This is a genomic window from Paenibacillus radicis (ex Xue et al. 2023) (assembly GCF_024722015.1).
In the GTDB taxonomy this organism is placed as follows: domain Bacteria; phylum Bacillota; class Bacilli; order Paenibacillales; family NBRC-103111; genus Paenibacillus_S.
The window spans coordinates 1-90,800 of record NZ_JANQBD010000034.1; the positions used below are offsets into that span (position 1 = coordinate 1).

The window sequence follows — 90,800 nt, forward strand, 5'->3', positions numbered from 1 at the left end:
CATGACCTTTGATGAAGCTTATGAAGCAGTAGACCGTTACATGGATTTCTACAACAATCGTAGAATGCACGGCAGCTTAAAACGAATGCCCCCCAATCCATTTTCGGAGTGGGTCATGCAGCTCGAAGATCGGACGATCTTTCATAAAGCATTATAATTTTTCATTGAAAGTGAGAGGAGAAATTCACATAAAGGAGCAAGCCCAACTGCGAGAAGAAATCCAACAACTTATAGAGCAACGTAATGCCTCAAGGAAGACAACTTGGAGCTGTATCGGAAGCTCACCGATCCCGATTTTTGATGCACTTCCTCAAGCACCCAGGGGTGATATTTGTAAAAAATCTCGAAATAAAGAGTTATGCTAAGGAAACCACTAATTTAAGGGTGAAGACTCCGGATTTAGGGGGCCTAGCCGAAATTCCAGTTATAGGGCTTGAAACGCTATTTTCGGGAGAAAATAACGTGACATTTTCCTGATAATTGCGTGGGATTCGCTAGGCTGCCATGCAGTGCTTGTTACGAACCCCGAACCCCGCGATGAGCACGCGTTGGAAAGCGACCTCATCTCTACTATTCGCTGAGAATACCCAAGAAGGGCTATCTCAAAAGGGTAAACCCTGGTTAGTGAGCGAATGAATCCGATAGAATGTGCAAAAGAACCTTTTATATGGAGGGTTCTTTTGCAACCCTATTTTCACGATAATGGTGGATGGGCTGTTCCAAAATGAATTTTGGGACAGTACTTTCCAAGGACACCGCAAGGCGTTTTTTTATTATCAATAACCTCACATATTTTTACGATAAACGTTCGGAGCCAGCCCAACATACTTCTTAAATAGCCGTGAGAAGTAGAAAACATCCTTATATCCCAATGTGTCGGAAACTTCTTTAAGGGTCAGGTCTGTATTTAATAAAATATTTTTAGCTTCAGCAGCCTTCAACCGATGGATATATTCATTGAGAGGGTACCCGGTATATTCGCTGATGCTGCGGCGCAGTGTCGAAACCGAAATGTGATGGCGTTTGGCTAATTTGGCGGCATCAATTGGTTGGAGCAAGGAGTTGGATATATCCTCCAAAATTTGATTCATTTGCTGGGATTTTCCGTGCTCTGGAATTTGATTTGCACTCCAAATAAACTCATACAATAATGATTCAAGCAGCAGCGAAGCACGATCAACATTCGCGGGGGTCCCACTCTCCATGAGCATAAAAATACGATCAATTCGATTTTGCAAGGAATCGTCCGTACCGACTTGACTGACCCTTCCAGGATGAATGGGCCAGTACTCCAACCACTCCTTTAACCGTGCACCCTCTATATTGAAATAATATTCATCCCAATAACCGTTCATTTCCGGACCATACTCGAACACAGCATCCGGATAAAACCAGAATATACTCCCTGATTCCACGGTTTGTCGTACTCCGTTATTAACCTTGTAGTAGCCTCTCCCGCCTGTGATATAAACAAGTGCCCAAGTTTGAAAAGTCGCTTCGTTCCTTTGCAGTGTTCTGCCTGGCAAATGCCCGACGTTGGTGACGGTTAAAGTCTTCAGGTTGAGCTTGCTTTTATCCACCTTACGGTCAATGATGCGGATCGGAACAGGACTGATCATATAGTCCATGAAACTTGTTACTTTGTACATTCACGTCTGCCTCCGATGCATGGTATGTTTGGTTTAATGTGTTCCTTATGTGCAATATAGCGGTAATGTGATATGAACATATGCAACATGCTTGTAAAAGTAATTGTATCGTGAAAGCGCTGTTTGGAAAAGAGCTTTCCAAGCTGTTATCCCCAAGGAGAGGAACGATAAACATGTCTAAAGTAAGAGTCGCCGTGATTGGCGCAGGATCCATTTCGAATGTGCATTTAACGGCCTATGCGGCCAATCCGAACGTTGAGCTGGTTGCCATTTGTGACCTCAATGGAGAGAGAGCGAAGGGAAAAGCTGAACAATACAAAGCCTCGAGAACCTTCACTGACTACAAAGAACTGTTAGCCGACCCGAATATCGATGCGGTAAGTATCTGCACCTGGAACAAAACTCATGCCGAGATCAGTATCGCTGCATTGGAAGCGGGCAAGCATGTGCTATGCGAAAAGCCTCTTTGCAAGACAGTGGAGGAAGCGCTGAAGGTGCAGGATGCGGTACGGCGTACAGGGAAGCTGCTGCAGGTTGGCTATGTGAGGCGGTTCGGACAAAATGTACAAACGCTGCGCAAGTTTATCGATGCGGGTGAGCTTGGGGACATTTATTATGCCAAGGCCTCCTGCTTGCGCCGATTAGGCAATCCTGGTGGATGGTTCGCGGATGGCGAGCGTTCCGGCGGCGGGCCCTTGATCGATCTTGGAGTTCATATCATTGATTTGTGCTGGTATTTGATGGGAAAGCCCAAGGTTAAATCCGTAAGCGGGAATTCATATCGGAAGCTAGGTAATCGTAAACACATTGACAACTTAGCATTTTATAAAGCGGCGGATTACGATGCAGACAAAAATGACGTGGAGGATTTGGCGAACGCGTTAATTCGTTTTGAAAATGGTGCTTCTCTATTCGTAGATGTCAGCTTTACGCTGCATGCCAAAAAAGATGAGCTGACCGTCAAGATTTACGGTGAAAACGGTGGGGCTGAGATTGAGCCTGAGCTGCAAATTATTACCGAGAAGCATCAGACTATTTTGAATGTAACACCGCAGATTGATCAGCCAAGCTTCGAGTTTCAGCAAGCCTTTCAAGCTGAAATTAACCATTTCATCGACTGCTGCCAAGGTAATGCGGAATTGCTAAGCCCTGTAGAGGATGGGGTGGAGATGCTGAAAATTTTGAGCGGTATTTATCAGTCGGCAGCCGAAGGCAAAGAAGTTGAATGGTAAGCAAGAGGATAATAGCTGGTGTAAGGAGCTTCCTCTGAAAGACACAGCTATAGGAATTATTCCTTTTAATAAATTCGAGAAAAGAAAGGATGAGATCTACTGTGAAGCTAACTAATAAAATCGGAGTTATCGTGGATAGCTTTGGAATTGGAGTACGTTCAGGTCTCTTAAAAGCCAAAGATGTAGGTGCACAAGGCGTCCAAATTTATGCGGTGAGTGGAGAAATGGACCCTGCCAATTTGCCGTCGCATGCACGCAAAGAGCTCAAAAGCTACATCGATTCGCTAGGCCTTGAGATATCGGCGCTATGTGGTGATTTGGGCGGACATGGCTTCCAGGACCGCAAAGCCAATTATGAGAAAGTCGAGAAATCGAAACGGATTCTTGATCTAGCCATGGAGCTTGGAACGAATATCGTCACGACCCATATCGGGATTGTGCCTGACGATGTGCAGAGTGAGATTTACGATTCCATGCAAGTCGCATGTGAGGAACTGAGCAATTATGCGAGGAGCATGGATGCTTATTTCGCGATTGAAACCGGTCCGGAGAAAGCGGCGCATTTGAAGTCTTTTCTGGACTCGCTTACGGTCAATGGAGTATCCGTCAATTTTGACCCTGCGAACATGGTAATGGTTACTGGAGATGATCCGGTGCAGGGGGTTCATATTCTAAAAGATTATATCGTCCACACGCATGTTAAAGATGGAGTGCGCTTCCGTGAAATCGATCCCAGGGAAGTATACGGCTTTCTTGGCTTTGAAAAGATGGATCATCAAAAAATCGCTGAGATGGGATCCGCTGGTCAAGCCTTCAGAGAAGTGCCTCTCGGTGAGGGCAAAGTTCCGTTTACTGAATATTTTGCTGCGCTTCAGGAGATTGGATATACGGGCTATTTGACTATTGAGCGCGAAGTTGGCGATCAGCCGGAAACGGATATACGCAAAGCGGTTTCTTTTATTAATGCTTTTAAATAACCTGCTGTGGGAGAGGGAGTGTTTTGGGATGAAAATAGCATTAAGCGTGTGGAGCTGCCATCAAAACTTTTATAATAAAACGTGGTCAAATGCGGATTTTATCGATTTCGTTGGAACTACACAGGCTGCTGGTGTCGAGCTGTTGAGTATGTTTTGGAATGCCGATACGGATATCCCTCAGGTGCAGGAGGCTCTGCTGCGCAATAACCTGAAGCTGGCCTGCTTTGGTGCTTGCAACAATCTGGCCCAACGGGATGAGGCAAAGCGCAGATCACAGGTCCAGGACATTTTAACAAGTGTTGATATGGCAAGGCTGCTGGGTGCGAAGGTAGTCCGGATTTTTTCCGGTGACCGCGCTGAGGGGCTGACCTTTGAGGAAGCCAAAGTGTGGATTATCGAAGGACTGAAAGAAGCAGCGGCCTATGCTGAAGAGAAAGGCATAACCTTATGCTTGGAAAATCACGGACATTTCGCTGGAAAGGCCAGCCAGGTGAGCGACATTATCCGAGAGGTCGGCTCTGATTCATTGCGAAGTACATTTGATACCGGGAACTTTCTGCTGGTGGATGAAAATCCTAGTGATGCGATTAGACAGCTGCTACCCTTAGTATCCCACGTTCACTTGAAAGATTTCAGAAAGATGGCTCAAAACGATCCGCAGGGAAGAAGCTATACCTCGCTAAGCGGAGACATTTATGCTGGCCAAGCACCAGGGGAAGGGGATGTAGATCTTCCATTTATTTTGTCCCAGCTTAAGGCTGCTGATTATGACGGTTGGCTGGCTGTGGAGTACGAAGGAAATGAAGATCAACAAGAAGCATCAACCCGCTCTATCCAAAATTTGAATAAATTGATGCAATAGGTAAATTTCTAATATTTACGTAGGAACAAATGTTTGCTAAAATGATAAAAAGTCATTAAATTGCCCAGTGTTCACAGGGGGAAGGATTAATAATATGAGCGAGGATAACGAAGCGCAGCCTCAGTTTATTTTGAATTCAAGCAAGAATCATGATGAAGCGTTTAAGAAGCTGCTGCAGACGTTTTTCGCAGAATTTATTGAATTGTTTTTTCCTGAAGTGAGTGAGCTGCTGGACCATAGCAAAACAAGATTTCTCATGCAGGAGCTGCTTGTGGATGTTGTTGGGGAGGAAGCACGTCAGCTTGATTTGCTGCTGGAGACCCGCTACAAAGAGTTTGATGCCTATATCTTGGTTCATTTAGAGCCGCAGTCATACAAACAGGCTAAGTTCAATGAACGGATGTTTATTTATTATAGTCGGTTGTTTGAACGGCATCGTGAAGAATATAAGCTGGTTATCCCTATTGCCATTTTTACAGCGGATGAAATTAGGGATGAACCGAATACACTTCTCATGACAATTCCTGGGCATGACATTCTTCGTTTTGAATTTCTCAAGGTAGAATTGAAGCGGCAGGAGTGGAGACGCTTTATTGATTCAGAAAATCCGGTAGCTGCAGCGTTATTAGCCAAAATGGGTTATAATAATAAAGAGAAGCGCGAGATGCGACTTGCCTACTTGCGTATGATATTGAGATTGCAAAAGAAGCTGGATGGAGCACGTCTGGCACTCATCATGTCTGTGGCTGATATGTATTTTGAACCCAATGAAGAGCAGGAAGAATCGATACTTCGCGAATTTAGGGAACAATATCCGGAAGAAGGTGAAGCGATTATGGAGCTAATGCCGGCTTGGAAGAAATGGGGCTATGAGGAAGGAATCGAAAAAGGTATAGAAAAAGGAATCGAAAAAGCGGTTCTTAAAATGCTCAGCAAAGGTTTCACACCTGAAGAAGTAGCCGAAACGCTTGAATTGCCAATGGACGATATTCGGAAGTTGGCCGCTAAGGAATAGTCATCTGTGAAAAGTAATGCCGAAGTAGAAGCTGCATCAGCAGCCCTCTGCTTCGGCTTTTTGCATTAAGGTTTTAGTTCTGCATTACAGGGATTCTAGACCCTGAATTGTAAAAAATAATTCATGCATACGATCGCTAAATCTCCCATATAGTCTGATAGTTGAAATTAATAGATTATGCGGAGGGATTCACCATGCCTAACTTGCCTCATGTTCATCTATTCCGGCGTATCAGCCTGTTTCTCAGCTTGATGCTAGTCTTGCTCTATTTTGTGGAACCGGTTTCTAGGGCGTATGCGGCAGCCAATGATGAGGAGAGACAGGAGGCTTATGAGCAATTAAAATCCGGAAAGCGGATATGGACGGATAAAGCCTATGTGCAGCCGGATCAACCAACGGTCTATTTAACTTTTGATGACGGGCCAAGTAAGCTGACAGGCAAGGTGCTGGATATTTTACGGGAAGAGGGTGTGCTTGCGACCTTCTTTATGCTGGGTGAACAGGTCAAGACCTATCCTGAGCAGGTTAGGCAGGCTGTGAAGGATGGGCATGCGATAGGCAATCACACGTACAATCATAAATATAACGAGCTATATACCAGCGTTGCGTCGTTCTGGAAGCAGATTGAACAAACCGAACAGGCATTGGATGAGACAGCGGGGGTAAAAACGAGGTTGATACGAGCCCCTGGAGGGACGTTCGGTAATTTTGATGCTTTTTACTTTTATTATTTAGATCAAGCTGGCTTCGAGGTGCATGATTGGAATATCGACAGCGGGGATTCCAAAAGAGTAGGGGTTCCGGCAAATGAAATAATCCAGACTGTAAAAAACGGTCCATTTGGCGACCAAGTCATTTTGCTAATGCACGATGGGACTGGACATGAGCAAACCGTTAAGGCGCTGCCTGATATTATCCGGTTGTTTAAGGCCAAGGGCTACGCATTTGCTCCCCTCAGTCCGCAGGTGAAGCCTGTGCATTTCTCAGCAGGAAAAATCAAATGGAACCGGTCAGTTGGATCGGACTTGCATAATAGACTTTTAGCTGAAGCGGGAGAGCAACGGCATGCATTCGAAGAATCAGGTACTGAAGAGGATCAGGAGTTGACACAAAAAGAAATAGAGAGCCCACAGGGGCAGCAGTTAGCTGGGGAGACCCGGAATTTACAGGAGCATCGGCTTGAGGGAACGGCATTCGAAGGGAATGGGAATGTGAGGGAGCAATCGCTGCCGTCCGAGCTGTTGGAGGTTATTCTGGGCAGTGACAGGCTGCTCTTTGAACCAGGCCAATATCGCTTGACTGGTGGAAATTATCAGGTACCGGTACGTAACCTTATAGAAGCCATGGGAGGTCACGCGGATTGGCGTGAAGGCCAGCGTACGGCAGTTGTTCATTATGGATCTCACGTGATCGAATATGATTTTTCTCATCATGAAATGCGCGTGAATCAGGGAGAGAAGCAAACGGTCTATCATTTACCGCAGATGGAATTAAGAAATGGAACGGTGTATGTACCGCTTCGCAAGACAGTAGAGCTGTTGGGCAGTCACATAATCAATGATGGGGTGAACAATGGCAACGGGCGGATGCAAATCCAGGTTGCACTTACCGGGGGGTATGCGGTCACCTTTGGATTCTAGCCTATCGATACTCACACAGGGAATTAGAGGGTTGAAATGGATGTGAACCAAGGTAAATGGTATTACTGTCTAAAGGAACTGAAGACTGGAAATACTAGAATCATAGAATGGGATCTATGAGGAGGTATTTCGGTTATGCAGGTGCATTCATCTTATTTTGACAAGCCGCAAGAAGTATTAGAACGAATAATCTATCAAATGGAAAAAGTGATTATAGGCAAACGAGATGTCATAGAGAAGCTGTTGATTGCTCTTTTATGCGGGGGGCATGTGCTGCTGGAGGATGTGCCGGGAGTTGGTAAAACGATGCTTGTCCGGGCCCTTGCCAGAACAATCGATTGCAGCTTTAAGAGGATTCAATGTACGCCGGATTTGCTGCCGTCGGATTTGACTGGGAGCAGTATGTATAATCAGCAGACAGCCCGGTTTGAATTCAGGCCCGGCCCCTTAATGGCTAATTTAATATTGGCGGATGAGCTCAATAGGACCACCCCTCGGACTCAGGCTGCCCTGCTGGAGGCGATGGAGGAGAAATGCGTAACGGTGGACGGAGAGGCGTATGCGCTGCCGGAGCCATTTTTCATTCTCGCTACGCAAAATCCTTTTGAGTTTGAAGGAACCTTTCTGCTGCCGGAAGCTCAGCTGGACAGGTTTTTCATGAAGCTTCGACTAGGGTATCCTGAGCCAAGTGAGGAGGTTGAGCTGCTAAACCGTGTTGCCGAGCGGCACCCGCTTACACAGCTTCGTCCGCTGCTGCTGCCTGAAGAGTTCATGGCTCTACAGAAGGAGGCGCTGCGGATACATGTGGATGATGCGGTTAAAAGCTATATTGTAAATATAACGGCCGCTTCTCGGAACCATCCTCATTTGGCACTTGGGGCGAGCCCTCGTGCTTCGATTGCTTTAATGCGTGCGGCACAGGCTCGTGCGTTCATGTCCGGCCGCAGCTACGTCATACCCGATGATGCCAAGCAGCTCGCGGTGTCAGTTCTGGCGCACCGGCTGCTGCTCTCTGCGGATGCCGCACTGTCGTATACGAGCTGTGAAGCTGTATTGAATGGAATTCTTACGGGTGCTCCGATACCTTCACGGCGTTATGCGCCGGCACAGTAGGAGATAACGTTATGTTTAATAACGTATTGAATCTGTTGATCCTTATTCTTTGCGGCCTGCTCGCAGCCTATTGGGGAATTCATGAGGGTGGGCGGTCGGCATGGCTTTGTACGTATGGGATAGGGACGCTGCTGGTTTATCTTGGTATGGTGTATATAAGTTTTCCATCGAGGATCCGAGTACATCGGTCTATTGAACATTCCCGCTGCTGGAGCGGAGAAGCGATAATGATGGAACTGCGAATGTATTTTCGTGGATTTTCGATACCGTCGGTTTGGCTGTCTATTGAGGAAATCTGGAGCCATATAGGAACTGAGGAGAAGGTCGTCTTTAAGGATACCTATCGGCCCTCCTTGTCGAGAGCTGCTAAGCTAAATGCGGTAATACCGGGTCTACCGCGAGGCTTGTACCGATTGGAAGCGATGACGATAAGCATAAGCGATGCATTCGGGCTGCTGCATATCAGCCGGAAAGTACCGGTTGGGGAGCACGAGCTGCAGGTACTGCCCAGACCAAGGCCCCAGCAGCCGAATCTGGACGGCGCTGGAGGGGAACTCCAGCGCCGCAGTCGGCAGCAGCAGCTGCAGCGGCTGGCCGCGTCCCCGTTGATCTACGGGACGCGGCCCTACGCGCCGGGGGATCCGCTAAGCCGGATCCACTGGCGCGCGACCGCGCGCGCAGGCGCTCTGCGCGCCAAAGAGTCGGAGCAGCCCGGCATGGACCGGCTGCTCATCTGTATCGACGCGGCCGCAGGCCCCTCGAACGCAGCCGCGTTCGAATCGGCCATCGAGGCCGCGGCAGGGCTGGCCAAGCGCGCGCTGGAGCTTGGCTTGACCGTACGCCTTGCCGCGTCTGATCGGCAAGGCCGTGCCCTGGAGGCGCAGGGGCGCGAGCGCCTCTCTGAGCTGCTCCGGCTGCTCGCACTGCTGCCGTGCAATGGCGACCGCCCCTTGGCGGCGTTGGTGCAGCGGGAGACGCTGCACCTCGGCCCGGGGGCCGGGGTCGCCATCATCACGGCACAGCCGGATGAGCAGCTGCTGCACTTGCTGTGCCGGCTGCGTTCACGCGCCGTGCAGTTGGTGTACATCCACAGCGAGGCCAATGGGCCGGACGCTGTGGAGCAGTGGCGGCGGCAGGCTCAGGCCGCGCGCTGGCGGTTTACGGCGGTTGGCGCGCTAAGCCGCCGCACCGCCGAAGGAGGTGCTGGCGATGTCGCAGATGCCAATCGATCCGCCGCCGTTATTTAAAGCGGCGCCTCCGCTGCCTCAGGCAGCTTCCAGAATTCCAGCCGCCTCAGCGCGGCTTGTATCCGCCCTGCTGCTGTTCTGGCTTCTGCGAGAATGGATTATTCCCTTGGAGCGATTATCTGACATCACGGAAGTGTACAGCACTACGCCCTTTTTGATCGCCTTTGGCCTGTTTTTGGTCCTCGATATGCTTCGCGTGCCGGGGGGAGCCGCATGGCCATTAAAGGCTATAGTAATCATTGGAGCTGCAGCAGTGCTGCATAGCGGTAGCTGGCTGCCTGGTGGAAGCTGGTGGGCTGGGTGGCTGAGCGATCTCACAGGAGATGCGCTCAACATCGCGCAAGGGAGATTCTCGGAGCTTGAGCCTGTAACCCGGACCATGCTGTTCCTGGGAGGCTGGTCGTTCTTCATATGGGTTGTACATTCTTTTGCTGCTGAGCGTCAACAGATCGGTTGGTTTGTGCTGATGACTTTATTTTATTTGGTGCTGCTTCAGCTCATATTTGATATTGATATGTCACTTTCCCTGCTGAGTGCTTCGGGAGCCGGGCTGTTGCTGCAGGGCTCGCTTCAAGCCGATCGTTGGCTGCGTTGGTATCAAGAATCACCCCGAGTCCAACCGCTTGCCAAACCTCGCATAGCAGGAGGCGCTGTGGCTTCTTTGATTGCCAGCTTCACTGTTGCAGGCTTATGCTTGCTCGGGGCATGGATTGGAGCCGGGCAGCATCCTCGGGAAGGCAAGGCAGTTGATTGGTCCGAATACGTATATAAATGGCGGCAGGCGCTTCCCATATCAGCATGGAATGGATCAAGTAATTCGGCTGATGGACGTAAAACAGGCTATGGTGCAGACGATTCCAAGCTTGGCTTTCCTTTGAAGCCTGATGACCATTTTGCTTTTACAGCACGTACAACACAGCTTACCTACTGGCGAGGTGAGGCTAAAAATATATATACAGGACAAGGCTGGGGACAGACGTATTCCCAACCTGTTCAGAACCTGATGGATTCCGCACTCACAGCTGCTGCTTCTTACAGTCAGGCGTCGAACAGCTCAACCGGCACAGCTAAAACGCTCGTGCATCAAGAGGTGACCCTTTGGCAAAAAGGACTCGACAACCAATTGTTTCTTGGCGGTGAATTGTTTAAAATTGATGAGCTTATCTCCAAAGAGGGAGAGCCCATTTCACCTGAATGGATATGGAAAAACAAGCTGACAGACCGCGTTCTTCTCCCAGCTATGGCGGATCCTCTTGCTTCTTATAAGGTTCAGGTGCTAGCCTGGAATCCTTTACCGCCATTGGCGGACAGCTCTGCTGATTATGTGTTGACGGATGCCTTTAAAAACACATATTTACAGCTTCCAGATAAACTTCCGTCACGAGTTGCGGAGTTGGCTATGAAAATTACAAAAAGTAAGGATTCCTCTTATGAAAAGGTAAAAGCTATCGAACAATTTTTGCAGGAGAATTACTCCTACAGCATGGAGCGGGGCAGACCGCCTTCGGCTGGGCAAGATTTGGTTGATCAGTTTTTGTTCGAGCAGGGAGTAGGCTATTGCGATCATTTTTCTTCTGCTATGGTCGTCATGCTTCGGACAATTGGAATTCCTGCACGCTGGGTAAAAGGCTTTGCACCCGGTGAAGTCATTGCAGTGGAAAAGCTTAATTCGAGTACGAGGTCCGCTTCGTCGTTGATAGCTGAACAGCCAGCATCTTTTGATGCCGCTGCTGAAGCAGAGGAAGTGAGAGGCTTATCAACACCACTTAATGATTCTATTTACACCGTGGAAGTGCGTAATAAAGATGCTCATTCGTGGGTGGAGGTTTATTTCCCGACAGCAGGGTGGATACCATTCGATCCAACACCCGGCTTTAATGAGAGTAGGGTACTCCAAATTAAGACGGCTGCAGACTCTGCTTCTGCTAGTGACAATGGAATTGGACACAAAGAAGATAGCGAGCTGCCTTTATCAGGAGGTTATGCCCTCCTTCAATTTGTACCGTCGCTGGGGCAAATTATCCCCATGCTTCGCAGATTGACTGCTGTATTACCCACATATGCCAAGGAGATTGTCCCGCTTCTCCACAGCATAGTCTTGTGGACGAAGCCTTGGTTACCTTTATTCCTGTGCATAGTAATTGGAGTTTTCTTGACATTTCTTATCCACATGTGGATAAGAAAATATCGTAGCAGGTCTATTTTTTACTCGCGGCTCGGAGCTGGAGAACGAGAATCATCGGGCCTCTCAGGGACTATGAGGAATTGGACGGCCATGCGCTTATCAGAGCGTTTATGGAAAAAGCTGCAGCGGCGGTGGGGAGCTGCGGGTGCATCTCAGACGATGCGGGAGTATCTGCTTACAAGGCCGTTCACTACAGATGCCCAGCGCAGTGCACTGCTTCGGCTGGTACGGCTGTTGGAAGCTATCCGGTACCACAACGGACCCGGACGGATGACATACAGCCAGCTGCAAATAGCTTGGCGCGAGTTTAAAAAGGCATCAAACGGTACGCAATGAGTTTATGTAAGCGGATAAGATATTTATGTGTACTGAAAAACAGCCTGTGGATCAGCTCCATAGGCTGTTTTCATTGTTGCATAGCTGTTGATATCCATGTTAATTATGTGCATAACTATGGGCAAATTGTTTATAACTATGTGGATAAGTGTGAATTATCTGAAAAATGCAGGTTAGTATGTGTATATGTTGTTAACCTTTATTATTAATAGTAGGACCTATCTATGTGGTAAATGATAAATGGAATAATAATAAATGATTATGACCCCTTTAAATGGAGTGGAGATAAATGAATTGCAATAAAGCTTTTCTCATACAGGCATTGCCCTTTCTAATTAGGAAGCTTATAATATTACCTATTGATTTAGCAGAGCGTTGAGCCGAGTGAAGCAGGGATTTGCTTAATAAATAAGCAAGTGACCTATTGAAAACTCAGCTGATGCGTACGAAGTCAGTTTTCTAACGAAAACTCAGTCAATGCTTACGAAAGAAAGTTTTCTAAAGAAAACTCATAGGAGGAAATTATGGATAAACCGAATGAACTTATTGTCGTATTAGATTTCGGAGGGCAGTACAATCAACTGATAGCCCGTCGGATTCGTGATTTGGGAGTGTATAGTGAGCTGCTGCCTTACAATACAACCGCGGACAAATTAAAGCAGCTTTCACCTAAAGGAATTGTTTTCTCTGGCGGACCATCAAGCGTGTATGGAGAAAACTCCCCGATTGTTGATCCAGCCATCTATGACCTGGGTATCCCTATTTTCGGTATTTGTTACGGTATGCAGCTAATAGCCCATCAGCTTCAAGGCAAGGTGGAAAGAGCATCCAAACGGGAATATGGCAAAGCAGAAGTGGATTTTGCGGATCATTGTCAGTTAGTCCATGGCTTGGACAAGCAGCAAACCGTATGGATGAGCCATGGCGACCATGTAGTTGAACTTCCTACAGGTTTTGTTGTTGATGCCAGCACGGATCATGCTCCAGTTGCAGCAATGAGTCACCCGGATAAAAATATATTTGGCGTCCAATTTCATCCAGAGGTTCGCCATTCCGTTTTTGGTAATGACATGATTCATAACTTCCTGTACCGAGTATGCGGTTGTGTGGGGCAGTGGAGTATGGAAAGCTTCATCGAGGACACAATTCGTGATATCCGTACACAAGTCGGCGACAAAAAGGTGCTATGTGCACTTAGCGGCGGCGTGGATTCTTCCGTTGTTGCAATATTGCTTCACAAAGCAATTGGCGATCAACTGACATGTATGTTTATTGATCATGGTTTGCTGCGCAAAGGGGAAGCGGAAGGTGTTATGGAAACCTTTGTTGGCAAATTCGATATGAAGGTTGTTAAAATCGATGCCCGTGATCGTTTTATGGGTAAGCTTGCCGGAGTAGATGATCCTGAGCAAAAGCGGAAGCTGATCGGAACGGAATTCATTCGCGTGTTTGAGGAAGAATCGGAGCAGTTTGATGATTTCGCCTTTTTGGCGCAAGGAACGCTGTATACCGATATCGTAGAGAGCGGAACAGCTACTGCACATACTATCAAGTCGCATCATAATGTAGGCGGTCTTCCAGAGGATATGAAATTCGAGCTGGTCGAACCGTTGAAGGCTTTGTTTAAAGATGAAGTGCGTAAAGTAGGCGAAGAATGCGGCCTGCCAGCAGAAATCGTATGGCGTCAGCCATTCCCGGGTCCGGGTCTTGCAATCCGCGTGCTGGGTGAAGTAACTGAGGAGAAGCTGACTATTGTTCGTGAATCCGATGCTATCCTGCGTGATGAAATTGCCAAAGCGGGTCTGGATCGCGAGATATGGCAGTATTTCACTGCGCTTCCAAACATGAAAAGTGTTGGCGTAATGGGAGATGCTCGCACGTATTCCTACACGGTAGGTATTCGCGCAGTAACCTCCATCGATGGTATGACTGCCGATTGGGCACGTATTCCATGGGATGTTCTTGAAAAAATATCGGTGCGTATTGTTAACGAAGTGGATAATGTAAACCGTATTGTCTATGACATTACTTCCAAGCCGCCAGCTACTATTGAGTGGGAATAATAGGTAAGTAGTGATGGGAAAAGTCGTTTCTTTCCTCTTTTGGAAGAAGCGGCTTTTTCTTATGCCCTATTTCTAGTGATTTTAATAAATAAACCGAACATGAAGAAAAAAAAACTCCTGAATGTTCGGAAAAGCAATTGACAAGTGAAGGTATCACTCTTAGAATAAGTGATGAATATTAAGGGAATAACAGTTTCGTATAATCTCGGGAATCGGCCTGGGAGTCTCTACGAGATCACCGTAAATGATCTGGCTACGAACAAACAAAGCGGAAGACGTTTAACGTACACTGTGTAACAGAGCTCACGGCACATCCTGCTGTGCATCTGTATGCGCAATTGCTTACCGTCCCGACTTTGCTTGCGGGCTCAGCAGAGAGATCATGCTGAGTTTATTTCGTTGTTCCAAAAACCATTTGGAGGGATTTGGGGATGGATCGATTTTTTAAGCTAAAAGAAAACGGTACTACCGTACGTACGGAGATCATGGCAGGCTTAACGACGTTCATGACAATGGCGTATATTCTCGCGGTAAATCCGAACATTCTAAGTAATTTCGGATCTGGTGCGACGGGCATGGATTGGACTGCGGTGTTTTTGGCAACAGCTATTGCTGCAGGCGTTATGACCATTGCGATGGGCCTGTTTGTTAATTTTCCTGTTGCTTTAGCTCCGGGGATGGGCTTAAATGCATATTTTGCTACAGTGATTCTATCTTCACAAGGTCAGTTTACGTTTCAAATGGGACTAGCTGCTGTATTCATTTCCGGATTGATTTTTATTGTACTAACGGTTACGAAGGTACGCCAATTGCTTTTAGTTGCAGTGCCGGATAGCTTGAAGCATGCCATCACGGTAGGGATTGGGTTGTTTATTACAATTATTGGTTTGAAGAATAGCGGTTTGCTTACGGTAGCTGTGGAATCAACTAAAGATATTCCTGCTCATAAGTTTGTGGATGTGCTTTCTTTTGAAACCGTCTTCCATATGGGGAGTCTTAAAGATCCTGGAGTATTGCTTTGCATTATTGGTTTGTTTTTAATCTCGATTTTGATGGTGCTGCGGGTTCGCGGTGCAATATTATTAGGTATTTTGCTGACAACCGTTGTTGGCTACTTTATGGGTCAAGTAAACCTGGGTATGTTGACTGATGCTAAAACGAATTGGGTTCCTGACATGGGTAAATTAGCCTTTGGTCAATTTGATTTCAAAGGTTTGATGAATGTGGGAATTATTTCAGTAATTGCAACCTTTACTTTTGTGGAGCTGTTCGATACATTTGGTACTCTAGTGGGTACCGCAAACCGTGCTGGCTTTATGAAAAATAAAGAGGAAGGCAACAAAAAAGTCGGCAAAGCTATGATGGTTGATGCTATTGCGGTCAGTGGCGGCGCTCTGGTGGGTACAAGTACTGTAACTGCGTATGTAGAGAGCGCTGCGGGCGTTGCTCAAGGCGGGCGTACTGGCTTGACTGCTGTAACTACTGGCGTGTGCTTTTTGCTGGCGTTGTTCCTTGCTCCAATTGCGGCTCTAATTCCAGGGTCGGCTACTGCAGCGGCGCTAATCATAGTAGGCGTTCTGATGATGCAATCTATCAAGGAAGTTGATTTCCAAGATTATGTTGTTGCGATCCCATCCTTCTTTACCATCGTATTCATGCCTTTTACATATAACATCGCAAATGGTATCTCGTTCGGTATTGTGTCCTATGTGGTTTTGGCCTCCATTGCTAGTGCTAGTGGTCGTGGGCAATATAAAGTGCATTGGTTGATGTGGGTGTTGGCTGTGCTTATCGTGCTTCGGTATGTGTTTATCGGTAGTGAAGGATAGTTGACCCAATGTTTGGAATTTGCTCCAGTGTTCATTAAATTCATGAGCGCTGGGGCTTTTTTAATTGGGGTACATATTTAGCGGCAGGAATAATTGTGTTTATCCGAACAAGCATTTGATGTTAGATTATCTCGTTCAAAAATTTTTTTGTAACGTATGCATTGACATTGGATGAGAGGCATACTATACTAACAAACAATATCATAAACGCGAAGAACGGGAACAGTAGTCGGTCCAATCTGTACAGAGAGCTGCGGGTGGTGCAACGCAGTCAGAGAAGCCTATGAAGCTCGCCCGGGAGCGGTGGAACTGAAACGGTGTAGCGCTGCACCTGCAAATAAGTTCTGACGGTTTGCCTCCGTGAAAGGGTAGTGCTGATGAATACATTCATCCGTACACTAAGCGGATCTCCAGCATAATGCGGAGGTCAACGAGAGTGGTACCGCGATAAGACTACAAGGTCTGTCGTCTCTTATACAGAGATGGCAGGCCTTTTTTGGTTATAGGAATTAGCACTAACATCATAACAACAAACGCGAAGAACGGGAGCTAGTAGAGCATTTCCCTTGTCCAGAGAGCTGCGGGTCGGTGCAACGCAGTCAAGGGAGGCACGAATCTCGCCCGGGAGCGGTAGAGCTAAAACCGGTAGAACCACCGGTGTTAGGCTGTAACGGAGGATCCCCACGTGATCGGGGAGCGAAGTAGAAGTTTCAATGCGGCGACATAAGCGCTGCTTGAGGCCTGTATACTTTGCACAAAGCGGACGCCCTTCGAAGGAAGGGGTCAACAAGAGTGGTACCGCGGCAGCTTAGGCCTGTCGTCTCTTTTCTAGAGACGATGGGCTTTTTTTGTTGAAAAAAAAGCTGCAAATCCGGCAAAGCACCGACTTTAGGAGGACTACACCACCAGTTCTTCTAGGTGAAAACTGTAATCAAATCTTCGGGCTTGTTGCCCATCATAGTAAATAAAAATTGGGAGGAATAACAAATGAAGGACATGAACCAAGTAAACTCAAACCAAGCAAGCGCAGCAAATGGTCAGGGTAAGGAAATAAAGAGAGTCCATATTTTCGATACGACGCTTAGGGACGGTGAACAAGCGCCGGGAGCATCGCTGCATCCCGAACAGAAAATTGTTATCGCTCGCCAACTGGCACAGCTGGGGGTAGATGTTATTGAGCCGGGTTTTCCAATTTCCAGCCCAGGTGATTTTATGGCCGTACAGCGTATTTCTCAAGAGGTTACAGGTGTTGAGATTTGCGGATTTGCTCGAGCGGTTAAGGAGGATATCGATTCAGCCGTCCGGGCAACGGAAGCTGCGGAACGGCGGAGGCTGCATATGTTTTTGTCCTCGTCCAATATTCATCTGGACTTTCAGCTGCGAAAATCGAGAGAACAGGTTATTCAAATTGCCCGATCGATGGTTGCTTATGCTAAGCAGTTTGTAGATCGAATAGAATTTTCACCGATGGATGCAACAAGAACTGGAGATGAATTTTTGTTTGAGATGATTGAAGCTGTGATCCAGGAAGGAGCAACGATCATTAATATCCCGGATACCGTCGGTTATGCTCTGCCTGAAGAATACGGAGCGATGTTTACCCGGGTGATGAACAACGTACGCGGCGGCAAGGGAGTAGAGTACAGCGCTCATTGCCATAATGATCTTGGGCTTGCAGTTGCTAACAGCCTTGCAGCGATTCAAGCTGGAGTTACTCAAGTTGAAGTAACCGTTAACGGTGTAGGCGAACGTGCTGGGAACTGCTCCTTGGAAGAGCTGGTAATGGCGATTGAGACTCGCAAGGATGCAATGGGGGCTGTGACCGGGATTCAGACACCATACATTTACGAGGTTTCACAAAAGGTCAGCCGTGCGATGAGCTTTCCGATTGCTTTTAATAAACCAATTGTGGGACGAAATGCTTTTCAGCACGAAGCTGGCATCCATCAGGATGGGCTTTTGAAAAATCGCAATACTTACGAAATTATGGACCCGGATCGGCTTGGCGTACCTCGCAATATGATTATTCTGGGCAAGCATTCAGGACGTCACGCCATTAAGCATCGTGTAAGCCAATTTGGTGTAAATCCGACAGAGGAGCAAATGGAAGCACTGTATATCAAATTTAAAGAGCTGGCCGATCTGCAAAAGGTAGTTCAAGATCATCAGCTGATGGAGCTGATTGGTCATACCGTTAATACGGTGCTTGAGCCATATACATTAGTGCAGGCACAAGTACTGACGGGAACAACAGGAAACCGGATGGCTTCCTGCACGGTTAAGGACAACGCTGAGGGCAATGAGCTTGTCTTCTCGGGGACCGGAGAAGGTCCGGTAGAGGCACTGGTCGCAGGTATCAGTCAAGCACTTCCTGTTCATGTTGATTTTACGGATCTGGAGCTGTACTCCTTGTCTTCGGGCGAAGAGGCTAACGGAGAGGCGATTGTGACTGTAAGCTGGAAGGGCAATCATTTCAGAGGAGTAGCTGTTCATCGGGATGTGCTGATGGCGGTAGCACAAGCCTATATGGCCGCTTGCAATCAAGCTGTTCGCGAATATCTTTTACAAGAGCAGGCTCAAGGGGAAGCAAGGGATTCAATTGATGTTGGGGAAGTAGAAATTACAATTCCTTAAAAGCTTCTGGTCCAGTTCACTGGGTTGAGTCAGCTAGCTTTGGTGAGGTTAGTGGATGCGGCTGGCTTATACGGACATTACATCATCGTTTCGACAGAACGAATGTTATATTTGTTAATGTGAGAGGGATGAGGGCGGATGTCGGAAAAGGATCGTATCCTTGCATATTATGAGACTTTTGACGAATGGGGAAGGCTTGAACGCGAACCGATTGAGTTTACTGTGAATTGGCATTTTATCCAAGCGCATCTCCCCAAGCAAGGTCATATTCTGGACAGCGGGGCGGGTCCTGGCAAATATGCAATGAGATTGGCTCAATGCGGATATAAGGTTACGTTATCGGATATAACGCCTAAGCTTGTGAAGCAGGCTCAGGGAAAGGCTGAAGAGTGTGGCTTGCTGGAACGGTTCAATGGCTTTCATGTTGCGGATGCAAGGGATTTGAGCTGCTTTGGAGCTGAACAATTTGATGCTTCCTTGATGCTGGGACCTATGTATCACTTGCAAATGGAATCAGAGCGAGCAGCCGCGGTTAAAGAACTGTACCGGGTTACAAAGCAAGCGGGAGTTGTGTTCGTAGCTTTTATGCCAAGAATTAGGCATGTTATAACCTCGCTGCTTGCCCCGCTCCATTGGAAGCCAAACGATAGTGCGGATGGAATAGCTGAATTCATGAATACGGGAGTATTTAACCACAGTGATGAAGGAAGGTTTACGGGGGCTTACTATATTGATATTGAAGACATTCAGCCTTTTATGGAGAATAATGGCTTCCAAACGATTAAACTGATCGGTTCATCGAATATTAGTTCATTGCTCCAGCGGGAACAAAGGGATTATTGGAAGCAACGTGGAGATGAAGAGATGCATAAAATAATACAGATATTAATAAAATCAGCGGAAAATCCATATGTTTTAGGGGTATCCCCCCATGTTGTGTATATTGGAAGAAAAGTCAGTTAATTTTAAATATTTAAATAAAACTCATAAATAAAAACACAAGGGCTGTGGATAAAAGTTATCCACAGCCCTTGTGCGTAATGTGAATAACTACGCAAAAGTGAATAAATTCAACCCGAATGGAGACACCCTATTTTCATGACAAGTGGATAATATTTTCATGAATAACCTGTGGATAATGTGGATAACCCTGTGGATTACAAAGAAATGGGCGTTTTTCCAAGCGGATTTTTGAATGGTCCTTGGGGATAATCTTGTGGATAATAGTAAGAAATTCCTATGATAATCACATGCGGGATAAATGGGTTAAGTTAGGGGGAAAGTAACGTCATATAGGGTAAATAGAACATACTAATTAGTAAAAGATGGCCCGGAAATGAGGAGGTTTGATTGTGGTTAAGAGCCGGAAGGCTGGGTTTATATTCGTTTTGTGGATAAGCAGTATGATGATGCTAAATCAAGCATCTGCTAATCCTCAATCCACATCGGATCCATATTCAAAGCATTCAACGATACATAAAAAAATAACGGTGGTTTCTGTTCCCGGTTTGTCTTTTTTGGAGTTGGACCCGCAAAATGCACAGCAGGACAAGGCTCTGATTACAACCTTGCCTCACATAGAGGAGTTAAAACATCGAGGTGCATGGGGGGCATTAAATATCAGAACTCCAGGCAAAGGCTTGGAGGATGTGTATATATCGATGGGAACGGGACAAATTGCCGATGCGAACTCAGGTATGGCAGGCATTCAAGCCAGGGAACCGCTTGGATCTGAGCAAGCATGGCAGAAGTATCAACGATTGACAGGTGTTTCTGTAGGTGGGGACATAGAGGGGATCGTTGTCCCTCAGATGGAAGTAATCAAACGTTTAAATGCTTCAAATTATTATCATGCTCGGCCTGGTCTGCTGGGAGAAAGCTTGGAGGCTGCAGGAATCCGCGTAAGCGTATGGGGGAACCTTGATCTTGTGAAGGCAGAAGCCGGTATGAAGGAAGCGGATTTAGGTAAAACTTTTCGCAGATATGCCCCGGCTATGGTAATGAACGAGTCAGGCCGTGTACAGCAGGGTGATGTTGGCGGCAACGGATTGCTCGTCGATAGCTCTGGACCCTATGGATTACGAACTAATTATAGTTGGTTAATGGCCCGGTGGAGTGAGCAGATGAACCCATCGTTAGTGCTGCTGGAGCTCGGGGATCTCCAACGTTTATATGATGAGCGAGAGTCTTATTCCAAGGAAGCCTTTGTGAGAAAGAAACAGGAAGTTGTGACCGAGATAGACCGTTTTATAGGAGAATTGACACGTGCTATGGAGAAGGAGTTCGATGGATTGGGGGAGCTCTGGCTGCTGAGTCCGCAAGTGAATGGAGAAGCGGCTAAAGAGAAAGCTTTATTAGCGCCAATCCTTATGTACTCGCCGTCTTCTGATAAGGAGGCGCTGTTGACATCTGCAACAACCCGCCGACAAGGTCTTATTACGATCGTTGATATCGCCCCAACCTTGCTCAGGGCTTACGGCATTCCAATACCTCAGGAGATGATCGGATTACCGGTTATTGCAGAATCAACATTAGATGCGCTTCCAAGGCTGCTGCAGGATTTGCAGCATATGCAAGCTGTGTATACGCAGCGGCCCAAATTACTATATGGGCTTGCCGTGTATGAAATTATAGTGATGCTGGCTGCGCTGGCGGTCGCCTTGTATTTTTCAGGCAGTCGTGTTATAGGAAAAAGAGGGTTAACTCTATGGAGGACTCTGCTGTTCTCGCTTCTAATTGCCCCTCTTGGACTTCTGGCGATGGGATGGCTTGCTTCCCAGTCGGAAGGAGCAACGGCAGCTGTGCTGGCCGGGATATTCGGAGTTAGTATAGTATTCGCATCAGCCGTGGCCCGGATGCGTAAAGGATTTGTATATGGCTTGGCGGCGATAGGGTTATTGGTAACAGGAGTGATCCTGTATGATGGTTTTCACGGCGCAATAGCCATGCAGAGATCGGTGCTCGGCTACGATCCAATGATTGGTGCGCGTTACTATGGCATCGGTAACGAATTTATGGGCGTGCTGCTCGGCGCCGCGCTGCTCGGCCTCACCGCGCTGCAGCAGGCGCTGCGCTTGTCGCGGCGTCCGCGCCGCGCCGTGATTGAGCCCACGGGCTCAATCACGGCTTCCGGCGCGATAGCGCCCGCGGCTGCGCGCGAAGCGGTGCTCGCGGATGCGCTGCTGCCCGCGCCTGCGGGCTTCGCGGCCTGGCGCTTGCCGCCGCTCGGCGCGTTCGCGCTGTGGCCTCGCGCTGGCGCGCCAGCTGCAGCGCTGCGCACCGCGGCAAGCACCGGCGCAGCCGCGCGCGCCTGGGCCGCGCTGCCTGCGGCAGCAGCCGGCGTGCTTGTCGCCGGCTACCTCGCGGCGCCGGCGCTCGGCACTAACGCCGGCGGTGCGCTTGCCGCCGCTGCAGGCTTCGGCGCGCTCACGGCGCGCCTCGCTGGTGGGCGCCGCTGGCTGCGCCTGGCGCCGCTTCTAGCGCTGCTGCTCGCTGCAGCGCTAGCGGGCTTGTGGCTGCTCAACGCAGGTGCAGCCACAGGTCTTCCGGCCGATAAGCAGAGTCATATCGGCCGGGCCTTCGATGCGCTGCTCCAGGGACGGCTAGACGCTATAGGCGCCATGATTGTACGAAAGCTCGAGATGAACTGGCACCTGATCGGCGTCTCGGCCTGGAGCAAGGTGCTGCTCACCAGCCTTGTTGTAATGGCTGCATTGGTGCTGCGGCCCCGGGGGCTGTTTCGCCGCTGGCAGCGCCGCTACCCATACCTCATGTATGGCTGCGCAGCTAACGTAATCGGCACAATCGCGGCGCTTTTGCTTAATGACTCAGGCATCGTTGCCGCGGCAACGATGATTATATACGGCAGCGTACCTCTGCTGCTGCTCAAACTGGAAGAAGCTGTCCCAAAAGGGTATCAGTGAATGAATCAGTCCCAAACTATATACAAAAACGCCTCCAAAACCACCATGTAAGCGGAAATGGAAGCGTCTTTTTTGTAGGGAAATTCCCCTCAGAGTGGGGGATTGAAAATCCAGAAATGAGTTCGGCAGCTTTTTGGATGTTGCTTAAGTGATGGGGCGAGAAGCGATGTTCAAAGGCTGCTTTCAATCTAGAGGAGACCTTGATTTAACGGGGCCTCTGCGGAGGGAAAGAAAATAGATGGAAATTGTAACGCTAATCCAGCGTGGAAATCGCCTGAAATCAATCTAACTGGAAAAACTAACTCTGATATAGGTGAAATGGTCGATATCAGCCAAAATACGTAGAATTAGCATGAGGAATTCCAGCTATAAGGCTTGGAACACTATTTTCGGAGTAACTAACTTGACATTTTCCTGATAATTTTGCACGGAGTGCGCCAGACTGCCATGCAATGCCGTAACCGAACCATGAACCACGAGCTATGAACCCGATACCCGCGATTAGCAAGCGTTGGAAAGCTACCTCATCTTATGCGTCACTGAATACACAAGAATGTGCAAAAGAGCCTTCAATTATTAAAGTGGTATTGAGGGCTCTTTTGCAACCATCTATTCAGGATAAAATGGTGGAGGGGTTGTCTCAAAATGTCTTTTGGGACAGCCCCTTCTGTTTTAACAGGTAGAAGCTATTATTTTATTCCACTAAATAGTTATTGCATTAATAATTAAAAATTTCCCTGATCTATTCAGCCTGATCGAATTCCCTTGCTTACTCCGCCAGCTGCTCCCATTGCTCATAGCAATTGGCCAGCTCTGCTTTTTTCTGTTCAATGAGCTCGTTTTTTTGCTGCACCTGTACGTAGTCGTTATACACTTCAGGTTTTGCGAGATCTGTCTCCAGCTCTGCCATCTCTGTTTCCAAACGGGCGATATCCTGCTCCAGCTGCTCCAGCTTGCGTTGGCGTGCACGCTCATCACGCTTGGCCTGCTTGCCTGCTTCGAAGCTTTTCTCCGTTTGCGATGCTGCTTGAGCTGCCGTATCCATTTTGGCTCCGCCGGCGTTTTTCCCTTTTGCAGCTTCCAGAGCCAGCCGCTGACGTTCTATCTCGGCGAGCTCCTGCTTTTTTTCTACATAGTCATCATAATTTCCGAGATAGGGGGTCAGGGCAGCACGTGTCAGCTCCAGCATGGATTCGGCCATTTTGTTCAAAAAATACCGGTCATGGGATATAAAAAGCAGTGTGCCTTCGTAATCTATGAGAGCTGATTCCAGCACTTCCTTGCTGTACAAGTCCAGATGGTTGGTAGGCTCATCGAGAATGAGCACATTCGCTTTTTCGAGCATTAGCTTGGCTAAGGAGACACGTGCTTTTTCACCGCCGCTGAGCGCCGAAACCTTCTTGAATACATCCTCTCCGCTGAACAGAAAGCTTCCCAGAACCGTTCGAATTCTCGCTTCCTCAATATGAGGGAATGCATTCCATACCTCTTCGATGACTGTGTTTTTTCCATTAAGCCCTGATTGCTCCTGATCATAGTAGCCGATGCGTACATTGCTTCCCCACTGAATGTTGCCCTTATCAGGCTTCTGCTCGCCAATTAAAGCTTTTAGCAAAGTCGATTTTCCAATTCCGTTAGGCCCTATCAAAGCGGCCGTATCTCCGCGGCGCAGCTGGAACGAAATATCTCTAAGCAGCGGATTGCGACCGTCATAGGATATGGAGACATCATTTACATGCAATACCTCTTTACCTGTTGCTTGCTCCACCTCAAAGGCAAAGTGAGCGCGCTTCAAGTCGCCCAGCGGTTTGTCGAGACGGTCCATTTTTTCCAATGCTTTACGGCGGCTTTGTGCCCTCTTGGTCGTGGAAGCCCGCACCAGATTGCGCTGGACAAACTCCTCCATCTTGGCAATTTCACCTTGCTGCTTTTCAAATTGCTTCATTTGGATTTCATATTCGGCCTGCTTGGTATCTACAAATTTGGAGTAATTGCCCGTGTAACGCTTGGATGTATGCCGTTCGATTTCATAAATAGCCCCTACCAATGCATCGAGAAAATAACGGTCATGAGATACAACCAGAATAGAGCCTGAATAAGAGCGGAGATAACCCTCCAGCCATGTTAGCGTAGGAATGTCCAAATGGTTCGTAGGCTCGTCCAGCAGCAGCAGGTCGGGTGCTTGCAGCAGCATTTTGGCCATAGCCAGCCGTGTTTTCTGACCGCCGCTCAATGTGTTCACAAGCGTCTCCGGCGCAAAATCGCCGAAGCCCATCCCATGAAGAATTCCGCGAATGCGAGCCTCAGCTTCATAACCGCCTTGCTCCTTAAACCACTCCGAGCGCCCAGCGTACCGCTTCATCGTATCCTCAGTAAGCTTCTCGTCAGCTAGTACGGCAGGATCGGACATCATGGCTTCCAGCTTGCGAAGCTCCAGCTCCGCTTCCTCCAAATGAGCGAATACGCTTTTCATTTCCTCCCAAATCGATCGGTCAGAGATCAGTCCGCTGTTTTGTTTCAAATAGCCGACTTTGGTTTCCTTTGCTTTGAAAATATCTCCTGAATCGTAAGACATTTCTCCCGCAATAATTTGCAGCAGCGTTGATTTGCCGGCGCCGTTCACTCCAACTAAACCAATACGCTCACGTGGCTCAATCTGTAACGTTATATTAGAAAGCACGGTGTTGATCCCGTAGCTTTTTGTAATTCCTGACACTTGCAGCAGCATGATATGCCTCCCGGAATAGTACTTAGGATTAGTTTGTGAAATGTATGCACATTCGTCCTTGAGGGACGAAGTAGCCGTGTATCTTGGACACGCACTAATTATTAGTGTACCATGTTCCAGTCGAATTTTCAGCCTTACGGCCAGTGCCGCCGAATTTCCATCATTTCTCCCGTATACAAACGTGAAACCGCCATCGTATGCTGAACCTATCAGCTATTAAACGGACGATTTTAAAAGGTAGAAGAGGGTGCTTAGGATGCAGACAGCAGTTCAACGAAATAGAAGTGGATCGTTAATAAAGCGACACACTGTGCTCCTGGCTTTTGTTTTTCTGCTCTGCACCGCCGCAGTCTTTTCCCGCTGGAGCTGGACTGAAGCGGCTCCCCTACAGCGTGCAGCTGGAGAGCAGGGAGCTTTACGTTTGATGACCTATAATATTCGTCATGGTGAAGGTATGGACAATCAGGTCCGTTTGTCAGCTATCCGTGCCCAAATTGAACAGGGAAACGCTGATTTCATCGCTCTTCAGGAGGTAGACCGCTATCAATGGCGGACCGGCTTGCAAGACCAAGCCTCCAATTTGGCGAAAGCGCTGCATATGTACTACAAATTTGCTCCTGCGTTCCGTCACGGATTCTCTGAATACGGCATAGCGTTATTAAGCCGCTTTCCTTTGGAAAATGTGCGTGTTTATCCGCTTCCCGGCGGCAGCAACCAGGAGCCTCGTACAGTGTTGACGGCCCAAATAAAGCTGCATGAACAGGTCGTAACTATTGTTACCACTCATCTTGGAGTTGCTCGCAGTGAGCGTGAGCTGCAAATGCCTGCATTGGTTGATATCCTGAAATCGATGGGCACCCCATTAATTGTGATGGGTGATTTCAATATGCCTGATTCCGATGCTTTGATGAGCGGCTTGCACCAGATGCTTTACAAAATTCCTTTGCAGCCGCCTCAAGCTACAGTTGTTAAAGGCGGAGAGATCGATCATATATTTACAAGCTTTGCTCCTGGGTCTTCAGCATGGACACATTATGACAAGTCATCTGATCATATTCCCGTATTAGGTCAAATTACAGTCATCCAATAGTGATAAAGTATCAATTTTTAATAAAATATTTTATTTTTCGTCATTATGGGGGGTGTTTTTGACGAAAAGGGATTTTTTTACAGATATTATTTTAGGGATATATTGTAAAATTAACTCACTATATGTCAAAGTGAATTCGTATTCCTTATTCACTATCGTTTTATTCACCATGACCTTACCAAATGATGCTAATGTTGCTTCGAGGGGAGACAGGTTGATAAACCATGAATGAAGAGAAGTTAGTACAGAGGTTAGGGTACAGATTTAAAAAGGACCTTATGACCAGCTGGGGATTAATTCTCATTCCAAAGGAAAGCCTCTTAGAAGCTCATCACATAGAATGGATAATGAATCATGGAATTATAATGGAGGAGCATGATTTTGAGAACCCTCACCAAGTTACCAACGAGGAGCTAGTTACCCAGGCTAGTGAAATGGTCAAAGAAATGTTTCATTTAATTAATGAGGAGAAAGAAATTCCTCTGGAAGCTTTGAATCGATCCGTGATTCCTGCGATTTATCAAGCAAGCGAGTTTCCGAGTTTGTTCAGTGTGCTTTCTGGTCTTCAGGCCAAGGATGATTATACATACAGGCACAATATTGGAGTAGGGGTTATTTCTACATTAATTGGGAAATGGCTGCACCTCTCCGAAGAAGAGCTGTCTATGCTGAGTACAGCAGCTACACTTCATGACGTTGGAAAGATACAAATTCGTGATGAGATCCTGAATAAGCCCGGAAAATATTCGAATGAAGAGTATGAAATTATGAAGCAGCACACGAAGTTTGGGTTTGATATTATTAAACGGACTCCCAATTTACCCCCTGAATTAGCATTGGTAGCGCTGCAGCATCACGAGAGGGAGGATGGTCAAGGATACCCGAATGGATTGAAGGGCGATCAAATCGAGTTTTTCAGTAAAATTGTCGCTGTAGCCGATATTTTTCATGCCATGACCTCTAAAAGGGTATATAAGGATGCAACACCTTTTTATTTGGTCATTCGTCAAATGCAGGAGGATCGATTCGGACTGCTGGATCCTTTGATCTGCAGTGTATTTATTCGGCGAATGATGGAGCTGGCTGTTGGAGACGAAGTGATACTTACCGACGGGCGCCGCGGGGAAATTGTGAATAGCAACCCCCTAGATCTTACTAATCCTTTGGTAAAAGTCGGAGACGAATATATCAATTTGAGTGAGCACCCAAATTTGTTCATCCAAACCTTGGTGGGATAAGTGAAAATATGATCATAAGGGTGAAACCGATCATGAGCCAACAGCCAAATGACTTGATTCAAGTCGAGGCGCTAATCAAACGGCCTGAGATGCTTAGTTATATTTTGGGGCAGCTATCCAATCGCATGTATATTCTTGATATGGATGGAACGATTGCTTATACGGTGCTTACTCAACAATCGCTTCTGGAGCTCGTGCTGATTTCAGAGCCTGTAACCCTGTTTACATGTATTCATCCTGATAATCAATTGATTGTGAAGGAAAGTCTGGATGAACTACTAACGAACAATGACAAGGTTTCCTTTGAGTGTCAGTGGGCGGTTAATAATGAAGAATGGTCGTGGATTGAAGCGGTAATTATTCCTGTTAAAGAAGCGGATTCTACTGTACATAAGTATTTGCTTTCTATAAGAAGTATTTCGGAAATGAAGGAAAGAGAAGAACAGCTATCTCGATTGGCTTATCTTGATCCGCTTACAGAGCTGCCTAACCGGAGAGCGTTTGAGCTGCATTTGCAGCAAGCTATCGCGAATGCCAAGCGGTACAATCAGCTGATGGCGCTTTTTTATACGGATATTGATGATTTTAAATGGATTAATGACCGATACGGGCATGAGACTGGAGATTTGCTGCTTAAAGCCTTTGCTTCCAAGGTAAAGCGATGTATACGGGAAATCGATATGCTATCACGCTTGGGTGGCGATGAATTTGTTATTCTTTTGCCCCGAATCGATACGGTTACTAGTGTCCAAAGGGTGGCTGAGCGAGTTGTGTCTTCCGTTAGGGAAGGCTGGAGGATTGGCGAACAGGTTCTGGAGGCTACGATAAGTATGGGAGTTGCTGTTTATCCGAGCGACGGTGACGATGCGGTCAAGCTGCTTCAGAATGTGGACAAAGCCTTATATCAGGTCAAAAATAATGGCCGAAACGGCATATCCTATTATACTCAAAACTAAATTTAGAACTAATTGCATAAGGGAGAGAACAGTGGATGGCAAAAATACTAGTGGTTGATGATGCGGCATTTATGCGAATGATGCTTAAAGATATTTTAACAAAAGGTGGTCACGAAGTAGTAGGGGAAGCCGAGAACGGAATTGTTGCTGTTGAAAAGTTCAATCAGCTGCATCCCGACCTGGTGACGATGGATATTACTATGCCTGAAATGGAGGGGATCGAAGCTCTCAAGCTGATAAAAGGCCAGCATCCTTCAGCCAAAGTTATTATGTGTTCTGCGATGGGGCAGCAGCATATGGTTGTTCAAGCTATTCAAGCTGGAGCGAGAGACTTTATAGTTAAGCCGTTCCAGTCGGAGAGAGTTCTCGAATCCATTAGCAAGGCGATTAATTAATAATTCATCATACGGATCTGATTAGCAAATAGATAGGATGAGGTATGAGAAGGGCTGCCGAGATATTGACGGGGTCCTTTTTCGTATTTGGTGAAATAGGTAAAAAAGAATTCTGGCTGTCAGAGCCTCATGCTTTCAGGTGTTTTTAGACGTATCCTTACTTAAACTCGTTATTTTAGCTGTTTTTATGGTATATTAAAAAATAAAGGTATTTTTAGACTTCATTTCTCACCAAAATTTGCTATTAAGCATAGCTCAGCATTAAAATGTTCTTAATCACGTTACCGACCCCACCAAAGAGAGGCCGTATCATGAATATCAAAGAATGGAAAATCGAGCTACGCCGCAAAGCGGAGGCTGAACGGAATGCTTTGACGCCATCCGAGCGGAGTGTAAAATCCAAGCGGATCAACGAATTATTAATCAAACGAATAAGTGATGTCCTGGATTCCCGGGTTAAGCTGGGACGCAGACCGACTCTTTTTACCTACATGCCGGTGAAATCTGAGGTTGATGTAACTCCGGTGATGGAAGCTTGCTGGTTAAAGCGTTACCGAGTTTTGGTACCTAAGGTACAGCCGGAGCAAAAACTGAAGCTCTTCGAAATTCGCTCCCACTCCGATTTGGAGAAAGGGACTTGGGGAATTTTGGAGCCGGTTCCTGATGCGGAATTTCTGACTGATATTCGCCAGATTGATGCTGCGCTTGTACCTGGGCTGGCTTTTGATCTTGATCTGGGGCGTCTTGGTTACGGGGGCGGTTATTACGACCGGTTTATGCAGCAGTATGTACGTGCTGGATTTATTAGGCCTTATATTATTGCGGGTGCATTCGATTTACAGCTTATTGAGGAAGTCCCGATGGGCTTGTTCGATTTCCGGTTGGATGAACTTATTACAGAGCAAAGAACGGTTCGGGCTGCTAAGACCACGAAGTAAGGCCGATGATATGCTGTGTCTGCACCATGCGTACGAGAGGAGAGCTGCACCGTGTCTGATATTGATGTTAGCCGGCTAACCCATTTTAATGAACAAGGCAGAGCCCGAATGGTTGATATTTCTGACAAGCAGGAGACGAGTCGGAGCGCAACTGCGCGAACTATAGTTACCATGATGCCTTCTACATTGCAGTTGATTAAGCAAGGCAAAATTGGTAAAGGAGATGTTCTTGCGGTTTCTCAGGTGGCTGCGATTATGGCTGCGAAGAAAACTTCCGATTGGATTCCAATGTGTCATCCGCTAATGCTAACTGGGGTAGACGTCCGCTTTTCCGATAATGAACAAGATGAATTATACATAGAAGCTACTGTCAGAACCAAAGGGCAAACCGGTGTCGAAATGGAGGCTCTCACAGCCGTTTCTGCTGCCGCGTTAACCGTTTATGACATGTGCAAGGCGGCGGAGAAGACGATGCAGATCGGTCCAACGCTGCTGCTTAATAAATCAGGAGGAAAAAACGGTGACTTTCACAGAAAAGACACCGATTTGTAATAACTTTACGATACAATGGACCCATGGAGAGGAGTAAGCTTATGCGTTGGAAAGTGGCGATTTTGACGGCAAGCGATCGAGGATCCCTTGGAGAGCGAGAAGATACAAGCGCCCAAGTCATTCGGGAGCTCATTGAAGAGGAAATCAATGGGGAAATTATCGAATATCGGGTCGTGCCGGATGAGAAAGATGAAATTATGGCTGCGCTCATAGAAATGACCGATTATTTCAAGGTCGATTTGATTCTTACTACGGGTGGGACAGGACTTGCACTGCGTGATGTGACTCCGGAGGCAACATTGAGTGTCATAGACCGTCAAGCTCCGGGATTTGCCGAGGCCATGCGGATGATATCGATGAAGAAATCGCCTCGTGCCATGCTCTCACGCGCTGTATCGGGAATTCGCGGCAGAACGTTAATAATAAATCTGCCTGGAAGTCCGAAGGGTGTGTCTGAAAATTTGGCTGCCATTATGGAGCAGCTTCCTCATGCTCTGGGTATACTCACTGGACGCGAAGGGGATCATGGCTATGAAGAAGCTTGATTCCATGCTTCGCGAGGTGAAGGTAGAAGAAGCGATAGGCAAGGTTCTGGCTCATGATTTGACGCAAATTATCCCTGGAGCGTTCAAAGGACGCTTATTTACAAAAGGCCATGTCATTACTGAACAGGATATTCCCGCTCTGCTCAGTATCGGCAAGGAGCACATCTATGTTATTGCGATGGAGGAAGGCTGGCTGCATGAGGATGAAGCCGCAATCCGTTTGGCTCGCGCTGCTGTGGGAGCCAATGTGTCATTGACCGAGCCGCATGAGGGCAAGGTTTCTTTAAAGTCGACTATTCATGGATTGGTCAAAATCAATAAGTCATTGGTTGATGCAGCTAACTCTATAGATCAGGTGGTCATGTCCACGCTGAAATCGAATACAGTTGTCAAGCAGGGTCAAGTTCTAACCGGAACCCGCGTTATTCCGCTTCTTGTTGAGGAGGAAAAGGTGCGGCAGGTGGAGCAACTTGCTGTAACACCATTGGTTGAAGTTAAGCCGTTTCGTCCTCTCCGTGTAGGCTTGATTACTACGGGCAGCGAGGTATATAAGGGCCGAATTCAAGATAAATTCGGGCCTGTTGTTCGTGATAAGGTAGCGGCATTAGGCTCTGAGATTATAGAGCAGCGATTGACCCCGGACGAAAGCGATACAATTGTTAATGAAATTCGCTATTTTTTGGAGGAGCGGAAGGTCGACCTGATCCTGGTAACCGGCGGCATGTCGGTGGATCCGGATGATCGGACACCGGGTGCGATTAAGCAGGCTGGGGCACGTATAGTCAGCTACGGTACTCCGATGCTTCCTGGGTCTATGCTGCTTATGGGCTATCTGGGTGATTCGGAGGTGCCTATCATGGGTCTGCCGGGTTGTGTGATGCACGACCCCTATACTTCGTTCGACGTGCTATTACCACGTATTTGCGCAGGAGAAGTTATTGTGCGTGAAGATATTACGGAGCTGGGGTACGGAGGCTTGTACTACTGTTAGAGCATAGGCTTAGGCAGAAGTACTGTCTGCCAAAAGCCTCATAGAAAGGAGTTGTTACAACAAATGAGCTTAAGTCATATGTTGTTGATTGCCGTTGTTGTGCTGGTCTTATTCGGGCCGAGCAAGCTTCCCGAGCTGGGGAGAGCCATAGGCAAGACGATGCGCGAGTTTAAGAAAGGCGCTCAAGACTTGATGGAGGACGTTCATGCGTCAGCGCCTAAAGAAGAGCGTAAGGATGTGACGCCACGACCGGCTCCAGATCCAGTATCGGGAATGATGCTTCCGCCTGTAGCGGCTGCACCTGAGCGGCCCGTTCAGCAAGCTCAGCAGGCTCAGACGCAGCAGGAGCAGGGGACCAAGCAGGCGGCTCAGCAAATCCCGCAGGAGAAGCCTGCGGATACAAGAAGACTGCCTGAATAAGCTTCACGTTTACCACTTCACAGCTAGGTTGGTGAAACCTTTATGGATATGGATGATGCGATGTCGCTCGTCGAGCATCTGGGTGAGCTTCGCAAACGAATTATTTGGATCATCGTCGTTCTGATTATTGGGATGGTTATCGGGTTGATTTTTGCGCAGCCCCTGATCACTTATCTCAAGCAAGTACCTCCGGCGGACGGAATCAGCTGGAACGTATTTTCCCCTTGGGATGCTATTCGGATGTACATGAATTTTGCACTGGTTACAGGCCTTATTGTTACGCTGCCCTTTGCTTTGTACCAAATCTGGTCCTTTCTGAAGCCGGGGCTGCGTGTAGAAGAGCAGAAAGCGTCTTTGATGTTCGTGCCCTTCGCTTTTATATTATTTCTGATTGGCTTGGCATTTGCGTATTTTGTCGTTTTCAAAATGGCCTTTCTGTTTACATCGAGTATTACGGAGAAGCTGTCGCTTCAAGAGACCTATGGGATCTCGCAATATTTCACGTTCATGTTTAATATTTTGATTCCGATCTCATTGCTGTTTGAGCTTCCTATAGTCATCATGTTTTTAACCAAGCTTCGTATCTTAAATCCTAAACGGCTGCATACTTTGCGTCGTTATGCCTATTTGCTGCTTGTTATTGTAGCGTCCATGATTACCCCTCCTGATGCGGTTTCTGCGATTGTCGTATCCGTGCCTATGATCTTGCTGTATGAGTTCAGTGTGCTGTTATCCGGGGTTGTGTACCGTAAGCAGCTGGCCAAGGATAAAGCTTGGGAGGAAGAATTCGGCGAGAAATAACACCTGGGGTTTACAGTCATTTAAAGATAGTGCTGATGACTGTGAGCCCAAGGTGTTTTTTTTGTTGTAGAGCGAACAATCAACGGATTTCTACAAGCAGGATAGGAGTAAAAAGCGCTGTGAACGAGTGTGTCGGAGGGCCGTATATTTTATTTTTGGATGGATAGAATGATGGGGGTGTGAAAATTCGGTAAAAGCACTTGCAAATTTGCGGCAAACTGAGTATCATAATAAGTGTTGTTAGCACTTGAGGTATTTGAGTGCTAATGTAAGAAATTTAGAACCATATATAAGGAGGCTATTTTCTAATGATCAAACCTTTAGGTGATCGCGTTGTCATTGAAGCCATTGCTAAGGAGGAAACGACCGCAAGCGGTATTTTTCTACCTGAGACTGCCAAGGAAAAACCGCAAGAAGGTAAAGTTGTAGCGGTAGGCAGCGGCGCACTAAAAGACGGAGAGCGTATTCCGCTTGAAGTTAAGGAAGGCGACCGTATCATTTTCTCCAAATACGCTGGTACTGAAGTTAAATTTGAGGGCCGCGAGCTTCTAATTTTGCGCGAAAGCGACATTCTTGCTGTTCTAGCCTAATTAGGGTTCTTATACCTATAGACGCCTCATCAGCTGCTAATGAAATTAGCGAGCTTATACTTAGACAGGCTCGTCCTTGAAGGACGGTAAGCCGATTCCTTAAGAAGCTAAACGGAACGTTTCCAACATACAATTTATTTTCGGGAGGGTATCACTCATGGCTAAAGATATTAGATTCAGTGAAGACGCTCGCCGCGCAATGCTTCGTGGTGTTGACGCGCTTGCAAATGCTGTAAAAATCACTTTGGGTCCTAAAGGCCGTAACGTTGTTCTTGAGAAAAAATTCGGTAGCCCATTGATCACTAACGATGGTGTTACAATTGCAAAAGAAATCGAGCTTGAAGATGCATTCGAAAATATGGGTGCGCAGCTTGTTAAAGAAGTAGCAACTAAAACGAATGATGTAGCCGGTGACGGTACTACAACTGCAACTGTTTTGGCTCAAGCTATGGTTCGCGAAGGCTTGAAAAACGTTACTGCAGGCGCTAACCCAATGGTTATCCGCAAAGGGATCGACAAAGCGGTTAAAGCAGCTGTTGCAGAATTGAAAAGCATTTCCAAAGCTATCGAAGGCAAACAATCCATCGCTCAAGTAGCCGCTATCTCTGCAGCTGACGATGAAGTTGGCCAACTGATTGCTGAAGCTATGGAAAAAGTAGGCAAAGACGGCGTAATTACCGTTGAAGAGTCCAAAGGCTTTGCAACTGAGCTTGAAGTAGTTGAAGGTATGCAGTTTGACCGCGGCTACATCTCTCCATACATGATTACTGATACAGACAAAATGGAAGCTGTATTGGAAAACCCGTACATCTTGATCACAGACAAAAAGATCTCCAACATTCAAGAGATCCTGCCTGTGCTTGAAAAAGTAGTACAACAAGGCAAGCCGCTTGTTATCATCGCTGAAGATGTTGAAGGCGAAGCATTGGCAACTCTTGTTGTGAACAGACTTCGTGGAACGTTTACTTGCGTAGCTGTTAAAGCTCCTGGCTTCGGCGATCGTCGTAAAGCTATGCTTCAAGATATCGCTGCTCTAACTGGTGGCCAAGTGATTACTGAGGAACTAGGTCTTGATCTGAAATCCACTACTCCTGATCAATTGGGTTCCGCTCGTCAAGTTCGTGTAACAAAAGAAAACACAATCGTGGTTGACGGTTCAGGTGACAAAAAAGACATCGGCGCTCGTATCTCGCAAATTCGTTCCCAATTGGAAGAAACAACTTCCGATTTCGACAAAGAGAAGCTGCAAGAGCGTTTGGCTAAATTGTCTGGTGGCGTAGCGGTTATCAAAGTCGGTGCAGCTACTGAAACTGAATTGAAAGAGCGCAAGCTTCGCATTGAAGATGCTTTGAACGCAACTCGCGCTGCTGTTGAAGAAGGTATCGTATCCGGTGGTGGTACAGCCCTTGTTAATGTATATGCTGCTGTAGCTGCTGTAAAAGGCAACGACGCTGATGAGCAAACAGGTGTTAACATCGTTCTGCGCGCTCTTGAAGAGCCTGTACGCACAATCGCAGCTAACGCTGGTCAAGAAGGCTCCGTTATCGTTGAGCGCTTGAAAAAAGAAGCTGTAGGCATCGGCTACAACGCTGCAACTGGCGAGTGGGTTAACATGTTCGACGCTGGTATCGTTGATCCGGCTAAAGTTACTCGCTCCGCATTGCAAAACGCAGCATCCGTTGCTGCAATCTTCTTGACAACTGAAGCGGTTATCGCTGACAAACCGGAAAAAGACAAACCAGGCATGCCTGATATGGGCGGCATGGGTGGTATGGGCGGAATGGGCGGCATGATGTAATCGCCGTTCCAAAAACCTTGATATATCAATGATTAGAGGCCTTTTCATAAGGCCTCTTTTCTATTTAAATCACATAAAAACCACATTTCTTGCAAAAGTTTTGAAATTAAGGATGTGAACCGTTCCTCTCGGATGACCTCATTCAATCTATCTGTGACACCACTGTCAACGCCGTTATGAATGACCTTGATCTCAACGTTGCGGAGATACGGGTTGCGGCTCTTGAAACTCCTCAATCAATTAATCGATCTATCTCAGCACCAACAAAACCGCTCAGTTCTAAATCAGCTCCAGACGCTATAGGCGAGAGAGTGCTTCTTCATCCCATACTCCAGATACCTAGTTATGGAGAGACAACCACCCGATTTAGATGTGGTGCAAATTATCAACTGATACATTCCCAGACCGCCAAGCAGCTTGGCGGTCTTTCTTCAGGCGTGCTTCCTCGCAGAATGATAAACACAGAGACCTCCTTTAGTTCATTGAACATATATGAGTTCCCTTTGCTCTGAAGCTGCAAAATTCGTCAAACTTCATGATATTAATCTAACGTAATAATGGAGCCTATGTTATAATAAATCATGGGAGCATGATGGCATGGAGGAACTGCTGAACCGAATATTAACTGAGCTACAGAATGTCAAATCATCAGTTAATCGTTTGGAAACCAAAGTAGATCAACTCGACGCAAAAGTAAATCAATTGGATTCAAGAGTGATTCAACTAGAAGCAAGATTCGATCATCTTGATTTAAAAGTGGATAGAATGGAATTGAAAGTGGATCGTTTGGAGACCAAGATAGATCGTCTTGAAACCAAAGTAGATCATCTGGAACGCAGCATAAGCGAGCAGCATATCGAGAATATTGAAGCTGATAATCGTCTGCTTGAGACCATTAGGACAACTAATGAAAGGCTGGATTATCAACGCGATAAAATATCTCGTACCGAAGAACAAATATACTTGCTGAAACAAAAGTAATACCTCCTAGAGTTGAACCTCCTGGCAATCCCAACTTACCCAGATATCGTTAATACACTCCATGAAGATGGAGTTATGAAACAGACTTCCCACAATTCACTAGAATTGTACAGAAGTCTATTTTTGTTGAAGTCTGTTGAAATTTACTTATGATATAATTAAATTATTTATTTGTAATCTACGGAGGATTTATTATCATGTTAGAGTTAACCTATAAAACTCTATTTCAAAATATACGCCCCTTCTTTTCCTCAACTATCTTGAGAAGAGGTTGGGAATATTTTCGGGAAGATATGGTGGAACGATTCCATATCGACAGCGACTCAACAGTTCAAGCGATAATCTATGGCTCAAATTTATATAAGGTTAGACTTGATATGAAACGATTTTCTAGCAGCGAATGCAGTTGTCCTTACAATGGTTATTGCAAGCATATGGCTGCAGTTATATATGAGGCGGTTAGACAAGCGGGTTTACAGCCGATTCAATTTTTAACACCTGACCGGAAGCTTATTATAGACTCAAAACCGGCAGCCAATAACAAGTCCGCAGACACCTTGGAACCTGTGCAAGCAGAGATGGATTTAGGCGAGTTTCAGGTAGTAACCTCAACCTCCAATAGAGGTATTTCCAATCCTGGTACACCTGTATATGCAGAAGTAGCACCCAAAGCTGTTAAGCGAGTAACTTTCCCGAAGGAATCAGGTTCTGTAGCGGATTGGCATTTGTACTTTGATAAGAAGTTTGGCAATTATGCCATCTACAGTTCTGGAGCTTTAGATAAGTTTTTTCTTGAGGTTTCGACTAAGCTGTTGGTGTTTGGAGAAGGCTGGAGCCCTCTAACCTTGGTCTTGTATGAGATACATGTTCTACTGTTCACAATGAAACGAGCAGATGAGTTACAACAGCAGATGGAGCGAAACTATTCCTATCATTCTCATACATTCGGACAAGGTTTACGCAATATTTCGAAGCAGTGTTATGAACGTTTTATTGCACTCGATTCACAAAGTATTACTGCGGAAGTATGTAAATTATACCCGAATCATCTGCGAGAGACGGCATCTTTTTTATCCGTATACGGTTCTCCAATCCATAGTTCGATGATGCCCTGGCGAGACACCTATAACTTACTATGGTGGGGGATTTTGAGGGACAAGAACAGGATCCGTGATGAAAAGATTCGACTTGAGTTGGTATTAAATCACCCACAGATAAATCCTAGACAGCAGCAAGACATAAGTATGAAGCTGGCTCTCTTCGACGTGATAGAAGGAAATGATGAGCAGGCCATGCAAAGGACAAAAAAACTGGTGAACAGACAGCCAGGCTGGTATGTCTTTTTTCTGCAAGCTCTTCTGTCCAATCAGGATTGGGACCGATTAATTCACTGGTTGAAATGGCTTCGTCCTTTAGTCCAGTCATCGGGTACTTCCCATATGGAGCTATATTTTCACTATTGGCAGGAAGCGGCTAAGCATCAGGAACTCGAAGAGGAATGGCTCGGTATCGTCTGTTCTATGCTGCCGTCCAGCTTTACGTATTATTCCGGATATTTATTGAAGCACCAGAAGTATCGGCAGTGGATTGATCTTCAGATGATATTTGAACGAACTCCTTTTGAGATAGAAAAAGAGAGCTTGAAGCTGATTGAAGCGCATGATAAGAATCTGCTCTTACCACTTTATCACTTTTCCGTAGAGCGATTTATATTACAGAAAAACCGTGTTGCCTATAAGAGCGCTGCAAGGCTCTTGAAAAAGCTGAACCAATACTACAAGCAGTTGGGGGAACTGGAGTACTGGAATCAATATTTGCTGCATATTAAGAAACAATTTTCCCGGTATCGTGCTTTTCAGGAGGAATTACAGAAAGGAAAGCTTATCCAATGATTAGTCTTGAGATTATGACCCTTAGCGCAGTGCGGCAAACGAATGGAGATTTTCACTTTACAGGAATAGGAAAAGAGAAAACTTTACTATCCACGAATGAGCTTAGAATTCGCTTGTTTGCTTGGCACAGGCATTCTTTTTATGGAGCTACATTAGGAGGTAAAGCTGCATACGAGGACAATCTAGGCCTTTATTTATCGCCCTATACGGCATTACACTATTTGGCTTCCGACTCTGCATCGCTCCATGGAGAAATCAAATGGGAAGCAACACTTTTGGTATTGAAAAAGGCAGCTGTGATTTTCATGGAGGCCTTGTCAGAGGGCTGGTTTATTCCTTCGTTCGACGACTGGAAGCAGGGAAGGACAGGATGGAAGCTGTTGCTTCCCAAGGAGAAAGAGCCTGACTATGAACAGCTCTTGTATGATGCGGAGCAGCTAGACATTACCTACTTGCGAGACTGGTTTCAAAGTGCTGCCAACGAGTTGCTGCAAGGTACAAAGAACACCAAGGAAGCATGGGAAGAACTATGTACGGAGAAGCCTATGCTGGATCACTCTGAACTGGCTGTAAGTGGCGGTCAAGGGGGATACGTAGTATCGAACATAAATCAAGAGGAGAATAAACCCTTTGATTTGTTTGATGAAGAGGAATGGCTTGTTTCAATAGGCTGGAAGCAAGACGATGTCCCATTTAAAGTCTGTATCCAATTGGTAGTGCCGAACGTTGAGCTAGAGTGGAAATCGCCGAAGGCTGATGGGGAATGGCATCTGAATGTGCTTCTTCAGGATAAACATGACTCTAACATGCTATATGAGATTCAAGAGACCTATTTACATAACGGCAGCATTCCAAAAGATTTACCGGAACATTGGCGTAGATTTTACGAAGAAAGGTTAACTAAGGATATAGGTAAGCTGCTTCGAATTGTTCCTATGCTTAACCTCTGCGATAGTCAGTTGGGCTCAATGGCAACAACTTTAACGGATGACTCGGCCTGGATGTTTATGGAAGAAAGCAGCTTGCTTTTATTGAAGGCGGGTTATTCTTTATTACTGCCCTCTTGGTGGGAAGAAGTGAGAATGCTCAGGCCTAAGCTCAAAGCGCAGTTAAAGTCTTCTGTTGGTTCTGGACGCGAATCTTTGGTGGGGCTCGGGCAACTGATGCAATTCGATTGGAAGATAGCCATAGGTGGTATGGAGTTGTCAGAAGATGAGTTCATGAAGCTTGCTTCCGAGAAAAAAAGGATGATGTTCATTCGCGGCAGATGGATTCAATTGGACCCGGCCTTTTTGGAGCAAATCCGCCAAGCGATGAAGAAAGTCGATAAAAAACGCGGGATATCCTTTCGCGATGTACTGCAGCTGCAGCTTCTTGGTGGTAGAGATTCTGAGCCTGGAGGTTCGGGCGAATCATTAGATGCTGACGGAGCATTATACGGACGATTGCAAATACAAATTGAACTAAATAAACATATGCGGAAGCTGATGAATCAACTGCAGCAAACCAAGCAAATCCCACAGGTCCAACCCCCAGCTTCACTTCATGCAGATTTGCGCAGCTATCAACTGGATGGACTTTCCTGGTTATTGTTCCTTCGCAAATGTGGGCTGGGAGCTTGTTTGGCCGATGATATGGGGCTTGGTAAAACCATTCAGTTTATATCGTATTTACTCCAAATCAGAGAAGGTAGCCCAAGTGCATCGAAGAAACAGGGAACTGTTGAATTGGCTCTACCTGCTCTCCTCATCTGTCCGACTTCCGTGTTAGGCAACTGGCAAAAGGAGCTTCAAAGATTCGCTCCAACACTGCAGATTCATCTGCACTATGGTTCTCAGCGGGCCAAAGGTGATGCCTTTATGGAATCTATCCGTGGAGCTGATCTGGTTATGTCCACCTATTCCTTAGCTCAAATGGATGAGGAAGAGTTATCAGGGGTGCAGTGGGATTGCATTTGTTTAGATGAAGCGCAAAATATTAAAAATGCCTATACCAAACAATCCGCTTCAATACGCAGGCTGAAGGCCAATCATCGTATTGCGCTGACCGGTACACCTATTGAGAATAGGTTAACGGAGCTATGGTCGATTTTTGATTTTATCAATCCCGGTTATTTGGGCAGCTTAAAGTCATTTACTCATACGTATGTGAATCCTGTTGAGCGGGACAGCGATGTACAGTTAACGGGGCAGGTTCAAAAACTGATCCGTCCTCTGCTGCTGCGCAGGGTCAAGAAGGATCCTGCCATTCAGTTGGATTTGCCGGATAAGAATGAAATGAAAGCATATGTTTCGTTAACCGTGGAGCAAGGGGCTCTATATGAGAATGTGGTCCAAAGTCTTATGGATAAAATTGATACATTAACCGGTATCGAGAAAAAAGGGCTTATTCTGGCTACCTTGACTAAGCTGAAGCGAGTATGCGACCATCCCGCATTGCTGCTTAAGGAAAACGGGCAGGTCACATGGGAAGACCGTTCTTCCAAAATGATGCGATTGTTTGAAATGATAGATGAGCTAAGAGAAGAGGGGGACAAATGTTTAATCTTCACCCAGTATATTGAAATGGGACATATGCTTCAAGTTGCCTTTGAGCAGGTACGAGGAGAGCCGGTTCAATTTCTGCATGGGGGTGTGCCCAAAGCTAAACGAGATGAAATGATTGAGAGATTTCAGAACTCGACACTTCCGAAGGAGCAGCAGTGCAGTATTTTTATACTATCCTTGAAAGCAGGGGGAACCGGACTTAACCTTACTGCGGCCAACCATGTCTTTCACTTCGATCGCTGGTGGAATCCGGCAGTTGAGAACCAAGCGACTGACAGAGCTTTCCGTATCGGGCAGACCAAAGATGTGCAGGTTCATAAATTCGTGACCTTGGGTACATTGGAGGAGCGAATTGATGAAATGATTGAGCGCAAGCAGGGGCTCAGCCAACAGATTATTGGGACCGGAGAGAACTGGGTTACGGAAATGTCTACGGATGAGCTTAGAGAGCTATTTGTGTTGCGACAAGATACTTTGGGGAAGTGAGGTAGTGGGTGAATGGAGGAAAGTCAGCCTAAAAGAGCTGCTGAAGCCAGTGAACTTATGCAAGAAGATCAAATAGCTGAGATAGACGAGGTAAAGAAAGCGCGCGGCCCCAGAAAAATGAAAACGACCATTGCCGAGGATTATATGCTTCAGGTTAACTTGGACACAAGCCCTCACATCAAGAATATGTCTCAGCAGTGGCAGAAGTTATATGCAGCTATGTCTGCCGCGGCTAAGAAGAAGTAGTTTGTTGCTGTAGATGATGGGTGTGGTGTTATACCTTCAATTGGAATTAAATAAATCCAGAAGTTGCTGATCTCATGATGATTAGCAGTTCCTGGATTTATTTTTTAGTGAAGTCTATGCTACGTTGTAACCTAATGTCCGAAGATTACATTATACATAAAAAAGACCCGATACCAAGTATCAGGCCTACATAATTTAGCTTTTACATTGTTTTATCTAAAAGGCCGCACTGGCCAATTTGCTGATTTCTTCACGCTCTTTAGGGTCTTTGGCAACTAGCTTATCGAATAAGGCTTGGTCATTTTTATTTTGCTTCTGCAGGGCTGTGAGGTACCAACGGGCGATTTCCTTATTTGTAGTGTCGTCGAATTGATCACTGACATACCCCTTCAAATAAGAAATAGCTGCATCGTAATTACCTCGGATGTACTCGATTTGACCCAGTCGAAGGGACATATTTTTCGTTACATTAAACGCACGGCCTTGAACCTGTTCTTTAGGTAGACTTTCGAGTTCTTTCATTTTATTTAAAATTTTATCATGAATAGTGAATGCATGGTTCCAGTATTTGGTCTTAGAAGCATCATCTTTTTGCATACGTGCTTTCTCTGCCAGAGACATATCGAGATCAATACTTCTCTCATACAAGCTGATGTCCCATGGGAAATTGTCTATTTCTGCAGTTGTCAGCTCTTGCGCTTTGGCTAATTGGTCTTTAATTAAATAAGATTGTGTTTCTTGCTCGATGCGGTATCGGTTATGCGGTTCACTTGTTTTCAATCGGTTTAGAAGTCCACTCAACTCTGTGTAATATCTCTCATCTTTTGTCTGTTGGAAAGCTTGAAGTAATATGCTTGTTTTAAAAAGTGTATAATCAGGATGATTATTACGAATACTCAACGCTTTATCTAAAGGGGTGAATATTTCATCCACGGCTTTGTTGCTGTTGGCGGCTGCCGTTGCTGTACGAAATAAACTGTTAGCACTTAAGTTTTGAGCGGATATAAAGAACATAATGACTGATAAAACTAAGAGAACTGATGGATAAATTTTATTAATATAAGACACTTTCTCATCTTTGATGAATCGTAGTTTAGGTATAATAGTAACATGAGAAACCATGGCGCCTAAGCTTAAAAAGACAACAATACCTAAAAATACATAACTTAGATCAAAGTCAATGATGCTATGGACCAGCAAAGATACAGCAAGTATATAAAATACGTGACGATCTGAGCTGCTTTCTTCAGCTTTTAGTTGATGGCGAATATATAAGCTGAACAAATAAATGAGGAAGCCGATAAGTATTACAATACCGACAATGCCTGTTTCTACAAGATACTGTATAAAAAAGTTGTGAGCTTGCCGGCTTACATAGGGATTGTTTTGATATTTTTCATAGAGAGCAGCCCATGCGCCACCACCGGCTCCTACAACAGGATAGTCTGCTATAAGCTTCACCGCATCTTTATAGAAGGTTCCTCTTTCTAGAACGCTGTGCTGATTAAAGTTAATGTTTTCTATACGATTTTTCATGTAATCAGGGAGCAAATTGGTGGCACCTGTGTTTCCAAACAACAAGAACATGCCCAGGCTACCAATAATTAGCGCGGCAGCGGGTAACAAGATATTGGCAAACTTAATTTTGATTTTGGCATCCAGTACTTTTTGAACGGCATGAAATGCATACTTATGTAGTACCCAGATAATAACCGCACAAATAGCTGAAGCACTTATGAACGTCCATAACCCAACTGAAGTGGAGGATAAATCCTGTTTAAAAGCTTGCTCCCCAATGATGGTTATTTTATCAAGAATTAATAGAGAGATTATTAACGCTATGCCTAGATAGATGAAGAAGAAGATCTGTTTAGTCAGTTTCATGAAAGGGAGGACCAAAAGTATTACAATTGGAAGTACAACGATTCCACCCCGTGATATTGTTAGAAAGAATGAAAGAATGATTGGAACAAGCATAAATGCATTAATTAAAATCGCTTGCGGCTTCTTGCTGGATAGTATTAAGTAAACGGCACCAAGGAGCAGAGCAATTAGGAAGGCAGCATATGAATTGGCATACTGGAAGGTAGACGTTAGCCTTAATTGGTTCTCGGCCGACATAACCGCGTCCTGATACTGCAATCCATCACCTGGCAGCTCAACAAACCATTGAATCATTTTAGCTGCAAATTGCTTGTAGCCTACCCAGTTTAAAACTCCAAACCAAACGATCACATACCCCGAACCCATTAAGCTATAGGTTAAGACTTTGTTGCCAATTTGCCCTCTGCATAAATAAATACCTAAAATAAAAAAAATAGCATAGATCATTTGAATATATAACATATTGGTCGCAAAGTAGCTTGAGGCCTCCGAAACTTTAGCTAGCAAATAACTAAGCGGAAGCAGCCAGATCACAATACTAAGAATATCGCGATGATCACGCAGCTTCCAGTTGTAGAACAGATAGATGGATGCCACAATTAGAACGATAAATCCCCACACTATTGAACTGTAAATAGGTCTTTCAAAGTCAGCTGTATTCCCATTAAAAAGAGCTTTTTGAAACGGAGCCCACAACAAAAAAATCGAAGTAAAGCCCATTAACAACCAAAATAATAGCGAGGTCTTTTCTTTATCCGTTTGCTCTTGCTTGACCGTTTTTTTTCCGTAAACATATTTTTCACTCATGGGAAAGCTCCTTTTTATTAATGGCGGCGTTGATAAAGTCTAACATTTCTTGTTTGAAACGAGTTTCATTAAAACGATTGGCGTGTTCTCTAATGATTTGGGAGTCGAAGTTGATGGTATCGAATTTTTTTACGGCTTCTATGATAGCCTCATGAGTAGATTCCCGGAAGAACACCCCTGTTACATTCTCAACTACAGTTTCTAGAGCACCGCCTTTTCCATATGCAATAACAGGTCTGCCGCTAGATTGCGCTTCGAGTGGTGTAATACCAAAGTCTTCTTCCCCAGCGAGTATGAATCCTTTGCACCTGGAGTAGTAATCTACTATTACATCATCGGGTTGTATGCCCATAAATTTAATAGTTGGACCAGCTAGAGACTCCAGTCGTTTGCGGTCGTATCCATCTCCTATGATGACAAGGGGCTTATTTAATTTATTAAAAGCTTCAATTGCAATATCAATTCTTTTGTAAGGAATCATTCTTGAAACAATTAAGAAAAAGTCTTCGATTTTATCCGATGTTTGAAAATTGTCATAGCTTACAGGTGGATAAATGACCTCAGATGTACGTCCATAATATTTAGCTATCCTATTAGAAATACTGATGGAGTCAGCAATGAAATGGTCTACCCGCTGAGCTGTCAGTTGATCCCACATACGAATTTTATGTAGGATGTAAGGAAGAACTTTACGGAAAATGGGATTTTTAACATCTTCTTTGATGTACTGATGATAGAGATCCCATACATATCTCATGGGAGTGTAGCAGTAACAGATGTTGAGTTGATTAGGATTGGTTATAACACCTTTTGCAAATGCACTGGAGCTGGATAGAATGACATCATACTCTCTCAAATCGAATTGCTCAACGGCAATGGGAAAAAGGGAAAGCATCTTTTTGTAATGATTTTTTGAAAAAGGCAGGGATTGAATAAAAGAAGTATGAATATCTGCTTTTCTGAAACGTTCAGGCATCCTGTTGAGATCAGCTACCATTGTATAAATGGGTGCATCCGGGAACATATCCATGAAGCATTCGAGGACTCTTTCTGCACCTCCATATTGATTTAGATAGTCATGAACAATTGCTATTTTCATGGTGTACCTCTTTCTATAAACTACTTATGGCCAAGTGCTTTTTCATAAACTTTTTTGGTTTCCGCTGCTGTCTTGTCCCATGTAAAAAGCTTGGAACGTTCTAATGCCAGTTGAGAATAGCATTCCCTTACCGCGGCGTCAGATACCATTTTGTAGATTCCTTCAGCCCATGCGGTTGAATCCTCTGGCGGCAATAGCATTCCGGCTTCCCCAATTATTTCGGGAATGGAGGAAACGTTGGAGCCAATTACTGGCGTCCGACATTGCATGGCTTCCAGAAGTGGCAGTCCGAAGCCCTCATAGATGGAAGGCATAACAAAAACCGAAGCTGCGCTGTAAAGTCCAGGCAGGTCTTCATCATCTATAAAGCCCGTAAATATTACCTCTTCCTCTAGATGATGTTCCTGCACCCAGTCAAAGATGGGGGTAAACTTCCATCCTTTTGCGCCTACGATAACAAGTTTCTCTGAACAGCCGAAGTTCTTTTTAAGTAAAGAGAACGCTTTGAGAAGCCCTAATAGGTTTTTTCTCGGTTCCAGTGTACCTACAAATAAAATAAATTTTTCAGGTAACTGGTATTTTTCAATGATGGGTGCTGTATGCTGAACATATTGAAAGCTCTCGTCAGCCGCAAGATGAACGACATCAATTTTATCCTGATGAATACTCAGGAGTTCAATAATATCCTGCTTAGTTTGTTGTGAGTCAGCGATTATCCGGTCACATTTCTGAGCACTATAAGGGACCCATTTGCTATGGTGTTTCAAGATCCGATCACTCGTCGCTTCAGGATACCTCATGTAGGCTAAATCGTGAATAGTGATAATATTCTTTGCTTTGAGTGTTGGTGTAAGAGTGAAATTAGTGCCATGGAATATGTCAGCTTTGGATTTAGTTAATATATCATAAGGCAAATTATAGAGAAAATTCGGCTCACACAATCTGCGAATCACTTTATAAGGGTATATGCTATTTATTAAATGAAGATGAAAATCACGTTCTATTTCTAAAACGTGATCTTCACGAATAGATTTTGCTATTCGGTTAAAGGCTAAAAATAAATCTATACTCACATCTTTTGATAGCTCTTTACTTAAACATTCTGTGTATCGAGCTATTCCTGATCGTGCTCCTAATAAAGGTTGGGCATCTAAATAAACATTCAAAATTAATAAGCCCCTTCCCCTTTTAGAACTACGGGTATGGTCTTCAATAAAATCTTAATATCAAAAGCAATGCTCCAATTTTCAATATAATAAATATCTAAACTCATCCATTGTTGAAAGGACAAGTCACTTCTGCCACTTACCTGCCATAATCCGGTTATGCCTGGAAGCACCTCGAGTCTTCTCCATTCCCAATCACTATAACGCTCAACTTCGTAAGGAAGTGGTGGACGAGGGCCAACTAAGCTCATATTACCTAATAAAACATTAAAGAGCTGAGGTAATTCGTCAATAGAGTACTTTCTGATAAACTTTCCTATTTTCGTAATTCTCGGATCGTCTTTCATCTTGAAGGCTATTCCATCCACTTCATTTTTATTTTCTAATTTTTTAAGAAGCAGATCCGCATCCGAAACCATAGACCTGAATTTTAACATTGAGAATGGCTTACCATTTCTTCCAATTCGCTGTTGTTTATATATAATACTTCCTTTGGAGTCAAGCTTTATTGCAATAGCAGTGAGAATATATATAGGAGATATAAATAATATCAGAAGTGATGAGGCTATCATATCCATACATCTTTTGGCAGCCAGTCCTAGTCCCCGCATAGGGGTTTTAACGAGAGTAACCACAGGTAAAGAATTAATATTACCAATTTGAACGGTGCTCATAACCAAATTATATAAGTCCGGAATGATTTTAATATTAATATCCAGCTTTCTTAAGTCAGTGATGAGCTTATTTACTAATTCTCTTTCAGAAGGAATTGTAATAATGATTTCTTCAACAAGGTTATTTTTTAAAATCTCATTTATTTTAGATATAGGACCTAAATATTTATAGTGCTCAAAATCATCCTGCTCATTATCATCTACGAATCCTACAATGTGGTAACCTAGATATTTGTAATGAGTAAGTTCATCCATTAGAGATTTTCCGAATTTCCCTGCTCCTACAATAACTACGTTTTTACTTAGTGTGCCTTCTTTAGCGAGACGAATATAAATTAATCGTTTGATACTTCTAACAATAACTGAGGACACAATAGCAGTGATCCAGTAGCTTGCAATAACAATCCTCGATAAATCTATATACTTGAGCAAAAAGCTGGCGCCTATGGTAATTAGTATGGAGAATGAATAAGCTTTAGCAACTTTAAATAATTCATCAGCTAGACCTGATTGAGACCTGAAGCGAAATATTTTATAACGATATACAAAGAAGATGTAAATGGTTGAAGAAATGACGAAGAAAATTAAATAATTAACAAAACGCGGGGAACCCATGTCCCAAAAAACAATATCTCGATCGAATTCTTGTCCTATGCGATATTCATAGAGATAGAAGAATACAAATGCAATAACTATTGCCTCTAAAGCTATAAATATAGAAGCCAGGGCTGTTGAATATAATTTTTTGGTCCCAAGTTTCTTATTGATTTCCATTGTAGGAATAAAATGTTCTTTTTTGTTTTTTTGTGTAGCATAAGAGTAATTCATCAGTGCAGTACCTCCAAAATTCGACTCCTCATTTGATTTTATTCGTTAACGGTTATAAAAACAACTTTAGATATTACCAGTTAATTAAACTGGTCATTTTTTTTGTTACTTGCTAACATTAATCTTATTAGAAAACTTTCTAAAACCATTATACTATTACAATATGGTGAAAAAAACAATTAATTCCAGAAGAATTGCGTTGTCGTATTTTGTTGCGTTATAATGATATAGTTGTAGAGATTCTGTGATTTATGTCGAGAGGTGGAGGGGAAGATATGACCATTACCGCGGTAATAATGGCAGGTGGTAAGGGCGAACGCTTCTGGCCCAAGAGCCGAACTAATTTGCCTAAGCAATTTTTAAATATTTCAGGTAATAAGTCTATGATTCAACAAACAATAGGAAGACTTGAGAAACTAATAGATATTACTCAAATTTTTATAGTTACAAATGAACTTTATGCGGAATTAATTCATGCGCAGCTTCCTAATTTACCTTTAGAAAACATTATTATCGAACCGGTTGGTAGAAACACAGCTCCCTGTGTAGGGATAGCTTCTATCATAATTGAAGAAAAATTTCCGGACAGTACCATGGTAGTTTTACCATCCGATCACATTATTGAAAATGAAGAAGGTTTTATCAAGATTTTGGAAACGGCTGTTGAAGTGTCCCAGAATAACAGTAATTTGGTTACCTTAGGAATAAAACCTACGTACCCCGAAACTGGTTATGGGTATATCGAAAGTACGAAAGAGATGGAAATTATTAATGAATTGGAAGTACACAAAGTAAGTAATTTTGTGGAAAAACCCAATCTAGAAACAGCCGAGAGTTATCTCTCTTCTGGCAATTTTTTCTGGAACAGTGGGATCTTTATTTGGAAAACAGCCGTTATACGGAAATATATAAAGCAGTTAATGCCAGATATGCATGATATTTTGGAAACTATGAAAACTGCATTTTCTACTTCAACCAATAGGAATGATATTATAAGATCAGAATTTTATAAAATGCCTGATCAATCCATCGATTATGGAATTATGGAAAAAGTTAACAACATCTATGTGATTCCATGTATATTTGGATGGGATGATGTTGGTAGTTGGACTGCTTTAGATCGAATTAACGAACATGACGAAAATGGTAATGTGATAAAAGGTAATATACTTAATCTGGATACTAAAAGATGTATTATTGAAAGTAATGGCAAGTTAATAGCTACATTAGGGGTTGAAGACTTAATTATAGTCGATACTGAAGATGTAACATTAATTTGTTCAAAAGACAAAGCACAAGAAGTAAAAGTGCTTTTAAAAGAACTCAGAATGCAAAAACTCGATAAATACTTATAAAAAATCGCATTTTAATTATACTGTAGGGAGAAAAATAATCATGACTAAATCTGCACTAATTACAGGCATCACAGGGCAAGACGGATCATATCTAGCTGAATTATTGCTATCAAAGGGATACAAAGTTTATGGATTGCGCAGAAGAACCAGTGTACCTATTCTCGAAAACATTGAGCATATCAAAAATGAGATTGAATTTATCGAAGGAGATCTTTTAGATGCAGGGTCTTTAATAAATGCTGTTCGTATCTCAAATCCGGATGAAGTCTATAATCTTGCTGCGCAATCCTTTGTGGGCACCTCTTGGGATCAGCCGGTTACTACAGGAATGGTGACAGGTATTGGTGTAACCAACATGCTAGAAGCAGTTAGATTAATCAAGCCTGACGCTAGATTTTACCAAGCTTCAAGTAGTGAAATGTTTGGAAAAGTCGTAGAAACTCCACAAAAAGAAACTACACCATTCTATCCTAGAAGTCCATATGGAGTAGCAAAAGTATACGGCCACTGGATCACAGTAAACTACCGTGAAAGCTTTGACATGTTTGCTTGCTCCGGTATTTTGTTTAATCATGAATCCCCGCGCCGTGGCGTTGAGTTTGTTACTCGTAAGGTTACTGATGCAGCGGCAAGGATTAAATTGGGACTACAAAAAGAACTTCGAATGGGTAACCTCGATGCCCAGAGAGATTGGGGCTTCGCAGGCGATTATGTAAAGGCCATGTATTTAATGTTGCAGCAAGACAAACCTGATGATTATGTAATTTCTACTGGCGAAATGCATACGGTTGAGGAATTAGTTGATATTGCCTTTGGCCATGTTGGTCTCAATTGGAGAGATTATATTGTAGTGGATCCTAAATTCGTCCGTCCAGCTGAAGTGGATTTATTACTTGGTGATTGCACAAAGGCGAAGAACGGTTTGGGTTGGAAGCTTGAGGTTGGATTTGAGCAGTTAGTGACTATGATGGTTGAGAGTGATTTGAAGAAACTACAAGCAAAACAGGTTGTGGTTTAATGGCTAAAGTCTTAGTGACAGGTTCTTCAGGTTTTGTTGGCAGTTATATGGTGGAGCATTTTAAAAACACTGATGTTGAATTAATTGTAACAAGTCGCACAGTGACTAACCAGAATACCGTGAGGTTAGACTTGAACGACAAAGAAAGTGTTATAGAAGTGTTAAGAGAAAATAAACCTACTCATATTGTTAATTTAGCAGGTCAAAGTTCGGTTGGTTTGTCCTGGAAACATAAACAGACAACCTTTGAGGTTAATATGTTGGGTATTATGAATTTATTAGATGTGGTTTTAGAATATATACCCGATTGTAGAATTCTTTCAGTTGGATCATCAGAAGAATATGGCTTAGTCAACTTAGGGGATTGTCCAATTCCAGAAACAAACGTACTTAATCCACTAAGCCCTTATGGACTAAGTAAACTATCTGCAGGTTATCTTTGCATGCAGTACGCAAGATCATACGGAATTAATGTGTTTCATACACGTACCTTTAACCATATTGGAGTCGGACAAAATCTTGGGTTTGTCACTCAAGATTTCGCGAAGCAAATCGCTGATATTGAAAAGGGCGATCAGGAACCAATTATTAATGTAGGTAACTTAGAAGCAATAAGAGATTTTACCGATGTTCGTGATATAGTAGAAGCGTATGAACTATTGCTTTTCAATGCAGAAGGTGGGGAAATTTATAACGTTTGTTCTGGAAAGGGTTTAAGAATTATTGAAATATTAAATATTTTAATTTCTAAGTCAAAAGCAGATATTAACATAGTACAAAGTACTGATAAAATGAGGCCTGCTGATGTACCGATTCTTATTGGAGATAATTCCAAGTTAATAAGTACCACTAATTGGAATGTGAAACACACCATAGAAAATTCGTTAGAGGAAATACTAAATTATTATCGAGAAAAATAGTTGAAATAACTTGAGGTGGTTATAATATTAAAGGCAGTATGGCATTATAGAGGCTTTATATCAGGCCTAGTGAAAAGAGATTTCCAATCAAAATACTTAAATTCAGTTTTAGGTTCTATATGGGTTGTTCTAAATCCTATTGCTCTTATTATAGTTTATACAGTTATTTTTTCCCAAGTAATGGGTACACGAATGCCTAATTCAAATAGTATGTTATCGTATAGTATTTACTTGTGTGCAGGTTTACTACCATGGCAATTCTTTTCTGAAACTATAACACGTATGCAAAATGTATTTATTGAACAAAGTGGTATTATGAAAAAAGTAAGTTTTCCTAGAACATCACTTCCTTTGTATATTATGATTTCTTCTTTTTTGAATTTTGTTATTATATATAGCTTATTTATACTTTTCTTGATAATTACTGGGAATTTCCCAGGTTTAATAATAGTACAAGTTATTCCATTATTGTGTTTGCAACAATTATTTGCTTTAAGTATTGGTATCTTACTTGCCACTCTCAATGTTTTTTTTAGGGATATTGGTCACACTTTTGCAATAGTTCTTCAATTTTGGAGTTGGCTAACCCCATTGGTATACACGATAGGGATCATACCTAATAATTTGAAATGGATTTTTGACTGGAACATAATGATTCCCATAACTAATGGTTACCACAGTATATTTTTGGATAAAAATTGGGATGGATGGAATACATTATGGCCTATATTTATAGTAAGTATTTTTCTACTATTATTGGGATACTTTTTATTTAAAAAGCTCGATAAAGAAATGGTGGATGAATTATAAATGAATGTATTGGAAGTTCAACACATAGGTAAAAAATACAAAAGATATGCGAAAACTTACAGTAGGCTTTTCGAATGGGTAACTAGTACGACGATGCACAAAGAAAATTGGGTTCTTAGAGGAATCACTTTCCAAGTAAAAAGTGGGGAATCTGTAGGTATCCTTGGTCATAATGGTGCAGGAAAAAGCACATTACTAAAGATTTTGACAGGAACTACTCATCCTTCTGAAGGAAATATGCAAATTAAAGGTAGTATATCTGCACTACTTGAGCTTGGACTAGGGTTCCATCCAGAATTCACTGGATTACAAAATATTTACATGTTAGGACAACTAATGGGGCTCAAGAATAAAGTTATTTCAGAGTTATTACCAGACATCGTTGATTTTGCAGAAATTGGCGATTATTTAAACCAACCTTTGAGAACTTATTCAAGTGGAATGGCGGTAAGATTAGCATTTTCAACTGTTACCTCTGTGAGACCAGACATTTTAATTGTTGATGAGGCTTTGTCAGTAGGTGATGCTTATTTTCAACACAAATGTTTTGCGAGAATTCGAAAATTTAGAGAGCAAGGGACCTCATTATTATTTGTATCCCATGATCCTACAGCAGTTAAGAATCTCTGTGACCGAGCAATATTGTTAGATGGTGGTTTAATGATTAAAGAAGGCCATCCAGATGAAGTTTTGGACTACTATAACGCTGTTATTGCTAAAAGAGAAGCAGATTACGAAATTATACAAAGTGTTGGTTTGAATAATAAGTTAAACACTCGTTCTGGAAACAAAAAAATACAAATAAATGAAGTGAAATTATATTCAAAAGGTGAGAGAATAAATGCAATTCAAGTAGGAGATCAGTTAGAAATTAAGGTCATATTATCATGTAATAAGGATGTTAAAAATCCTACTGTTGGTTTTCTTATAAAAGACAGACTAGGAAATGAAGTTTATGGGACTAATACTTACTATTTAGATATGAACTTGGGTTATTGGGTTTCAAATAATGAATATGTAATAACTTTTTCCCAAAAATTAGTTCTAGGTATTGGAACCTATAGTATTACGGTTGCTGTTCATGATAGTTATCACCACTTGGACCAAAATTATGATTGGATTGAGCAAGCTGCTGTTTTTCAAATTATCCCGGGATTAGAAAAACAGTTTATTGGTATGACTTTTTTAGATTCTACAGCTAATTTTGAAAAGGGAGGACAAAATAGTGTCAAATTTGACAGTGGACAGGATTATGAACAGAATTAAAACTACACTCACAGATGCACAAAAAAAACGAACTTTGCTTCAAGAAAACAAATCAACTAATACAAATGATTTTGACCATCAACTTTCTAAATTGATACTTGAAATAGAACAATGCAACAGAAAATGGAATATTAATTCGGAATATGCTATTACTTCTCATCGTCCTATTTTAGGACGCTTTATTATATTTGGAAAGAAAGTAATCAGAAAGCTACTCAGATGGTATATTAATCCTGTAATTGAACAGCAAAAAGATTTTAATGCTAGTGTTACGAGATCCTTAAATATACTATCTACTTTAAATGCCGGTTATTCTGAAGAAATAAAAAACTTGAATAACGAAAATGAAATGAAAAATAAATTGAAAGAAGAGTTAGATTTTATTGAGAACCGAATAATTGAATTAGAATCTTTAACAAGTGTATTTGAAGAGAAAATAAAGCAATTTGTATCGAATATAAATCACCAAATAATCGAAGGTCGTGAAACATTAGACCAAAGAATTCAAGAAAATTTCCAAAAATTAAGTAATAATAATAATATCGTAACCATTGATTATATCAATAAAGTCTCTCAAGAAAATGTAAGTAAATTACAAGCTTTCCAAAATAAAATTGAACAAGTAGAAGATACAATAATGTTAATACATTCTAGAATTAGAAAGAAAAATAATCATGATATTAAAAGTAATACATTAATAGAAGATAAAAATACGAATAACATGCAAATCAGTGAAAATAAAAATATCAGTATAGATTATTTCTTGTTCGAGCAAAAATTTAGAGGAACAAGATCTGCGATTATAGAAAGGCAAAGATTTTATTTGCCATTTTTTATAGAAAAGAAAAAAATTCTAGATATCGGTTGTGGTCGAGGAGAATTTATTGAGCTACTTGGGGAGAATGGAAAAAAAGTTACAGGTATCGATTTAAATCAAGATATGGTAGATTATTGCAATGAACGTGGATTTGATGTTCATCTTGAAAATGCTTTAGATTATTTGAAAAATATTGAGAAAAACACTCTTGATGCAATTTTCATGGCACAAGTAATTGAACATTTATCTAATCAAGATTCTCTTGAACTTTTGGATAGTATTTACAGGGTTTTAGAACCTGGAGGTTTTGTTGTAATAGAGACAATAAATGTTCAAAGTGTGTTTGCAATGAACAATTGGTTTTATTTAGATCCAACTCATATCAAACCAGTACATCCTATTGCTCTTAAGTTTATTTTACAGGGTATTGGATTTAATAAAGTCGAAATTAAATATCTTAGTCCAGTTGAAAATAAGGGAATACCTCCGCTTATTATTGAAGGACATGATACAAACTCATTCAATAATTCAATGGCAGATTTAAATGGTTTAATTTATGGATTTCAAGATTATGCTATTTTCGCGTATAAGTGATTATGACAGGATGTGTCGCCAAAATATGGAGATAATTATATTACACCAGACCTTTACCGATGGAGACGCTATTGGTCACGATATCCAAGGCATGTATGATGTTTGCAATGAAAATAATATAAATGTATCAATTTTCTGTGAATATAATCAAGCTAATCAGAAATATAAAGTAATAGCTATTAACGAATTAAAAAGGAAGATAAATACTAAAAATAATATTTTAATATATCATCATAGTATATATTGGAAGCTAGGTGAATCTTTTTTAAAAGAAGCAAAATGTAAAGTTATTATTCGATATCACAATATTACACCTTCTAAATTCTTTGAAAATTATAGCGATAAATATTACAAGATCACATCTGTTGGAAGAGAACAAACAAAAAGATTGATAAAAGAACATGATTTTTATTGGCTTTCTGACTCAAATTTTAATAATTTAGAATTACTAGAACTCGGAATAAATCCGGAAAAAACTGAAATTGTTGCTCCTTTTCACAAAGTTGAATATATGGATGATATTGAGGCTGATATCAACTTATTAAATAATTTGAAAAAAAGTTCTAGGGTTCATGTACTTTTTGTAGGAAGAGTCGCAACTAACAAAGGACATTTAAATATTTGTAAAGTAGCAAAATCATACTTAGAACTTTTTGATAATAATATTACATTCTGGATTGTTGGAGGATTTGATCCAGAAATTGAAAGTTATAACAAAGAAATAAATAATTACATTACCCGATGGAATTTGCAAGAATATGTAATATTCACGAACAAAGTTTCAATTAATCAACTTAAAGCCTATTTTTTAGGCAGTAATATATTTTTGTGTTTAAGCGAACATGAGGGTTTTTGTGTTCCACTTATTGAATCTCAATACAACAACTTACCAATAGTTGCTTACAATAGTAGTGCTATTGCTGAAACTATGGGAGATGGACAGATTGTTTTCGAAAAGTTTGATGAAGATCTCATAGCAGCTGCAATTTTTGAGATAGGATCAGACAAGTCAATTGCTTCATACTTAGCTGAAAAAGGGAAATATAACTATTCTACAAGATTTAAAAACGAAATTATAAGTGAACAATTTATTAATTTTATAAAAATGTTTTAAATAGGAGGAAAACACTGTGAGAATTGCTCTGGCAAGTGTACAAGTTCCCTTTATAAAAGGTGGAGCAGAACATCATGCAGAAAACTTGCGAGCTGAATTAATTAAACGTGGTCATGAAGCTGATATTATCACAATGCCGTTTAAGTGGTATCCGGCTTCCTGTATTGTTGATAGTATACTTTTCTCTCGGATGATTGATCTAACAGAAGTGAATGGACAAGCAATCGATCGCGTAATAGGTTTAAAGTTTCCAATGTATTTTGTTAAGCACCCGAATAAAGTTATTTGGGCGTTGCACCAACACAGACAGGCTTATGAATTATGGGGTACAAAATTTGGAGATCTTGAACATATGGAAGATGGAGTTAAAGTTCGAGATATGATTATTAATGCAGATAACAAATATCTTCGTGAGAGTAAGGCAATTTTCACAAATTCTAAAACAGTTTCAGATAGAATGAGTAAATATAATGCTATTAGTTCAGAGCCGTTATACCACCCGCCATCTAATTATGAAAAATTATATTGTGAAGATTTCGGTGATTATATATTTTATCCAAGTAGATTACATGAAATCAAAAGGCAGCATTTATTAATTGAAGCAATGAGCTATACTAAGTCTAACGCTATATTATTATTAGCTGGTACTGGAGAGAAAGAATATACGAATTATCTTAACTCTTTAATTAATAAATTTAATCTTCATTCTAAAGTTAAGCTACTTGGACGTATTACAGAAGAAGAGAAAATTAGTTATTATGCTAAATGCTTGCTAGTATATAATGGGCCATACGAAGAAGACTATGGATATGTGACCTTAGAAGGTTTTTATTCGAGTAAACCATTAATAACCCATACTGATTCAGGCGGGCCACTTGAATTTGTAGAAAATGAAATAACGGGATACGTGGTAGAAGCAAATCCAGAAAGTTTAGCTGAAAAAATTGATTATCTATTTAATAATAAACATATTGCTAAATCGATGGGGATGAAAGGTAATCAACTTATGAAAGATCTTAAAATTACTTGGGATTATGTTATAGAAAGGCTCTTACAATGAAAATAGCTTATTTTAGTCCACTGAACCCCCAAAAAAGTGGAATTTCAGATTATTCTGAATACTTACTTGAAGCACTAATGGATAAAGCAGAAATAGATGTTTGGGTAGAAGGTTTCATTCCTTCTAATGAATTTATTAACACTAATTTTAAAATTTATGATTATGTTAGTAATCCTGAAATATTAGTTCAATTAAAAGAATATGATGAAATTATTTACAACATAGGAAATAACCCATACTATCATACTCATATATATAATGTGTTTCTAAAATATAATGGAATCGTTATTTTACATGAATATGTACTTTATTACTTAGTAACAGGCTATTTACTAGAATATCACAATAATCCAACTATGTATTTAGAAGAATTATTCTATAATGATGATTATAATGGTTATAATGAAGGACTAAAAATTCTTAGTAGTGAGATACCACCACTACAATATAAAAATCCCGAAAATTTACCCTTGAATAAACGACTAATTCATCATGCGAGAGGAATTATTGTACATTCTGAATATGCCAAATTAGAGGTTTTAAGAATAAATCCTTTTGCAAATTGTATTACTATTGGTCAGATAGGTCCTAATACAGAAAAAATAAAACTTTCAAATATGAAAAAAAACATTCTTAAAAAAAAATGGGGAATCAAAAATGAAGAGTTGATAATTGCTTCATTTGGTTATATCTCTCCAACAAAACGTATTCATCATATTATAAAAGCACTTGCTCAAATGGATAGAAAAACTGAATATAAATATCTCATGGTGGGTGAGGGCGATTACGTTAATAAACTAATAAAAAAATATAATCTTGAGGATAAAGTTATTTTAACTGGATTTACTAATAGTGAAGAATTTGATGAATTAATAGATTTATCAGATATTGTTATTAATCTTAGGTATCCTTATATGGGGGAAACATCTGCAGCTTTGATAAGAGCACTACTTCTTGGAAAAGCAACAATTGTATCGGATATTGGATGGTTCGGGGAACTGCCCAATGATATTGTTATTAAAATTCCTATTAATGAGAAAAATGAAGTCACATTGATAAAAGATGCAATTCAATTATTGGCTCGAAATAATGTGGAGAAGAATAAACTTGAAATGAATGCTATAACCTATGCGAATAATTATTTGAACCCTCATGTTATTTCAAATGATATTCTAAAATTTACAATGACAGTAATGAAGAGATATTCAGAAGAAAAAATAATATACTTTGCATGTGATAAAATATGTGAAGTATTAGACGTATTAGATGCTACTTGTTATGATAGCTATATAGACAAAATATCTAAGACTTTATATGATATATTTGTGACTTGGGAGGATAAATAGATTGAACTGGAAGAATAAATGGATATATACTGTAATATTAATTCATATAGTAATTGCATTAACATATTCAGGGACGACTTTTCTTAAAAATATGAATGATTCTATCCCAGCTTCACCAGTTGGAAATAATATATCATATATGACTCCAGGCGATCATTTTGAACAATTTTATAGATACAGTATTGTAAAAAATAATATATTAAGAATGAACTTTCCTTATTTTTCAGGATATCAGTATAATTTTGAAGATATTGGGAACTTTACCGAGGGACTAGTATTTTTTCCTTTCTCATTTATTTCTGGTATGCTTTCATTCGTTACAGGTGATATATTAGCATATAATTTAATGGCCTTATTATCTTATGTATTTGTTGGATTATCTGCTTATTATCTTGTACTCAATATCACAAAAAATAAGGGATCAGCAATTATTTCGTCCGTATTTTATTCAGCTTTACCTTTTAGAACATCTTTTCTATATGGTGAAATGGTATATGGGATAGATTTATGTTTATTACCTCTTCCCATTTTGTTTACAGAAAAAGCAATAGAATCTAATAAAAAGAGGTATTTTTTATTACTTGTAATTTCGTTATTTTTAATATCAACAGCCAATTCTCAAATGTTTTATTATTATTCATTATTAGTCTCTCCATACTTTGTATTTAGGTTTTGGAACTATTTAAACAATAAAAAACTTATAACTAAAGATAAATTAATGAATATAAGTATTATTATATTCGGAATCTGTATGATTAGTAGTTATTTGTTTTATATTTTAAAATTAATGTCTAAATCAGCATTAGAAAAAGGACAAGATTTCTCGGAACTTTTTATTTATTCTCCTGAAATTAAAAATATTTTCATACATTATAGTGGTAATGAGAAAAATTTATATATTGGTTGGACTTTATTAATATTTATAGTGTTTATTATTAGTGGAGTATGGAACAGTAAAAAATATCTAAAAGAACGTGAACTTTTATTTCTATGGTTTTTTATTCCTATTTTTTTGTTGAGTTATATTTTGACTTTTGGACCCAATTTCGACAAATATACTGGGCTTAATATGTATAAATGGTTTTTTGATAATATTCCTGCAGCAAATGGTACAAGAACTACAGGAAGAATCATGGCAATATCTGCATTACTGTTTACAGTAATATTAGGCATAATAATTAACTTCTCATATAATTATCTATCGAGAACAAAGGTAGGTAATAAATTTGTTATAAAGTTATTGGTAATAATAGTGTGCTTTAGTATTATTTTAGATTTCAACTATTTAAATCCTATCATGGTTAAAGTTGAAAAAGAAAATAGTGTTTACAGGACAATCAGTGGAACAAAGAATAGAGTACTAGCTATACCATTTCAGCATGAAGCAGATCATTTCATGAACGCTTCTTATATGTACTATTCATTAATTTACGATTTGAGGATGTTTAATGGTCACAGTTCTTTGTACCCATCAAAATATCGTGAGATTGCACCAATTCTTTATCCTATTAATGAAGGTGAATTTACAAAAGAGATCTGGAGGAACGTTAAGAATCAGGGTTTTAAATACATAATAGTGCATAATACTGAGTTTGAACCACGCGTTTCACGTTTGATAACGGCAAAATTAATTAATAATAAATATCTAAATCTTGTTAAACAAGATAAAGGATATTTTTTGCTGGAAATATTAGACACTCCAAAAGAGGCAGTGGAAACATTTCAAAGTATATTCAATCAATATATAAATATAGGTTCTGAGAGTAGTGATTTTGGTAGTATTCATTACTTCAACAATTGGTATGCAAAAGAGGTTTACGCTGATCAAAGACCATTTAGATGGACTAAAAGCAATAAATCTTCGTTAGTTTATTTAGTTGATAAGAAAAAACCTATAAGTGCTATGGAGTTTGATGTCAAAGCTCCTCTAGCAGGTACAATATTGAAGTTGCGAGTCAATGAAAATCAGTACACAGAACAACCAATTGGAAATGGAGAATGGCATCATATTACAATTAAGCTAGCAGAACAAGATAAACCATATTTTTTTGTTGAATTAGAAATCAATAATACATTTAACCCTGGAAAAACTGATTCACGCGAATTAGGAATAATGGTGTCAGATATTATTGTTAAATGAGCAAAATTATAATAATGATTGTAAAAGCAAAAAACCGGCTCATTTCTCATCAATTCTCACGTTACTGAAGTCAAGAGCTCACTTCATTTTAATTAAATTAATAAACTTTATTTTTATAAGGGAGGAATATATAATGAAAGGCATTATTCTTGCAGGGGGAAGTGGTACAAGGCTCTACCCATTGACTAAAAGTATTTCAAAACAATTGTTACCTGTATACGATAAACCTATGATTTATTATCCTTTATCAGTATTAATGTTATCTGGTATTAAACACATATTAATCATCTCTACACCTGAAGATACACCAAGATTTGAGCAACTACTTGGGGATGGCGCTAATCTAGGAATAAGATTAGAGTATGCTGTACAGCAATCCCCTGATGGTTTAGCGCAGGCTTTTATTATCGCAGAAGATTTCATCGGAAAAGATAATGTAGCGCTTATTTTAGGTGATAACATATTTTATGGGCAAGGATTCACAACTATGTTAAAAAAAGTAGTTAAGAAAAAAATGGGTGCTACTGTATTTGGTTACCCTGTTAAGGATCCTGAGCGTTTTGGTGTAGTCACTTTCGATGAAAAGTTTAAAGTTCTTTCATTGGAAGAAAAGCCTCTAAACCCAAAATCGAACTATGCCGTCACTGGATTGTACTTTTATGATAATAAAGTTGTCGAATATGCAAAATCTATAAAGCCTTCTCCTAGAGGAGAGCTTGAAATAACTGATCTAAATAATATATACCTGGAAAAAGGTAATCTACAAGTGAATTTACTTGGTAGAGGATTTGCTTGGCTAGATACAGGTACCCATAAATCTCTATTAGAAGCTTCGCAATTTATCGAAACCATCGAACAAAGACAAGGGTTAAAGGTAGCATGTTTGGAGGAAATAGCTTATCGCTACGGCTACATCAATAAAGAGCAATTATTAAGCCTTGCTCAATCCTTGAATAAAAGTGATTATGGCCAATACCTCATCCAACTTGCTATGCAAAATCATTTTGAGGAAACACAATACAAATTAGAATTGGTGGCCAATGATTAATTATGACAATATTAGTTACTGGTGGTGCAGGATTTATAGGCTCAAACTTTCTACCTTATTTCATGGAAAAGTATGAGAATTACAAAATCGTTAACATTGATTCCTTAACCTATGCTGGAAATATTAGTAATTTAAAGGAGATCTCAGGAAATAATAGATACACTTTAATAAAAGGCGATATTACAAATCGAGAATTAATAAGTTTCTTATTTAGTGAATACGATATAAGAGGAGTTATTCATTTCGCAGCGGAATCCCATGTTGATAATTCTATTAAAACTCCGGAGATTTTTGTGAAAACTAATGTTTTAGGTTCTTTTACTTTAGTTGATATAGCTAAAAATTATTGGATGGATGCCCCTCATAAATATAAAGTAGGTTATGAAAATTGTAGATTTCATCATATTTCCACTGATGAAGTGTATGGGACTCTTGGAGAAACGGGATTATTTAGTGAAAAAACTCCCTATGCACCTAATAGTCCCTACAGTGCTACTAAAGCAAGTTCAGACATGATCATAAGAAGTTACTATCATACATATGGTTTAAATGTTGTTACAACGAATTGTTCGAATAACTACGGACCTAAGCAGCATGATGAAAAGTTAATTCCAACAATAATCAGAAAAGCTTTAAAATTAGAATCTATTCCTATCTATGGAGCTGGAGATAATGTTAGGGATTGGTTATATGTAATGGATCATTGTAAGGGGATTGATTTAGTTTTCCATAAGGGGACAATAGGGGAGAATTACAATATCGGTGGTAATAACGAAAGAAAAAATATTTACATTGCTTCAAAAATTTGCGAGATTCTCGATGGCGTTGCCCCAGAATATAAAGCAAATAAAATAAATAGCTATAAAGATCTTATTTGTTTCGTACAAGACAGACCTGGTCATGATAAAAGGTATGCTATTGATTCAAATAAAATCAAAGAAGAATTACATTGGGTTCCCGATGAACATTTTGAAAGTGGAATAATGAAAACTGTTCAATGGTATTTAGAGAAAAAAACTGATCAATGGCTTAACAACTAAAACACAACATTTATATAATGCAATTTTTTGAAGCTAAAATATAAGGGGACTTTATGAGTAAGATAATAATTTATGGTTCCAAAGATTTTGCTTACGTTATAAAAAGTTTGGTTGAAGACTGCGGACATGAATTCGTTGGTTTTATTGATGATTATAACGATGGTGAATTTGTTATTGGAACATACTCAGATGTCAAAACAAAATATCCTCCCCATCTTTATGATATAGTAATAGCCATTGGTTACAATAATCTTGATGCTAGATGGAAAGTTTACCAAAAAATTTTAGTTGATGGGTATAATATTGCATCATTAGTACATCCAACTGCACTAATTAGCAAAAGTTGTGAGATAGGAAATGGTGTTATAATAATGGTTGGGGCCATAATTGATACTAATTGTGTGCTAAATGACCTAGTTGTTGTCTGGCCTGGGGTAGTTATAAACCATGATTCAATTATAGGGGAAAATAATTTTCTATCACCAAACTCAACTATTTGTGGTTTCGTCTATACTGAGCAAAGTTGCTTTATTGGTGCAGGAGCTGTAATTGTAAATCATACAGTAGTCCCTCAATCAAGCTTTATTAAGGCGGGACAAGTGTACTATCAAAAGAAGCTCGTAGAATAAGAAGGGAATTAATTCTTTATGAAAAAGATTGCTATAATACAATCAAATTATATTCCCTGGAAGGGATATTTTGATATTATTAACGATTGCGATTTATTTATTTTATATGATGATGTCCAATATACTCATGGTGATTGGAGAAATAGAAACAAAATTAAAACAAACAATGGAACCAGTTGGCTTACAATCCCAGTTGGTGCTCATTTAGATAAATTAACTTGCCAAGTTCAGATTAACGATAACAAATGGCAAATAAAACACTGGAAATCATTACAAGCCAGTTATTCTAGAACTTCATATTTTAAATATTATCGAGATTTCTTAGAATATGTTTATTTAGAAAAGAATTGGTCTTATCTGTCTGAATTAAATCAATACTTAATAAAACATATATCCAAAGAATTCCTTGGTATTAAAACAGAAATACGTGACTCTAGTGAATACAATGTTCAAGGGAAGAAACTAGATAGGGTAATTGATTTGGTGAAAATAGTAGAAGGAGATATTTATATTTCGGGGCCAGCTGCTAAAGATTATATTATTACTGAGAGGTTCGAAAAAGAAGGTATAAGATTAGTCTATAAAGATTATCAGGGCTATCCAGAATATGATCAAGTAAATCCTCCTTTTGAACATTCTGTTTCAATCTTAGATTTGTTGTTTCATGTCGGACCAGATGCACCTTATTATATTTGGGGTTGGAGAGATCGTTAAGATGATTTGAAAAATTTAAGGAAGTGTTATATTTTGGGATATATTTACATATTTGGTACAATTCTTTTCGCGGTGTATGGTCAAATGATTATAAAATGGAAAGTAAATCAGTATGGGAGTCTTCCAGTAGATTTTCTTGAAAAAATTTATTTTTTAATAAAGATTGTATTCGATCCATTTATACTATCTGGTCTCTTTTCAGCTTTTATTTCTTCTTTTTTCTGGATGGCTGCAATGACAAAATTTGATATTAGTTATGCATACCCTTTTATGATTTTATCTTTTGTATTAGTTTTTATATTATCTATTTTTATTTTTAATGAGCCAGTTACAGCTTACAAGATAATTGGATTGCTGCTAATAGTTTTAGGAGTCATTGTAACAAGTAGATCAACTTAAATATAAAAGTATAAAGGAAGAAGCAAATGATACCTTTCAACATTCCGTCTGTAGTTGGAAATGAGTTTACCAATATTAGTAAATTAATAGAGAGTAAAAAGTTTTGTGGTGACGGAGAATTTACTAACAAATGCAACAAATGGATGGAAAAAGAATTTGATACTATGAAGGCATTACTGACTACATCTTGTACTCATGCATTGGAAATGGCAGCGATACTAGCTCAAATTAGTAAAGATGATGAAGTAATTATGCCATCCTATACTTTTGTATCTTCGGCAAATGCTTTCGTCTTAAGAGGCGCTAAAATTAAATTTGTTGATATACGACCGGATACGATGAATATTAACGAACGTCTTATAGAGGAAGCCATAACCCCACGAACAAAGGCTATAGTTCCAGTACATTATGCAGGGGTTTCTTGCGAAATGGATATGATTATGGAAGTAGCAAAAAGAAATAATCTTATTATAATAGAGGATGCTGCTCAGGGAGTCATGAGTACCTATAAAGGGAAAGCTCTTGGTACAATTGGACATTTAGGATGTTATAGTTTTCATGAGACTAAAAATTATCATTGTGGTGAAGGAGGGGCTTTGCTTGTCAATGAGCTTGAGTATATTGAAAGATCGGAAATTATAAGAGAGAAAGGTACAGATAGATCTAAATTTTTAAGAGGTCAAGTGGACAAATATACTTGGGTTGATGTTGGATCTTCCTATTTGCCTAGTGAACTAAATGCGGCTTATTTATATGCTCAATTCGAGAAGGCGAATGAAGTAAATCAAAATAGACTTAAATCTTGGAGACAATATTATGAAATTTTAACTCCCTTAAGTAGAGAGGGATTTATTAATTTGCCGTTTATTCCAGAACACTGTGAACATAATGCTCATATGTTCTATATAAAAACAAAAAATATACATGAAAGAACGAATTTGATAGATTATTTAAGAAAAAACAATGTTATTGCCACCTTCCACTATGTACCATTGCATTCTTCAATAGCTGGAAATGAGTATGGTGTGTTTCAGGGAAATGATGAATTTACAACCAAAGAAAGTGAAAGATTATTAAGATTACCTTTTTTTTATGATTTACATAGCGACCAAATAGAGCTAATTTGCAATCTAATATTTAAATATTATGGTAGGGATAGGTAAGTTCGAATAAAATTCTCTCATAAATTCAATTCAATCTATTGTAATATGATTTCTTGTTTGAAAATATGTATTGTAGTAAAGATAAATAAACACTTGGATAGGGATGTTCAAATGAAACTATCAATAGTTACTACGTTATATCGATCATCTCCTTATATTAACGAATTTTATGAGCGGATATCTGCTGTTGTGAAAAAGCTTACAGAAGAATACGAGATAATATTTGTTAATGATGGTTCACCTGATAATTCATTGGAATTATCTATAGAACTACATAAAAAAGATAATAAAGTTAAAGTGATTAATTTGTCAAAAAACTTTGGACATCATAAGGCCATTATGACAGGATTAAAATATTCCAAAGGTGATTTAGTATTTCTTATAGACAGCGACCTGGAGGAAGACCCAGAACTTTTAGAAAAATTTTGGGTGGAAATGACTAATAATTCCTCTGCTGATGTTATTTATGGTGTTCAAGAGTCACGGAGAGGAGATTTTGTGGAGAAGATTACAGGAAATCTATTCTATAAGATTTATAATTTACTCTCAAGTGAGAAGGTTGTTGAAAATTCAGCAATGTCTAGATTAATGAGGAAGTCATACGTAAAAGCCTTAGTGTCTCATCAAGAAAGAGAAATTTTTTTAATGGGTTTATGGAGCATATCGGGGTTCAATCAGTCACCAATGACTATAAAAAAATACAGTACTAGTCCATCTACTTATACACTAAATAAAAAAATAAATTTAATGGTTAACGCGCTAACTTCCTTCTCGAATAAACCATTAGAATTTATTTTCCACTTTGGAGTAATGATATCAATTGCTTCTTTAATATTTATACTTTATCTTTTAACTAGGCAACTATTTTTTGGGGTTAGTATGCAGGGTTGGACTTCTGTGATAGTCTCAATTTGGTTGGTAGGCGGTATTGTAATTTTCAGTATAGGGCTAGTAGGAATATATATATCTAAAATTTTTACTGAGGTTAAACAACGACCATATACTATAGTTAAAGACTTTTTTGATAAAGAAAATACATTGGAGGGAGAAAGTAATGATTAATTTTGAGAATATGCGCAATATTTCAGAAAATGAAATACTAGAACATAAGTATAATATGCAGATTAGAGGTTATAGCATTTTTCCTAATTTTTTGGATGATGAAACTATTGAAAGATTAAAGAATTTGCTAGTTTATGCTATTGAAAATTACAAACCTGTTGGAGCAAAAAGAAGTATGTTAGACCGGTATTTAATCCATGATCTTTTATGTCAGGATATTTTCTTCAGCAGGTTACTAGAGGACTCACGTCTACAGGATATAGTCGCAGCTATTATTAGTAATTTTTGGATTATGTATGCTTTTACCTCTTCCTCCCTCCCCCCCGAAGGGAATAATTATGGAAGTAGATTGCATGTAGATAGTCCAAGATTTATTCCTAATCATGTTTCAAATATAGGAGTAATATGGGCGCTAGATGAATTCACCATAGAAAATGGCGGAACCAAAGTTTTGCCTGGGTCGCATAATAGTCCTGAAGTACCATCCCAAGAATTTTTTGAAAAACATTGTTCACAGCTTACTTGTGAAAAAGGTGCGCTAATAGTATTTAATGCAAGATTGTGGCATCGTGCTGGTGAGAATACTACAAATAGGTGGAGACATTCACTAACAATGAACATATGTCGCCCTTATATGAAGCAAAGGATGGACTGGGTTCGAATGATTCCCCAAAATATAAGTAATCAGTTAAATGAGCAGGCTAGAAGAATAATAGGTTTTGATACGAGATTACCGACTAGTTTAGATGAATTTTTTGTTGAAGATGATTTGAGATTGTATAAACCAAATCAGGAATGATAAAGTCTATTTGTAACATAAGGCAACATTTTATTTAAATAAACAACAAAATGTAGAGGAGATAATAACATGAGTTCAGAAATAATAAAAGCTAACATCGAGGTTCATACAATCATGGCAGATCAATATAATAGCGAGCCACATTTTCGTCCAGAAAATCAGGCTAAAGTTAAGAATATATTAAAAGAATTGAGAAATAAGGGAGGGAAGAAGCATTTAGATTTAGGTTGTGGAACTGGTTTTATTATAAATCTTGCTAAAGACTTATTTGAGGAAATACATGGTGTTGATGTAACAAAAGCTATGTTGGATAAAGTAGATATCTCGAGTGGAAATATTACTTTGCATAATATCCCAGCAGAAAATTTGCCATTCAATAATGATTATTTTGATATTGTTACTGCATATTCGTTTATCCATCATGTTGAAAATTATGAAGCCATTCTTAAGGAAGCTTTTCGAGTATTAAAACCAGGAGGTATTTTTTATATTGATTTAGAACCTAATAAATTATTCTGGAAAGCAATTTCTGAAATTAATGAAGAGAAAGTAAGCGATTTATCAGATCTAGTAAAAAAGGAAATAAACTCCGTATTACATACAGACGAAATTGTTCAAAAAGAATTTGGAATTGACAAGGAGATATTTAATAAAGCTGAATATATCAAGAATATACTAGGTGGTATTGACCCGCATGAATTTAAGCAGACTAGCTTAGATATTGGCTTTAGTAAGTGTGATGTGAACTATCAATGGTACCTTGGTCAAGGTAGTATTATGCATGGGGTTTCCTTCGAAGCAGCCGAAACGATAGAGGGATATCTACAAAAAATAAATCCTCTTAGTGAGGGTCTATTTAAATATTTAAGGTTTATCTTAATAAAATAAACTTATTTTAAACCTATTATATAGATTGATATCTTATCGAATCAATCTATATAAATTTATTTTTTCATTGTGCCTGCCTCTAGTTCTTGTAAATCAAATTATTCGGTTAATCGTTAATTTAGTAAGGGGACCACCGTCAATGAGTAAACGATTAGATAGTAGTATTTTGATATGTCCAATTTGTAAGTCAAGTAGGTTGGAAATCAACAAAAATATCATTTGTATGGATTGCAACAATAAATATGAACAGCATGAAGGTAAATATTATTTTGTTAAACTAGAAGAGGGCGATATTATAGACCCACTCGACAAGATAAAACATTTTTTAAAAAGTTTTAGCGTCATTTATAACTTTCTTATTTATTTAGTTAGTCCTGTCTATACTGATAGGCATTTAATCAAATTTATTAATAAGCATATTGAAGGAAAAAATATCGTTGCACTAAATTTAGGTTCTGGTAGTTCAAATGTATCAAATAATATTTCTAATGTAGATATATTTAAGTATGAATCAGTTGATTTAACTTGTGATATTTCAATGCTACCTCTACGAGATAATTCTGTAGATATTATTCTTAACGTTGCTGTTTTGGAACATGTTCCAAATCCTGAAGCTGTTGTTAACGAAATTAATAGAGTACTGAAACCCAATGGATTAGTTTATTCTTTTTTTCCTTTTATGCAAGGATTTCATGCATCTCCATATGACTTTTCAAGAAGAACTTTTGAAGGAATGAAAGTGCTCTATAAGGATTTTGAATGTATAGAGTTAAGAAGCAGCGGGGGACCTACATCTGGTTTTTTATGGGCCTTTCAGGAATGGATTGCTATTGTATTGTCTTTTGGAATTAAACCATTGCACTCATTCATTTACATATTAATGATGGTAATAACTTTTCCAATAAAATTTTTAGATATTATATTAATTCATCATCCAATGGCAAAAAATTTATCATCAGGATTTACTTATATTGGTAAGAAGAAATAATAAGGGAGTTTTTATTTATGAGTACAGTTAACAATTCACTAATCCGAGACATCAACCTAGCACCACAAGGCAAGCTAAAACTCGACTGGGTTAAAGCGCACATGCCTCTACTCAACACAATCGAAGAACAGTTTAAGAAAGAACAACCATTCAAAGGACTAAAAGTAACGATCTGCCTTCACTTAGAAGCAAAAACCGGCTATTTGGCTCAAGTTGTACAAGCCGGTGGAGCTGAGGTCGCAGTATGCGGAAGCAATCCGCTATCAACTCAAGATGATGTTGTCGCGGCTCTTGTTGAAAGCGGAATAACAGCCTACGCTTGGTACAATGTAACGGATGAAGAATACCATATGCATATTAATAAAGCTTTGGATTTCAGACCAAATGCTATCATTGATGATGGTGGGGATCTTGTAAGCATTTTGCATAGCCAGCGTTTGGAACAAACAAAAGAGATCATTGGTGGCTGTGAAGAGACAACTACAGGGATTATCCGTCTTAAAGCTCTGGAAAATGAAGGTAAGCTTCAATTTCCAATGATGGCTGTTAATGATGCATATTGCAAATATTTATTTGATAATCGTTATGGTACCGGACAATCCGTTTGGGATGGAATAAATAGAACTACTAATTTAGTTGTCGCTGGAAAGACGGTTGTAGTAGTTGGATATGGCTGGTGCGGTAAGGGCGTGGCTATGCGTGCAAAAGGTCTTGGAGCACAGGTTATAGTCACGGAAATCGACCCTATTAAAGCGATTGAAGCCTACATGGACGGTTTTACTGTAATGCCGATGATCGAGGCGGTTAAGCATGGTGATTTCTATGTTACGGTTACTGGTAACCGTGATGTTATTGCTGACGAGCATTTTGATGTTATGAAAGACGGAGCTATCATGTGTAATGCTGGTCATTTTGATATTGAAGTGAACAAAAACGATCTTGCAGCAAGAGCTGTAAGTGTCCGTGAAGTTCGTAAGAACATAGATGAGTATGAGATGAAGGACGGTCGTAAATTGTATCTTCTGGCTGGCGGTCGTTTAGTGAACTTGGCCGCGGGAGACGGACATCCTGCAGAAGTAATGGATTTGACGTTTGCTTTGCAAGCTCTTTCTTTAAAACATGTAGTCCAAAACAGCAAGTCCATAGGTCCAAAAGTTCAACCAGTTCCAAGTGAATTAGATCGTTATGTTGCTTATCTAAGACTAGAAACACTAGGTTTAAAGATCGATAAGCTGTCTCAAAAACAAGAAGAATATTTGTCCAGCTGGGCTGAATAACTAGTATTGGAGAGATGAACTAGATGAATGAAGATAGACACTTATTTACGTCAGAGTCAGTTACTGAAGGGCATCCAGATAAAATGTGTGATCAAATTTCCGATGCGATTTTGGATGCGATCTTAGAACAGGATCCTAATGCACGTGTAGCTTGTGAGACTGCGACTTCAACTGGCTTGCTTCTGGTAACTGGTGAAATTACTACAACAGCAAAAGTGGATTACAACAAAGTAGTAAGACAAACAATTAAGGAAATTGGGTATACACGCGCTAAGTTTGGTTTTGATTCCGAGACAAGTGCTGTTATAACGGCGATTAATGAGCAATCCCCAGATATCGCTATGGGTGTTAATAATGCACTAGAAGCACGTGAAGGACAAATGAGCGAAGATGATATTGACGCGATTGGAGCAGGGGACCAAGGACTTATGTTTGGGTTTGCTTGCAATGAGACACCTGAGCTTATGCCGCTTCCTATTGCTCTGTCACATAAATTGGCTCGTCGTTTAGCTGAAATCAGAAAAAATGGCACCCTAACTTACTTGCGCCCTGATGCAAAAACTCAGGTTACTGTCGAGTATGAAGGGGAGAAGCCGGTTCGAATTGAAACGATTGTTATTTCTACTCAGCACAGTCCGGATGTGACTTTGGAACAAATTAAAGAAGATATGCATGAGCATATTATTAAATCTGTTGTGCCTCATGAATTTATTGATGAGAATACGAACTACTTCATTAATCCTACAGGCCGTTTTGTAATTGGTGGACCTCAAGGTGATGCTGGCTTAACAGGCAGAAAAATCATCGTTGACACTTATGGTGGATATGCACGTCATGGCGGAGGAGCTTTCTCGGGTAAGGACCCAACTAAAGTAGACCGTTCCGCTGCTTATGCCTCACGCTATGTAGCGAAGAATATTGTGGCCGCAGGGTTGGCTGACAAATGCGAAGTACAGCTTGCCTACGCTATCGGTGTAGCTAAACCTGTTTCAATTGCTGTGAATACTTTTGGTACTGGTACAATCAGTGATAAGCTGATGGTTAAACTTGTTAGAGAGCATTTTGATCTAAGACCGGCTGGTATTATTAAAATGCTTGACTTACGTCGGCCGATTTATCGTCAAACTGCAGCTTACGGACATTTTGGCCGTAATGATCTGAATGTTCCTTGGGAACAGACAGACAAGGCTGATCTGCTTAAAGCTGGAGCGGAGATTTTAGCTGCTTCACAGGAGGCTGCAACATCAAAATAAAAAGAGGGGCTATGGCCCCTCTTTTTATTACTTCTTCACCAACAACCCCTGAAAATACTCATCCTGCTTAAACTTCACCCGCAAATCAGGACAATTATTCTCCTGAGACTCAATAGTCCAACCAGCAACCTTCGTTCCACAAACAACAGCTTCTTTAAGCGTTAACCCTCTAACAAGTCCCATCACAGTTCCCGAGAAAAATGCATCACCAGCGCCGCTGGAATCCACTAGCTTAACAGGGAATACAGGCTGGTAGCCGGATTCTTTGCTTCTTGAATCATAGTAAATGGAGCCGTTCTCTCCTAATGTGATCACCATTGAACGCAAGCCGGAGGAATCCACGAAGGAGATCAACTCCTGAATCAATTCATTTTGGTTCAAGTTGTCGATATTTTTTCCTAAAAGGCGTCCCGCCTCGATATCATTGCAAATGAAGCACTCAAGCTGATTAAGAAGCGACATATTGGATAAAATAACATCTAAGTTCCCTGGAATGCCGAAGACCGGCTTATTTTCCTGCAAGGATAGTTCGACAACTCTTTTGGAAATTTGTTCATTGAGGTCTAGCTCCAGAACAATATGGGTGGATTGCTGAACAATCTTTTTACCTGAGTTGTCGATAATTCTCTCAAGCTCATCCAACTGCGGCATTTGCGAAATGGAACCGGCCAGGTTGCCGTTCTCATCCAATACAGCTAACCACATTCCCATGCCCTGATTAATTTTACCCAGATATTCGGTGTGAGCATTGGATTTTTTTAGACGTTGAATGATCTCATCGCCGAGTCCTGTGCTATCCACTGTCGAAACAAAAGAAGTAGCGAGGTCTAGGTTTGTCAGATTTTCAGCAACGTTGCGTCCAACGCCCCCATGAACAAATTGAATGCTGCCGAGATTGCGGCCTGTGGGTATGTATTCGTTTTTTGAAAAACCTTTGCAATCAACAAAAACAGTACCAATAACGGATACAAAAGATGACATGTACGGAATCCCCTTACTAATAGTAGTATGCTTTTATTATATTTTAATTTTAGGTTAAAAAGAAGATAATGTTTACACAAAATAATTATTCGTAACTCGCTCCTATAACCACCCGGTTATAGGATTTTTTATTGCAGCAGCTGCCAAGGACGCTAAAGTTCTCATACCGTCAGTGAGACAGCACCAAATGGAAAGGTTATGACGTTAGTAGCAAAAGACAACGGGGGATGTCGGAATGGTAGAGTTCTAATGGTAGAGAGGAGATAGCGGCAGAATTTCTACACCTAGGCGAGACTACAGTATTAGCGCCTCTAAGGCATTAAGTTTTCATCATTGATGTCACAGAAGTTTGGCGGAAACAGTAGCTTGTGAATACTTGTGAGGCATATGAAGAAACTAATAGCAAAAGTAACTACGTGATGCACACTAGCGACCATGTATGTCACCGTTCAGCGTTCAGAGGATAAGTGACGGTTGAAAAAGTCCTTTTTAATGCCCGAATCTTATGACCTTGCCTCAAAGCAGGATTCACTTCTATGCAGCAGTACCTTATGTACGGATATGATTTTGCACAAAAGGAGCGATTACTAATGGAAATATTCACATCCGAATTTTGGTCTGCTTTACTCGCAATTGTCGTCATAGACCTTGTGCTAGCGGGGGACAATGCAATTGTTATCGGATTATCTGCAAGAAATTTGCCCCGGGATCAGCAAAAGAAAGTTATTTTGTGGGGAACGGTTGGAGCTATTGTTGTACGTTCAGTGTTAACTCTGGTTGTCGTGTGGCTGCTTAAGATTCCGGGCTTGCTTCTTTTAGGGGGATTGTTGCTCATTTATATTGCCTATAAGCTGCTTGTGGAAGAAAAAAAGCATGGTGTGGAGTCCGCGGCTAGCTTGTGGGCTGCAATCAAAACGATAATTATCGCCGATACAGTGATGGGCTTGGATAATGTTTTGGCGGTTGCGGGGGCAGCTCATGGTGACTTTGTGTTGGTCGTACTGGGGCTGCTGATTAGCGTGCCTATCGTTGTGTGGGGGAGTACACTTATCCTAAAATGGGTCGAACGGTATCCGATTATTATTTTTATTGGATCGGGTGTTTTAGCATGGACTGCATCCAAAATGATTGTTGATGAACCATTCTTAAAAGGATTTTTTGATGTAAATCCAGTCTTGAAGTGGGGATTAGTGGTTGTCATCGTCGCAGGTGTATTGGTTTTAGGGAAAGTAAAGCAGCAAAAACGTACGTTGGAAAAGGCATGAGGGGTTGGCGAGCGAATCCCGGGCGCGCGTTGCGTCACTGCATGTAGAGATATATGGATTAGAGAAAGTTCCAACTCGTCAAGCTAAAAAGTACAGCACGGCCATTCACTAAAAACACAACAGAGAGCGTTGAAAAATCACTGTGCCAGAGCAAAGCGAAACTGGGCCTGCCTGACTAAGGCAGCTTAACGGCACTTGTCAGTGCTCTACGCTATCAGTAATAGCAAGGGAGCCAACCGTTCCGCCAGCTTAAGACCAGAGTGCGGTGGGGAGCATCGCGGACAAAAGGGCTGAGACAGGCACAGGAGATGCATACAGCCCCCTAACTCAAATTTCAAAAAGTCTGGAATATTTATATTTCATTCGACATACATTGAAAGCGAATTCATTTATACGTATAACTTTCAAAAAACGATAAGAAAAGATTTGATTTGTACGTATAAATAAGGGGGCAGATTACTTTGGAGGTTAGCTAAATCCTAAATTGCAATGATTGGTGCTCGAAGCATAGGGGGTTATAAGACCGCATGATGATGGATATCTTAGCTGTTCAGGAGTTCCAAAATACGAAGGAGCTTCGATTAATGGGCATAAATGAAGAAAGCTTACAAATGATATCAACCTGTAGCGAAAACGAATAATAAAGTTAGTAGGTGAACAAATTTGTATGTGAAAAATAAAGAACCGTTTTGGAATGATATAAAAGTAGTTCCTTATCTTTTTATTTTGCCAAATATGCTTCTGTTTTTATGCTTTATGATCATTCCGATTTTCATGACCTTCTACTATAGCCTTGTCAAATGGGGAGGAATGGGTAGTCCCGTATTTATAGGATTTGATAATTACTTGTATCTTTTGGGTGATGAGGTATTCAGAAAGTCTGTTTGGGTGACCATCTTATTCACGGTAGCAACCGTTCCTATTCTAATGATAATGTCACTTATGTTTGCACTTTTATTAAATCAAAAAATTAAATTCAGATCGTTCTTCCGTAGCGTGTTGTTCATTCCCTCCATAATCTCATCTGTTGTAGTTGGTATGGTTTTTGTATGGTTGTTCAATGATCAACTGGGATTCATTAACTATATTCTCAATTCTTTTGGTATAAAATCGATTGGCTGGTCAACAAATCCCAATATGGCGATGGTAATGATCATCGTAGGTACTCTCTGGAGTCGAATAGGGTATAACATGGTCATTTATTTGGCGGCACTTCAAGGAATATCCCCAGAGTATTATGAGGCCGCCACCATTGACGGTGCAAACTCGTGGCAAAAATTTCGCTTTATAACAATGCCTCTCCTTAAGCCTATTCATACTTTCATCTTAATAACGGTTGTCATTCACTCCTTCCGTTCATTTGATCTGATTTATGTTATGACCAAAGGTGGTCCTCTAAATGCAACAACAACTCTTGTCATGCATGTTTATGATACTGCATTTAAGCTGAACTATTTTGGTCGCGCATCTGCATCAGGTGTTATTTTATTTCTAATTCTTATGGCATTTACTCTGTTCAGACTTAAATCAAACAAGGAGAACGTATGATAAAAAATGAAAAAACACAGCTAATACGGCCACCAAAAGCCTCATATATGTTCACTTACGTACTAATGGTGATCGTATCTATTATTGTTCTGTTTCCCTTCTATTGGATGTTTGTAACGGCAGTAAAGCCTGTGGGTGAAATCTTTGAATTTCCTCCTAAACTATGGCCGGGTGAGTTTTTGTGGGGAAACTTTGCCAAATCAATGTCCGCAACCGATTTCCCCACCTATTTTAAAAATAGTATCATCGTTACTTCCATTGCAACCCTTATTACCGTTTTTATTAATCTCCTTGCGGGGTACGCATTTGCTAAATATAAATTTAAGGGCAAGGAGCTCATGTTCTTAATCGTATTGAGCACATTGATGATTCCAATTCAGGTAACCATGATCCCTAACTTTATTATCGTATCTAAGCTGGGTTTGCTGAATACATATGCAGGACTCATTCTGCCTACTTGTGCGGAGGCATTCGGATTGTTCCTTTCCCGTCAGTTCATGTCTGAAATACCGGATGAGCTTATTGAATCGGGTCGTATGGATGGTGCAAGTGAGTTTCATATATTTAGCAAGATTGTTTTTCCGAACGTAAAACCTCTTCTTGGTGTTCTGGTTATATTCACAGTCATGTGGCGTTGGAATGATTTTCAGTGGCCGTTAATCATACTTTCAGATAAAAAGATGTACACGGTACAGCTTGGTTTATCGATGTTAAATGGAGTGAATTATGTTAATTGGAACGACCTGATGAGTGCTGCTCTTATCTCGATAATTCCTGTTATAATCGTATTCTTCGCTTTTCAGAAGCAATTTGTGCAGGGAATAACTCATACAGGCATTAAGGGCTAGCTGATACGGCTTTTTTAATGAACCGCAAAGATGTGATGGTTAGTTGGTTATCTATTAAAAGGAGGAGAAGAAAATGTCAGTTCATCCATTTAAGAGAGCGCTGTCAACGTTTTGCGCCTTGGGTATGGTCATTTCCGTGGCCGCGTGCAGTACACCTTCAGGCGGTAGAACAGAAACGGCAGGTAACGGAGCTGCAGAGAAAGATGCCGTACTTAAGGTAGCCTATTGGGAATCATCCTCATCTGATAAAGCGGGTTGGGATCTCATGATCAAGAATTTTGCAAAAGATCATCCGGAAATTAAATTAGAACCACAGGTTTATCCATCCAATACGTTTAGACAAACCCTAGACACAAGAATTGCCGGTAACGATTGGCCTGACATTGTACGCTACACGTATCAAAGACTTGGAAAATTTAAAGAGAACAATGTAATGCTTGACCTTAAAGGGAAAATTTCCGAAGAAAGTCTTAACGACCTGGTTCCCGCATTTCGTTCAGCTGTAACCTACAACGGTAAACTTGTAGCTATGCCTCATCATACGGATACAATGGCTATTTTCTACAATAAGGCTATGTTCGAGAAATCAGGAATAAGAATTCCTAAAAATGCAACAGACGGTTGGACGTGGGATGAACTTACGGCCAATGCACGTAAGCTTAAAGCAGACAATAATTTAGAATATGCTTTTGGTGGGATTTGGGAGAATGGCTCCGGTTACCGTTACCTTCCATTTATCTACATGAACGGCGGATCGGTTCTGAGTAAAGATATGAAATCTATTACTATCAATTCACCGGAAGCTCTTGCGGCTACAAAGCTTTATGAAACATGGCAGAAGGAAAAGCTCGTGGTGAAGACCGGGTTTACGCAGGAACCGGCATCTAATTTGCTTTTTGTTGCTAAGAAAATAGCGTTTACGTTTTCCGGCAGCTGGCATCTCTCTTACATGGAAGAAAACATGCCAGGGAATTGGGGAGTTACTTATATGCCTCAAGTTAAGGGGAAAAGCGGCTCGGATATGGGCGGTAATTCAATCTTCGCTTACGCAGGCACCAAATATCCAAATGCAGCGGCAATCTTTATTGACTATTTGACTAATAAAGCTAATATGAAAGCATTTGCTGAGGCTTCTAACTTTATTCCTGTACGCACAAGTCTTATCAATGAGGGCTTAAAATATACCAGTTTCCAAAAAGAGATGGACTTAATTCTCAATATCGTTAAAACCATCGATCCTAAAATGGCAGATGATGAGACATCTATCCGTTTCCAGCAAATAAACCAAATCTATGGTGAGATCATGGATCCAATAGCTATTAATGGATCGATGACAGCTGAAAAGGCTTTGGAAAAAGCTCAAAAGGATATGACAGAAGCTTTAAAATAATGGTTTGTATGCTAGGGGATTTTTATGAAATCAAAATATGTATTGGTGAAAGACGAGATAAAGTCCTGGATTTTGCATGGCAAAGTTTCGGCTCACGAAAAAATTGGCACTGAGAACGACATTATGGAGAGGTTTGATGTTAGCCGCCATACGGTTCGGCAAGCAATAGGGGATTTAGAGAAAGAAGGGTGGATTTACCGATGGCAGGGGAAGGGGACTTTTTGTGCGGATGCATCTAAAAGAAGCAAGTCTCATTCATACAAGACTATTGGTGTAATCACTACGTATATCTCTGAATATATTTTTTCCTCCATCATAAGAGGAATCGAGTCGTATTTGAGCAGTACGGATTATATGTTTATTTTAACGAGCACTAATAACAACATAGAAAAAGAGAAGAAATGCATAGATTCTATTTTAGCCCGAAATGTAGATGCCATAATTGTTGAACCCACTAAAAGCGCGATCTATAACCCAAATATCAACTATTATTTAAATATGGAAACAAACCATATCCCCTATGTCATGTTAAATGCCTTATATCCACAACTGCAAGCGCCTAGCCTAACTATGGATGAGGAGCAGGGAGGATTTCTTGCAACAGAACATTTAATTCAGCTGGGTCATAAAAAGATCATTGGCATTTTTAAGGCGGATGACTTGCAAGGCGTCAATAGGATGAACGGGTTTATTCGGGCCCACCGAGTTCATAACTTGCCAATAATTCCAGGACTGATTATATCTTATAATACAGAGGACCCAAGAGAGAAGATTCAAAGTGAAATAAAAAATCTATTTAACAACCATAATAATGATGTAACAGCCATTTTTAGTTATAACGATGCGATTGCCCTTTACATCATTAATTTTTTAAGGGAATTAAATATTAATGTCCCTGAAGATATTTCTGTAGTCGGATACGATGATTCTTATTTGGCAGAAATGTCGGAAGTGAAGCTCACATCGGTTATACATCCGAAAAGAACCATGGGACTGGACGCAGCTAAATTGATTGTTGACTTGATTGAAGGGAAACAGCAAGGTTCCCAGTTACAATCGGTCATATACAAACCTGAATTGGTTGTCAGGACCTCAACTGCAACAGCGAAAAACTAGGTTTCTTAGGCTTGTTCCATCTAAACCCCATACTTGCAATAGACCTAAAAGGGAGAGGCCGAGCGCTTCTCTCTTTTCTGTATGCTGCAAGGACGATAGTCCAAGACGCCTTCGAAGTATGGCAATAATATTCACCCCATCAAAAGTTTTACAGCTCGTCATGCTAGTCTGCATAATTGTCCAAGTCCCCACATAGACATGTTATCAGTTGCTATTTACTATGTGCTGGAGGGGATTGAAATGCGGCGAGTCACGTGGGTGATTGCCTTAGTGATGTGCTTGAGCCTTGTGTTGGCGGGGTGCGGCAAGAAGGATGCAGGATCAGTAGTTAAGGATTTGGACACGATGTTGAACAAGTTGGACAGTTATCAAGGCAGCGGGCGTATGATCCTGCATACGGGTCAGGAGCCGCAGGAGTATCAAGTGGATGTATGGTATCAGAACCCTCATTATTACCGTATTTCTTTGAAAAATGATAAGAAGGATATCACACAGATCGTGCTGCGCAACGATGATGGAGTATTTGTTTTGACGCCGCATTTGAACAAGAGCTTCCGCTTCCAGAGTGATTGGCCAGAGAATCAAGGGCAGGTGTATTTGTATCAGTCTTTGGTTCAGAGCATTCTACTGGATAATGAGCGTCAATTTACAACAGATGATAAAGGGTATGTGTTCGATGTGTTGGCGAATTATCAGAACGGTTCGTTGGCGCGGCAGAAGATTTGGTTGGATAAAAAGACTTATGCTCCTCAGCACGTTGAAGTATCCGACTCCAATGCAAATGTCATGGTAATTGTGGATTTCAATCAGTTTGAGTTTAGTAAGAAGTTTGAAAAGGATTCGTTCGATATGCAGCGCAACATGACTAGCTGGAAGATCGAGACTTTGCCAACTATGGCAGCCGCTCCAGCGGGCGATGCTAAGGCAGCTGATGCCGGCAAAGCCGGAACAACAGCTGCAAGTAGCGGCAAGGCCGGGGCAGCTGGCGCAGCGGCAGGTCCAGCAGGCGCCACAGGGGCGGCAGCAGGGCAAGGAGCAAGCGCGGGAACCGCGGGCAGCGGTGCCGCAGCGGGAACTGGAGCCGCCGCAGCTACTGGAACGGCGGCAGGCAAGGACGGTGCCGCAGGCCAAGGCAAGGCTGCAGGTCCGGCAGCAGCCACCGGCGCCCCAGCGGGCCAAGCGACAGGCGCAGGCACTGCGGCAGCAGGGCAAGCCGCGGGCACCAAGGCAGGAGCGGCAGCGGCACCAGGCGCTGGAGCCAACGGCGGAGCGCCGGCAGCAGCTACAACCAGCAATGGAGCGCAGAGCAAGGCAGGAGCTGCTGCTACCGGCACAGCCGCAGCGGTCACTCCGGCAGATGCAGCCAAGCAAAAGGCAGCCGCTCAGAAGCAATTCGGAGTGATAGAGCCTTACTATACACCTAGCGGTGTAAAGCGCCAGGATGTTAATGAGATTAAGCTTGGCGAAGAGAAAGCGGTAATGCTGCGCTACTCAGGCAAATATAACTATACATTGGTGGAATCACATCCTCAAACACAGACCGTGTCGGTTCTTCCAGGGGATATCGTAGACTTGGGCTACACCTTGGCGGTTGTAACGGGTGACGAGAAAAAGACATTAATGTGGACTTACGACGGTGTGGAGTTCAGACTCTCAACCGGGGATCTCCCGATGACAGAGATGATTAAGGTAGCTCAAGCTGTACAGGGCGAAATGGGCAAGTGAGGGAAATGAGCTGCTCCTTTCAATAGGATGATTGTTTAATGCCGGAAGCAAATTGTTTCTATAAATAAGTCCGCTGGATATCATTACCGAAAATGCAACTAACGTTTCCCTGATAATTTCCTATTCAATATTTTGTACATTGACACTCGTGTGAGATGGGATTACCATAAGTTTATTGAAAAAATCATCATACGGCACGTTGAGGGGGAAGCTCCCTGTACAGGGGGCTTCCCTTGATTGTCATAGAGAAGGTGGACTTATGGATTCGTTTTTTCGGCCAACGAGGGTAGAAATTTCATTGGATGCTTTACGAACCAATTTGAATGAATTTAGGCGGGTACTGCCTGCACATGTAAAAATGATGGCTGTGGTCAAAGCGGACGCTTACGGGCATGGAGCCGTCGAGGTTAGCCGGGAGGCGCTTCGCTGTGGTGTTGAGTACATAGCGGTAGCTTTTTTGGATGAGGGCTTGGAATTGCGCCAGGCTGGTATTACAGCACCGATCTTGGTATTGGGCTATACACCTCCAGAAGGCCTTGAGGCGGCTTGGGAATACGATATAACGGTTAATGTGTACAGCCATGGGGTATTGGATGCTTTTGAACGTTTAGAGCCACGAGAGAAGCCGCTGTCTATTCATGTGAAAATCGATTCAGGGATGAATCGACTGGGCTTGTCTACGGAAGCTGAGGCTATTGAGCTTATCGAGAGGGCGCTTGCGATCCCGGGACTGAATATCGAGGGGCTGTTTACCCATTATGCATGTGCGGATGAAACAGATAAAACCTTTACCATAGAGCAGCATCAGAGGTTTGACCGGGTAGTGCAATATTTTCGCGACCGAGGGATAGAATTTGCATATGTGCATGCAGGTAACAGCGCTGCGGCAATTGATTCGCCTGAGCTAACGTATAATATGGTACGTCTGGGTATTAGCATGTATGGGATGTATCCGTCTAAAGAGGTTAATCATAAACTGATTGAGCTGCAGCCTGTACTAAGCATCAAGAGCGGGGTTGTCATGGTGAAAACAATACCACCCGATTCAGGCATCAGCTATGGGACGATATACCGTACCACTGAAGAAGAAACGATTGCAACTTTGCCTATTGGATATGCTGACGGTTATTCACGCATGTTGACTGGGAAGGCTCAGGTTCTTGTAAAAGGGGAGCGGGTTCCGGTCGTCGGCAGAATTTGCATGGATCAGTGCATGGTGAATGTGACGGGGCTTGCCGATATTCATAGTGAGGAAGAAGTAGTTATTCTGGGTATGCAAGGCACGGAACGGATAACCGCAGAGGAGCATGCTGACTGGTTGGGTACGGTCAATTATGAGATTACTTGTATGATTTCGCATCGTGTTCCTAGAATCTATATCCGTGATGGTATCGTAGTGTCTACAGTCAACCCGCTGCTCCGGCAGGGCTCAAGTTCTCGAGAGTAGCAAGCTTGGTGTAAATTGCCAACCATTAATTTGTTAAAGCTGGAGAGGATTTTCAGGTTCAACCGCGAATAAGTATACTACATACTTCTGTGGAATTGAGATTATGTGGTGAAAACAGGTATAACATAATTGCTATACTTAGTGCATATACTCATTTTGTATAATTTTGCTGTATATTCGCCATAATGGTAATAAGGTTTGTATGTTTTTGGGGGTGCATGCTTGGTGTCCAACGCACATAACACGAAACGAATAATGATTAGCTTACCGGATTATTTATTGCAAGAAGTAGATGGTATCGTGGAAAAGGAAAACTCCAATCGCAGTGAATTTATTCGCCAGGCGATGAAGCTTTATTTGGTGGAACGAAAGAAACGTCACCTGAGGGAATCGATGCAGCGGGGTTACATGGAAATGGCAAAGATCAATTTAAACATGGCCTCGGAGGCATTTCAGGCGGAGGAAGAAGCAGATAACACTCTGGATCGTTTAGTTAGCGGGGTGTAACTGTGATTGTCAAACGTGGCGATGTTTTTTTTGCGGATCTATCACCTGTCGTTGGATCGGAGCAGGGAGGCATCAGGCCTGTTCTGATTATTCAAAATGATATTGGCAATCGTTTCAGTCCGACGGTCATCGTTGCGGCTATTACAGCACAGATTCAAAAGGCAAAGCTGCCTACGCACGTAGAAATTGATGCGGAGGCGCATGGTTTTGACCGGGATTCTGTCATTTTGCTTGAGCAAATTCGCACGATTGATAAGCAGCGTCTCACAGATAAAATTACTCACCTAGATGAAGAGACGATGCGTAAAGTAGATGATGCATTGCAAATTAGCGTGGGACTGATTGAGTTTTAATGCATTTTATGGATTGAAGCGAGGGGCCGCGTGAGGGGCTTCTCTTTTTTTTGCTTCAGATTGTCGAAAAAACCATGTTTTCCTACTATAGAGGAGGTCTACCCTATATGACGATGTCGAAGGAAGAAGTGTTGCAGTTGGAAGAAACAAAAGACAAGGTAGAGATAACTGACGAAATGAAGGCGGCGATTCAGGAGAGGATTCAAAAGCAAATTGCCGCAGAGCTGCAGCTGGCCATAGGCAAGGTGCGCACGACAGTTGGACTGCTGGATGAAGGTAATACCATTCCTTTTATCGCACGTTACCGTAAGGAAATGACCGGGGAGCTGGACGAAAATCAGCTGAGAGATATCGAGGAGCGTTTAACGTATTTGCGTAACCTGGAGTCTCGGAAGCTGGAGGTTATTCGGCTTATTGATGAGCAAGGCAAGCTGACGGATGAGCTGAGGGTATCTATTGAGCAGTCGGTCAAGCTTCAAGAGCTGGAGGATCTGTACCGGCCTTATCGTCAAAAACGTAAAACACGTGCCAGCGTCGCCAAGGAAAAAGGACTCGAGCCGTTGGCCCAGTGGATTTTATCTCAACCTCGTCAAGGAGATTTACTGGTGGAGGCTGCGAACTATGTGAGCGAAGACAAGGGTGTAGCTACCGCGGCGGAAGCTGTACAGGGGGCTATGGACATAATAGCGGAACAAATCGCCGATGATGCTAAAGTGCGGGCATGGGTGCGTAAATATACATATGATCAAGGAATGATCCGGACTGAGGCGAAGAATGCAGAGCAGGAGTCCGTATACGAAATGTATTACAGCTATCAGGAGCCGGTTCGCAAGCTGCCGCCCCATCGTATTCTGGCAATCAATCGCGGAGAGCGCGAGGATGTGTTGAAGGTGGCTATGGACGTTCAGACCGACCGCATTCATGAGTATATGGGGCGTCAGCTGGTGAAAGGTCCTTCCGTCGTAAAAGATACGTTGACCGCCGTCATTGAAGATGCATACAAGCGTCTGCTGGCCCCGTCAATTGAACGTGAGGTACGTAATGAAATGACGGAAATGGCTGAGGAAAAAGCGATTGAGGTGTTTGCCGAAAATTTGCGTAACCTCTTGCTGCAAGCGCCGGTAAAAGGCAAGGTAGTGCTGGGCGTCGATCCTGCGTTTCGGACAGGCTGCAAGCTGGCGGTTGTTGATGATACGGGCAAAATGCTGGAAATCGCCGTAACGTACCCGACTCCGCCTAACAATAAAGTAACGGAAGCAAAAGCCAAGTTTCGCAAGCTGATTGAAACCTATGGAGTTGAGCTGATCGTAATCGGTAACGGTACGGCATCGAGGGAAACGGAGCAATTCGTGGCTGAGCTTATAAGTGAGATCAAGGATCGCAGCCTGCAATACTTGATCGTTAACGAAGCCGGAGCGAGCGTATATTCCGCCTCGAAGCTGGCAGCAGGGGAGTTCCCGGACCTGGACGTGGCTGAACGCAGTGCGATTTCAATAGCGAGACGTCTTCAGGACCCGCTGGCTGAGCTGGTTAAGATAGAACCGAAGGCTATCGGCGTAGGACAATATCAGCATGATGTAACGCAAAAGCGGCTGGATGAGAGCTTGACCTTCGTTGTAGAGTCGGCGGTTAACCATGTAGGAGTAGATGTTAATACCGCTTCTCCATCGCTGCTATCCTATGTTTCAGGTATCAACAGTACATTGGCCAAAAATATTGTGAAGTACCGCGAGGAAAATGGCAAGTTTACAAGCCGTGCGCAGCTTCAAAAGGTACCTAGGCTCGGAGCGAAGGCTTATGAGCAATGTGCGGGCTTTCTGCGGATTAGTGATGGGAAAAATCCGCTCGACAGCACGCCGATTCATCCGGAATCGTACGCCGCGGTGGATACTCTGTTTCGCGAGCTGAAGCTCGAGCTTACACAAGTGGGCACCCAGCAGCTCAAGGAGATGCTGCAGCAGGTAGAAGCCGCAGAGCTGGCGACCAAGCTGGGCGTAGGGGTGCCTACGCTGCGAGACATTCTGGACAGCCTCCAACGTCCTGGACGCGATCCGCGGGATGAGCTGCCAGCGCCGATATTCCGCACCGATGTGCTGCAGCTTGAAGATTTGAAAGCGGGTATGGAGCTTCAGGGAACGGTTCGTAATGTTATTGATTTCGGGGCGTTCGTTGATATTGGGATTAAGAACGATGGTCTCGTCCACATTTCTCAATTGAGTAATACATTCGTCAAACACCCTAAAGATGTCGTGTCTGTTGGCGATACGGTGACCGTATGGGTGTTGAGCGTTGATTTGAAAAAAGGCCGTGTCAGCTTGACGATGAAAAACCCGTCTTAAGCTTGTTGAATACACGTACACAAAAAAACAGAGCAAGAGATAGGAGGGTTACCTTCCAGTCTGCTGCTCTGTTTTTTTCATAATATCAGACTTCTTCAGCGGAGCTGAAGAAGTCTGATATGGCAAGAAAAGCCACCGCTAAGACACGAATGTATCTTCCTCGAAAGGGCTTCGATCAGAAGCTTTTCTTATAAAGGAGTCCTATGCTAATGGAGTTGAGAGGACGAAGATTCCTCCGCATCGCTCCGCCGCGTCCGGTAGAAAAACCAACAGTCGTTCAACAGCCTTACTTGTCTGTGGTTTTTGTTGTAGAATGCGCGCATTAGTTGATTGCATAACCATTGTGGCAAACGTAACAGCCCCTTCCCGCTAACCTAGTATGCGTGCTTAAAGGCCCTTCTCATGCTGCTCAAACAGGGGGCTTTAAACCGTTATCATAGTATAGGATATGGTCGGGTGGGCTTATGGGTGCAGGTCCTAATTAGCCAGTTCTTCTTCGTCCTCGTACCATTGCTCCAATTGAGCTTGCAGCGCACGAATTTCAGTTAGAAGGGATACTAACGGATAGGCTTCCTCCTTGATGGAGGAAAAGGTTTTTTCCAATTCATTAATGTATTCCAGACCGTGGTGCAGCTTGTGCTCTTCAGTAACAATATCCAGTTCATCGCATTCCGCGATAACTTTGGGTAGAGAAGGTACATTGGATGCTGTTAATTTGTCGAGTTCCTTATGCAAACGTTTGTTTAAGGCGGTTAGTTGGTACGTATGTGTTGCAGGCAGCTCAACAAATTCAACGTGGTCGTTAAGCTGTAGAACAGCATATCTCATTTTGGACATGGGTGAGGCTCCTCTCGGGCGTTTGCTTGGGTTTATAGAAATTCCGATAGAAATAATACCTACTTGACAGTGTAGCCTATGATGCGGTTACAATTCAAGTGAGATTATGAAACAGACCGAGGTGGCAAGATCATGAAGGACGAGCAATTGCAGGAGTGGGTGGAACGAGTTTCAATAACATCATTCGGGCGCCCTTTTGTGCACCAGGCCCGGTTCAATCGCAGGCTTACTTCAACCGGAGGCAGATATTTCACCAAGTCGCATGATATTGAAATCAGCTGGCAGCAGTATGAACAGTTTGGTGCAGACGATGTGGAAAAAATCATCAAGCATGAATTGTGCCATTATCATCTACACATACTGAAGCGAGGTTACCAGCATCGGGATGCGGAATTCAAGTCGCTGCTGCAGCAGGTTGGGGGCACACGGTTCTGCAAATCACTCCCGACAGCCAAGCGCCGAGAGCCATATCGATACAAGCTGGTATGTACAAGCTGTCCGACCGAATATTTGCGAAAAAGAAAGATGGATCCAAGAAAATATGCTTGTGGAAATTGTCGGGGTAAATTGAAGCTTCTGAAGCTTGACTTGAAGGAGCATTCATGATAAATTAAAAATTGTCTTTCCCTGATAGCTCAGTTGGTAGAGCACTCGACTGTTAATCGAGTTGTCACAGGTTCGAGTCCTGTTCGGGGAGCCATTTCTTTTTGGAGAGATACCCAAGTGGCTATAAGGGGACCCTCTGCTAAGGGGTTAGACTGCGTAAGTGGTGCGAGGGTTCGAATCCCTCTCTCTCCGTAGAAGAAGAACCGCCTGTGAAGGCGGTTTTTCTGCGTTTAAGGAGAGAGGTTCGAACCCGAGAAGAGGGGGCGTCGAAGCGGCTGTGCCAGCCGCGAAGTCTCGCGATCGAAGAGCGAGCATCCCTCTCTCTCCGTATAGGTAAGCAATGAACCGCCGAAAGGCGGTTTTTTGCTGTGTACGGAGCCAAGAGAAGGGTTCGAACCCGAGAAGAGGGGGCGTCGAAGCGGCTATGCCAGCCGCGAAGTCTCGCGATCGAAGCGCGAGCATCCCGAATGTAAGAAAAAGCTTGTCATTCAACAGGCATTCCGCTATAATAACACTTGTCGTCAAAAAGAGACAAGATAGATTTAAGCAAATAAGGCCCGTTGGTCAAGTGGTTAAGACACCTCCCTTTCACGGAGGTAACAGGGGTTCGAGTCCCCTACGGGTCACCATTTTCCTCGAATGGTAAACCGGCAAGCAATTGCTTTGAATTCATATTACGCGGTCGTGGTGGAACGGCAGACACGCCATCTTGAGGGGGTGGTGTCCCATGGACGTGCGGGTTCAAATCCCGCCGACCGCATACTCTTGGAAACCTTGCGTAGTAATTTTTTGGACATTGCTCAATAGAAGAAAGATTATTAGATATTCGCAGTAAACAAGGCAACAACTTGAGAAGCAGTTAATTCGCTTCTTGGGTTGTTGCCTATTTATTTTTGAAAAGTATTTTGCAGAGTTAGACGGTGGCATCTTCCCTGCATGTTCTGAGCATCGTAAGAACGAAGGAAGATGGAAGCGGTTCGAACCGTGAGACTGGACGTTTCTGCAAGAGCTGCATTAGGCGATAGGTTTTTCTGATCGCCGTGGCGGTTGCTTGTCCAGATGCTTTCATCTTTGGTCTCCCTCTCGGCTGTAAGTTTTGGTGTTCAGGTTTGCTCTCCTTATAGGAGTGAAGCGCAGGGACAGCATATGTTTACTTTCTTCGGGTATGTACATTTTTTATGATTGTTCCATGGATAATTTTCAGAAAGATGAATAGTTATTGCAAAGTGTGTAGAATGGCAGAGTAAGCCTTACAGTCTGTGTTATAATGACATCATTTGGAAAAGGGAGGCTCCGACTTGCATAAGCTCCAATCTATTCAACGTAACAAAGACAGCTCTGTTTTTATTCGGTCCTTATTCATTCTCGTCACCTCCCTGTATGAAAGCAGCGTCCGATCCGAATATGAAGGAAAGGGAATTTACTTACCAGAATTACCATGAGAAGGCATATTCTCCTCTATACTTATTCACGGAACGGCTGCAAACCTTATACCGTCAGGTACTTATTAAATTGGAGGCGACTGGATATGATTACTGTATTGCATGACCGTTTCAACCAATTCTCGATCGGACCATTTCCTTTTGACCCGAAACATTCTGCTATCGGTGAATACCATTATTACCTCTCGGAAGGGAATAAGGGTGGGTGGTATGATCCTGTTGTTTATTATGGATGGCTCGGGCCTACATGGATTGTGACAGAGGATGCAGGCATCAAGTATATGGAGCAGACTAGGCCTCAGGCGGCAATTACAGCTCATTGGCCACTACTTGTAAAGGGGGATGAAAGCTGGAGTGATTACACGATGGAAGCAACAGTAAGGCCGTTATCGACGGGTTCTCACGTGGGCATTCTATTCCGCTACCAGCATGGCAGACGTTACTACTTTCTAGGCTTTGAAGGGGGCAGGCTTATACTACTGAAGCGAGATCAACAGCATATTACTGAGTTGGCTTCGATTCCGTTCGCTTATAATAGTGATACGTGTTATAGACTAAAGGTCGCTTGCAACGGCGCTGAACTCACTGCAAGCGTAAATGGCAAGGTATTGCTGCTTGTCGAGGATGCAAGCTATGAGAATGGGAAGATTGGGCTGTCATCACGGATGCCTGCCCAATATAGCGACATTGTCATAACGATGACCGAGCAGCAGCATGCGGACTGGATGACTGCAGTTAATGTCACTTCTTTGGAGCTGGCACAATTACGTAGTGAATACCCGCAGCCGCGCTTATGGAAAACGATTGATTTCAAGAACTTCGGAACCGCTCGCCAGATTCGTTTTGGTCATCTAAAGGGTGGGAATGAGCTTCAGCTAGTACTCGCTCAGCATCAGAAGCGGGGGCATAAGGATGCCTATGCACATATTAGCTGCCTAACTGCAATTACACTAGAAGGTGAAGTCCTCTGGCAGCTTGGAGAGCCAAGCACGTTGACTGACCACTTGTTACTATCGGCAGATTTGCCTTTCCAGGTATGCGACATCGACGGTGACGGCTTCGACGAGGTGATTGTTGCACGCAATTTCCGTCTACAAATTCTGGACGGACGGACTGGGGAGGTTAAGCGTTCAATTCCGACACCGCTTTCCTCCGAGTCTACCGGAGAGCTGTTCAGTGTACCGTTCAACGAGTACGCCTTTGACCGGATTAATGTGGATATGATTCGGATTGCTAATTTCTCGGGCAAGCAAACACCTACGGATATTGTTATTAAAGACCGTTATAGCCGTGTCTGGGCTTATACCAACGAACTGGAGCCACTCTGGTCATTCCATGAAGGCATAACCGGTCATTTCCCTTATACGGCTGATGTGAACGGTGATGGCAAGGATGAGATGTTTGTTGGTTACCATCTGGTCGACCACGATGGCAAACTAATATTTACCTTACCTGTGGAAACTGATCATACCGATGAAATCTTGATCGGACATTGGGACCCGACCCGCAAAGAGCCGCTCATTGCCATCGCATCGGGAGAAGAAGGCTTTATGATCGCCGATTTACAGGGGAACTTGGTTCACAAGCATATGATCGGCCATGCCCAGCGTGTAAGTGTAGGCAATTATCGTCCGGAATTAGAAGGCTTGGAGTTGTGCGTCAGCACGTTCTGGGGAGAACAGGGCATTGTCTACTTCTTCGATGGTGAAGGACGACTTCTCCATCAATTCGAACCCACCTGCAATGGTAACGTCATTACTCCGGTAAATTGGACAGGTGACGGCAATGATCTTGTTTTGCTGAATGGAAACACGCAGCATGGAGGACTTATTGATGGTCATGGCAGGCGAGTTGTTATATTCCCAGAGGATGGCCATCCCGACCTGTGCGCGGAGGTACTTGATCTGACTGGTGACGGGCGTGATGAGATTATGCTGTGGGACTCGCAGCGCATGTACATTTACACTCAGGACCGTGCTGCAACGCATAGCCCTGTTGCCGTACCAAGCAAGTATCCCCTTTATAACGCATCGAACTACCGTGGAGAGTACCACTATCCTAAGTATTAAAATGAGAAGCCGCTGTCTCCTTGCAACATGGTGCACTCATTGTAAAGGACATTTTTCAATCCAGGCATTTTGAAGAAGATGATTTCTGTATTGTGGAACTGTGCCCCGGAGGGTGGACGCTTTGAAAAAAAGTGCCCGCCCTCCGGGCAATGTCATTAAGTTAAGGCATAGGGCTAAAAATCAAAAAAGAGCTGGTTATCGAAAAGATAGCCCGCTCTTTTTTTGCCTGAAGATGAAAAATAGGACTTGACAAATAAACGGAAATGTGTGG

Annotated in this window: 73 protein-coding genes, 4 tRNA genes, 1 riboswitch and 2 other annotated features; of the genes, 68 read left to right on the forward strand and 9 right to left on the reverse strand. The window is 41.9% G+C overall.

Annotated elements, in window-relative coordinates; translation table 11 throughout:
* The first annotated feature begins 1 nt into the window (after nt 1).
* The gene (locus NV381_RS38560; RefSeq protein ID WP_419182325.1) at nt 2–157 is read left to right on the forward strand and encodes an IS3 family transposase; all 156 of its coding nucleotides are present in this window, start codon (nt 2–4) and stop codon (nt 155–157) included.
* A 628-nt stretch (nt 158–785) separates the two neighbouring features.
* Here NV381_RS38560 and NV381_RS32555 read toward each other — a convergent pair.
* On the reverse strand, nt 786–1,649 hold the full coding sequence (locus NV381_RS32555) for an AraC family transcriptional regulator (protein WP_258217480.1): 864 nt from the start codon (nt 1,647–1,649) through the stop codon (nt 786–788).
* Between the two features lie 173 nt (nt 1,650–1,822).
* Between NV381_RS32555 and NV381_RS32560 the strand changes: the two genes are divergently transcribed.
* The 13 genes from NV381_RS32560 (at nt 1,823) to NV381_RS32620 (ending at nt 22,705) form a co-directional block, all read left to right on the forward strand.
* The gene (locus NV381_RS32560) at nt 1,823–2,881 is read left to right on the forward strand and encodes a Gfo/Idh/MocA family protein (RefSeq protein ID WP_258217481.1); all 1,059 of its coding nucleotides are present in this window, start codon (nt 1,823–1,825) and stop codon (nt 2,879–2,881) included.
* A 101-nt stretch (nt 2,882–2,982) separates the two neighbouring features.
* Nucleotides 2,983–3,858, forward strand: coding sequence for a sugar phosphate isomerase/epimerase family protein (locus tag NV381_RS32565; RefSeq protein WP_258217482.1), 876 nt, complete (start codon nt 2,983–2,985; stop codon nt 3,856–3,858).
* Nucleotides 3,859–3,886: 28 nt separating this feature from the next.
* Complete coding sequence (locus NV381_RS32570; protein ID WP_258217483.1) at nt 3,887–4,720, forward strand: sugar phosphate isomerase/epimerase family protein; 834 nt, start codon at nt 3,887–3,889, stop codon at nt 4,718–4,720.
* A 94-nt stretch (nt 4,721–4,814) separates the two neighbouring features.
* On the forward strand, nt 4,815–5,735 hold the full coding sequence (locus tag NV381_RS32575) for an Rpn family recombination-promoting nuclease/putative transposase (RefSeq protein ID WP_258217484.1): 921 nt from the start codon (nt 4,815–4,817) through the stop codon (nt 5,733–5,735).
* 194 nt (nt 5,736–5,929) lie between these two features.
* Nucleotides 5,930–7,375, forward strand: a complete 1,446-nt coding sequence (locus tag NV381_RS32580; protein WP_258217485.1) for a polysaccharide deacetylase — start codon at nt 5,930–5,932, stop codon at nt 7,373–7,375.
* A gap of 135 nt (nt 7,376–7,510) precedes the next feature.
* A complete protein-coding gene (locus tag NV381_RS32585; RefSeq protein ID WP_258217486.1) occupies nt 7,511–8,488 on the forward strand; it encodes an AAA family ATPase in 978 nt (325 codons plus the stop codon).
* A gap of 422 nt (nt 8,489–8,910) precedes the next feature.
* Nucleotides 8,911–9,735, forward strand: a complete 825-nt coding sequence (locus tag NV381_RS32590) for a DUF58 domain-containing protein (protein ID WP_258217545.1) — start codon at nt 8,911–8,913, stop codon at nt 9,733–9,735.
* Nucleotides 9,698–12,256, forward strand: a complete 2,559-nt coding sequence (locus tag NV381_RS32595) for a transglutaminase domain-containing protein (RefSeq protein WP_258217487.1) — start codon at nt 9,698–9,700, stop codon at nt 12,254–12,256. The genes NV381_RS32590 and NV381_RS32595 overlap by 38 nt, the downstream gene beginning before the upstream one ends.
* Nucleotides 12,257–12,780: 524 nt before the next feature.
* Nucleotides 12,781–14,319 (forward strand): glutamine-hydrolyzing GMP synthase, encoded by a 1,539-nt coding sequence (guaA, locus tag NV381_RS32600; protein WP_258217488.1) that lies wholly within the window; start codon nt 12,781–12,783, stop codon nt 14,317–14,319.
* 175 nt (nt 14,320–14,494) lie between these two features.
* A riboswitch (purine riboswitch) is annotated at nt 14,495–14,595 on the forward strand.
* A 155-nt stretch (nt 14,596–14,750) separates the two neighbouring features.
* Complete coding sequence (locus NV381_RS32605) at nt 14,751–16,148, forward strand: NCS2 family permease (RefSeq protein ID WP_258217489.1); 1,398 nt, start codon at nt 14,751–14,753, stop codon at nt 16,146–16,148.
* Between the two features lie 203 nt (nt 16,149–16,351).
* Nucleotides 16,352–16,624 (forward strand) — a binding site (T-box leader).
* Between the two features lie 53 nt (nt 16,625–16,677).
* Nucleotides 16,678–16,976: a binding site (T-box leader), on the forward strand.
* A gap of 168 nt (nt 16,977–17,144) precedes the next feature.
* The gene (locus tag NV381_RS32610; RefSeq protein WP_258217546.1) at nt 17,145–18,782 is read left to right on the forward strand and encodes a 2-isopropylmalate synthase; all 1,638 of its coding nucleotides are present in this window, start codon (nt 17,145–17,147) and stop codon (nt 18,780–18,782) included.
* Between the two features lie 138 nt (nt 18,783–18,920).
* Entirely contained in the window at nt 18,921–19,745 is an 825-nt protein-coding gene (locus tag NV381_RS32615) for a class I SAM-dependent methyltransferase (RefSeq protein WP_258217490.1), read from the forward strand.
* 389 nt (nt 19,746–20,134) lie between these two features.
* A complete protein-coding gene (locus tag NV381_RS32620; protein ID WP_258217491.1) occupies nt 20,135–22,705 on the forward strand; it encodes a hypothetical protein in 2,571 nt (856 codons plus the stop codon).
* A gap of 769 nt (nt 22,706–23,474) precedes the next feature.
* On the opposite strand, the gene NV381_RS32625 is transcribed toward NV381_RS32620, so the two are convergent.
* Nucleotides 23,475–25,433, reverse strand: coding sequence for an ATP-binding cassette domain-containing protein (locus NV381_RS32625; RefSeq protein WP_258217492.1), 1,959 nt, complete (start codon nt 25,431–25,433; stop codon nt 23,475–23,477).
* Nucleotides 25,434–25,689: 256 nt separating this feature from the next.
* Between NV381_RS32625 and NV381_RS32630 the strand changes: the two genes are divergently transcribed.
* The 16 genes from NV381_RS32630 (at nt 25,690) to NV381_RS32705 (ending at nt 41,898) form a co-directional block, all read left to right on the forward strand.
* The gene (locus tag NV381_RS32630) at nt 25,690–26,523 is read left to right on the forward strand and encodes an endonuclease/exonuclease/phosphatase family protein (protein WP_258217493.1); all 834 of its coding nucleotides are present in this window, start codon (nt 25,690–25,692) and stop codon (nt 26,521–26,523) included.
* Nucleotides 26,524–26,747: 224 nt separating this feature from the next.
* Nucleotides 26,748–27,761, forward strand: coding sequence for an HD-GYP domain-containing protein (locus NV381_RS32635; protein ID WP_258217494.1), 1,014 nt, complete (start codon nt 26,748–26,750; stop codon nt 27,759–27,761).
* A 32-nt stretch (nt 27,762–27,793) separates the two neighbouring features.
* Complete coding sequence (locus tag NV381_RS32640; RefSeq protein ID WP_258217495.1) at nt 27,794–28,717, forward strand: sensor domain-containing diguanylate cyclase; 924 nt, start codon at nt 27,794–27,796, stop codon at nt 28,715–28,717.
* Nucleotides 28,718–28,752: 35 nt separating this feature from the next.
* On the forward strand, nt 28,753–29,112 hold the full coding sequence (locus NV381_RS32645; RefSeq protein ID WP_258217496.1) for a response regulator: 360 nt from the start codon (nt 28,753–28,755) through the stop codon (nt 29,110–29,112).
* Between the two features lie 311 nt (nt 29,113–29,423).
* The gene (locus tag NV381_RS32650) at nt 29,424–30,050 is read left to right on the forward strand and encodes a 5-formyltetrahydrofolate cyclo-ligase (protein WP_258217497.1); all 627 of its coding nucleotides are present in this window, start codon (nt 29,424–29,426) and stop codon (nt 30,048–30,050) included.
* Between the two features lie 51 nt (nt 30,051–30,101).
* Nucleotides 30,102–30,602: a cyclic pyranopterin monophosphate synthase MoaC gene (gene moaC / locus NV381_RS32655; RefSeq protein WP_308862386.1), complete on the forward strand. Its 501-nt coding sequence runs from the start codon at nt 30,102–30,104 to the stop codon at nt 30,600–30,602.
* Nucleotides 30,603–30,643: 41 nt separating this feature from the next.
* A complete protein-coding gene (mog, locus tag NV381_RS32660; protein ID WP_258217498.1) occupies nt 30,644–31,147 on the forward strand; it encodes a molybdopterin adenylyltransferase in 504 nt (167 codons plus the stop codon).
* Nucleotides 31,134–32,138, forward strand: coding sequence for a molybdopterin-binding protein (locus NV381_RS32665; RefSeq protein ID WP_258217499.1), 1,005 nt, complete (start codon nt 31,134–31,136; stop codon nt 32,136–32,138). The genes mog and NV381_RS32665 overlap by 14 nt, the downstream gene beginning before the upstream one ends.
* A gap of 63 nt (nt 32,139–32,201) precedes the next feature.
* A complete protein-coding gene (tatA, locus tag NV381_RS32670; protein WP_258217500.1) occupies nt 32,202–32,558 on the forward strand; it encodes a twin-arginine translocase TatA/TatE family subunit in 357 nt (118 codons plus the stop codon).
* A gap of 48 nt (nt 32,559–32,606) precedes the next feature.
* The gene (tatC, locus tag NV381_RS32675; RefSeq protein ID WP_379364572.1) at nt 32,607–33,359 is read left to right on the forward strand and encodes a twin-arginine translocase subunit TatC; all 753 of its coding nucleotides are present in this window, start codon (nt 32,607–32,609) and stop codon (nt 33,357–33,359) included.
* A gap of 308 nt (nt 33,360–33,667) precedes the next feature.
* Nucleotides 33,668–33,949 carry a co-chaperone GroES gene (gene groES / locus NV381_RS32680; RefSeq protein ID WP_258217502.1) on the forward strand — a complete coding sequence of 94 codons (282 nt, stop codon included), beginning with the start codon at nt 33,668–33,670 and terminating at the stop codon, nt 33,947–33,949.
* Nucleotides 33,950–34,106: 157 nt separating this feature from the next.
* The gene (gene groL / locus NV381_RS32685; protein WP_258217503.1) at nt 34,107–35,747 is read left to right on the forward strand and encodes a chaperonin GroEL; all 1,641 of its coding nucleotides are present in this window, start codon (nt 34,107–34,109) and stop codon (nt 35,745–35,747) included.
* Nucleotides 35,748–36,344: 597 nt separating this feature from the next.
* Nucleotides 36,345–36,728 (forward strand): hypothetical protein, encoded by a 384-nt coding sequence (locus tag NV381_RS32690; protein WP_258217504.1) that lies wholly within the window; start codon nt 36,345–36,347, stop codon nt 36,726–36,728.
* Between the two features lie 197 nt (nt 36,729–36,925).
* A complete protein-coding gene (locus tag NV381_RS32695) occupies nt 36,926–38,620 on the forward strand; it encodes an SWIM zinc finger family protein (RefSeq protein WP_258217505.1) in 1,695 nt (564 codons plus the stop codon).
* Nucleotides 38,617–41,652 carry a DEAD/DEAH box helicase gene (locus tag NV381_RS32700; protein WP_258217506.1) on the forward strand — a complete coding sequence of 1,012 codons (3,036 nt, stop codon included), beginning with the start codon at nt 38,617–38,619 and terminating at the stop codon, nt 41,650–41,652. Before NV381_RS32695 ends, NV381_RS32700 begins: the two co-directional genes overlap by 4 nt.
* A 12-nt stretch (nt 41,653–41,664) precedes the next feature.
* A complete protein-coding gene (locus NV381_RS32705; protein WP_258217507.1) occupies nt 41,665–41,898 on the forward strand; it encodes a hypothetical protein in 234 nt (77 codons plus the stop codon).
* A 216-nt stretch (nt 41,899–42,114) separates the two neighbouring features.
* Here NV381_RS32705 and NV381_RS32710 read toward each other — a convergent pair whose 3' ends face one another.
* Genes NV381_RS32710 through NV381_RS32725 form a run of 4 tightly spaced genes read right to left on the reverse strand, consistent with a single transcriptional unit; the run spans nt 42,115 to nt 48,356 of the window.
* Nucleotides 42,115–44,589 carry an O-antigen ligase family protein gene (locus tag NV381_RS32710; RefSeq protein WP_258217508.1) on the reverse strand — a complete coding sequence of 825 codons (2,475 nt, stop codon included), beginning with the start codon at nt 44,587–44,589 and terminating at the stop codon, nt 42,115–42,117.
* A complete protein-coding gene (locus NV381_RS32715; RefSeq protein WP_258217509.1) occupies nt 44,582–45,688 on the reverse strand; it encodes a glycosyltransferase in 1,107 nt (368 codons plus the stop codon). The genes NV381_RS32710 and NV381_RS32715 overlap by 8 nt, the downstream gene beginning before the upstream one ends.
* A gap of 20 nt (nt 45,689–45,708) precedes the next feature.
* Nucleotides 45,709–46,854: a glycosyltransferase family 4 protein gene (locus NV381_RS32720; RefSeq protein WP_258217510.1), complete on the reverse strand. Its 1,146-nt coding sequence runs from the start codon at nt 46,852–46,854 to the stop codon at nt 45,709–45,711.
* A gap of 2 nt (nt 46,855–46,856) precedes the next feature.
* Nucleotides 46,857–48,356: a sugar transferase gene (locus NV381_RS32725; protein WP_258217511.1), complete on the reverse strand. Its 1,500-nt coding sequence runs from the start codon at nt 48,354–48,356 to the stop codon at nt 46,857–46,859.
* Nucleotides 48,357–48,631: 275 nt separating this feature from the next.
* Here NV381_RS32725 and NV381_RS32730 point away from each other — a divergent pair, with 275 nt between their 5' ends.
* From NV381_RS32730 to metK, 22 genes are all read left to right on the forward strand, one after another.
* On the forward strand, nt 48,632–49,711 hold the full coding sequence (locus NV381_RS32730) for a mannose-1-phosphate guanylyltransferase (RefSeq protein WP_258217512.1): 1,080 nt from the start codon (nt 48,632–48,634) through the stop codon (nt 49,709–49,711).
* 40 nt (nt 49,712–49,751) lie between these two features.
* Nucleotides 49,752–50,729, forward strand: coding sequence for a GDP-mannose 4,6-dehydratase (gene gmd, locus NV381_RS32735; protein WP_258217513.1), 978 nt, complete (start codon nt 49,752–49,754; stop codon nt 50,727–50,729).
* Nucleotides 50,729–51,649: a GDP-mannose 4,6-dehydratase gene (locus tag NV381_RS32740; protein ID WP_258217514.1), complete on the forward strand. Its 921-nt coding sequence runs from the start codon at nt 50,729–50,731 to the stop codon at nt 51,647–51,649. The genes gmd and NV381_RS32740 overlap by 1 nt, the downstream gene beginning before the upstream one ends.
* Nucleotides 51,650–51,664: 15 nt before the next feature.
* The gene (locus NV381_RS32745; protein WP_258217515.1) at nt 51,665–52,459 is read left to right on the forward strand and encodes an ABC transporter permease; all 795 of its coding nucleotides are present in this window, start codon (nt 51,665–51,667) and stop codon (nt 52,457–52,459) included.
* Nucleotides 52,460–53,725, forward strand: a complete 1,266-nt coding sequence (locus NV381_RS32750) for an ABC transporter ATP-binding protein (protein ID WP_258217516.1) — start codon at nt 52,460–52,462, stop codon at nt 53,723–53,725.
* The gene (locus tag NV381_RS32755) at nt 53,685–55,136 is read left to right on the forward strand and encodes a methyltransferase domain-containing protein (RefSeq protein WP_258217517.1); all 1,452 of its coding nucleotides are present in this window, start codon (nt 53,685–53,687) and stop codon (nt 55,134–55,136) included. The genes NV381_RS32750 and NV381_RS32755 overlap by 41 nt, the downstream gene beginning before the upstream one ends.
* A gap of 25 nt (nt 55,137–55,161) precedes the next feature.
* Nucleotides 55,162–56,250 carry a glycosyltransferase gene (locus NV381_RS32760; RefSeq protein ID WP_258217518.1) on the forward strand — a complete coding sequence of 363 codons (1,089 nt, stop codon included), beginning with the start codon at nt 55,162–55,164 and terminating at the stop codon, nt 56,248–56,250.
* 16 nt (nt 56,251–56,266) lie between these two features.
* Entirely contained in the window at nt 56,267–57,310 is a 1,044-nt protein-coding gene (locus tag NV381_RS32765; RefSeq protein WP_258217519.1) for a glycosyltransferase family 4 protein, read from the forward strand.
* Nucleotides 57,307–58,656 (forward strand): glycosyltransferase family 4 protein, encoded by a 1,350-nt coding sequence (locus NV381_RS32770; RefSeq protein WP_258217520.1) that lies wholly within the window; start codon nt 57,307–57,309, stop codon nt 58,654–58,656. Before NV381_RS32765 ends, NV381_RS32770 begins: the two co-directional genes overlap by 4 nt.
* Nucleotide 58,657: 1 nt before the next feature.
* The gene (locus NV381_RS32775; protein WP_258217521.1) at nt 58,658–60,796 is read left to right on the forward strand and encodes a hypothetical protein; all 2,139 of its coding nucleotides are present in this window, start codon (nt 58,658–58,660) and stop codon (nt 60,794–60,796) included.
* A gap of 133 nt (nt 60,797–60,929) precedes the next feature.
* Nucleotides 60,930–61,844 carry a glucose-1-phosphate thymidylyltransferase RfbA gene (rfbA, locus tag NV381_RS32780; protein ID WP_258217522.1) on the forward strand — a complete coding sequence of 305 codons (915 nt, stop codon included), beginning with the start codon at nt 60,930–60,932 and terminating at the stop codon, nt 61,842–61,844.
* Nucleotides 61,845–61,846: 2 nt separating this feature from the next.
* Nucleotides 61,847–62,884, forward strand: coding sequence for a dTDP-glucose 4,6-dehydratase (gene rfbB, locus NV381_RS32785; protein ID WP_258217523.1), 1,038 nt, complete (start codon nt 61,847–61,849; stop codon nt 62,882–62,884).
* 53 nt (nt 62,885–62,937) lie between these two features.
* A complete protein-coding gene (locus NV381_RS32790) occupies nt 62,938–63,513 on the forward strand; it encodes a hypothetical protein (RefSeq protein ID WP_258217524.1) in 576 nt (191 codons plus the stop codon).
* Between the two features lie 18 nt (nt 63,514–63,531).
* On the forward strand, nt 63,532–64,227 hold the full coding sequence (locus tag NV381_RS32795) for a WbqC family protein (RefSeq protein WP_258217525.1): 696 nt from the start codon (nt 63,532–63,534) through the stop codon (nt 64,225–64,227).
* Between the two features lie 84 nt (nt 64,228–64,311).
* Complete coding sequence (locus NV381_RS32800; RefSeq protein WP_258217526.1) at nt 64,312–64,626, forward strand: EamA family transporter; 315 nt, start codon at nt 64,312–64,314, stop codon at nt 64,624–64,626.
* A gap of 26 nt (nt 64,627–64,652) precedes the next feature.
* Nucleotides 64,653–65,789: a dTDP-4-amino-4,6-dideoxygalactose transaminase gene (rffA, locus tag NV381_RS32805; RefSeq protein ID WP_258217527.1), complete on the forward strand. Its 1,137-nt coding sequence runs from the start codon at nt 64,653–64,655 to the stop codon at nt 65,787–65,789.
* Between the two features lie 111 nt (nt 65,790–65,900).
* Nucleotides 65,901–66,851, forward strand: coding sequence for a glycosyltransferase family 2 protein (locus tag NV381_RS32810; RefSeq protein ID WP_258217528.1), 951 nt, complete (start codon nt 65,901–65,903; stop codon nt 66,849–66,851).
* Nucleotides 66,844–67,650 (forward strand): phytanoyl-CoA dioxygenase family protein, encoded by an 807-nt coding sequence (locus NV381_RS32815; RefSeq protein WP_258217529.1) that lies wholly within the window; start codon nt 66,844–66,846, stop codon nt 67,648–67,650. The genes NV381_RS32810 and NV381_RS32815 overlap by 8 nt, the downstream gene beginning before the upstream one ends.
* A gap of 69 nt (nt 67,651–67,719) precedes the next feature.
* Nucleotides 67,720–68,538: a class I SAM-dependent methyltransferase gene (locus NV381_RS32820; protein WP_258217530.1), complete on the forward strand. Its 819-nt coding sequence runs from the start codon at nt 67,720–67,722 to the stop codon at nt 68,536–68,538.
* 139 nt (nt 68,539–68,677) lie between these two features.
* Nucleotides 68,678–69,526 carry a class I SAM-dependent methyltransferase gene (locus NV381_RS32825; RefSeq protein WP_258217531.1) on the forward strand — a complete coding sequence of 283 codons (849 nt, stop codon included), beginning with the start codon at nt 68,678–68,680 and terminating at the stop codon, nt 69,524–69,526.
* Nucleotides 69,527–69,543: 17 nt separating this feature from the next.
* Nucleotides 69,544–70,803, forward strand: coding sequence for an adenosylhomocysteinase (locus NV381_RS32830; protein ID WP_258217532.1), 1,260 nt, complete (start codon nt 69,544–69,546; stop codon nt 70,801–70,803).
* A 23-nt stretch (nt 70,804–70,826) separates the two neighbouring features.
* Nucleotides 70,827–72,056: a methionine adenosyltransferase gene (gene metK, locus NV381_RS32835; protein ID WP_258217533.1), complete on the forward strand. Its 1,230-nt coding sequence runs from the start codon at nt 70,827–70,829 to the stop codon at nt 72,054–72,056.
* Between the two features lie 27 nt (nt 72,057–72,083).
* Here metK and NV381_RS32840 read toward each other — a convergent pair whose 3' ends face one another.
* Nucleotides 72,084–73,037, reverse strand: a complete 954-nt coding sequence (locus NV381_RS32840; protein ID WP_258217534.1) for a PfkB family carbohydrate kinase — start codon at nt 73,035–73,037, stop codon at nt 72,084–72,086.
* A gap of 590 nt (nt 73,038–73,627) precedes the next feature.
* Between NV381_RS32840 and NV381_RS32845 the strand changes: the two genes are divergently transcribed.
* The 10 genes from NV381_RS32845 to NV381_RS32890 all read left to right on the forward strand — a co-directional run bounded on the left by NV381_RS32845 (nt 73,628) and on the right by NV381_RS32890 (nt 85,575).
* Nucleotides 73,628–74,302, forward strand: coding sequence for a TerC family protein (locus tag NV381_RS32845; RefSeq protein WP_258217535.1), 675 nt, complete (start codon nt 73,628–73,630; stop codon nt 74,300–74,302).
* Between the two features lie 669 nt (nt 74,303–74,971).
* On the forward strand, nt 74,972–75,850 hold the full coding sequence (locus NV381_RS32850) for a carbohydrate ABC transporter permease (protein WP_258217536.1): 879 nt from the start codon (nt 74,972–74,974) through the stop codon (nt 75,848–75,850).
* Entirely contained in the window at nt 75,847–76,698 is an 852-nt protein-coding gene (locus NV381_RS32855) for a carbohydrate ABC transporter permease (protein ID WP_258217537.1), read from the forward strand. Before NV381_RS32850 ends, NV381_RS32855 begins: the two co-directional genes overlap by 4 nt.
* Before the next feature lie 124 nt (nt 76,699–76,822).
* Nucleotides 76,823–78,088 carry an ABC transporter substrate-binding protein gene (locus tag NV381_RS32860; protein WP_258217548.1) on the forward strand — a complete coding sequence of 422 codons (1,266 nt, stop codon included), beginning with the start codon at nt 76,823–76,825 and terminating at the stop codon, nt 78,086–78,088.
* Between the two features lie 24 nt (nt 78,089–78,112).
* Nucleotides 78,113–79,204, forward strand: a complete 1,092-nt coding sequence (locus NV381_RS32865) for a GntR family transcriptional regulator (protein ID WP_258217538.1) — start codon at nt 78,113–78,115, stop codon at nt 79,202–79,204.
* 240 nt (nt 79,205–79,444) lie between these two features.
* A complete protein-coding gene (locus tag NV381_RS32870) occupies nt 79,445–80,929 on the forward strand; it encodes an outer membrane lipoprotein-sorting protein (protein WP_258217539.1) in 1,485 nt (494 codons plus the stop codon).
* Between the two features lie 259 nt (nt 80,930–81,188).
* Entirely contained in the window at nt 81,189–82,376 is a 1,188-nt protein-coding gene (alr, locus tag NV381_RS32875) for an alanine racemase (protein ID WP_258217540.1), read from the forward strand.
* Nucleotides 82,377–82,601: 225 nt separating this feature from the next.
* Nucleotides 82,602–82,883: a CopG family ribbon-helix-helix protein gene (locus tag NV381_RS32880; RefSeq protein WP_076235529.1), complete on the forward strand. Its 282-nt coding sequence runs from the start codon at nt 82,602–82,604 to the stop codon at nt 82,881–82,883.
* Nucleotides 82,884–82,885: 2 nt separating this feature from the next.
* Nucleotides 82,886–83,236 carry a type II toxin-antitoxin system PemK/MazF family toxin gene (locus tag NV381_RS32885; protein ID WP_014649298.1) on the forward strand — a complete coding sequence of 117 codons (351 nt, stop codon included), beginning with the start codon at nt 82,886–82,888 and terminating at the stop codon, nt 83,234–83,236.
* 176 nt (nt 83,237–83,412) lie between these two features.
* The gene (locus NV381_RS32890; protein WP_258217549.1) at nt 83,413–85,575 is read left to right on the forward strand and encodes a Tex family protein; all 2,163 of its coding nucleotides are present in this window, start codon (nt 83,413–83,415) and stop codon (nt 85,573–85,575) included.
* A gap of 206 nt (nt 85,576–85,781) precedes the next feature.
* Here the strand turns inward: NV381_RS32890 and cmpA are convergent, their stop codons facing one another.
* Both cmpA and NV381_RS32900 read right to left on the reverse strand, forming a co-directional pair.
* On the reverse strand, nt 85,782–85,898 hold the full coding sequence (cmpA, locus tag NV381_RS32895; RefSeq protein ID WP_308862390.1) for a cortex morphogenetic protein CmpA: 117 nt from the start codon (nt 85,896–85,898) through the stop codon (nt 85,782–85,784).
* A gap of 154 nt (nt 85,899–86,052) precedes the next feature.
* The gene (locus NV381_RS32900) at nt 86,053–86,412 is read right to left on the reverse strand and encodes a hydrolase/acyltransferase (protein WP_258217542.1); all 360 of its coding nucleotides are present in this window, start codon (nt 86,410–86,412) and stop codon (nt 86,053–86,055) included.
* A 132-nt stretch (nt 86,413–86,544) separates the two neighbouring features.
* Here NV381_RS32900 and NV381_RS32905 point away from each other — a divergent pair, with 132 nt between their 5' ends.
* The 6 genes from NV381_RS32905 (at nt 86,545) to NV381_RS32930 (ending at nt 90,529) form a co-directional block, all read left to right on the forward strand.
* The gene (locus NV381_RS32905) at nt 86,545–87,018 is read left to right on the forward strand and encodes a SprT family protein (RefSeq protein WP_258217543.1); all 474 of its coding nucleotides are present in this window, start codon (nt 86,545–86,547) and stop codon (nt 87,016–87,018) included.
* 18 nt (nt 87,019–87,036) lie between these two features.
* Nucleotides 87,037–87,112, forward strand: a tRNA-Asn gene (locus NV381_RS32910).
* A 9-nt stretch (nt 87,113–87,121) separates the two neighbouring features.
* Nucleotides 87,122–87,210 (forward strand) — tRNA-Ser (locus NV381_RS32915).
* Nucleotides 87,211–87,572: 362 nt separating this feature from the next.
* Nucleotides 87,573–87,647: transfer RNA gene (locus tag NV381_RS32920), tRNA-Glu, on the forward strand.
* Nucleotides 87,648–87,696: 49 nt separating this feature from the next.
* A tRNA-Leu gene (locus tag NV381_RS32925) sits at nt 87,697–87,778 on the forward strand.
* A 768-nt stretch (nt 87,779–88,546) separates the two neighbouring features.
* Nucleotides 88,547–90,529: a hypothetical protein gene (locus NV381_RS32930; protein WP_258217544.1), complete on the forward strand. Its 1,983-nt coding sequence runs from the start codon at nt 88,547–88,549 to the stop codon at nt 90,527–90,529.
* The last annotated feature ends 271 nt before the right edge of the window (nt 90,530–90,800 follow it).

Bases quoted from the DNA above. Each gene is read 5' to 3' on its own strand.
- NV381_RS32820 (WP_258217530.1), top strand. From the start codon at position 67,720: ATGAGTTCAGAAATAATAAAAGCTAACATCGAGGTTCATACAATCATG.
- NV381_RS32790 (WP_258217524.1), top strand. From the start codon at position 62,938: ATGAGTAAGATAATAATTTATGGTTCCAAAGATTTTGCTTACGTTATA.
- NV381_RS32570 (WP_258217483.1), top strand. From the start codon at position 3,887: ATGAAAATAGCATTAAGCGTGTGGAGCTGCCATCAAAACTTTTATAAT.
- NV381_RS32930 (WP_258217544.1), top strand. From the start codon at position 88,547: ATGATTACTGTATTGCATGACCGTTTCAACCAATTCTCGATCGGACCA.
- NV381_RS32650 (WP_258217497.1), top strand. From the start codon at position 29,424: ATGAATATCAAAGAATGGAAAATCGAGCTACGCCGCAAAGCGGAGGCT.
- NV381_RS32700 (WP_258217506.1), top strand. From the start codon at position 38,617: ATGATTAGTCTTGAGATTATGACCCTTAGCGCAGTGCGGCAAACGAAT.
- NV381_RS38560 (WP_419182325.1), top strand. From the start codon at position 2: ATGACCTTTGATGAAGCTTATGAAGCAGTAGACCGTTACATGGATTTC.
- alr (WP_258217540.1), top strand. From the start codon at position 81,189: ATGGATTCGTTTTTTCGGCCAACGAGGGTAGAAATTTCATTGGATGCT.
- NV381_RS32795 (WP_258217525.1), top strand. From the start codon at position 63,532: ATGAAAAAGATTGCTATAATACAATCAAATTATATTCCCTGGAAGGGA.
- NV381_RS32900 (WP_258217542.1), bottom strand. From the start codon at position 86,412: ATGTCCAAAATGAGATATGCTGTTCTACAGCTTAACGACCACGTTGAA.
- NV381_RS32610 (WP_258217546.1), top strand. From the start codon at position 17,145: ATGAACCAAGTAAACTCAAACCAAGCAAGCGCAGCAAATGGTCAGGGT.
- NV381_RS32740 (WP_258217514.1), top strand. From the start codon at position 50,729: ATGGCTAAAGTCTTAGTGACAGGTTCTTCAGGTTTTGTTGGCAGTTAT.
- NV381_RS32750 (WP_258217516.1), top strand. From the start codon at position 52,460: ATGAATGTATTGGAAGTTCAACACATAGGTAAAAAATACAAAAGATAT.
- NV381_RS32870 (WP_258217539.1), top strand. From the start codon at position 79,445: ATGCGGCGAGTCACGTGGGTGATTGCCTTAGTGATGTGCTTGAGCCTT.
- NV381_RS32635 (WP_258217494.1), top strand. From the start codon at position 26,748: ATGAATGAAGAGAAGTTAGTACAGAGGTTAGGGTACAGATTTAAAAAG.
- rfbA (WP_258217522.1), top strand. From the start codon at position 60,930: ATGAAAGGCATTATTCTTGCAGGGGGAAGTGGTACAAGGCTCTACCCA.
- NV381_RS32705 (WP_258217507.1), top strand. From the start codon at position 41,665: ATGGAGGAAAGTCAGCCTAAAAGAGCTGCTGAAGCCAGTGAACTTATG.
- NV381_RS32840 (WP_258217534.1), bottom strand. From the start codon at position 73,037: ATGTCATCTTTTGTATCCGTTATTGGTACTGTTTTTGTTGATTGCAAA.
- NV381_RS32905 (WP_258217543.1), top strand. From the start codon at position 86,545: ATGAAGGACGAGCAATTGCAGGAGTGGGTGGAACGAGTTTCAATAACA.
- NV381_RS32595 (WP_258217487.1), top strand. From the start codon at position 9,698: ATGTCGCAGATGCCAATCGATCCGCCGCCGTTATTTAAAGCGGCGCCT.
- rffA (WP_258217527.1), top strand. From the start codon at position 64,653: ATGATACCTTTCAACATTCCGTCTGTAGTTGGAAATGAGTTTACCAAT.
- NV381_RS32665 (WP_258217499.1), top strand. From the start codon at position 31,134: ATGAAGAAGCTTGATTCCATGCTTCGCGAGGTGAAGGTAGAAGAAGCG.
- NV381_RS32825 (WP_258217531.1), top strand. From the start codon at position 68,678: ATGAGTAAACGATTAGATAGTAGTATTTTGATATGTCCAATTTGTAAG.
- NV381_RS32710 (WP_258217508.1), bottom strand. From the start codon at position 44,589: ATGAGTGAAAAATATGTTTACGGAAAAAAAACGGTCAAGCAAGAGCAA.
- NV381_RS32770 (WP_258217520.1), top strand. From the start codon at position 57,307: ATGAAAATAGCTTATTTTAGTCCACTGAACCCCCAAAAAAGTGGAATT.
- NV381_RS32845 (WP_258217535.1), top strand. From the start codon at position 73,628: ATGGAAATATTCACATCCGAATTTTGGTCTGCTTTACTCGCAATTGTC.
- NV381_RS32560 (WP_258217481.1), top strand. From the start codon at position 1,823: ATGTCTAAAGTAAGAGTCGCCGTGATTGGCGCAGGATCCATTTCGAAT.
- NV381_RS32575 (WP_258217484.1), top strand. From the start codon at position 4,815: ATGAGCGAGGATAACGAAGCGCAGCCTCAGTTTATTTTGAATTCAAGC.
- NV381_RS32800 (WP_258217526.1), top strand. From the start codon at position 64,312: ATGATTATAAAATGGAAAGTAAATCAGTATGGGAGTCTTCCAGTAGAT.
- groL (WP_258217503.1), top strand. From the start codon at position 34,107: ATGGCTAAAGATATTAGATTCAGTGAAGACGCTCGCCGCGCAATGCTT.
- NV381_RS32625 (WP_258217492.1), bottom strand. From the start codon at position 25,433: ATGCTGCTGCAAGTGTCAGGAATTACAAAAAGCTACGGGATCAACACC.
- NV381_RS32855 (WP_258217537.1), top strand. From the start codon at position 75,847: ATGATAAAAAATGAAAAAACACAGCTAATACGGCCACCAAAAGCCTCA.
- gmd (WP_258217513.1), top strand. From the start codon at position 49,752: ATGACTAAATCTGCACTAATTACAGGCATCACAGGGCAAGACGGATCA.
- NV381_RS32860 (WP_258217548.1), top strand. From the start codon at position 76,823: ATGGTCATTTCCGTGGCCGCGTGCAGTACACCTTCAGGCGGTAGAACA.
- NV381_RS32640 (WP_258217495.1), top strand. From the start codon at position 27,794: ATGAGCCAACAGCCAAATGACTTGATTCAAGTCGAGGCGCTAATCAAA.
- NV381_RS32810 (WP_258217528.1), top strand. From the start codon at position 65,901: ATGAAACTATCAATAGTTACTACGTTATATCGATCATCTCCTTATATT.
- mog (WP_258217498.1), top strand. From the start codon at position 30,644: ATGCGTTGGAAAGTGGCGATTTTGACGGCAAGCGATCGAGGATCCCTT.
- NV381_RS32715 (WP_258217509.1), bottom strand. From the start codon at position 45,688: ATGAAAATAGCAATTGTTCATGACTATCTAAATCAATATGGAGGTGCA.
- NV381_RS32815 (WP_258217529.1), top strand. From the start codon at position 66,844: ATGATTAATTTTGAGAATATGCGCAATATTTCAGAAAATGAAATACTA.
- NV381_RS32555 (WP_258217480.1), bottom strand. From the start codon at position 1,649: ATGTACAAAGTAACAAGTTTCATGGACTATATGATCAGTCCTGTTCCG.
- NV381_RS32645 (WP_258217496.1), top strand. From the start codon at position 28,753: ATGGCAAAAATACTAGTGGTTGATGATGCGGCATTTATGCGAATGATG.
- NV381_RS32580 (WP_258217485.1), top strand. From the start codon at position 5,930: ATGCCTAACTTGCCTCATGTTCATCTATTCCGGCGTATCAGCCTGTTT.
- NV381_RS32760 (WP_258217518.1), top strand. From the start codon at position 55,162: ATGGAGATAATTATATTACACCAGACCTTTACCGATGGAGACGCTATT.
- tatA (WP_258217500.1), top strand. From the start codon at position 32,202: ATGAGCTTAAGTCATATGTTGTTGATTGCCGTTGTTGTGCTGGTCTTA.
- NV381_RS32865 (WP_258217538.1), top strand. From the start codon at position 78,113: ATGAAATCAAAATATGTATTGGTGAAAGACGAGATAAAGTCCTGGATT.
- NV381_RS32890 (WP_258217549.1), top strand. From the start codon at position 83,413: ATGAAGGCGGCGATTCAGGAGAGGATTCAAAAGCAAATTGCCGCAGAG.
- NV381_RS32830 (WP_258217532.1), top strand. From the start codon at position 69,544: ATGAGTACAGTTAACAATTCACTAATCCGAGACATCAACCTAGCACCA.
- guaA (WP_258217488.1), top strand. From the start codon at position 12,781: ATGGATAAACCGAATGAACTTATTGTCGTATTAGATTTCGGAGGGCAG.
- NV381_RS32630 (WP_258217493.1), top strand. From the start codon at position 25,690: ATGCAGACAGCAGTTCAACGAAATAGAAGTGGATCGTTAATAAAGCGA.
- NV381_RS32725 (WP_258217511.1), bottom strand. From the start codon at position 48,356: ATGAATTACTCTTATGCTACACAAAAAAACAAAAAAGAACATTTTATT.
- tatC (WP_379364572.1), top strand. From the start codon at position 32,607: ATGGATGATGCGATGTCGCTCGTCGAGCATCTGGGTGAGCTTCGCAAA.
- cmpA (WP_308862390.1), bottom strand. From the start codon at position 85,898: ATGCGCGCATTCTACAACAAAAACCACAGACAAGTAAGGCTGTTGAAC.
- NV381_RS32605 (WP_258217489.1), top strand. From the start codon at position 14,751: ATGGATCGATTTTTTAAGCTAAAAGAAAACGGTACTACCGTACGTACG.
- NV381_RS32695 (WP_258217505.1), top strand. From the start codon at position 36,926: ATGTTAGAGTTAACCTATAAAACTCTATTTCAAAATATACGCCCCTTC.
- NV381_RS32585 (WP_258217486.1), top strand. From the start codon at position 7,511: ATGCAGGTGCATTCATCTTATTTTGACAAGCCGCAAGAAGTATTAGAA.
- NV381_RS32730 (WP_258217512.1), top strand. From the start codon at position 48,632: ATGACCATTACCGCGGTAATAATGGCAGGTGGTAAGGGCGAACGCTTC.
- NV381_RS32690 (WP_258217504.1), top strand. From the start codon at position 36,345: ATGGAGGAACTGCTGAACCGAATATTAACTGAGCTACAGAATGTCAAA.
- metK (WP_258217533.1), top strand. From the start codon at position 70,827: ATGAATGAAGATAGACACTTATTTACGTCAGAGTCAGTTACTGAAGGG.
- NV381_RS32615 (WP_258217490.1), top strand. From the start codon at position 18,921: ATGTCGGAAAAGGATCGTATCCTTGCATATTATGAGACTTTTGACGAA.
- groES (WP_258217502.1), top strand. From the start codon at position 33,668: ATGATCAAACCTTTAGGTGATCGCGTTGTCATTGAAGCCATTGCTAAG.
- rfbB (WP_258217523.1), top strand. From the start codon at position 61,847: ATGACAATATTAGTTACTGGTGGTGCAGGATTTATAGGCTCAAACTTT.
- NV381_RS32590 (WP_258217545.1), top strand. From the start codon at position 8,911: ATGACGATAAGCATAAGCGATGCATTCGGGCTGCTGCATATCAGCCGG.